General features: G+C 70.9%; 116 protein-coding genes, 4 tRNA genes and 1 pseudogene. 81 read left to right on the forward strand and 40 right to left on the reverse strand.

The annotated features are described in order from the left end of the window. Positions 1-33: 33 nt before the first annotated feature. The 3 genes from H7827_RS17505 to H7827_RS17515 all read right to left on the reverse strand — a co-directional run bounded on the left by H7827_RS17505 (position 34) and on the right by H7827_RS17515 (position 3,304). Positions 34-693: a response regulator transcription factor gene (locus H7827_RS17505; RefSeq protein ID WP_386541518.1), complete on the reverse strand. Its 660-nt coding sequence runs from the start codon at positions 691-693 to the stop codon at positions 34-36. Positions 694-761: 68 nt separating this feature from the next. Beyond that, positions 762-2,111, reverse strand: coding sequence for a sensor histidine kinase (locus tag H7827_RS17510; RefSeq protein WP_432746396.1), 1,350 nt, complete (start codon positions 2,109-2,111; stop codon positions 762-764). Beyond that, on the reverse strand, positions 2,108-3,304 hold the full coding sequence (locus H7827_RS17515) for a sensor histidine kinase (protein WP_432746398.1): 1,197 nt from the start codon (positions 3,302-3,304) through the stop codon (positions 2,108-2,110). The genes H7827_RS17510 and H7827_RS17515 overlap by 4 nt, the downstream gene beginning before the upstream one ends. Before the next feature lie 138 nt (positions 3,305-3,442). On the opposite strand from H7827_RS17515, the gene H7827_RS17520 reads away from it, so the two are divergent. The 13 genes from H7827_RS17520 to H7827_RS17580 all read left to right on the forward strand — a co-directional run bounded on the left by H7827_RS17520 (position 3,443) and on the right by H7827_RS17580 (position 14,919). Further along, on the forward strand, positions 3,443-3,814 hold the full coding sequence (locus tag H7827_RS17520) for an NADH-quinone oxidoreductase subunit A (RefSeq protein WP_030736494.1): 372 nt from the start codon (positions 3,443-3,445) through the stop codon (positions 3,812-3,814). Then, a complete protein-coding gene (locus tag H7827_RS17525; protein ID WP_432746400.1) occupies positions 3,784-4,353 on the forward strand; it encodes an NADH-quinone oxidoreductase subunit B in 570 nt (189 codons plus the stop codon). The genes H7827_RS17520 and H7827_RS17525 overlap by 31 nt, the downstream gene beginning before the upstream one ends. After that, a complete protein-coding gene (locus tag H7827_RS17530) occupies positions 4,350-5,621 on the forward strand; it encodes an NADH-quinone oxidoreductase subunit C (RefSeq protein ID WP_432746402.1) in 1,272 nt (423 codons plus the stop codon). The genes H7827_RS17525 and H7827_RS17530 overlap by 4 nt, the downstream gene beginning before the upstream one ends. After that, on the forward strand, positions 5,621-6,580 hold the full coding sequence (locus tag H7827_RS17535) for a complex I subunit 1/NuoH family protein (protein ID WP_432746404.1): 960 nt from the start codon (positions 5,621-5,623) through the stop codon (positions 6,578-6,580). The genes H7827_RS17530 and H7827_RS17535 overlap by 1 nt, the downstream gene beginning before the upstream one ends. Before the next feature lie 47 nt (positions 6,581-6,627). After that, complete coding sequence (locus tag H7827_RS17540; RefSeq protein WP_046725576.1) at positions 6,628-7,104, forward strand: 4Fe-4S binding protein; 477 nt, start codon at positions 6,628-6,630, stop codon at positions 7,102-7,104. Next, a complete protein-coding gene (locus H7827_RS17545) occupies positions 7,101-7,616 on the forward strand; it encodes an NADH-quinone oxidoreductase subunit J family protein (protein ID WP_432746406.1) in 516 nt (171 codons plus the stop codon). The genes H7827_RS17540 and H7827_RS17545 overlap by 4 nt, the downstream gene beginning before the upstream one ends. Then, entirely contained in the window at positions 7,616-7,945 is a 330-nt protein-coding gene (gene nuoK, locus H7827_RS17550; protein ID WP_432746408.1) for an NADH-quinone oxidoreductase subunit NuoK, read from the forward strand. Before H7827_RS17545 ends, nuoK begins: the two co-directional genes overlap by 1 nt. Further along, positions 7,942-9,858 carry an NADH-quinone oxidoreductase subunit 5 family protein gene (locus H7827_RS17555; protein ID WP_432746410.1) on the forward strand — a complete coding sequence of 639 codons (1,917 nt, stop codon included), beginning with the start codon at positions 7,942-7,944 and terminating at the stop codon, positions 9,856-9,858. Before nuoK ends, H7827_RS17555 begins: the two co-directional genes overlap by 4 nt. Positions 9,859-9,868: 10 nt before the next feature. Next, positions 9,869-11,422, forward strand: coding sequence for a complex I subunit 4 family protein (locus tag H7827_RS17560; protein WP_432746412.1), 1,554 nt, complete (start codon positions 9,869-9,871; stop codon positions 11,420-11,422). Continuing rightward, positions 11,419-12,900, forward strand: coding sequence for an NADH-quinone oxidoreductase subunit N (locus H7827_RS17565; RefSeq protein WP_432746414.1), 1,482 nt, complete (start codon positions 11,419-11,421; stop codon positions 12,898-12,900). Before H7827_RS17560 ends, H7827_RS17565 begins: the two co-directional genes overlap by 4 nt. A gap of 123 nt (positions 12,901-13,023) precedes the next feature. Further along, entirely contained in the window at positions 13,024-13,884 is an 861-nt protein-coding gene (gene htpX, locus H7827_RS17570; RefSeq protein ID WP_030736470.1) for a zinc metalloprotease HtpX, read from the forward strand. A gap of 12 nt (positions 13,885-13,896) precedes the next feature. Continuing rightward, on the forward strand, positions 13,897-14,301 hold the full coding sequence (locus H7827_RS17575; RefSeq protein WP_200366467.1) for a YccF domain-containing protein: 405 nt from the start codon (positions 13,897-13,899) through the stop codon (positions 14,299-14,301). Between the two features lie 57 nt (positions 14,302-14,358). After that, entirely contained in the window at positions 14,359-14,919 is a 561-nt protein-coding gene (locus H7827_RS17580; protein WP_432746417.1) for a hypothetical protein, read from the forward strand. On the opposite strand, the gene H7827_RS17585 is transcribed toward H7827_RS17580, so the two are convergent. Next, complete coding sequence (locus H7827_RS17585) at positions 14,906-15,394, reverse strand: YajQ family cyclic di-GMP-binding protein (RefSeq protein ID WP_030736462.1); 489 nt, start codon at positions 15,392-15,394, stop codon at positions 14,906-14,908. The genes H7827_RS17580 and H7827_RS17585 overlap by 14 nt on opposite strands. A 152-nt stretch (positions 15,395-15,546) precedes the next feature. Between H7827_RS17585 and H7827_RS17590 the strand changes: the two genes are divergently transcribed. After that, positions 15,547-15,628 (forward strand) — tRNA-Tyr (locus H7827_RS17590). 492 nt (positions 15,629-16,120) lie between these two features. Here H7827_RS17590 and H7827_RS17595 read toward each other — a convergent pair. Genes H7827_RS17595 through H7827_RS17605 form a run of 3 tightly spaced genes read right to left on the reverse strand, consistent with a single transcriptional unit; the run spans position 16,121 to position 18,323 of the window. Continuing rightward, positions 16,121-17,155, reverse strand: coding sequence for an alpha/beta fold hydrolase (locus H7827_RS17595; RefSeq protein ID WP_432746419.1), 1,035 nt, complete (start codon positions 17,153-17,155; stop codon positions 16,121-16,123). 29 nt (positions 17,156-17,184) lie between these two features. After that, positions 17,185-17,673, reverse strand: a complete 489-nt coding sequence (locus tag H7827_RS17600; RefSeq protein WP_432746421.1) for a DinB family protein — start codon at positions 17,671-17,673, stop codon at positions 17,185-17,187. Positions 17,674-17,702: 29 nt separating this feature from the next. After that, positions 17,703-18,323: an SAM-dependent methyltransferase gene (locus H7827_RS17605; protein ID WP_432746423.1), complete on the reverse strand. Its 621-nt coding sequence runs from the start codon at positions 18,321-18,323 to the stop codon at positions 17,703-17,705. Positions 18,324-18,428: 105 nt separating this feature from the next. Here H7827_RS17605 and H7827_RS17610 point away from each other — a divergent pair, with 105 nt between their 5' ends. Further along, positions 18,429-19,025 carry a helix-turn-helix domain-containing protein gene (locus H7827_RS17610; RefSeq protein WP_386539703.1) on the forward strand — a complete coding sequence of 199 codons (597 nt, stop codon included), beginning with the start codon at positions 18,429-18,431 and terminating at the stop codon, positions 19,023-19,025. A gap of 312 nt (positions 19,026-19,337) precedes the next feature. Here H7827_RS17610 and H7827_RS17615 read toward each other — a convergent pair whose 3' ends face one another. From H7827_RS17615 to H7827_RS17635, 5 genes are all read right to left on the reverse strand, one after another. Next, the gene (locus tag H7827_RS17615) at positions 19,338-20,822 is read right to left on the reverse strand and encodes a sensor histidine kinase (RefSeq protein ID WP_386539704.1); all 1,485 of its coding nucleotides are present in this window, start codon (positions 20,820-20,822) and stop codon (positions 19,338-19,340) included. Then, positions 20,819-21,511: a response regulator transcription factor gene (locus H7827_RS17620; RefSeq protein ID WP_432052212.1), complete on the reverse strand. Its 693-nt coding sequence runs from the start codon at positions 21,509-21,511 to the stop codon at positions 20,819-20,821. Before H7827_RS17620 ends, H7827_RS17615 begins: the two co-directional genes overlap by 4 nt. A 35-nt stretch (positions 21,512-21,546) precedes the next feature. Next, positions 21,547-22,275 carry an ABC transporter permease gene (locus H7827_RS17625; RefSeq protein WP_432746426.1) on the reverse strand — a complete coding sequence of 243 codons (729 nt, stop codon included), beginning with the start codon at positions 22,273-22,275 and terminating at the stop codon, positions 21,547-21,549. A 137-nt stretch (positions 22,276-22,412) separates the two neighbouring features. After that, positions 22,413-23,330 (reverse strand): ABC transporter ATP-binding protein, encoded by a 918-nt coding sequence (locus tag H7827_RS17630; RefSeq protein WP_432746428.1) that lies wholly within the window; start codon positions 23,328-23,330, stop codon positions 22,413-22,415. A gap of 198 nt (positions 23,331-23,528) precedes the next feature. After that, positions 23,529-23,720 carry a hypothetical protein gene (locus tag H7827_RS17635; RefSeq protein WP_432746430.1) on the reverse strand — a complete coding sequence of 64 codons (192 nt, stop codon included), beginning with the start codon at positions 23,718-23,720 and terminating at the stop codon, positions 23,529-23,531. Between H7827_RS17635 and H7827_RS17640 the strand changes: the two genes are divergently transcribed. After that, positions 23,713-23,874: a hypothetical protein gene (locus tag H7827_RS17640; protein WP_432746432.1), complete on the forward strand. Its 162-nt coding sequence runs from the start codon at positions 23,713-23,715 to the stop codon at positions 23,872-23,874. The two genes, H7827_RS17635 and H7827_RS17640, sit on opposite strands and share 8 nt — an antisense overlap. Positions 23,875-23,961: 87 nt before the next feature. Here H7827_RS17640 and H7827_RS17645 read toward each other — a convergent pair whose 3' ends face one another. Both H7827_RS17645 and H7827_RS17650 read right to left on the reverse strand, forming a co-directional pair. After that, positions 23,962-24,711, reverse strand: coding sequence for an SDR family oxidoreductase (locus H7827_RS17645; protein ID WP_432746434.1), 750 nt, complete (start codon positions 24,709-24,711; stop codon positions 23,962-23,964). 151 nt (positions 24,712-24,862) lie between these two features. Next, positions 24,863-25,771, reverse strand: a complete 909-nt coding sequence (locus H7827_RS17650; RefSeq protein ID WP_432746436.1) for an AraC family transcriptional regulator — start codon at positions 25,769-25,771, stop codon at positions 24,863-24,865. A gap of 142 nt (positions 25,772-25,913) precedes the next feature. Here H7827_RS17650 and H7827_RS17655 point away from each other — a divergent pair, with 142 nt between their 5' ends. Together H7827_RS17655 and H7827_RS17660 are read left to right on the forward strand one after the other, a co-directional pair. Beyond that, on the forward strand, positions 25,914-26,231 hold the full coding sequence (locus tag H7827_RS17655; protein ID WP_432746438.1) for a putative quinol monooxygenase: 318 nt from the start codon (positions 25,914-25,916) through the stop codon (positions 26,229-26,231). 87 nt (positions 26,232-26,318) lie between these two features. After that, positions 26,319-27,296, forward strand: coding sequence for an alpha/beta hydrolase (locus H7827_RS17660; protein ID WP_432746440.1), 978 nt, complete (start codon positions 26,319-26,321; stop codon positions 27,294-27,296). Between the two features lie 106 nt (positions 27,297-27,402). Here H7827_RS17660 and H7827_RS17665 read toward each other — a convergent pair whose 3' ends face one another. Both H7827_RS17665 and H7827_RS17670 read right to left on the reverse strand, forming a co-directional pair. After that, positions 27,403-28,188, reverse strand: coding sequence for an aminotransferase class IV (locus H7827_RS17665; protein WP_432746442.1), 786 nt, complete (start codon positions 28,186-28,188; stop codon positions 27,403-27,405). Positions 28,189-28,305: 117 nt separating this feature from the next. Further along, a complete protein-coding gene (locus H7827_RS17670) occupies positions 28,306-29,298 on the reverse strand; it encodes an ArsR/SmtB family transcription factor (RefSeq protein WP_432746444.1) in 993 nt (330 codons plus the stop codon). Positions 29,299-29,468: 170 nt separating this feature from the next. On the opposite strand from H7827_RS17670, the gene H7827_RS17675 reads away from it, so the two are divergent. Then, positions 29,469-29,969: a peptidase inhibitor family I36 protein gene (locus H7827_RS17675; protein WP_432746446.1), complete on the forward strand. Its 501-nt coding sequence runs from the start codon at positions 29,469-29,471 to the stop codon at positions 29,967-29,969. A gap of 64 nt (positions 29,970-30,033) precedes the next feature. Here H7827_RS17675 and H7827_RS17680 read toward each other — a convergent pair whose 3' ends face one another. From H7827_RS17680 to H7827_RS17715, 8 genes are all read right to left on the reverse strand, one after another. Next, positions 30,034-31,284 carry an NADase-type glycan-binding domain-containing protein gene (locus H7827_RS17680; protein WP_432746448.1) on the reverse strand — a complete coding sequence of 417 codons (1,251 nt, stop codon included), beginning with the start codon at positions 31,282-31,284 and terminating at the stop codon, positions 30,034-30,036. After that, complete coding sequence (locus H7827_RS17685; protein WP_432746450.1) at positions 31,281-31,838, reverse strand: phage tail protein; 558 nt, start codon at positions 31,836-31,838, stop codon at positions 31,281-31,283. The genes H7827_RS17680 and H7827_RS17685 overlap by 4 nt, the downstream gene beginning before the upstream one ends. Next, positions 31,835-33,793, reverse strand: a complete 1,959-nt coding sequence (locus H7827_RS17690; RefSeq protein WP_030736449.1) for a putative baseplate assembly protein — start codon at positions 33,791-33,793, stop codon at positions 31,835-31,837. Before H7827_RS17690 ends, H7827_RS17685 begins: the two co-directional genes overlap by 4 nt. Further along, positions 33,793-34,230, reverse strand: coding sequence for a GPW/gp25 family protein (locus H7827_RS17695; RefSeq protein ID WP_030736446.1), 438 nt, complete (start codon positions 34,228-34,230; stop codon positions 33,793-33,795). Before H7827_RS17695 ends, H7827_RS17690 begins: the two co-directional genes overlap by 1 nt. An 82-nt stretch (positions 34,231-34,312) precedes the next feature. Beyond that, the gene (locus H7827_RS17700; RefSeq protein WP_432746453.1) at positions 34,313-36,169 is read right to left on the reverse strand and encodes a VgrG-related protein; all 1,857 of its coding nucleotides are present in this window, start codon (positions 36,167-36,169) and stop codon (positions 34,313-34,315) included. Beyond that, a complete protein-coding gene (locus tag H7827_RS17705; RefSeq protein WP_432746455.1) occupies positions 36,169-36,894 on the reverse strand; it encodes a LysM peptidoglycan-binding domain-containing protein in 726 nt (241 codons plus the stop codon). Before H7827_RS17705 ends, H7827_RS17700 begins: the two co-directional genes overlap by 1 nt. Before the next feature lie 88 nt (positions 36,895-36,982). After that, positions 36,983-37,408, reverse strand: coding sequence for a phage tail protein (locus H7827_RS17710; RefSeq protein ID WP_030736436.1), 426 nt, complete (start codon positions 37,406-37,408; stop codon positions 36,983-36,985). A gap of 63 nt (positions 37,409-37,471) precedes the next feature. Further along, positions 37,472-38,302 (reverse strand): hypothetical protein, encoded by an 831-nt coding sequence (locus H7827_RS17715; protein ID WP_432746457.1) that lies wholly within the window; start codon positions 38,300-38,302, stop codon positions 37,472-37,474. 412 nt (positions 38,303-38,714) lie between these two features. Here H7827_RS17715 and H7827_RS17720 point away from each other — a divergent pair, with 412 nt between their 5' ends. Continuing rightward, entirely contained in the window at positions 38,715-41,540 is a 2,826-nt protein-coding gene (locus H7827_RS17720) for a hypothetical protein (protein WP_432746459.1), read from the forward strand. Here the strand turns inward: H7827_RS17720 and H7827_RS17725 are convergent. From H7827_RS17725 to H7827_RS17740, 4 genes are all read right to left on the reverse strand, one after another. Further along, positions 41,489-41,647 (reverse strand): DUF6760 family protein, encoded by a 159-nt coding sequence (locus H7827_RS17725; RefSeq protein WP_168222759.1) that lies wholly within the window; start codon positions 41,645-41,647, stop codon positions 41,489-41,491. The two genes, H7827_RS17720 and H7827_RS17725, sit on opposite strands and share 52 nt — an antisense overlap. Then, positions 41,644-42,138: a hypothetical protein gene (locus H7827_RS17730; protein WP_432746461.1), complete on the reverse strand. Its 495-nt coding sequence runs from the start codon at positions 42,136-42,138 to the stop codon at positions 41,644-41,646. The genes H7827_RS17725 and H7827_RS17730 overlap by 4 nt, the downstream gene beginning before the upstream one ends. Beyond that, on the reverse strand, positions 42,135-42,578 hold the full coding sequence (locus H7827_RS17735) for a phage tail protein (RefSeq protein WP_030736426.1): 444 nt from the start codon (positions 42,576-42,578) through the stop codon (positions 42,135-42,137). The genes H7827_RS17730 and H7827_RS17735 overlap by 4 nt, the downstream gene beginning before the upstream one ends. Positions 42,579-42,707: 129 nt before the next feature. Further along, positions 42,708-44,315 (reverse strand): phage tail sheath family protein, encoded by a 1,608-nt coding sequence (locus H7827_RS17740; RefSeq protein ID WP_200368675.1) that lies wholly within the window; start codon positions 44,313-44,315, stop codon positions 42,708-42,710. 317 nt (positions 44,316-44,632) lie between these two features. Here H7827_RS17740 and H7827_RS17745 point away from each other — a divergent pair, with 317 nt between their 5' ends. Next, positions 44,633-46,042: an RICIN domain-containing protein gene (locus H7827_RS17745; protein WP_386538707.1), complete on the forward strand. Its 1,410-nt coding sequence runs from the start codon at positions 44,633-44,635 to the stop codon at positions 46,040-46,042. 129 nt (positions 46,043-46,171) lie between these two features. Here H7827_RS17745 and H7827_RS17750 read toward each other — a convergent pair whose 3' ends face one another. From H7827_RS17750 to H7827_RS17760, 3 genes are all read right to left on the reverse strand, one after another. After that, entirely contained in the window at positions 46,172-46,870 is a 699-nt protein-coding gene (locus H7827_RS17750) for a DUF4255 domain-containing protein (RefSeq protein ID WP_432746464.1), read from the reverse strand. Positions 46,871-47,037: 167 nt separating this feature from the next. Then, on the reverse strand, positions 47,038-47,709 hold the full coding sequence (locus H7827_RS17755; RefSeq protein WP_046725572.1) for a helix-turn-helix transcriptional regulator: 672 nt from the start codon (positions 47,707-47,709) through the stop codon (positions 47,038-47,040). Between the two features lie 281 nt (positions 47,710-47,990). Continuing rightward, a complete protein-coding gene (locus H7827_RS17760; RefSeq protein WP_432746466.1) occupies positions 47,991-49,031 on the reverse strand; it encodes a medium chain dehydrogenase/reductase family protein in 1,041 nt (346 codons plus the stop codon). Between the two features lie 199 nt (positions 49,032-49,230). Here H7827_RS17760 and H7827_RS17765 point away from each other — a divergent pair, with 199 nt between their 5' ends. Then, positions 49,231-49,821 carry a TetR/AcrR family transcriptional regulator gene (locus H7827_RS17765; protein WP_386538713.1) on the forward strand — a complete coding sequence of 197 codons (591 nt, stop codon included), beginning with the start codon at positions 49,231-49,233 and terminating at the stop codon, positions 49,819-49,821. A gap of 52 nt (positions 49,822-49,873) precedes the next feature. Here the strand turns inward: H7827_RS17765 and H7827_RS17770 are convergent, their stop codons facing one another. Together H7827_RS17770 and H7827_RS17775 are read right to left on the reverse strand one after the other, a co-directional pair. Next, a complete protein-coding gene (locus H7827_RS17770) occupies positions 49,874-50,539 on the reverse strand; it encodes an NAD(P)H-binding protein (protein WP_432746469.1) in 666 nt (221 codons plus the stop codon). 209 nt (positions 50,540-50,748) lie between these two features. Beyond that, positions 50,749-51,981, reverse strand: coding sequence for an amidohydrolase family protein (locus tag H7827_RS17775; RefSeq protein WP_386538716.1), 1,233 nt, complete (start codon positions 51,979-51,981; stop codon positions 50,749-50,751). A 155-nt stretch (positions 51,982-52,136) separates the two neighbouring features. Between H7827_RS17775 and H7827_RS17780 the strand changes: the two genes are divergently transcribed. The 9 genes from H7827_RS17780 to H7827_RS17820 all read left to right on the forward strand — a co-directional run bounded on the left by H7827_RS17780 (position 52,137) and on the right by H7827_RS17820 (position 58,161). Further along, positions 52,137-52,209: transfer RNA gene (locus tag H7827_RS17780), tRNA-Thr, on the forward strand. Positions 52,210-52,256: 47 nt separating this feature from the next. Continuing rightward, a tRNA-Met gene (locus H7827_RS17785) sits at positions 52,257-52,329 on the forward strand. Between the two features lie 90 nt (positions 52,330-52,419). Next, a complete protein-coding gene (gene rpmG / locus H7827_RS17790; RefSeq protein WP_004571794.1) occupies positions 52,420-52,584 on the forward strand; it encodes a 50S ribosomal protein L33 in 165 nt (54 codons plus the stop codon). A 72-nt stretch (positions 52,585-52,656) separates the two neighbouring features. Then, positions 52,657-53,121, forward strand: a complete 465-nt coding sequence (locus H7827_RS17795) for an FAS1-like dehydratase domain-containing protein (RefSeq protein ID WP_432746472.1) — start codon at positions 52,657-52,659, stop codon at positions 53,119-53,121. Next, entirely contained in the window at positions 53,118-53,552 is a 435-nt protein-coding gene (locus tag H7827_RS17800) for a MaoC family dehydratase (RefSeq protein WP_432746473.1), read from the forward strand. Before H7827_RS17795 ends, H7827_RS17800 begins: the two co-directional genes overlap by 4 nt. Before the next feature lie 77 nt (positions 53,553-53,629). Beyond that, complete coding sequence (locus H7827_RS17805) at positions 53,630-54,184, forward strand: TetR/AcrR family transcriptional regulator (RefSeq protein WP_432747997.1); 555 nt, start codon at positions 53,630-53,632, stop codon at positions 54,182-54,184. A gap of 88 nt (positions 54,185-54,272) precedes the next feature. Next, on the forward strand, positions 54,273-55,751 hold the full coding sequence (locus H7827_RS17810; protein ID WP_432746475.1) for a DHA2 family efflux MFS transporter permease subunit: 1,479 nt from the start codon (positions 54,273-54,275) through the stop codon (positions 55,749-55,751). Positions 55,752-55,895: 144 nt separating this feature from the next. Then, entirely contained in the window at positions 55,896-56,969 is a 1,074-nt protein-coding gene (locus tag H7827_RS17815; protein WP_432746477.1) for a UDP-N-acetylmuramate dehydrogenase, read from the forward strand. A 151-nt stretch (positions 56,970-57,120) separates the two neighbouring features. After that, positions 57,121-58,161, forward strand: a complete 1,041-nt coding sequence (locus tag H7827_RS17820) for an inositol polyphosphate kinase family protein (RefSeq protein WP_432746479.1) — start codon at positions 57,121-57,123, stop codon at positions 58,159-58,161. A 51-nt stretch (positions 58,162-58,212) separates the two neighbouring features. Here H7827_RS17820 and H7827_RS17825 read toward each other — a convergent pair whose 3' ends face one another. Further along, positions 58,213-59,232 (reverse strand): adenosine deaminase, encoded by a 1,020-nt coding sequence (locus tag H7827_RS17825; RefSeq protein WP_030736386.1) that lies wholly within the window; start codon positions 59,230-59,232, stop codon positions 58,213-58,215. Between the two features lie 57 nt (positions 59,233-59,289). Further along, on the reverse strand, positions 59,290-60,534 hold the full coding sequence (locus tag H7827_RS17830) for a pyridoxal phosphate-dependent aminotransferase (RefSeq protein ID WP_386538725.1): 1,245 nt from the start codon (positions 60,532-60,534) through the stop codon (positions 59,290-59,292). A 137-nt stretch (positions 60,535-60,671) separates the two neighbouring features. Between H7827_RS17830 and H7827_RS17835 the strand changes: the two genes are divergently transcribed. From H7827_RS17835 to H7827_RS17855, 5 genes are all read left to right on the forward strand, one after another. Further along, positions 60,672-60,744, forward strand: a tRNA-Trp gene (locus tag H7827_RS17835). A 119-nt stretch (positions 60,745-60,863) separates the two neighbouring features. Continuing rightward, positions 60,864-61,127 carry a preprotein translocase subunit SecE gene (secE, locus tag H7827_RS17840; RefSeq protein WP_030736380.1) on the forward strand — a complete coding sequence of 88 codons (264 nt, stop codon included), beginning with the start codon at positions 60,864-60,866 and terminating at the stop codon, positions 61,125-61,127. A gap of 77 nt (positions 61,128-61,204) precedes the next feature. Further along, on the forward strand, positions 61,205-62,110 hold the full coding sequence (nusG, locus tag H7827_RS17845; protein WP_386538727.1) for a transcription termination/antitermination protein NusG: 906 nt from the start codon (positions 61,205-61,207) through the stop codon (positions 62,108-62,110). A 111-nt stretch (positions 62,111-62,221) separates the two neighbouring features. Continuing rightward, positions 62,222-62,914, forward strand: a complete 693-nt coding sequence (locus tag H7827_RS17850; protein ID WP_030736373.1) for a response regulator transcription factor — start codon at positions 62,222-62,224, stop codon at positions 62,912-62,914. A gap of 6 nt (positions 62,915-62,920) precedes the next feature. After that, complete coding sequence (locus H7827_RS17855) at positions 62,921-64,315, forward strand: HAMP domain-containing sensor histidine kinase (RefSeq protein ID WP_432746482.1); 1,395 nt, start codon at positions 62,921-62,923, stop codon at positions 64,313-64,315. 52 nt (positions 64,316-64,367) lie between these two features. Here H7827_RS17855 and H7827_RS17860 read toward each other — a convergent pair whose 3' ends face one another. Next, entirely contained in the window at positions 64,368-65,303 is a 936-nt protein-coding gene (locus H7827_RS17860; protein WP_432746484.1) for a TAXI family TRAP transporter solute-binding subunit, read from the reverse strand. A gap of 101 nt (positions 65,304-65,404) precedes the next feature. Here H7827_RS17860 and dctA point away from each other — a divergent pair, with 101 nt between their 5' ends. The 8 genes from dctA (at position 65,405) to H7827_RS17900 (ending at position 78,612) form a co-directional block, all read left to right on the forward strand. Then, complete coding sequence (gene dctA, locus H7827_RS17865; protein WP_432746486.1) at positions 65,405-66,856, forward strand: C4-dicarboxylate transporter DctA; 1,452 nt, start codon at positions 65,405-65,407, stop codon at positions 66,854-66,856. A 205-nt stretch (positions 66,857-67,061) separates the two neighbouring features. After that, positions 67,062-67,496, forward strand: coding sequence for a 50S ribosomal protein L11 (gene rplK, locus H7827_RS17870; protein ID WP_030736361.1), 435 nt, complete (start codon positions 67,062-67,064; stop codon positions 67,494-67,496). Positions 67,497-67,573: 77 nt separating this feature from the next. Next, on the forward strand, positions 67,574-68,290 hold the full coding sequence (gene rplA / locus H7827_RS17875; RefSeq protein WP_386538736.1) for a 50S ribosomal protein L1: 717 nt from the start codon (positions 67,574-67,576) through the stop codon (positions 68,288-68,290). Positions 68,291-68,436: 146 nt separating this feature from the next. Continuing rightward, positions 68,437-69,354: a hypothetical protein gene (locus tag H7827_RS17880; RefSeq protein WP_432746489.1), complete on the forward strand. Its 918-nt coding sequence runs from the start codon at positions 68,437-68,439 to the stop codon at positions 69,352-69,354. Positions 69,355-69,606: 252 nt separating this feature from the next. After that, positions 69,607-70,167 carry a 50S ribosomal protein L10 gene (rplJ, locus tag H7827_RS17885; RefSeq protein WP_030736354.1) on the forward strand — a complete coding sequence of 187 codons (561 nt, stop codon included), beginning with the start codon at positions 69,607-69,609 and terminating at the stop codon, positions 70,165-70,167. A gap of 88 nt (positions 70,168-70,255) precedes the next feature. Beyond that, positions 70,256-70,648 carry a 50S ribosomal protein L7/L12 gene (gene rplL / locus H7827_RS17890; RefSeq protein WP_030736352.1) on the forward strand — a complete coding sequence of 131 codons (393 nt, stop codon included), beginning with the start codon at positions 70,256-70,258 and terminating at the stop codon, positions 70,646-70,648. A gap of 477 nt (positions 70,649-71,125) precedes the next feature. Then, a complete protein-coding gene (rpoB, locus tag H7827_RS17895) occupies positions 71,126-74,611 on the forward strand; it encodes a DNA-directed RNA polymerase subunit beta (protein WP_386538740.1) in 3,486 nt (1,161 codons plus the stop codon). Between the two features lie 101 nt (positions 74,612-74,712). Further along, complete coding sequence (locus H7827_RS17900) at positions 74,713-78,612, forward strand: DNA-directed RNA polymerase subunit beta' (RefSeq protein ID WP_432747998.1); 3,900 nt, start codon at positions 74,713-74,715, stop codon at positions 78,610-78,612. Between the two features lie 451 nt (positions 78,613-79,063). Here H7827_RS17900 and H7827_RS17905 read toward each other — a convergent pair. Continuing rightward, positions 79,064-79,915, reverse strand: a pseudogene (locus H7827_RS17905) (LCP family protein); the annotation flags it as partial. Positions 79,916-79,999: 84 nt separating this feature from the next. On the opposite strand from H7827_RS17905, the gene rpsL reads away from it, so the two are divergent. The 9 genes from rpsL (at position 80,000) to H7827_RS17950 (ending at position 90,040) form a co-directional block, all read left to right on the forward strand. Further along, entirely contained in the window at positions 80,000-80,371 is a 372-nt protein-coding gene (rpsL, locus tag H7827_RS17910) for a 30S ribosomal protein S12 (protein WP_026047363.1), read from the forward strand. A gap of 3 nt (positions 80,372-80,374) precedes the next feature. Further along, on the forward strand, positions 80,375-80,845 hold the full coding sequence (gene rpsG / locus H7827_RS17915; protein ID WP_030736338.1) for a 30S ribosomal protein S7: 471 nt from the start codon (positions 80,375-80,377) through the stop codon (positions 80,843-80,845). A 36-nt stretch (positions 80,846-80,881) separates the two neighbouring features. Further along, positions 80,882-83,002 carry an elongation factor G gene (gene fusA / locus H7827_RS17920; RefSeq protein ID WP_200366515.1) on the forward strand — a complete coding sequence of 707 codons (2,121 nt, stop codon included), beginning with the start codon at positions 80,882-80,884 and terminating at the stop codon, positions 83,000-83,002. A gap of 166 nt (positions 83,003-83,168) precedes the next feature. Beyond that, on the forward strand, positions 83,169-84,362 hold the full coding sequence (tuf, locus tag H7827_RS17925) for an elongation factor Tu (protein ID WP_432746493.1): 1,194 nt from the start codon (positions 83,169-83,171) through the stop codon (positions 84,360-84,362). Positions 84,363-84,568: 206 nt separating this feature from the next. Continuing rightward, positions 84,569-84,934: a DUF485 domain-containing protein gene (locus H7827_RS17930; protein ID WP_200366516.1), complete on the forward strand. Its 366-nt coding sequence runs from the start codon at positions 84,569-84,571 to the stop codon at positions 84,932-84,934. Beyond that, the gene (locus H7827_RS17935) at positions 84,931-86,631 is read left to right on the forward strand and encodes a solute symporter family protein (protein WP_386540320.1); all 1,701 of its coding nucleotides are present in this window, start codon (positions 84,931-84,933) and stop codon (positions 86,629-86,631) included. Before H7827_RS17930 ends, H7827_RS17935 begins: the two co-directional genes overlap by 4 nt. 219 nt (positions 86,632-86,850) lie before the next feature. After that, the gene (locus tag H7827_RS17940) at positions 86,851-87,807 is read left to right on the forward strand and encodes a carbohydrate ABC transporter permease (RefSeq protein ID WP_386540319.1); all 957 of its coding nucleotides are present in this window, start codon (positions 86,851-86,853) and stop codon (positions 87,805-87,807) included. Further along, positions 87,804-88,628, forward strand: a complete 825-nt coding sequence (locus H7827_RS17945; protein ID WP_030736324.1) for a carbohydrate ABC transporter permease — start codon at positions 87,804-87,806, stop codon at positions 88,626-88,628. Before H7827_RS17940 ends, H7827_RS17945 begins: the two co-directional genes overlap by 4 nt. Before the next feature lie 20 nt (positions 88,629-88,648). Next, on the forward strand, positions 88,649-90,040 hold the full coding sequence (locus H7827_RS17950) for an ABC transporter substrate-binding protein (protein ID WP_432746496.1): 1,392 nt from the start codon (positions 88,649-88,651) through the stop codon (positions 90,038-90,040). An 18-nt stretch (positions 90,041-90,058) separates the two neighbouring features. On the opposite strand, the gene H7827_RS17955 is transcribed toward H7827_RS17950, so the two are convergent. From H7827_RS17955 to H7827_RS17965, 3 genes are read right to left on the reverse strand one after another with little or no spacing between them, the layout of a single operon-like run. Then, the gene (locus H7827_RS17955; protein ID WP_432746498.1) at positions 90,059-90,988 is read right to left on the reverse strand and encodes an alpha/beta fold hydrolase; all 930 of its coding nucleotides are present in this window, start codon (positions 90,986-90,988) and stop codon (positions 90,059-90,061) included. 12 nt (positions 90,989-91,000) lie between these two features. After that, positions 91,001-92,248, reverse strand: coding sequence for a beta-ketoacyl-[acyl-carrier-protein] synthase family protein (locus H7827_RS17960; protein WP_432746500.1), 1,248 nt, complete (start codon positions 92,246-92,248; stop codon positions 91,001-91,003). Further along, positions 92,248-92,481, reverse strand: coding sequence for an acyl carrier protein (locus tag H7827_RS17965; RefSeq protein WP_030736316.1), 234 nt, complete (start codon positions 92,479-92,481; stop codon positions 92,248-92,250). Before H7827_RS17965 ends, H7827_RS17960 begins: the two co-directional genes overlap by 1 nt. Before the next feature lie 127 nt (positions 92,482-92,608). On the opposite strand from H7827_RS17965, the gene H7827_RS17970 reads away from it, so the two are divergent. The 28 genes from H7827_RS17970 (at position 92,609) to map (ending at position 109,260) form a co-directional block, all read left to right on the forward strand. Further along, positions 92,609-93,658 (forward strand): sensor histidine kinase, encoded by a 1,050-nt coding sequence (locus tag H7827_RS17970; protein WP_234306951.1) that lies wholly within the window; start codon positions 92,609-92,611, stop codon positions 93,656-93,658. Further along, positions 93,655-94,395, forward strand: a complete 741-nt coding sequence (locus H7827_RS17975; RefSeq protein ID WP_432746502.1) for a LytR/AlgR family response regulator transcription factor — start codon at positions 93,655-93,657, stop codon at positions 94,393-94,395. The genes H7827_RS17970 and H7827_RS17975 overlap by 4 nt, the downstream gene beginning before the upstream one ends. Positions 94,396-94,420: 25 nt before the next feature. Beyond that, positions 94,421-94,756 carry a hypothetical protein gene (locus H7827_RS17980; protein ID WP_432746504.1) on the forward strand — a complete coding sequence of 112 codons (336 nt, stop codon included), beginning with the start codon at positions 94,421-94,423 and terminating at the stop codon, positions 94,754-94,756. Next, a complete protein-coding gene (locus H7827_RS17985; RefSeq protein ID WP_386540307.1) occupies positions 94,753-96,228 on the forward strand; it encodes a cation acetate symporter in 1,476 nt (491 codons plus the stop codon). The genes H7827_RS17980 and H7827_RS17985 overlap by 4 nt, the downstream gene beginning before the upstream one ends. A 344-nt stretch (positions 96,229-96,572) precedes the next feature. Next, entirely contained in the window at positions 96,573-96,881 is a 309-nt protein-coding gene (gene rpsJ / locus H7827_RS17990) for a 30S ribosomal protein S10 (RefSeq protein ID WP_016473429.1), read from the forward strand. A 14-nt stretch (positions 96,882-96,895) separates the two neighbouring features. Continuing rightward, a complete protein-coding gene (gene rplC / locus H7827_RS17995) occupies positions 96,896-97,540 on the forward strand; it encodes a 50S ribosomal protein L3 (RefSeq protein ID WP_030736306.1) in 645 nt (214 codons plus the stop codon). 9 nt (positions 97,541-97,549) lie between these two features. Continuing rightward, positions 97,550-98,215, forward strand: a complete 666-nt coding sequence (rplD, locus tag H7827_RS18000) for a 50S ribosomal protein L4 (RefSeq protein WP_030736304.1) — start codon at positions 97,550-97,552, stop codon at positions 98,213-98,215. Beyond that, positions 98,215-98,547 (forward strand): 50S ribosomal protein L23, encoded by a 333-nt coding sequence (gene rplW, locus H7827_RS18005; protein ID WP_030736301.1) that lies wholly within the window; start codon positions 98,215-98,217, stop codon positions 98,545-98,547. Before rplD ends, rplW begins: the two co-directional genes overlap by 1 nt. A gap of 39 nt (positions 98,548-98,586) precedes the next feature. Further along, a complete protein-coding gene (rplB, locus tag H7827_RS18010; protein WP_030736298.1) occupies positions 98,587-99,423 on the forward strand; it encodes a 50S ribosomal protein L2 in 837 nt (278 codons plus the stop codon). Positions 99,424-99,437: 14 nt separating this feature from the next. Beyond that, entirely contained in the window at positions 99,438-99,719 is a 282-nt protein-coding gene (gene rpsS, locus H7827_RS18015; protein ID WP_030736295.1) for a 30S ribosomal protein S19, read from the forward strand. Positions 99,720-99,760: 41 nt separating this feature from the next. Then, positions 99,761-100,108, forward strand: a complete 348-nt coding sequence (gene rplV / locus H7827_RS18020) for a 50S ribosomal protein L22 (protein ID WP_030736292.1) — start codon at positions 99,761-99,763, stop codon at positions 100,106-100,108. Beyond that, positions 100,108-100,947 (forward strand): 30S ribosomal protein S3, encoded by an 840-nt coding sequence (rpsC, locus tag H7827_RS18025; protein ID WP_030736289.1) that lies wholly within the window; start codon positions 100,108-100,110, stop codon positions 100,945-100,947. The genes rplV and rpsC overlap by 1 nt, the downstream gene beginning before the upstream one ends. A 5-nt stretch (positions 100,948-100,952) precedes the next feature. Continuing rightward, a complete protein-coding gene (rplP, locus tag H7827_RS18030) occupies positions 100,953-101,372 on the forward strand; it encodes a 50S ribosomal protein L16 (RefSeq protein ID WP_030736286.1) in 420 nt (139 codons plus the stop codon). Next, positions 101,372-101,608 carry a 50S ribosomal protein L29 gene (gene rpmC, locus H7827_RS18035; RefSeq protein ID WP_030736283.1) on the forward strand — a complete coding sequence of 79 codons (237 nt, stop codon included), beginning with the start codon at positions 101,372-101,374 and terminating at the stop codon, positions 101,606-101,608. Before rplP ends, rpmC begins: the two co-directional genes overlap by 1 nt. Continuing rightward, positions 101,608-101,904 carry a 30S ribosomal protein S17 gene (gene rpsQ / locus H7827_RS18040; RefSeq protein ID WP_019433423.1) on the forward strand — a complete coding sequence of 99 codons (297 nt, stop codon included), beginning with the start codon at positions 101,608-101,610 and terminating at the stop codon, positions 101,902-101,904. Before rpmC ends, rpsQ begins: the two co-directional genes overlap by 1 nt. A gap of 2 nt (positions 101,905-101,906) precedes the next feature. Continuing rightward, positions 101,907-102,275 carry a 50S ribosomal protein L14 gene (rplN, locus tag H7827_RS18045; protein WP_019433424.1) on the forward strand — a complete coding sequence of 123 codons (369 nt, stop codon included), beginning with the start codon at positions 101,907-101,909 and terminating at the stop codon, positions 102,273-102,275. A gap of 3 nt (positions 102,276-102,278) precedes the next feature. Further along, the gene (gene rplX / locus H7827_RS18050) at positions 102,279-102,602 is read left to right on the forward strand and encodes a 50S ribosomal protein L24 (protein WP_030736281.1); all 324 of its coding nucleotides are present in this window, start codon (positions 102,279-102,281) and stop codon (positions 102,600-102,602) included. Beyond that, positions 102,602-103,168 (forward strand): 50S ribosomal protein L5, encoded by a 567-nt coding sequence (gene rplE / locus H7827_RS18055; RefSeq protein ID WP_030736278.1) that lies wholly within the window; start codon positions 102,602-102,604, stop codon positions 103,166-103,168. The genes rplX and rplE overlap by 1 nt, the downstream gene beginning before the upstream one ends. 3 nt (positions 103,169-103,171) lie before the next feature. Then, a complete protein-coding gene (locus H7827_RS18060; protein WP_030736275.1) occupies positions 103,172-103,357 on the forward strand; it encodes a type Z 30S ribosomal protein S14 in 186 nt (61 codons plus the stop codon). A gap of 96 nt (positions 103,358-103,453) precedes the next feature. Next, positions 103,454-103,852, forward strand: coding sequence for a 30S ribosomal protein S8 (gene rpsH, locus H7827_RS18065; protein ID WP_432746511.1), 399 nt, complete (start codon positions 103,454-103,456; stop codon positions 103,850-103,852). Between the two features lie 19 nt (positions 103,853-103,871). After that, positions 103,872-104,411, forward strand: coding sequence for a 50S ribosomal protein L6 (gene rplF / locus H7827_RS18070; protein WP_030736271.1), 540 nt, complete (start codon positions 103,872-103,874; stop codon positions 104,409-104,411). Positions 104,412-104,414: 3 nt separating this feature from the next. Continuing rightward, on the forward strand, positions 104,415-104,798 hold the full coding sequence (rplR, locus tag H7827_RS18075; RefSeq protein ID WP_386541068.1) for a 50S ribosomal protein L18: 384 nt from the start codon (positions 104,415-104,417) through the stop codon (positions 104,796-104,798). Positions 104,799-104,835: 37 nt separating this feature from the next. Next, positions 104,836-105,438, forward strand: a complete 603-nt coding sequence (gene rpsE, locus H7827_RS18080; RefSeq protein WP_016473411.1) for a 30S ribosomal protein S5 — start codon at positions 104,836-104,838, stop codon at positions 105,436-105,438. Beyond that, positions 105,438-105,620, forward strand: coding sequence for a 50S ribosomal protein L30 (gene rpmD / locus H7827_RS18085; protein WP_030736265.1), 183 nt, complete (start codon positions 105,438-105,440; stop codon positions 105,618-105,620). The genes rpsE and rpmD overlap by 1 nt, the downstream gene beginning before the upstream one ends. Before the next feature lies 1 nt (position 105,621). Next, positions 105,622-106,089, forward strand: a complete 468-nt coding sequence (gene rplO, locus H7827_RS18090; protein ID WP_386541065.1) for a 50S ribosomal protein L15 — start codon at positions 105,622-105,624, stop codon at positions 106,087-106,089. 211 nt (positions 106,090-106,300) lie between these two features. Further along, positions 106,301-107,626: a preprotein translocase subunit SecY gene (secY, locus tag H7827_RS18095; protein WP_200366524.1), complete on the forward strand. Its 1,326-nt coding sequence runs from the start codon at positions 106,301-106,303 to the stop codon at positions 107,624-107,626. After that, a complete protein-coding gene (locus tag H7827_RS18100) occupies positions 107,626-108,285 on the forward strand; it encodes an adenylate kinase (RefSeq protein WP_030736256.1) in 660 nt (219 codons plus the stop codon). Before secY ends, H7827_RS18100 begins: the two co-directional genes overlap by 1 nt. Positions 108,286-108,423: 138 nt before the next feature. Beyond that, positions 108,424-109,260 carry a type I methionyl aminopeptidase gene (map, locus tag H7827_RS18105; RefSeq protein WP_030736253.1) on the forward strand — a complete coding sequence of 279 codons (837 nt, stop codon included), beginning with the start codon at positions 108,424-108,426 and terminating at the stop codon, positions 109,258-109,260. Positions 109,261-109,350 lie beyond the last annotated feature (90 nt).

Here is a 109,350-nt window from a genome sequence, read left to right on the forward strand (position 1 = left end):
GACCCCCCTCCCCACTCCAGCGTCGCAAGTCCGTTACGAATTCAGATAGGTCAGAACTGCCAGAACCCGACGGTGATCTGTGTCACTCTGCGCCAAACCGAGCTTCATGAAGATATTGCTCACATGCTTTTCTACCGCACCGTGGCTGACCACCAGGGCGGCCGCGATCGCCGAGTTCGTCCGCCCCTCCGCCATCAGACCTAGGACCTCGCGCTCGCGCGGAGTGAGCGCCGCCAGCACGTCCTGCTTGCGGCTGCGGCCCAGCAGCTGGGCCACCACCTCGGGGTCCAGCGCGGTGCCACCCCGGGCCACCCGCGCGACCGCCTCGGCGAACTCGCTCACATCCGCCACCCGGTCCTTCAGCAGATAACCCACCCCGCGGCTGGACCCGGCGATCAGCTCGGTCGCGTACTCCTCCTCCACATACTGCGAAAGTACGAGGACCCCCAGTTCCGGGAAATCGGCCCGCAACCGCACCGCCGCCCGCACCCCCTCGTCGGTGTGCGTGGGCGGCATCCGCACATCGGCCACCACCACGTCCGGCAGCTCGCCGCGGGCGGCGAGCGCACGCACCACCGCCACCAGCGCCTCCCCGTCACCGACCCCGGCGACCACCTCGTGCTCCCGGTCGGTGAGCAACCGGGTCAGCCCCTCCCGCAGCAGCACCGAATCCTCGGCGATGACCACCCGCACAAGCTCTCCCCGTTCCCGCTGACGTACCCCGACGACCGGCCCTGTCCGGCCCGGCCGGGTTCAGGATCTCATCGCTCGCGCCAGGGCAGCTCCGCCGTGATCGTGGTCGGGCCGCCGGGCGGGGAGCTGATGGCGAGCAGCCCGTCGACGGCGGCCAGGCGTTCGGCCAGGCCGGCGAGTCCGGAGCCGGCGGTGGTGTCCGCGCCGCCGCGCCCGTCGTCGGTGACCTGGAGCAGCAGCCGGTCCTGTGCGGTGCGCCACGCCTCCAGCCGGGCGCGCGAGGCGCCGCTGTGCTTGCTGACGTTCTGGAGCAGCTCGGAGGCGGTGAAGTACGCGATCCCCTCGATCGCCTGCGCGGGCCGCACCGGCAGCTCCACCTCCACCGCCACCGGGACGGTGCAGCGGGAGGCGACGGCGGACAGCGCCGGGCCGAGACCCCGGTCGGTGAGGATCGCCGGATGGATGCCGCGTGCCAGATCGCGCAGCTCGGCCAGCGCCAGCTTCACCTCGCCGTGCGCCTCCTCCACCATGCGGGCCGCGGCCTGCGGGTCGGAGGTCAGCTTCTCCTTCGCCATGCCCAGATCCATGGCGAGCGAGACCAGGCGGGCCTGCGCCCCGTCGTGCAGATCGCGCTCGATACGGCGCAGATCGGCCGCGGAGGTGTCCACGACGGCCGAACGGTCCGACTCCAGCCGCCGCACTCGTTCCCCGGCGGCGGACGGACCCAGCAGCCCCGTCACCAGCAGCCGGTCGACATGCGCCATGCCGCGGATCAGCAGCCCCGCCGCGTACAGGGACAGCACCCCCAGCAGCACGACCATGACGAACTCCGGCGGGCCGTCCCACAGCCAGCCGCCGCCCACGCCGTCGAGATTGACGCCCATCGGTTCGGACAGCGCCCACTGCCACAGCGGGTAGGTGACGCCGGCCCAGCCGAACGTCCACAGGAACACCACCGTGCAGAAGGTGAACAGCGCCCACGGGGCGTGCACGAGGGAGTACGTGGCGGTGCGCCACGAGACGCCGCTGCGCAGCATCGCGCCGACCCAGGCCAGCGGACCCCGGGCGCCGGGGCGCAGCCGCAGCGGCTCGGGCTCGGCGACGTCGCAGTGCAGCAGGAGGCGGGCGCGCAGCCGTTCGAGGTGGCCGTAGCCGCGCAGCGCGAACAGGACCAGGGCCAGCAGCGGCACGCCGACCAGGGTGACGAGCAGGGCGCCGCTGATCGCGAGGCCGCAGACGGCGAAGAGGGCGGCGGCGAGGGCGAGCGGGAAGTTGAGCAGCAGGTGCAGGCCCTCGCGCCAGGTGCGGGCGGCGACGGGCAGCAGCCAGGGGTTGCCGGCCGGCTGATCGGCCGGACGGGTGGCCAGAGGGACGGCCGGGTGCGGGGCCGGAGGGGCGGTGGGCCGGGCGGCGGTCATGAGGTCGGTCCTTCGCTGGGGGTGCGGTCGCGCCAGGGCAGCTCGGCCGTGACGGTGGTCGGGCCGCCGGGCGGGGAGCTGATGGCGAGCTGTCCGTCGACGGCGGCGAGGCGTTCGGCCAGGCCGGCGAGTCCGGAGCCGGCGGTGGTGTCGGCCCCGCCGTGCCCGTCGTCGGTGACCTGGAGCAGCAGCCGGTCCTCCGTACGCCACAGGGCGACCTCGGCGTGCCGGGCGCGGCTGTGTTTGCTGACGTTCTGGAGCAGCTCGGAGACCGTGAAGTAGCCGATGCCCTCGATGGCTGGGGCCGGGCGCACGGTGAGCGCGTCCTCCACGGTGACGGGGACGGTGCAGCGGGAGGCGACGGCGGACAGCGCCGGGCCGAGACCCCGGTCGGTGAGGATCGCCGGGTGGATGCCGCGCGCCAGATCGCGCAGCTCGGCCAGGGCCAGCTTCACCTGGCCGTGCGCCTCCTCCACCATGCGGGCGGCGTCGTCCGGGGAGCTGAGCAGCTTCTCCCGGGCGAGGCCGAGGTCCATGGCGAGCGAGACGAGGCGGGCCTGCGCCCCGTCGTGCAGATCGCGCTCGATACGGCGCAGATCGGCGGCGGAGGCGTCCAGCACGGTGGCCCGGTCCGACTCCAGTTCGGCGATCCGCCGCTCCAGGCCGTCCGACGGTGCGAGCAGGGCCCGCACCAGCGCCCGGTCCACGTGGCTCGCGCCGCGCGCCAGCCACGGCAGCAGCGGCCACAGCAGGAAGAAGCAGGGGAAGAACGCGGCGAAGGTGAACAGGCCCCACACCAGGCGCACCGGGAAGAAGAGGGCCGTGCGCCAGCCCACCGGGTCCTTCAGGGTGTTCCACAGCCAGCCGAAAAAGCCGGCGCCCCGGTAGGTGGCGGCCAGCGGGCTCGGCTCCTCGATGGGCAGGCCCAGCAGCGCCCGGGCGCGGGCCCGCTCGGCGCGGCCCAGCAGCCGGACCCCGGTCAGCCCGGCCGCCAGGAACGGCAGCCCGACCACCGTGAGCGAGAGCACGGAGGCGGCGAAGATCCACACCATGACGTAGCAGAAGGCCAGCAGATCCAGCGGCCAGCTGGTGGTGAGATAGGCCAGTTCGCGCCAGGTCTGCGCGCCGAGCGCCGGGCGCGGGCGCGGTAGCGCCCCTGTGGGGCCGGCGGGGGTCGTGGTGCTGCGCGTCATGCGTCAAGACTGCCGGGCGGGGCCGGACGGGACCATGGGGGTCGTCGGTGGACCGCGGTAGGGCTACCCCCACCTTTCCGCTACCCCCTAGACTCCCGTGCTGACAGATCACCGGGCGCGCCGGAGGGGCAGGCAACCGTGCCGGAATACTTCCACGGCTACGCGGTCGTGGGCCTTGTCGCGGTGGTCGGTGCCGTCTTCGTGGCGGTGGCCTTCACCGCCGGGCGGCTGCTGCGCCCCGTGGTGCCCACTCCCGAGAAGCTCATGGTGTACGAGTGCGGGGTGGACCCGGTCGGCGAGGGCTGGGCGCACACCCAGGTGCGGTACTACATCTACGCGTTCCTCTACGTGATCTTCGCGGTGGACGCGATCTTCCTCTTCCCCTGGGCGACGGTCTTCGCGGGCGAGGGCTTCGGCGGTACGACGCTGGTGGAGATGTTCGTCTTCCTCGGCTTTTTGACGGTGGGCCTGCTGTACGCGTGGAAGAAGGGGGTCCTGACGTGGACGTGAAACTCGGTGCCCTGGCCCGGCTGGCTCCCGAGCCGATGAAGGTGGTGCTCAACTGGGGCCGCCGGTACAGCCTGTGGGTCTTCAACTTCGGACTGGCCTGCTGCGCGATCGAGTTCATCGCGGCGTCCATGTCGCGGCACGACTTCATCCGGCTGGGCGTCATCCCCTTCGCGCCGGGCCCCCGGCAGGCCGACCTGATGGTGGTCTCCGGGACGGTGACCGACAAGATGGCGCCCGCGGTGAAGCGGCTGTACGAGCAGATGCCGGAACCGAAGTACGTGATCTCCTTCGGCGCCTGCTCCAACTGCGGCGGGCCCTACTGGGACTCGTACTCCGTGACGAAGGGCGTGGACCAGATCATCCCCGTCGACGTGTACGTGCCGGGCTGCCCGCCGCGGCCCGAGGCGCTGCTCCAGGGCATCCTGAAGCTCCAGGAGAAGATCGCCGAGGAGTCGACGGCGCAGCGGTACGGGGCGCGGACCGCCGCCGCCCCGCGGGCGTCGGCGGCGGAACTGACCAGCGGGCTGGTCACCCGGTGACGTCCGAGGAGTCCGGGGAAGCCGGGGAGTTCGGGGAGTTCGGGGAGGGCGCCACCGAGTCGGTGGCCTACGGGCTGCGGACCGTCGACGTGCCCGCGGACCGGTGGCTCGCCGCGCTGACGATCGCGCGCGACGAGCTGGGCTGCACGTTCTTCGACTGGCTGAGCGCGGTCGACGAGGGCGCGGACGGCTTCCGGGTGTGCGCGCACGTGGTCGCGCTGGGCGCGCCGCCGCGCGGGGTACTGATCCGGACCCTGGTGGGCCGGGAGACACCGGCGCTGCCGAGCGCGACGGAGGTGTACGCGGGCGCGGCGTGGCACGAGCGCGAGACGCGGGAGATGTTCGGGGTGGACTTCCCCGGCCATCCCGGGCTGGCGCCGCTGCTGCTGCCGGACAGTTTCGAGGGCCACCCGCTGCGCAAGGACTTCGTCCTGGCGGCGCGGGTGGCGAAGGCGTGGCCGGGAGCGAAGGAGCCCGGCGAGTCGGGCCACGGCGCCCCCAAGCGCCGCCAGACCCTGCCCCCGGGCGTCCCCGACCCGAACGAGTGGGGCCCTCAGAAGGGCCAGCTCCCGCCGGCCCCGACCCGGCCCGCGCGGGGGCCGCGCCGGGGCCCGGCCCCGGACGGCGAGGAGGGCGCCGCCGCACGCCCGCCGCGCCGCACCCGTACCGCGGGCGGCGGCTCGGCCAGCCAGCGGCCGGACGCCGGGGACGGCCCGGGCGAGGGCGGCACGGCACCCCAGGCTCCGCGCGGGCCGCGCCGTTCGCGCTCCGCGTCGGGCGGCTCGGCGAGCCAGCGCGAGCCGGAGGCCACGGAGGGCCCGGCGGCGGACGCTCCGCCGCCGGAGTCTCCGCGCGGGCCGCGCCGTTCGCGCTCGGCGTCCGACGGTTCGGCGAGTCAGCGGGAGCCCGACGCGCCGCAGGGCCCTGCGGCCGCTTCGCCCGATTCCGGTCTCGGCGGCGGCTCCACGACGCGGCGGGGCGCCGCCCGTGGCGGCGACGCGCCGTGGCACAACCCGGAGCCCGCCTTCCCCGACACGCCCGGCAGCAGCCCTGACGACAGCCGTGAGGACCCCGCCGCCCCGGCCCCCGACGACGGCGGCCGGGCACCGGAGACGGCGGACGGAACCGAGCCCCCGCGGGCGCGTGGCGGGGGACAGGACAGCGCTCGGCGGGCGCGTACCTCTTCCGGCCCCGAACAGCAGGAGCAGGAGCAGGAGCAGGAGCAGGAGCAGGAGAACCGCAACCGGGACGAGGAAGGGGACGGCTGATGGATGTGCTGGACGTCGCCGTCCGCCTGGCGGCCGTGTTCGTCGCCTTCCTCGTCCTCCCGCTGCTCGTGGGGCAGCTGGAGCACAAGGTGATGGCCCACATGCAGGGCCGGGTCGGCCCGATGCACGCGGGCGGCTTCCACGGCTGGGCGCAACTGGTCGCGGACGGCGTGAAGTTCGTTCAGAAGGAGGACACCGTCCCGGACGGTGCCGACCGCCGGATCTTCCAGCTCGCGCCCGCCGTCGCCCTGATCCCGTACCTGGTCGTCCTCGTCGCCATCCCGCTCGGCCCCGACAGCGCGGTGGGCCAGGTCATCGACGCCGGCATCTTCTTCGTCCTCGCCGTCCTCGGCGTCGGCATCCTCGGCTCGCTCATGGGCGGCTGGGCCTCCGCCAACAAGTACTCGCTGCTCGGCGCCCTGCGCACCGCCGCCCAGCTGATGGCCTACGAGCTGCCGCTGCTGCTGGCCGCCGCCTCCGTCGTGATGGCCGCCGGCACGCTCTCGCTCACCGGCATCCTCGCCGCCTTCCACTGGTGGTGGGTGCCCTGGCAACTGCTGGGCGCGTTCGTCTTCTTCACCGCCGGGATGGCCGAGCTCCAGCGCCCGCCGTTCGACGCCCCGATCGCGCCCGAGGAGATCATCTTCGGCGCGTACACCGAGTACTCCGGGCTGCGCTTCGCGCTGTTCCTGCTCGCCGAGTACGCGGGCATCGTCGTCATCTCGGCGCTGACCGCCGTCCTCTTCCTCGGCGGCTGGCACGGCCCGCTCAGCGACTCGCTCGGCTGGCTGTGGATGCTGCTGAAGACCGCCGCCCTCAGCTTCGTCGTCATCTGGGCGCGCGTCGCCTGGCCCCGGCTGCGCGCGGACCAGATCCAGAAGTTCGCGTGGACGGTCCTCGTCCCGCTCGCCCTGGCGCAGCTCGCGCTCACCGGCGTCATCAAGGTGGTGATCTCTTGAGTTACGGATCCGGTCTCGCGAAGGGGCTGGCGATCACGCTGCGCACCATGACCCGGCGTTCGGTCACCCAGCACTACCCGGAGGTGCAGCCCGAACTGCCGCCCCGCAGCCGGGGCGTGATCGCGCTGTTCGAGGAGAACTGCACGGTGTGCATGCTGTGCGCCCGCGAGTGCCCCGACTGGTGCATCTATATCGACTCCCACAAGGAGACGATCCCGGCGGCGGCCCCCGGCGGACGCGAGCGCAGCCGCAACGTCCTGGACCGGTTCGCGATCGACTTCTCGCTGTGCATGTACTGCGGCATCTGCGTGGAGGTGTGCCCGTTCGACGCGCTGTTCTGGTCCCCGGAGTTCGAGTACGCGGAGACCGACATCCGCGAGCTGACACACGAACGCGACCGGCTGCGCGAGTGGATGTGGACGGTGCCCGAACCGCCGCCGCTGACCGAGGCCGCCGAGGAGCCGAAGGAGATCGCCGCCGCCCGCAAGGCCGCCGAACGGCAGAGCGGGGGCCCGGCCTCGTGAACCTGCTGGAGGTGATCTTCCTCCTCGTCTCGGTCGTCGTCCTCGGCGCCGCCGTGCTGTGTGTGACGAGCACCCGGCTGGTGCGGGCCGCGCTGTGGCTGGTGGTGGCACTGGGTGGCCTCGCCGTCCAGTACCTGCTGCTCACCGCCGAGTTCGTCGCCTGGGTGCAGGTGCTGATCTACCTCGGCTCGGTCGTCGTCCTGCTGCTGTTCGGCCTGATGCTGACGAAGGCACCGATCGGCCCCTCCCCGGACGCCGACTCCGGCAACCGCCCCGTCGCGCTGACCGTCGCCGGGACATCCGCCGTCGCCCTGGTGGTGCTCGTCGCGGACGCGTTCCGGGGCGAGGTGATCGACGTGGAGACCCCGCACGGCCGCACCGACGCCATCGGCGGCAGCCTCTTCTCGCACTGGGTGCTGCCCTTCGAGGCGCTGTCCGTCCTGCTGCTCGCCGCGCTGGTCGGGGCGATCGTCGTCTCCCGCACCCGCCAGGGCCAGGAGGAGCGCCGCTGATGGAACTCCACCTGCTCTACCCGGCGCTCGTCGCCGTCCTGCTGTTCTGCGTGGGTCTGTACGGCGTGCTGGCGCGCCGCAACGCGATCCTCGTGCTCATGTCGGTCGAACTGATGCTCGCCGCCGTCATGCTGAACATGGTCGCCTTCGACATCTGGCTGCGCGACACCCTGCACTCCGGGCAGGTGTTCACCCTCTTCCTCATCGCTCTCGCCGCCGCCGAGATCGGCATCGGCCTCGCCATCGTGCTGCTCGTCTACCGCAACCGCGGCGTCTCCTCCGTTGACCGGTTGCGCGAAACGGGGGAGCGCCGGGAGAAGGCCCAGTGACCGTTACGACCGCCGCTGTCCTCGTACCGCTGCTGCCCGCCCTGGCCGCCGCGCTGATTTTCCTCACCGGGCGCCGCGCCCCGGGCTTCGTCCAGCCGCTCGCCGTGCTGCCCACCCTGGCCGCCGCCGGGCTCGCCGTCTTCGTGGCGGTGCGGCAGGGCGGCGAGGAACCCCTGACGGCCGCGCACCGGCTCGCCCCCACCGGCAACGACAGCCTGCCCATCGAACTCGCGCTGCGCCTGGACGGGTTCGCCGTGCTGGTGGCCGTCCTGGTGGCGGTGGTCGCCACCTGCGTCCAGCTGTACTCGACGGGCTATCTGCGCGGCGACCGGCGCTACCCCTCCTACGCCGCGCTCGTCTCGCTGTTCACCGCGGCGATGCTGCTGGTCGTCTACACCGACGACCTGATCGTCCTGCTCGTCGGCTGGGAAGTCATGGGCATCTGCTCGTACTTCCTCGTCGGTCACTACTGGGAGACCGGTGCCGCCCGCGCCGCCTCCCTCAAGGCGTTCCTGGTCACCAAGCTCGGTGACGTGCCGTTCCTCATCGGCATCCTGGCCCTCGCCTCGGACGCCGGCACCTTCCGCATCTCCACCATCGTCGCCCGGCTCACCTCCTCCCTGTCCTCCTTCGAGCTGAGCCACCCCACCCTCATCGCGCTGCTCCTGCTGGCCGGCGTCGCGGGCAAATCCGCCCAAGTACCCCTGCACACCTGGCTGCCGGACGCCATGGCGGGCCCCACCCCGGCCTCCGCGCTGATCCACGCCGCCACCATGGTGGCCGCCGGGGTGTACTTCATCGCCCGGCTGCTCCCGGTGTTCACCGCCTCCGCCGCCGCGCTGATCGTCCTCGCCGTCCTCGCCGCGCTCACCATGACCGGCTCGGCGCTGGCTGCCCTCGCCCAGGACGACATCAAACGGATACTGGCCTACTCCACCATCGGCCAACTCGGCCTGATGACGGGCGCGCTGGCCGTCGCCAACCGCGAGGCGGCCGTCTTCCACCTCCTCACCCACGGCGCGTTCAAGGCCCTCCTCTTCCTGGCCGCCGGCGTCATCATCCACACCGCGGGCACCGGCTCGCTGCGCGCCCTGTCCCGGCTGCGCGGCCTCAAGGAACGCGCCCCCGACGCGTACTGGACGATGACCATCGGGCTGCTCGCCCTCGCCGCGATCCCGCCGTTCTCCGGGTTCTTCTCCAAGGAGGCCGTGATAGGCGCGGCCGAACACGCCGCCCTCGACAGCGGCTCCGGCTCCGCCACCGTCGCCGGCTGGATCGTCCTGGTCGCCGCCCTGCTGACCGCGCTGCTCACCGCCGCCTACGCCGCCCGGCTGTGGCTGGTCGCCTTCCACGACCCGGTGCACGCCCGCCCCGAACCCCTGCCGGCCACCGTCGTCCACGAGGACTCCACCCCGGCCATGACCACCGTCCTGTGGCTGCTCGCGGTCCCCGCGCTGCTCCTGGGCCTCACCTACCGGGCGCTGCCCGACTGGCTGGACGGCGGCTCGCTCGCCCCCACCCTCACCACCTCGGTGCTGGCCACCGCCGCCGCCCTCACCGGCGGTCTGATCATGTACGCGGGCTGGCGGCGGGCGTACGAGGCGGACGCCGCCGTCGACCCCGGACCCGCCCTGCTGGGCCCGCTGTTCGCCCCCGCCGGAGCCGGCTTCGGCCTGGACACCGCCTACCGGACCGTGTTCGTCCGCCCCACCCGGGCCGCCGCCACACTCGTGCGGTTCCTGGACCGCACCGTCATCGACACCTACGTACGCGGCGCCGCCACCGCCCCCGGGCTGCTGGGCACGCTCACCCGCCGCGCCCAGACCGGCAACGTCCAGACCTACCTGGCCGCCCTGATCGGCGGCGCCCTGGTGCTCGCCGTCGCCGCCGTACTCGTCGCCGCCGGAGGGTGAGCCCACCACCATGACCACCGCTCAGCTCCTCCTCATCGCCGTCGTGGCGCTCCCCCTCCTGGGGTCCGCCGCCGCCCTGCTGCCCGCCCCTCCGGGGCTGCGCGGCAGCTCCCCGGAACAGGCCGTCCTGCGGCACGGCGTCACCGTCACCGGCGCCGTGCTCGCCGCCGCGATCGCGCTGCTCGCCGTCTTCGACCACGACGCGCCCGGCCGCATGCAGGGCACCACCGACATCGCCTGGATCCCGGCACTCGGCATCCGCCTGCACCTGGGCGTGGACGGCATCTCCCTGCCGCTCATCGCCCTCACCGCGCTGCTGGGCTTCCTGTGCGCCGTGTACGCGTACGTCGTGCGCCCCGCGAACGCCACCGCGTACACCGCGCTGGTGCTGCTCCTGGAAGCCGGCACCCTCGCCACCTTCGCGGTGCTCGACCTGGTGCTGTTCTTCCTCGCCTTCGAGATGGTCCTCATCCCGATGTACTTCCTCATCGCCCGCTGGGGCGGCGAGGGACGCTCCCCCGCCGCCTGGAAGTTCGTCCTGTACACGGTCACCGGCTCGGTGGTCATGCTGCTCGGCCTGCTGCTGATCGGCATCCAGGGCAGCACCTTCGACATGGTGGCGCTCGCCGAGGCACAGGGTGCCGGCCTCACCCACACCACCCAGCTGCTCGCCGTGCTCGCCATCGGTCTGGGCCTCGCCGTCAAGACCCCCATGTGGCCGCTGCACAGCTGGCTGCCGGACGCCCACACGGCGGCGCCCACCACCGGCTCGGTGCTGCTGGCCGGCGTGCTGCTGAAGATGGGCACCTACGGCCTGGTGCGGATCGCGCTGCCCATCGCCCCCGACGGGATGCGCACCTTCGCCCCCTACCTCGCCGCCTTCGCCGTCACCGGCATCATCTACGGGTCGCTGGCCTGTCTGGCGCTCGTACGGCAGGGCGCGGGCGGCGACCTGAAGCGGCTGATCGCGTACTCCTCCGTCGGCCACATGGGCTTCGTGCTGCTGGGCATCTCCACCCTGACCGCCACCGGCGTGAACGGCGCGCTGTTCGCGAACGTCGCCCACGGCCTGGTCACCGGCCTGCTGTTCTTCCTGGCCGGCGCGGTCAAGGACCGCCTGGGCACCACCGACCTGGACACGCTGACCCGCACGGCCGGCGCCGCCCTGTACGGCCGCACCCCGCGCCTCGGCGGGCTGCTGGCCTTCGCCGCGATCGCCTCCCTCGGACTGCCCGGCCTGGCCGGATTCTGGGGCGAACTGCTAGCCATGCTCGGCGCCTTCCACCCCGCCGACGGCCTCAGCCGCCCCGCCTACCTCACCTACCTCGCCGTCGCCGGGCTCGGCACGCTGCTCACCGCCGCGTACCTGCTGCTCATGGTGCGCCGAGTCTGCATGGGCCCCGCCGGCCCGTACGAGGAGCCGCTGGCCGACCTGCGCCGGCACGAGTACGCGGCCTTCACCCCGCTCGTCGTCCTCACCCTGGTGGCGGGCCTGTGGCCGGCCGTCCTGCTGAACCTCACCGATCCCGCCGTGCAGCACCTCCTGCCGGGAGTCGCCCGATGAACCTCGTCCAGAGCGTCGACTGGGTGACGATCGCGCCGCCCACGCTGGTGGCCGTCACCGCCGTGGCCGTGCTCGTCGCCGACCTGTTCCTGCCCGCCGCCCGCAAGGGATGGCTGGGCGCGCTGACGGTGGGCGGCCTGGCCCTGGCCTCGATCGCGCTGCTGCCGCTGCGGGCGGGGGAGCGCACCAGCTTCTGCGCGCCGGACGGCGGCACCTGCGCGTACGCGGCGGACACCTTCGCCCTGTGGATCCAGCTGCTGGTCCTGGCCGGGGCCCTGCTGACGGCGCTGCTCGCGCAACCGCTGGAGGAGGACCTGCCCGCCGGGGAGTTCTGGTTCCTGCTGCTCGCCTCGGCCTCGGGCGCGGCGCTGCTGCCCGCCGCCCGCGACATGGCCACCCTGATCATCGCGCTGGAGCTGACCACCCTGCCCGCGTACGCCCTGGTGGGCCTGCGGCGCGGCAGCCGGCGCGGGCCCGAGTCCGCCCTGAAGTTCTTCCTCACCTCGGTGACCGCCACGGCCATCGCGCTGCTGGGCGTGAGCTTCGTGTACGCGGCGGCCGGCTCGCTGCACTTCGAGACGATCGCCGCCGCCCTGCCCTCCGCCGACCCCCGGCTGGCCACCCTGGCCAAGACCGGCGTCGCGCTCACCCTGGTGGGCTTCGCGTTCAAGACGGCCGCGGTGCCCTTCCACTTCTGGGTGCCCGACACGTACACGGGCGCGCCGCTGCCGGTCGCCGCCTACCTCTCGGTGGTCAGCAAGACCGCCGGCCTGGCCGGGCTCATCCTGGTGACGACCGTGGCCTTCCCCGGCTTCGGCGACCTGTGGGGACCGGTGCTCGCGGTGCTGGCCGCGCTCACCATGACCGCCGGGAACGTGGCGGCGCTGCGCACCGACCCGGCGGCGCCGGGCGGCACGATCCGGCTGCTGGCGTGGTCCTCGGTGGGACAGGCCGGCTACCTGCTGGTGCCGCTGGCCGCGGCGGCGTACGTGGGCCCGTCGGCGGTCGGGGCGAGCGTGGCGTACGCCCTCATGTACGCGGCGGTGAACCTCGGCGCGTTCGCGGTGGCCGCCCACGTGGCGCGCCGCGCCCCCGAGCACCGGCTGGACGACTACCGCGGCCTGTACCGCCGCCACCCCGGGGCGGCGCTGGCGCTCGGCTTCTTCCTGCTGTGCCTGGCCGGACTGCCGCCCGGGGTGATCGGCCTGTTCGCCAAGGTCGCCGTCTTCTCCACGGCCGTGGACGCGGGCCTCGGGGTCCTCGCGGTGATCATGGCCCTCAACGTGGTCATCGCCCTCTACTACTACCTGCGCTGGACGGCGCTGCTCTTCGAGAAGGCACCTGCGGAACCCGACGCGGAGCGCACCGCCGTCGCCCTCCCCGTCCGGTCCGCCCTCACCCTGGCGGCGGCGGCCGGCGCGGTCCTGTCCGTACTGCCCCAGCTGATCCTGACGCTGACCTCCGGGGAACTGCTGTAGCGCGGCGGCGGGGGAACGGATGCCGCCCGCGTGGCGTTGTCCCCATCGGGAGTGTCCACTGTGAGTGGAGAAACTCTGTTATCCCCCGCTCCCATCCGCTCAGCACGACCAGGAGGGCTCACCGTGCACCGCCGGCACAACGGCCTGCGTACCGCCGCGCTCCTCGGCGGTATGTCGGCGCTGATCCTGCTCATCGGCAGCCTCTTCGGCAGGGGAGGCCTGATGATCGCCCTGCTGGTGGCGCTGGCCACCAACGGGTACGCGTACTGGAACAGCGACAAACTGGCGCTGCGCTCCATGCGGGCCCGCCCCGTCAGCGAGTTCGAGGCGCCGCAGCTGTACCGGATGGTGCGCGAGCTGGCCGGGGTCGCCCGGCAGCCGATGCCCCGGCTGTACATCTCCCCGACCGAGGCGCCCAACGCCTTCGCCACCGGACGCAACCCGCGCAACGCGGCCGTGTGCTGCACCGAGGGCATCCTGCGGCTGCTGGACGAGCGCGAGCTGCGCGGGGTGATCGGTCACGAGCTGAGCCACGTCTACAACCGCGACATCCTGATCTCCTCGGTCGCTGGCGCCATGGCCTCGGTGATCGTCTTCCTGGTGAACTTCGCCTGGCTGATCCCCATCGGCCGCGACGACGACGAAGGACCCGGCCTCTTCGGGATGCTCCTGATGATGATCCTGGGCCCGATCGCGGCCTCGCTGATCCAGCTGGCCGTCAGCCGCTCCCGGGAGTACGAGGCGGACGCCTCCGGCGCCCGGCTGACCGGCGACCCGCTGGCCCTGGCGAGCGCGCTGCGCAAGCTGGAGATGGGCACCCAGCGGGCCCCGCTGCCGCCCGAGCCGCAGCTGAACACCGCCAGCCACATGATGATCGCCAACCCCTTCCGGCGCGGCGAGGGCATGACCAAGCTGTTCGCCACCCACCCCCCCATGGCCGAACGCATCGCGCGGCTTGAGCACATGGCGGGCGGCCGTTACTGAGACGATGAGCGGATGCGGACTCTTCTCAATCTCATCTGGCTGATCTTCTCGGGCCTGTGGCTCGCGATCGGCTACGCGGTGGCCGGCCTCATCTGCTGCATCCTGATCATCACGATCCCGTGGGGCATCGCGTGCTTCCGGATCGCGGTGTACGCGCTGTGGCCGTTCGGCTATACCGTCCGGGACCGGCACGACGCGGGCGTCGCCTCGGCCCTGGGCAACGTGATCTGGCTGATCGTGGCCGGCATCTGGATCACCATCGGCCACATCGTCGCCGGCGTCACCTTCTGCCTCACCATCATCGGCATCCCCTTCGGGATCGCCCACTTCAAGATGGTGCCGGTCTCCCTGATGCCGCTCGGCAAGGAGATCGTCTCCACGGACGCCCCGGCCGCCTACCCCCACTACCGCTGGTAGTCATGACCTGCACGGGGCGCTCCGGCACGACTGACGGTCTGATGGAGGGGAGCACGGATGACCGCGGACAGAGGCATGCCGGCCGTTGCGATCCTGCTCTGGACCGCCCTCGCGGGGATGGTGCTCCTGGCCGCCGGGGCAACGGGGCTGCTGATCCACTCCGAGCGGGCCAATGACCGGCGTGAGAAGGAGGCGTTCGAGGCCACGGCGGAACTGGCCGAACGCTACATCGCGGAGGTCGCCCGCCTCGCGGCGGCCAACGGATTCCCTCAGGAAACGGCGGATCTCCACGGGGTGGCCGTGCCGGACACCCTGGTGCTCCACTTCACGCGGGACAGCGACCGGGCGGTGCTCGTGCTCATGGTGACCGGCTACTACGAACGGGCCATCAATCCGTTCGGCGGCTCCGTGAAGCGGTGCTTCCGGACGGTCTTCACGGGGCTGGACGAAGCGGCCGGAGACGGCTCCGTACGGGTGGAGACACAGTCCCACGGGGTGGGCCCCTGCCCGGCTTCCTGGCTGTCGCCCCCGAGTGATGAACGCCTGCTCCCCGTGGCCGTCCCGGACGGGGACGACCACGGGGAAGTGACGGAGCAGTTGTCGCTCAGCGGTAGTTGACGAACTGAAGGGCGAAGTCGAAGTCCTTCTCCTTCACGAGCCGCTGCACCTCCTGGAGGGCGTCGCGGCTCTTGGAGGAAACCCGCAGCTCCTCACCCTGCACCTGCGCCTTGACCCCCTTGGGGCCCTCGTCGCGGATCAGCTTGGCGACCTTCTTGGCGTCCTCGGTGCTGATCCCCTCCTTGATGGTGGAGAAGATCTTGTACTCCTTGCCGGAGGGCTGCGGCTCGCCGGAGTCCAGCGCCTTCAGCGAGATCCCGCGCTTGACGAGCTTGGACTGGAAGATGTCCAGGACGGCGTTCGCCCGTTCCTCGGCGTTGGCACGGATCTCGATCTTCTCGCCCGACCAGCCGATGGAGGCACCCACGCCCTTGAAGTCATAGCGCTGGGACACCTCCTTCGCGGCCTGGTTGAGGGCGTTGTCGACCTCCTGCCGGTCGACCTTCGAAACGATGTCGAAACTGGAGTCGGCCATGGTGTCACTGGCTCCTGAGGGCTAGATCGTCTGGGCTGGATTCCCGCACAGCCTAGTCACCCGCCGCGCCCCCACCCTCCGAACAACCGAGTGGCGAACCACCCCCGCGCATCAGGTATCGTTTACGACGTCGCCAGCGAGCGACAACCCCAGGCGGTGTGCCCGAGCGGCCAAAGGGAGCAGACTGTAAATCTGCCGGCTCAGCCTTCCCAGGTTCGAATCCTGGCGCCGCCACACTGGGAAAAGTGGCCCCTGACCAGCGGAAACGCGGTCGGGGGCTTACTTGTGTGCGGAGCGAGGGCCATTCGTCAAAAATGGCGCCCATGTCCCACTTTGCCGCGCTGAATTCTGCGTGTTGTCGGGCGTGCGTCTGGGATTTGTGGGAGAAGCAGAGCGCAGGAGGGCCCCACCTCACCGCTGGAGGCATTCCCGGCCCCGGTGGTTGGCGCCTGGGCGTAGGCCCGGAGCGGGACCTCGACGTTGTGGCCGGGCCGTTCCGTAGGACAGGCTGCGCCCGGGTGGGTGCTCCGGCCCCTGCCCGCATTTCCGTTGGGCCGGCTTCGGGCAGAGTGCCGCCGTCGAGAACCGACCGCCCCCCGCACGCGTCGGTCGCACCGCCGGCCCTCACGATGAACGCGGCCCCGAGCCTGGTACGGCGCTCCCTGCCCGTTCGCCGTAGCTCTATGGAAACAGGGCTCCGATGGTGCGGCGCTTGGGCCGGAGGCGTTACGACCGGGAGCCGCCGAGGAAGCGCAGCAACTCCGCCGTGACGAATGCAGGGTTCTCCTCGACCAGCCAGTGGCCCGCCCCGGGCACATCCACTGCCTGCACGATGTTGGTCATGTGCCCCGCCACGGTGGAGCGCACGCCCTCGAGCTGCCCCTGCGCCGTCATGAGCAGGGCCGGGACCTCCACCGGCGCGGCCGCTTCGGTGTCGGCGGCGTCCTGATCGAGGCTGCGGTAGAGCTCGAAGCCGCCCGACAGGACTTCGGGCCGGCTGTAGGTGCGCGCGTACTCGTCGATCTCCTCGTCGCTGAACGGCGACTCCTGCGCGGTGCCGCCGAACGATGATCCCTCGTAGGCGACCTGGGGGTAGAACAGTTCCAGGTAGTCGCGCACGTTGTCCCCGACGACGGCCTCGGGGACGCGGGGCTGGGAGTGGAAGGCGATGTGCCAGCTCAGGGTGCGGTACGCGGCGCCGTCCAGCGCGGGCCCGGGCAGCGGCAGGTCGAGGTAGCCGAGGAGTTCGGTGTCCTGGGGGAACTGGGCTGCGTACTGGAAGGCGACCGCGGCGCCGAGGTCGTGTCCGACGACCCGGGCGTCACGCACGCCGAGCTGCTCGGCGATCAGTGTGTGCACGTACCGTGCCAGGGTGGCCTTGTCGTAACCGGTCGGCGAGCCGGTGCTGTCGCCCAGGCCGGGGAGGTCGACGGCGTAGACGGTGTGGTGCTCGGCGAGTTCCGGCATGATCTCCCACCAGCTGTACCAGGTCTGCGGCCAGCCGTGCAGCAGTACCACCGGCGAGCCGCTGCCGCCCTTGACGTAGTGCATGCGGACACCCTCGACGTCGGCGAACTCGTGCTGGAAGGTGCCGGTGAACTCCGGGTCGTCGTGGGTGGCGGCGGCATGGGCGGGGACGCCGGCTTCCTGCGTGGCGCAGGCGGTGGCACCGGTCGTCAGCGCGAAGGCGAGCGCGGTGGCGGCCAGGGTGCGTGTGAGGCGGGACGAGCGGCGGCTGAAGTGTCGTGCTGCGGTGGTCATGTGTCCTGTGTTTCCGGTGCGGTGGTGGGTCAGCGTCCGGTGGTGCCGTCGGTCAGCTCGCGCAGGATGTCCGCGTGCCCGGCGTGGCGGCCGGTCTCCTCGATCATGTGGACGAGTGCCCAGCGGACGCTGGGAGCGGGTCCGCGCGTCGGCGGGCGGGGTACGGGCGAGTCGAGGCCGGTGCACCCGTCGAGGACGGCGTCGGCGCGCGCGACGGTCTGCCGGTAGCGGGCGACGACATCGGCAACGCTGTCCGCGGCGGGGGCGTCGAAGGTCGCCTGCCAGTCGGCGACCGCCTCCCCGAGGAACGTGGCCCGCTCGACGGCGGTGAGGTGGTGGAGCAGGCCGAGCAGGTTCGTGCCCGAGGGCGCTCTGTACGTGCGGACCTGCGGTTCGGGAGCGCCCTCGACCTTCGCGGCGATCGAGTCGCGCAGGTAGCCGAGGAATCCGCGCAGGACCTCGGTCTCACTGCTTCCGGTGCGGGGCGGCGGGGTGTCGCGGCGGTGGGCGGCGGTCATGGTGCCTTCTTTCGGTGGGCCGGGCAGGTTCAGCCGGCGCGGCGGATGACCAGGACGTGGTCGGTGACCTCGGCCGTACGTCCTCCCGGGCCGGTAGCGGTCCGGCGAGGTGCGGCGGCACGCTCGACCGCCCATGTCCCCGCGTCCAGCGCGATGCCGGCGGCGACCTCCCGCGGGGACGGGAAGCGGGCGTCCTGCTCCCATGACCAGGGAGCGGCCGAGCCGTGGTCGACGACCAGCAGCCGCCCGCCCGGGCGCAGGGCGTGCGCGGCCGCACGCAGCACGGCGGCCTTGTCCAGGTCGAAGGGGGTGTGCAGGTAGTGGGCGCAGACGAGGTCGAACGTGCCGCCGGGGAAGGTCTCGCGCAGATCGTGCCGCTCGGCCGCGACGCGCCCGGCCAGACCGTGCGAGGCGGCGAGGCCGGCCAGGCGCTCGACCGCCACGGCCGACACGTCGACGGCGGTGACCTGCCACCCCTGACGGGCGAGCCAGAGCGCGTCACCGCCCTCGCCGCACCCCAGGTCCAGCGCGGTGCCGGGCGGCAGGCCGGTGACCGTCTCGGTGAGCGTGACGTTCGGCTGCGGATCGGCGGGCGCCGGGCGGTCCGCGTACAGGCCGTTCCAGAACGCGGCCGCATCAGTGGTACTCATCGAGCGCTCCTCCTTCTCTCTTGCCGTTGTGGGGGAACGCGGCCCACTCTTGCCCGGCCCGTCGTGAATTGGCACGCCATCTTGCAGTTCCTGCAAGATGGCGTGATGAACGGTGAACCGGAGGACGCGCTGGGCTCCGTGGGGCCCCGGCTGCGGGCGCTGCGCCGCGAACGCGGCATCACCCTGGCCGCACTCGCGGCGGTGACCGGGGTCTCGGAGAGCACGCTGTCCCGGCTGGAGAGCGGGCGCCGCCGGGTGACCCTGGAACTGCTGCTCCCGCTGGCCCGCACCTACGACGTCCCCCTGGATGACCTCGTCGGCGCCCCGCGCACCGGCGATCCCCGCATCCACCTGAAGCCGATCCGGCGGTTCGGCATGGTGTTCGTGCCGCTGTCCCGGCGGCCGGGTGGCACCCAGGCCTTCAAGATGATCATCCCGGCGAGCCCGGAACCGCTGGTGCCTACGCCCCAGACCCACGAGGGATCCGAATGGCTGTACGTGCTCAACGGGCGGCTGCGGCTGCTGGTCGGTGAGCGCGACCTGGTCCTGTCATCCGGTGAGGCGGCCGAATTCGACACGGCGCTGCCCCACTGGCTGGGCAGCGCGGACGGCGGCGCGGTCGAACTCCTTGTCCTGTTCGGTCCGCAGGGGACACGTGCGCACCTGCGCGCCGGTCCCGGCCGGGCACCACGGGAACAGTGAACCAGGGGCAGCCGGCGGTGAGCTCGAGCGTTGTTCCCGGCCCCGGGACCTGGTGGGGGAATGACGTGTACGGCTGTGACGCGCCGGCCGTCGTCCCCTGCGCCCGGGCCGGACTGTGGGCCGGGCGCGGGGGTCCTGGCCGTCGGCGTCGTACGGATCGTCCACACCAACCGAACCCCGGGAAAGCCGCTGGGCGGGCGGGGATGCAGCCCGCGAGGGGGACCGACCGCCCGCCGTACCGGCGCCGGTGGTGAGCCCGTCATCGATGTTCGCGCTGGACGCCTGGGGCGCTGACGAGGCGAGCCAGGCGTTTCAGCGCTGCGGGGGCAACAGCACCCGGAAGGTCGCACCGGCTCCGGGCGCCGTGTGGATCTCGACGCGGCCCTCGTGGGCGCGTACGAGCGAGTCGACGATGGCCAGGCCCAGGCCCGCGCCGGCCCCGCCACGGGCACGGGCACGGGCCACATCCCCACGGTAGAAGCGATCGAAGGCCCGCTCGGCCTGTTCCTGGGTCATGCCGGGTCCCTCGTCCTGGAATTCGAGGACAGCGAGGCCGTCTTCGGTGCCGACACCGATGCGGACCGGAGCGCTGGACGGGGTGTGGGCGACGGCGTTGCCGATGAGGTTGGTCGTGACCTGACGGAGCCTGGCCTCGTCGCCGAGGACGGGTGCCGGGGAGGGTGGCCCGCCGCCGGGTCCGGTGAGGGTGACGGTACGCCGCGGGTCCAGGGCATGGAGGTCGTGCAGTGCGTCGACCGCCAGCGTCCGCAGATCCATGGGGGTGCGCCGCAGGGTCTGTGCGGCGGCGCCGTCCTCGTCGAGGCGGGCGAGGAGCAGCAGTTCCTCCACCAGGTCGACCAGCCGCGCCGCTTCGCGCTCGATGCGCCTCATCGAGGCGTCGACATCGTCCCGCTCGGGCATGCCGCCCATCCGGTACAGCTCGGTGAAGCCCTTGATACCGGAGAGCGGGGTACGCAGTTCGTGGCTGACGTCGGCGATGAAACGGCGCATGCGCTGCTCGGCGTCGGCGCGGGCGGCGTCGCCTGCCTCGATCCGGTCGAGCATGCCGTTGAGCGCCGTGGACAGCCGGCCGAGTTCGGTGCGGGGGGCGGCCAGCTCCGGGACCCGGCTGGAGAGGTCTCCGGACGCGATGGCGGCGGCAGTGGACTCGATCCTGCGCAGCGGTCCCAGCCCGGCCCGCACCGCGAACCATCCGGCGATGCCCAGCAGGGCCAGGACCGCCGCGTCGATGAGCAGCACCCGGCCGGTGAGGTGCCGCATGGACGCGTCGGCGGCGCTGAGCGATCCGGCCACCACCACGCTGCCCGTGGCCGTCCCGGTCTCGCTCGCCGTGGCCGGCACGGCCACGACGCGCCATCGGTCACCGCCGTCCGGGGATTCGACCGTGAAGAGGTCTCCGCCACGCTCCTCGACCGCGGCCTCGTCGAGTCGGGGCAGTGCCGGCAGCGGTCCCGTGGCGGCCCGCAGGACACGTTCGACATGGCCGCCGGGGCCGACGTAGACGATGTGGACGTCCCGGATCCACTCCTGCTCCACCAGATGGTGCACCTCCGGGGCGTCCTCACCGACCAGGTCCGGCAGCTCGGGCAGGCGGGTGATCACCGCGGCGACGCCCCGGATCCGTTCGTCCATCTGCTCGATGAGATCGCGTTGGAGCTGGCCGAGGAGCAGACCGTTGCTGCCGAGCAGCGCGGCGACCAGCAACAGCAGGGTGATGGCCAGCAGCCGGGCGCGCAGGGAGAGTCCCCGGCTTCGGCGGGTGCCCCCCGGGTTCACCGCGCCGGCCGGCGGAGCACGTAGCCGGTGCCGCGTACCGTGTGGATCAGTTTGGGCTCTTCGGTGTCCATCTTGCGGCGCACGTAGCTGACATAGGAGGCCACGATGCTGTCGTCACCACCGAAGTCGTAGTGCCACACCAGGTCGAGGAGCTGCTCCTTCGACAGGACCTGCCCGACGTGCTCCATCAGCACGCGCAACAGGTTGAACTCGGTGGGCGAGAGCGGGACCGCGCGCCCTGCGCGTGTCACCTGCCGGCTCTCGGGGTTGAGCGTGAGGTCACCGACGACCAGGAGCCCGTCCGGCTGCTGGCCGCTGGTACGGCGCAGGATGGCCCTGATGCGGAGGATCAGTTCCTCCAGGTTGAAGGGCTTGGTGACATAGTCGTCTCCGCCGGCCGTCAGTCCGCTCACGCGGTCCTCGGCCGCGTCGAGTGCGGTGAGGAACAGCACCGGTGGAGCGGTCGGCGGCGAGCCCTCCCGGCGTAGCCGCCGTACGACGTCGAAGCCGTCGAAGTCCGGCAGCATCACGTCGAGCACGATCAGATCGGGCCGCACCTGTTGCACGGCGGCGAGCGCCTCGGTTCCGGTCGTGACCGGTGTCACGGTGAAGCCGACCAGTCGCAGGCTCGCGGAGAGCAGTTCACGCAGCGTGGTGTCGTCCTCCACCACCAAGAGGTGTTCTGTCATGGCCGTTCCCTCCTGATCGGCTCCGTCCGATCTTCCTATGCGTCCCGTGTGCGGAAGGTGAGGAACGCAGCCGTCAGCAGGACCGCGACGCACCCGGCCAGCATGCCGAGGCCGGGCCACGGCTCCAGCAGCGCCGGATCGCGGTAGCCGGTCATGATCTGCCCACCCGCGGTGGGGGGCCAGTACTTCGCCGCCCAGTCCGCCAGGCGGCCCGGCAGCGCGGGCCCGAACGCCGGCATGATCAGCAACGCCGCGAACAGCGTGGTCACGGTGGCTGTGGTGCTGCGGATCAGGGTGCCCGCGGCGAGCCCGAGGAGCCCGGCGAGCGCGAGGAAGAGAGCGCCGCCGAGGATGGCACGCGCCGCGCCGGGGTCCGAGAGCAGCAGATACGGCGCGTCAGCGCCCCTGAGCGCCGCCTGGCCGGCCAGGAACCCGGTGAAGGTGGTCAACAGTCCGGTGAGGAAGGCGATCGCGGTCAGGACAACGGCCTTGGCCGCGAGGACCCGGCTTCGGTTCGGGACGGCGCTCAGTGTGCTGACGACCGTGCGGCTGCCGTACTCCGCGGTGATGATCAGGCCACCCAGGAGCGCGATGGTGACCTGAGCGATCAGGTAGCCCTTCAGGCTGAGAGCCAGCGGGTCGAAGGCGAGCTGGTCCGCGGCCGTCATGGTGGCGTACTCGCTCCCGGCGGACGAACCGTTGAGCGTCGCGAGCCCCGCGCCGAGAGCGAGTGTGCCGAGGATGACGTACAGGGTCGATCGCATGGAGCGGATCTTGATCCACTCAGCGTGCAGGGAGTGCCGGAACGCGGCCCGGCCCGCAGGTGGGCGGGCCGGCGACGGCGGCCGGTTCCGCACCCTCCGCCGGGGAGGGCGCGGCGCGCGGAGCAGGGTGGTGCCGTTCATCGGGCCACCTCCTTGTCAGAGGTGTACTCGACGCTGTCGCGGGTGAGTTCCATGAAAACCTCTTCGAGAGGGGTCTGCCGGACCGTCAGCTCGTGGAGTTCGATGCCTCCGGACGCGGCCAGCGCGCCGATCCCTGCGGCGTCGAGGCCGGTCACGCACAGGCGGTCCCCGCTGTCGGTCCGCACGACGGCGCCCGCTGCGGTGAGCCGGCGACCGAGCGCCTCCGCCTGAGGGCTGCGTACGACCACCTCCCGGTCGGAGTGCGCGTCGATGAACTCGGCCATGCCGGAGTCGGCGATCAGCCGCCCCCGGCCGATGACCACCAGATGGTCGACCGTGAGCTCGATCTCGCCCATCAGATGACTGGACACCATCACTGCTCGCCCTTCGGTGGCCATGCGCCGCATGAGCGTGCGGATCCAGACGATGCCCTCGGGGTCGAGCCCGTTGAGCGGCTCGTCGAGCACGAGGATCGGGGGATCTCCGAGAAGGGCCGCCGCGATGCCGAGCCGCTGCTTCATCCCGAGCGAGTACGTACCGGCTGCCCGCTGGGCCACGCCCGACAGCCCCACTTCTTCCAGGACCGTATCGACACGGCGGTGCGGGAGTCCGTTGCTCGCCGCGAGCGCCAGCAGGTGGTGGTAGGCACTGCGGCTGGGCAGCAGCGCGCCGGCGTCGAGCAGCGCGCCCACGGCCTTCAGTGGCACCGGCTGAGCGGCGACCGGCCGGCCGCCGACGGTGGCGGTTCCGGAGGTGGGTGTGTCCAGCCCCAGGATCATGCGCATGGTCGTCGACTTGCCGGCACCGTTCGGCCCCAGGAAGCCGGTGACCTCTCCGGGACGGACCGTGAAGTTCAGGCCGTCGACGGCTGTCACCTCGCCGTAGCGCTTGGTCAGTCCATGAACTTCGATCATTGAATCCTCCAGGTGCGGTGCTCGGATGGCACACCGCCGCGGTGCGTCCGGGACCGAGACTGCCCGCGGCGTCTGGGAGTACCTGGGGAATTCTGTGTGCCGCATGGGAGAAGTGGCCGCCGTGAGGCCGAAGACGGCCAGGTCAGGACGTACGGTCCGGGCCGGGGTCGCTCTCCGGGGGCAGGGCACACAGCGAACTCACATACCGGCGGCCGGCGGAATACCGGAGTGCCCCTCGCGGCAGGGGTGTGGGGTGGGCGGCCCCGGCCCGCCGATGGCCGCCGCCCGCAACCGGCTGAACTCCCTGAACGGCGCAATGGCCGATTCCGGGATCTGAGCGGGAACGCTGTCGATCGCCGCGTTCATCGCCGCGTTCATCGCCGTGTTCATCGGCGGGAGCGAGGCCGCGAAGGCCGCCGGTGCGTGGGAGTCGACGAGCGGGTTCCCGGTCGTCGACCCCGCCGACCTCGCTTCGGTCTACTGGGAGATGTACACCAAGCGCGACCGTGTCGAGGTGCTCCACCCCGAGTTCAGGACCGGCTGACGCACGAACCCTCTCGGGGGTGGGAGCACGAGGCACACCTCAAAGCGGTCGAACCGTCCCGCGCCGACCGGAGCCGTACGCGCGCGGTCACTTCGCTTCGGCGAGCCGGACCGCGTCGGGGCCGGCGGGGAAGTGCAGTTGGCCGGTCGTGTCGTGGACGGCTCGCCACACCGTCTCGGCGACATCGCTCTCCCGCGTGAAGACCGTCTGGGTCGTGAAGTCGCCCATGGCCCGCTGCGCGAACGCCGCGTAGGGCGCGGGGACCAACTGGTCCGGGGTGGCGCCGTTGGTCGCCCTGGCGGCGAAGCCGGTCGTCAGGCAGGCGCCGGGCTGGACGGTCTTGGCTCGCACGCCGAAGGGCTCGAGTTCGAGCGCGAGGGATGAGGTGAAGCCCTCGACGGCCATCTTGCTCGCCTTGTAGAGGGCCGAGAGCGGCATGTGCCCCAGGACCACGCTGGAGGTCACATTGACGATCACGCCGGAGCCGCGCTCGCGGAACCGGGGCAGCACCGCCTGGGTCGTCGCCATCGCGCCGAAGGTGTTGGTCTCGAAGACCTCCCGCACGCGGGACATCGGGGTGCCCTCGAACACGCTGATCGAGGGGATGCCCGCGTTGTTGACCAGAGCGTCGATGGTGCCCGCCGCCTCGAACGCGGCGGTGATGCTCTCCGGGTCGGTCACTTCGAGTTCGATGACGCGCAGCCGGTCCGACTCGGGGAAGACGTCAGCTCGCGGGGTACGCATCGTGGCGATGACGTTCCAGCCCTGGGCGTGGAAGTGGCGGGCGGTCTCCCGCCCGTACCCGGAGGAGGTGCCGGTGACGAGTACGGTCTTCATGGTGTGCTCCTTGCGATGCGGTGGGACCTGCGGAGGAGGACTCTTCCTGCTTTCCAGGGGAGCCACTGATTCCATTGCACCGCTTTGACCTGCTGAAATGGTAGAACTTTCCTCCCTTCCTCTTGCACGATCCTCCTTCGTGCCGCGTCACTCAGGAGAGGGCGCCCGCGGGTGCGCGCACGGCGTGCCGCAGGCGGGCGGCGTCCCGGCTCGGAGGGGCGCCGAACTGGCGGCGGTACTCGCGGCTGAATTGTGACGGGTTGTCATAGCCGACGCGCTGTCCGACGCCGGTGACGTCGCCGGGATGGGTGGCGAGCAGCAGCCGCGCCTCCTGAAGCCGGATCTGCTTCTGGAACTGGATGGGGCTCATCGCGGTGACCGCCTGGAAGTTGCGGTAGAAGGCGGAGACGCTCATCCCGGACATCCCGGCCACGTCCTCGACGCGGAAGGGCTGGGCGTAGTGTTCGCGGATCCAGCGCACCGCTCGCGCGATATGGCTGAGGCCGCTGTCGGCGAGGCCGAGCTGGCGGACCGTCCCGCCCTGCTCGCCGGTGATCACCCGCCACAGGATCTCCCGGGTGATCAGCGGGGCCAGTACCGCCTGGTCATGGGGTTCGTCGAGCAGGCGCAGGAGCCGTACCACCGCGTCGAGCAGCGCGGTGGAGGCGTCGCTGACGGCGATCCCCGACGGGGCTCTGCCGCCCGTCCGGGTCGCCTCCCCGGGGCCGGCCCGCAGCAGCAGTTCGGCGACGACGGACGGTTCGAGCACGAGGCCGAAGCCGAGCGCCGGCTCCTCGGGGCTGGCCCGGATGAACTGCCCGGTCACGGGCAGGTCGACGGACGCGACCAGGTACTGCCCGGGCCCGTACTCGAACACCCGCTCGCCCAGCGCGAGGCGTTTGGCGCCCTGGGCGATCACCGCGAGCACCGCCCCCGACATGGAGGGAGCCGGCGGATCGGAGCGGTCGACCCGTGAGATGAGGACGCCGTCGATGGCGGTGGTCCAGTCGGGGCGGGCGTGCCGGGCCAGCAGGTCGCGGAGCTCTTCGAGAGGGTGCATCTCCCCATTGCAGCACCATCCAGGGCGCAACTCCTGTGAGCGAGAGGATCGCGCAAGTGCGAAAGAGCATCGTTCTAGCGTTTGTGCAGGTCAAAGCGATTTCATGGAATCACCACGCTCCAACGATCCGAGAGAAGGAACCATGACTGCGCATTACGGCTTCAACGCCACGCTGACCGCGAAGCCCGGACTGGGGGACCGGCTGGTGGATCTGCTGCTCACCGGCCTGGACGAGGGCAGCCCCGGCGCGAGTGAACACTGCCTCGTCTACCTCGTCTCCCGGTCCGCCTCCGACCCCGAGGTCGTCCACGTCACCGAGGGGTGGACCAGCGAGGAGGACCACCACCGGATCTTCGCCGGTGAGGCCGCCCAGGCCATCGTGGCGCGGATCGGCGCCATGCTCGCCGAGGAGCCCGCGTACACCGACTACGTGCCGGTCAGCGGCAAGGCCACCTTCTGACCTGCGCACCCTCCCCGGGCCGGCCGCCGCCGGCCGCCCCCGCCCTCGGCCCGCCGATGCGCCACCCCTCGTTGAAAGGCGACGACCATGACCACAGCACGCCCCGCCCTGGACCCCGCCCTGCGCGAACTGCTCGCCGACATGCCCCTGATGTCCCAGCTCACCCCGGAGATCCTCGCGCAGCTGCGGCAGTACCCGTCGACGCCGGTCGACACCCTGCTCGCCCCCGGGACGGTGCACCGGCGCGAAGTCACCGTGCAGGCCGCCGACGGCGCCGCGATCCCGCTGTCGGTCTTCGCGCCCGCGCACTCCGCTCACACGGGAGCCGCACCCTGCGTGTACTGGATGCACGGCGGCGGGATGGTCATGGGTGACCGTTTCTCGCAGATCGACATCCCGCTGGAATGGCTCGAGGAGTTCGGCGCGGTCGTCGTCACCGTCGACTACCGGCTCGCTCCGGAGGCCACCGGCACCACCCTGGTCGAGGACTGCTACCAAGGGCTCCAGTGGATCACCGAGCACGCCGCCGAACTCGGCATCGACCCCCACCGGATCGTCGTCGCCGGCGCCAGCGCGGGCGGCGGCCTCGCCGCGGGTCTCGCGCTGCTGGCCCGTGACCGCGGTGCCCCGGCGATCGCCGCGCAGATGCTGATCTGCCCCATGCTCGACCACCGCAACAGCACCGCGTCCAGCCACCAGTACGCGGGCGAGCCCGGCGTCTGGACCCGTGAGATGAACGCGTTCGGATGGCGCTGCGTGCTGGGCGACCTCGCCGACGAGGAGGTGCCCGCGTACGTCTCGCCCGCGCTGGCCGGTGATCTCTCGGATCTTCCCACCACCTACCTCGACGCAGGTTCCGCCGAGGTCTTCCGCGACGAGGTCACCGACTACGCCGGCCGCATCTGGGCGGCGGGCGGGCAGGCCGAGTCGCACGTGTGGGCGGGAGGCTTCCACGGGTTCGACGCGCTGTACCCGCAGGCGCCCCTGTCGGCCGGCGCCCGCAGGACCCGCACCGAATGGCTGGCCCGCGTCCTGTCCTCCGGCCCCGTCGACCAGGTGTCGTGACCACTGTCGGCCATGTTCGTGGTCATCCGCTGCCGGCTGCTCGCTGCTGGGGGAAGCCGGGCAGGCCATCAGCCCGGCCGCGCCGGGGCCGGCACGGGGGCCGGGCTCACAGACGCTCGGGCGCGATCCCCGTGTAGCTCTCCCGGAGCGTGGTGAGCGCCGGGTGGTCGGTTCGCATCCGGAGATCGTCGATGGCGGCGATGGGGCGGACGCCGACGGCGGCATTCGTCGCGAACGCGGCCCGGGAAGTGGCGAGCCGGTCGCGGTGGAAGGGGCGCACCGTTCCGTGGCCGGCGTCGTGGAGCAGGCGCAGGGTGATGCCGGGCAGCACATCGGCCTGCGGCCAGATGACCCTTCCCTCGGCGTCGACGAAACCGACGTTCCAGGTCACGCCCTCGCTCACCAGCCCGCTGCCCGGATGGGCGAACAACGCGTCGTCGAATCCGGCGCGCTGGGCCTGTCGCCGGTGGTGGAGCGAGGCGAACAGGCCGGTGTGTTTGACGGCGGGCAACTCACGCTGGAACGCGCGGGTCTGCACGCTCATCGGCGCCGGAGTGAAGGCGCCGGCGGGGCGGACCGTGACCAGCGTCCGGGGCTCCGCCGGGTTCCCGGGGCGGCCCAGATCGAGCGCGGGGTCGAAGATGGTGACGCGGGCGGTGCACGAGCCACGGCCCTCCTTGTGCACCGCGCGCCGGACGAGGGCACGCACCCGGCCGGTGTCCAGCTCGGCCCCGAAGACCGTGCGGCAGTCCCGGGCCAAGCGCTCCAGATGGAGACTCAGCCCGCGTACGCCTCCGTCGTCCACGCGCAGGGACGTGAAGTGGCCCAGGTTGACGAGGGCCAGGGCGCGCAGTTGTTCAGGAGAGACGGGCCTGCCGTCGAGTTCCGCCATGGGATTCAGTCTGTCACCGGCCAGCGCGGCCCCCTGCGGACGTGGGAGTTCGGCGCGGGCGCCGGAGCCCGGCGACGGACAGGCCGCAGCTGTCCCGCACCGGAGGGCGGGAACCGGTCAGTGCCGGGTCAGGAGTGGGGGGAGGGAGCCGCAGCGCAGCAGCGTGGCGCCCAGGGGGGTCAGGGAGTGGACCACCGCCCGGCCGCGGCGGACGCTGCGGACCAGGCCCGCGTTGCGCAGGACACTCGTGTGCTGGCTCGCCGAGGAGGGCAGGACCCCGGCGCGGCGGGCGAGTTCGGTGGTGGTACCGCCATCCTGGAGGGCTTCGAGAACGGCCGCGCGGGCGTGGCCCAGCAACGCGGCCAGGGCCTGCCTGTGGTCATCGGGGCTCCGTTGCGGGACGTCGTCGGGCACGTGGTGTTCCACGGGGTAGACGAGGACGGGCGTGTCCTCGTTGTGGAGGAGGGTCACTCCTGTGCGCAGGCAGAAGAACGAGGGGGCCAGCAGCAGTCCGCGGCCCTTCAGGTGGAGGTCCTGCTCCACCGGGTAGGAGATCTCCAGGACCCGGCCCCGCCAGTGCGCGGGCAGGGGCAGGGAGGTCAGCATCCCCGTGGTGCCCTCGTCGAGGGCCGCCTCCGCGGCGCGGGTTCTGCTGTGCCGCGTCTGGGCGAGGATCGCGTCCCAGTAGGGGGCGATCGCCGTCCGGTGGTAGGCGGTCACCGCCGTCCCCAGGGCCGTCAGCGCCGGGGTGCGGCCCTCTCCCAGGTCCCTGATCCAGGGGGATGGCGTGCGTTCCTGTGCCAACGCGCTCATGTCCCGGCCGAGTTCGGCGCGCGGCGTGTGCAGGACCCGGTCGAGCGCCTCGTCCAGCGCGGCCTGCGGCGGGGTGAGGAAGTCGGGGAAGTACCCCTGGGGCGGCACCAGCGCGGCCAGCGGTTTCCAGGCCCGCGGCAGTTCGGGACACACCGAGCGCCGCCACTGCGTGAGCAGCGGTCCGCCGTCACCGCGTTGCAGCCGGTGGAGGCTGAGGACGGTCTCCCACATCGGCAGCGGCCCCCCGGCCATCCGCGTCCGCCCGAGATCCTCCGCCGTGAAATGGATACGGAGCACGCCGTCCCCCCTGCGCCATGCCGCGACTTCCCCCTTATGCCCTACTTCCCTACCACCTCGGTGGCCGCGTCAGTCAGCTTTCACGCAGAAGTGAAACGACCTCGGGCCGGCCGGCGCGGCGGGCAGCGTAGGGGTGTGCACAGCCGTACAGATGACACGAGGGGGACAGCATGAAGCTGCGCAAGAGGTTCACCATGACGGCGGCGGCGACCGCGCTGGCGCTGGGCGGCCTGCTGGGCTCGGGGGCAGGCCCGGCCGGTGCCGCGACGGAGGCGGACGTGGCCGTTCAGCAGGAGGCGCCGGCCGCCGCCGAGGCCGGCTTCGCACTCGCCGCGCAGGAGGCCGTCGGGTTCGACGACGCCGGGGTACTGGCCTACGCGGACTGCAAGGACGGGTGGATCTGTTTCTTCTCCGCCACCAACGGTGGCGGCAGCAAGTGCCAGTGGAACGCCGCGCTCAACCCCGACACCCGGCCGCAGTGCAGCTGGATGAACAGCGGGACGACCGCCAAGTCCGTCTACAACCGCACGTCCTACCGCTACCACTACTACCTGGACAAGAACTACAAGAACCGGATCGGCAGCACCCTCAGCGGCGCCCAGGGCAACCTCGCCGGCAGCTACACCATCGGATCGCTGTGCCGGCACAACGCCAGCGGCTGCCCCAACTGACAGCCCGGTGCGGAAAGCCGTGAGCCCCTGACCGTCACCGTGACGGTCAGGGGCTCACGCCCGGTCAGAACAGGCCGTCCGTCGAGCGGCCGAAGAACTCGATCTCGGCGATCGCGACCTGCTTCTCCTGCGACGCGCCGTGGGCCGCCACGAGGGTGAAGCGGATCTGCACGACCTCCTTGGCCCGCAGTTTGCGCAACTGGCCGCCCGCGCCCTGGTCGAGGGAGACCTCGTGGGTCGCCTCCGAGCCGTCCGCCCGGGTGACCGTGACCTCCAGCAGGCGCGGCAGCGCCGACTCGTTGAGGTCGGCTGCGCGGGCGGAGACGCCGGGGGTGATGACCATGTCGAGCAGGTCGGTCGGGTTCGTGAAGCGCGCCTCGATCCACTCGCCCTCGCCCGCGTGCGAGACCCCGGGGCCCCACCAGGTGTTGCTGCGGGTGTCGAAGGCCAGTTCCGGGCCGTGGTCCTGGAACGAGCGGGACGCGTCGACGCTGTCGGGGTAGACGGGCGCGCGCTTGGCGAAGTGGTCCCGGGTCGCCTGGACGCCGTCGGGTATGCGGACGATCAGGAAGATCGCCAGCACCGCCACCAGCCCGAGCGCCACCCACTTCATGATGTGGCCGAAGCTGCGGTTCAGCCGCGGCCGGTCACCGGCCCACGGCGCCTCGCGGCTGCTGGAGTCCAGCAGCCGCCGCCACCAGGGCAGCCGCTCGTCGTCCCGCTGCTCCACCACCATGGGCATGGCGCAGCGCGCGCAGTAGTGCCGGTCGGGACGGTTGTGGATGCCGCACCAGCGACACGGGACGCCGCCCTCGGTGTCCGCCTCCTGTCCCGGGCCCCGCACCTGCTGCCGCGCGGCGGCGGGCCGGCCCGGCAGGGTCGGGGCGACCGCCTCCGGCACCTCGGCCGGGGCGGCCGGTTCGGCCACCGGCACCAGGAGTTCGCGCGCGCGGCGGGCCGCCTCCTGGTCGCTCTCCGCGCGCGAGGGCTCCCGCTGCCGCGGCGGCCCGGGGTGCTCCAGGGGGGAGACATCGGTGCCCACCGGCGGGGTCGGTATGTCGTCCGGGTGCGGCGCGTCATCCGCGCCGTCCGCGCCCTTCCCCAGCCGGGACGCCGTCGCCGTACCGGCCCGTGCCACCCGCCCGGTGGTGTCCTCGGTACCCAGCATCGCGGCACCGACGGCGGCCTCCGCAGCCCGCGGGCGCGCGTCGCCGCCCTGCTTCTCCCGCCAGCTCAGTACGGCCCCGCACGCTTCGCAGAATGCCTGCCCGGGCTCGGCGCGGGTGCCGCAGTCGGCGCAGTTGAGGGTGCTCATCTTTCCAAGGTCCTTTCAGCTGCCGTCACTTGGACCGTGTACGGCATGTGGGCGGGGCGCGCGGCGGCCACCAGGGTGTCCAGCCGGTGCTCGTCCGCGGGGGTGGGGTGGGGCAGCCGCAGGTGTACGTGCAGACGCGGGCGCCGCTCCCCGGGAACCGGACCGTAGGGGCGGGCGCTCCACTCGGTGCCCCCGCTCTCGGTGATCTCGGCCTCGGCGCCGAATGTCAGCCGGATCGCCTCGGCCAGGCCGCGCCGGGTGCCGCGGATCCGGTGCAGACGCGCGGCGGCTCCCACCGCAGCCCGCAGCCGCTCCTCGGTCTCCGTGCCGTCCGTCTCCGCCCCGACCCAGGTGCCAAGCCAGCGGGTGAAGTCCTCGGGCGCGAGCGAAGGGGTGAAGTACGCGTCCAGGCAGTCGAGTACGTTCAGCATGGGTGCCAGCACGTCGTCGAGGCCGCCCACGAAGCGCTGCGCCAGATCGTCGTCGGCGAAGACGGCCGGCAGCATCGTGCCGATCGGTGAGGACGAGCCGAGCCCGTCGACCGAGCCCCTCACGCGCCGTCCCCGATCACCCGGATGCGGTGGTCGAAGGAGAACGGCAGCGCCCCGGGGCCCAGGTTGACGCGGTCGCTCGCCTCGCCCCGCTTGCCGGACAGCGGATCGGCCGGGTGCAGGAGCACCTGGTCGACCAGTTCCACCCCCGGTACGCGCTGGAGCACCGCGAAGATCTCGCCCGCCTGCACGGGCCGCCCGAATGGCCAGCCCGTCCCGTCGGCCCCACCGGTGATCGGGTCCAGGTGCTGGTACAGCGCGTCATGGGCGCGGTGCCGCACCTGGTCGATGTCGATCCCGCGGTACGCGTGCACGGTCGCCACCGCCGTGATGCCCTGGTAGTAGGGCGGGCCCACCGCCAGCCGCGTCCCGATCGGGCGCCGTTCGTCGAGATAGCGGGCCACCCGGCTCAGCAGCGCGTCACCCGGCACCAGTTGCTCGAACCGCAGCCGCCCGCCCCGGTCCTGCACCGCCTGCGGCACCACCAGCACCCGTACCGCGTACGCCCCGTGCTCGCTCTCCTCGCCCTCCAGGCAGGTGATGCGTGCCGTGTCGGGCGCCGCCCGCCGGGCCAGCTCCTCGTAGTCGCGCAGGGTCACCGCCCGCTCCTGGGCGCGCAGCGAGACCGGAGCCCGCAGCTTCGCCTCTTCGACGGTCTCCCCGTCCACCCCGCCCAGCGCGGCCTCGCGGTTGACGATCTGCGAGATGTACGGGACGGAGGTGCGCAGCACCCGGACGGCGCCGCGCGCCACATTGCCCGCCCGGCCGCCGCCGGTGCGGTAGCGGCGGACCCTGATGACCGCGCCCTTGGGCGGGACCATGCCGTACTGCCGCAGGGAGCCGTCGGGTTCGCGCACGCTGGGGCCGAAGGCGATCTCGCCGGTCGTCGCGTCCAGGGTGATGTGCCGGTCACGGGGCCGGGAGGACGCGAAGTTCGGCACGACGTCCCAGTCGGCCCACCCCTCGCCCTCCGCGGTCTGGAGCAGCACCGGCGGGTCGTCGCCCACCACCGGCGCGTGCGCGACCCGCACCCGCTGTCCCGGCAGCCCGGTGGACTCACCCAGCGCCTCGTCGTACACCGTGTCGGCGTGCACGGCCGGCGTGGTGCCGCCCAGTGTGAACGCCTCCACCGAACTCACCGTCGGCGACGTCGTGTAGAACGGCTGGTCGGCCAGCGGCTCCGTGACGCGGCAGCGCAGCCACCCCGCCGTCCGGCCGCCACTGCGCGAGGTCACATGCCCGCCCGGCACATGGAGGACCACGTGCCCCGGCCGGTTGAGTCCGCCGGTGCCGTCCTCCCCGACCTCGCACTCCGCCCAGCCGTCCTCGGTCCACGCCTCCCAGACCAGCGGAGGCTGCCGGGGGTCGACACCGACGCCGTCCACCCGGCTGTCCAGCTCGATGCCGACCGCGCAGTTCGGCACGGCCGCGGACAGGCCGATGAGCATGCAGTCGCCCGGACTCGGCGACTCCGCGAAGCACATCGGCGCCTTGCCCTCGGCGAGGTCGGTGGTCCGGTCGGTGACCGCCTCACCCTTGTGCTGCACGGCCAGATGCCCCAGCTCGCAGGGGACGATGGGCAGGCTGCGCTCGGTGGCGAAGACGACCGCCTCCTCGCTCTCGGTGCGCGTGGTGGCGACCTCCGCGCCGGCCGGCACCGTCACCGTGTTCTCCTGCGGAGCGGAGAGCCAGAAGGTGACGTCCGCGCGGGCGGCGGTGGGTGGGAAGAGCGTGATGCCGATGAGGTCGAGGAAGGCCAGCTGGTTCTTCTCCGGCACCCGGTTGAGCCGGTACACGATCTGGTCGGCGAGGTGCGCGACCGTCTCGACCAGGGTCACCCCGGGGTCGGACACGTTGTGGTCGGTCCATTCGGGAGCGCGCTGCTGGATGTAGCGCTTGGCGTCGTCGACGAACTGCTGGAAACGGCGGTCGTCGAGATTGGGGGAGGGCAGAGCCATCAGTGGTCGCTTTCGGAAGCCGGACCGGACGTGGTGTTCGGCTCGTCGTGGGACGGAATGACATAGAACGGGAAGACGAGGTTGCGGGGGTTGTTGGTGCCACGGACCGCGTACCGGATGTCGATGTAGAGCACGCTCCGGTCGGTGCCGGCCGTCACGTCGACCTCGTGCACCTCGATCCGCGGCTCCCACCGGTCCAGGCTGCTCAGCACCTCGTGCTGGATACGCCCCGCGGTCTGCTCGTTGACCGGGGCGAAGACCATGTCGTGGATCGCGCAGCCGAACTCGGGGCGCATCGGCCGCTCGCCCGGCGCGGTGGCCAGCACGAGCCGGATCGCCTCCTCGACCTCCTGCTCCCCGCTGACCAGGGCGATGCCCCCGGTGGGGGAGATCCGCAGCGGGAAGGACCATCCCGATCCGACGAACTGTTCGGCCATGGGCCGCGTACCTGCCTTTCTCCGGGCGTTGTTGCGATGGGGTGGGGACGCGTGACGGCGGCGGCTGCTGCGGCCGGGCCGGTCACGGGGGGAAGGGCAGCTTGTTGAACAGCGAGGGCAAGGTGCTCTTGATGAGGACCGCGCCCCCGGCGGTCACCTTGACGAGGCCCATCGCGTCCAGGTTCAGCAGGCCCAGCGACTTGACGCCGACCTGGCCGAGACCTTCGATGGTGAGCGCGCCCGTGCTCTTGATGTCCATGGCCCCGCCGCTGGAGAGGCTGAGCTTGCGGCCCGCCTTCAGCGTGAGGTTCTTGCCCGCCTCCACCGACACGGCCCCGTCGCCCTTGATCTCGATGGCGCCGTCGCTGTTCACGATGATCTTCGTCTGGGAACGGTCGAGGTGGATGGTGAGCCTGTCGTCGCCGCTCGCGATCCGCACGCCGTTCTTGCCCGGCCGCTGGCTGAGCAGATCGACGCGGTTGCCCCGCCGGTCGGACAGGGTGTGCCGGGCGCTCTCGTTCCGCAGACCGTCGTGCAGCGGCACGTCCTTGACCCGGGTCGGCTTGTCGATCCCGTTGTAGAGCCCGCCGACGACGTACGGATGGTCGAACGCACCGCGGTCGAACGCCACCAGCACCTCGTCGTTGACATCGAGCGGGAAGATCCCGCCGCCGCCCTTGCCGCCCCACTGCGTCACCCGGCACCAGTCACTGATGTACGTGTCGTCCAGCCACGGGAACTTGAGCTTCACCCGCCCCTGCTCCAGCGGATCGGCGACATCGGTGACGAGCGCGATGACCACGCTGGGCAGCTGCACCCCCGCGCTCTGCGCCCCGCCACCGCCCGAGGCCACCCCGTACAGCGACCGCCACTGCCGGCCGCTGACGGTCGCGAGCGTCCGGTACGGCTCCTCACCGAAGTGGTGCTGTACGGAGGTGACGGTGTACCGGCCCTCGAACGGCTCGCCCACCCCGTCCAGATACACGGGCAGGCCGGGACGCAGCTCCGGATTGCCGTGCACGGACAGTTCCAGCTCCGTGAACGACGAGGCCACGTCGTCCGCCACCGCCTCGGCCGCGCGCTTCACCACCGGCTGCTCGTCGTACGGGAGGCCGGCGTCCACCAGGGTCACGGACGGGAACACCCCGGCCGCGTCCGCCGGGGTACTGCCGATGCTGAACCGCTTGGTCGAGGGGTTCGTGACCTGCTCCACCACCTCCTTCTTGGAGGCGACGTTCCAGCCCCTGGCCTCCACCCGGCTCACCTGATCGCCGGCCGTCACCGCCGTGCGCAGCCGCAGTACATCGCTGCCGCCCTGGAGCACCAGCGGATTCGGGTCGTCGACCCCCGACGGAGCCGGCGCGCCCGAGGCCGGCTCCGGGTCGACGAAGTGGAACTTCCCCTTGGAGTCGATCGACATGACCCGGTTGTTCTCGTCCGCGAGCCGTGCCAGGAAGTCCCAGTCGGTGACGCCGGATTGCGAGATGAACTCGTACTCGCCCCGGGTGGCGTCGATCTGGCCGATCTGCACACCGTTGTCGGCCGCCAGGTCCTTCGCGATCGACGAGGCGGTCTGGCCCCGGTACGCCTTCACCCGGCTGCGCCGCATCAGCCGGAAACCGCTGTCGTACCCGCGGATGATCGCGGAGGATCCCGAACCGTCGAAGTCCGCCTCGATCCCCGTGACCTCCCCGGTGAACAGCGGATCGGTGGTGCCGTCCCCGTCGGCCACGGGGGTGATGACCACCTTCGTGCCGAACTTCACGCCGAGCTCGCCGAGGATCTCGCGGCTCGGGTCCTTGAACACCAGGCGGAACGCGGCGGGCACCCCGACCCCCTGATCCACCCATCCCTCGATGAGATCGTTCTCCAGTTCCTTCGTCAGTTCGGTCCCGTCGATCGAGACGCTGAGCACACTGGAGAACGCCGCTTCCGCCATCAGGAACGCACCTCCTCGGCGGCCGGCATCATCAGCTGCGAGCCGGGGGTCAGATGTGAGGGGTTGTCGATGTTGTTGGCCTCGGCGATCGCCCGCCAGGCCGACGCGCTGCCGTACTCCCGGAAGGCGAGGGAGGCCAGCGAGTCGCCCGCGACCACCCGGTGCACCCGGCGCGCGGTCAGGGCACCCGAGGTCGGGTTCTGCCCCGGGGTACGACTCGGTATCTCGTGCAACTGCAGCTGGCAGGTGGCGCGGATGGGCGTGCCGGAGGGCGCGAAGAGGGAGTAGGAGGCTTCGACGGAGCTGACGTACGCGGTGAAGCGGGCCGTGGAGAACGCGCCCCACTGGAAGATCACCCACGGCGGCGACGGCTGCTTCGTCCGCAGGCTCTCCTCCGTCACCTCGCAGCACTTCATCAGGTCGTCCACCTTCTTCAGCACCGAGTTGCTGCCCGGTTCGTGCGAGGTGTCCAGGAAGATCTCCAGCGTCATCTGCCGCGCCTCGGCACCCATGAACTCCGGCTTGGACCCCTGGCGCACCCGGATCGTCGGCGTCGATTTCCACTGCGCGCCGCGGCTGACGGACAGCTGGGCGGGGTTGAACTCGAACGCGAACTCCTGGATGAGCGCACCCGGCGTGGTCTTGCGGCCCTTGGGAGGCTGGTGGATGGCGAGCGTGGCACGCACGAGGCTGCTGCCCGCGCCGCCGCTCTGTCCCGTGGCCATGGCTGGTGGTGTCCCTTCGGTTGGTGGGTCGGCGCTGTGGGGTGCGCGGCCCGTACGGTGTCCGCGGACCGGTCGGCCGGGGCGGCGGTCAGTCCGCGAACCCGTGGTGGGCCAGTTCCAGGGTCTCCAGAGCCACCGACGCTCCGCCCGGTTCGAAACCGGGGGCCTCCCAGCGGACCGGGAACACGTCGAGCAGGCTCCAGGTGACGATCTCGGACTTGTCCGCCCGCAGCGCCGTGATCGCGGCGGTGGGGCGCACCATCCCGGTCCGGATGGAGGAGATCCACTTGGCGATCTTCACACTGTCCTCGGTGACGGGGCGCGTCAGCGTGATGTTGGAGAAGGTGACCCGGGTGGGGAACTGCCACACGAAGCCGTTGTTGCCGCCCTCCTGCCGCTGCTCGGTCTCCACCTGCGCGGACAGGCCGGAACAGGTGTTGAAGTAGCCCAGGGTCCCGGTGTCGATACTGAGGCGGAAGAAGGGGGTGCTGGCCGGGTCGCGTCGCTGTGACATCGGGAGGGCCTTTCTGCGGGCGGTGTGGTGCGGTCGTCGGGCCGGTGGGCGGTGGGACGGCGGTCAGTAGCGGTTGTCGCGCAGCTTCCCGATCCGTTCGCGGTCGAGGCGGAGTTCGGTCCGCAGCAACCGGGCGACGCGCCCGATGATCTGGCGGCTGAGCTGGTCGAGCTGGAACTCGCTCATGTGCAGCGGATCGGCGACCTCCGCCTTCCGCTGCGCCTTCTGCTCCGCGGTCCAGGAGGACTCCGGGGAACCGCCCGACTGCCACCGGGCGGACGGCGGCGGTGGCGGCGAACCGGGCGGGGACGACGCTCCCTGCGGCGACCGCTGGACGGGAGGAGCCGCGGCGGCCCGGTACGTGCGCGCGGACGCCGGCGGCGCGGGCGCGGCTGATGGGGCGGGTGGTGCCGGTGGGACCGGTGGGGCGCTCCGGGCGATCGGCATGGCCACGGGCGCCGGGGTGGTCGCCGGGGCGTGGCCGACCGCCGGGGTGGTGTCGGTCCCGCGGGGCGCGGCCGAGGGCATCGCGAGGCGCTGCACGGTGGCGGGACGGGCGGGAGCGACGGCCGGTGCCGGGCGCGCCGCCGCCCACCGGGCGGTCGCCGCCACGGGACGGACGGCCGCGGGGGCCGGTGCCGGAGTCGGCGACGCCGCCGGGCTCCCCGCCGTCGGCGGGGGCACGACGGTGGACACGGGCGCCGCCGTGGCCGGGGTCCGGGCGGGCGAGGTGGCGGGGCGCACGGCCTCGGTACGGGCGGCGGGCAGCACGGCGGGCGGCACGGCCGCGTCCGGGAGGGGCAGCGGACCGCCGAGGCCGGCCGGGCGCGGTCCCGGCCCGGCGGGAGCGCGGGGCCCGGACGGTGCTGGGGCCCGCAGCGCCGAGCGCTGCACCGGGGCGGACGGTGCGACGGGGCCCGCCGGGGCCGGCCCGGAGGAGAGGGGAGCGCCCACCGGATGCGGACGGGGGCGGGGGTGCGGGGCCGGGGCCGGTGCCGGGCTCTGCCGGACGCCGGTGGGACCGTCCGGCAACTGCCGGGCGGGGACGCCGAGTCCCGGCCGGACGGATCCCGTCGGCGCTGCCGGGTGCGGCGCGGAGGCCCCGGGCGGGGCCGGGATCCGCGGGCTCGCGGCGGCCGGTCCCCCGCCGGGCACCGACGGGGCGGGGGTCGTACGCCGGACGGGGGCGCCCAGGGCCGGAGCCGTGCTTCGGGGGGAGCGTGCCGGGGCGCCGGGGACGGGGGTACCGGCCGCCGTGCGCTGGACGGTGGACGGCTGTGCCGGGGCGCCGCCCGAGGAGGGCGCGGTGCCTTCGGCGCGCGCCCGGCCGGGGCCGGACGCGGTGGTCGATGCGCCGGCGGACGCGGCGGTTGCTGCGGTGGTGGACGCCGGGGTGGATGCCGGGGTGGAGCGCTGGAAGACGGCTGGTACGGCGGGCGCATGGGCGCTGTGCGCCGGACGCGGTGCCGAGGAGGTGTCCGTCCCGGGGGTGGCTGCTGGTGCCGGTCCCGCCGGTGCGGTGCGCGCCGCACGAGGTGAGCCGTTGTCACTCGCCGACGGTGAGCCGGCGCGCGGCGTGGCGTCCGCACGCTGGAGCACGGGGGTACGCGGCCGGTCGTCGCCGGTCCGGGTGGCCGACGGGCGGACAGGCCGGCCCTCGGCGCTGCGCGCCGCGCCGTCGCTCCCCTTCGCCCGTGCGGTCGGGGCGGGCACGGCGGGGGCCGTCGGCGTCACCGGTCGCCGCGGCGCGGCCGGTGATGCGGTGTGCGCGGCGTGTCGCTGGACGGGCCGCGCGACGGGGGTGCCGCCGGTCGCCGCTGCCGCCGGTCGCGGCGAGGCCTGCGACAGCGCGGCGTCGCCCGCCGGTGGGACCGGTGCGCCGGCCGGTGACGTGCCGGGCACCTCCGGGCGGGGCGCCGGGGCCGGGGACGCGGCGCGCCGGGTGGCCGAAGGGGCCTGCCGGTCGTCGTCGGCCGCGTGCCCCCCTCGGGCGGCTGCGGTGTCCGGGGACCGCCGGCCGGCCGGGGCCTGCGGTGTGCCGCTGCCGGCGGACCGCGTCGGCCGGACCGCGGGCGGTGCGGTGCTGGCAGTGCGCTGGACGGCGGGGGTGCCGGGTGTGCTGTCGCCGGTCTTCCGGGTCTGCGGGTCTGCGGGGGTCGTCGGGCTGTCGCCACCGGGCCGGGGCTGCGGGGTCACGGGCGCCGGGGCGGGCGGTGCGGTCGGGGTGCCGGGCCGGACGGTGGACGTGGCGCGCCGTCCGCCCTCGCCCGCCGGGGTGCTGGGGGCGGACGGCGCGGTGGGCGTCGCGGGTCGCGCGCCGTCGTTCACCGGGCTGCTCGCGCCGCGCCGGACGGCGGGGGTGCCGGGTGTGCTGTCGCCGGTCTTCCGCGTCTGCGGGTCTGCGGGGGTCGTCGGGCTGTCGCCACCGGGCCGGGGCTGCGGGGTCACGGGCACCGGGGCGGACGGTGCGGTGCTCGCGGTGCGCTGTACCGCCGGGACGTCCGGTGTGCCGCCGCCGGACCGTGTCGGCCGGACGGCCGGTGTGGCGGCGGGCGCGGGACCGGCCGGGGCTCCCGCCGGGCCGTCCCCGCTCGACCGCGTCGGCCGCACCGTGGACGCGGGGGCGGACGGGCTGCCGCTTGCGGTGCGCCGGACGGCGGGAGTCCCCGCCCGGCTGTCGCCGGTCGCCGATGTCGCCGGTTGCCGCGCGGGCCGTGCCGATGTGTCACCGGTCGCCGGTGCCGTCGTCGAGGGAGCCGGGTCCGTCGTGGGCCGCACGGACGGCGTACGCGGCGCGGCACCGGGCGTACCGCGCGTCCCGGCCGGTGCCGGCCCGCCGGCGGCGGCGCTGTCCAGGCTCCCGCTGCCCCGGCTCCGGCCCTGGTCCCGGCTGTGGCTGTGGCTGTGCGGACGGTTCCGGTCGGCGGAAGACACCTGTCGCTGCACGGGGTTGCCCGCCGGGCCGGCCGGCGACGCGGACACGGCCGGGGACGTCGGGGCGCCCGGCGCGGCGGGGGTGGCGGGTCGCGGGGCGGCGGAGGCCGACCCCGGTGCGGCGGCCGTCCGCCGGACGGGCGCGGTGGTGTCGGTCCCGGAACGTCGCGCGGGCGCGGCCGGCGTGGGCGCGTCCTCGCCCGCGTCCTGCCGGGCCGGCGGGCGCAGCGAGACGGCCGTCTCGGGGGCCCGCTGGATCGGCGCGCCGAGGGCCGGGCGAACCGGACGGGCCGCGACTCCCGGGTGGCCGGGGGCGGCTGTGCCGAGGGGAGGAGTGGGGGAGCCGGCGCGCTGGGCCGCCGGGGAAGAAGGCCGCCCCGGCGCCGTGTTGGCGCGCGGGGTCGCGACGCGCTGGACGGCCGGCGCCGGCTGCGCCGCGCCCCCGCCGCCGTCCCGTCCGCCTCCCCCGGAAGCGGACGGCGGCCCGGATGCCGCCGCACCCGGGCCGCCGGTCGTGTCCGCGCCCCGCGCCCCGGACGCCGGCTCGCGCCGGAACGCGGGCAGCACCCGGCGCGGTGCGCCCGCCGGTGCTGTGACGGATGTGGTCAGCGAACGCGGCCGCGGCGCGGTGCTGCTGACGGGCCGTACCCGCGTGCCCGCGGGGCGGGACGGGGCGGGCCCGGGGGCGGCGGCCCGGGGTACGAAGGTGTCCGCGTCCGGCTGCACGGCGGGGACGACGGGCGGGGAGACGGAAGGGGAAACCGGCCGGGTCGTGGGGCGTTCGAGACCCGGGACCGCCGGCCTGGCCGCCTCCAGGTGCCGCCCGGCATTGCTCGCGGGCGACCGGCCGTCCAGGATGGCGGGCGGCCGGGCGCGCACCGAGGAGGGGTTCTGGAACGTCGCCAGCTGCCCGCCGAACCGCGCGTTCGCGATCCGCTGTTCGGGAGCCACCGCCGGCCGGATCGGCGCCGTGACGCTCCACGCGGGGACGACCGGCCCGGTGGCCGCGCCCGCCGCTGCGGACGGGCCGGCCGGGGGCGGACCCCCGGCCTCCGCCGCCCCCGGCCCGGCACCGGGCCGGGCGGCGTCCGGCGAAGTCCCCGCACCGTCCGTGCGGCGCAGCAGACGATCCAGGAAACCCACTGCTCAGCCCTTCGTTTCGGCGCCCTGCACCAGGGACGCGATCTGCTGCACGTAGCCGCGGCGATCGTGGTGTTCCAGGTCCAGGATCTCCGTGTGTGCCCAGTGGAAGTGGTAGGCGAGGTACGCGATCTCCTCGTGCAGCCGGTCGGTCGCGTACGTCATGATTCCCCCAGGCGGCTCCCGCCGAGTTCCACCTCGAAGGCCTCGGAGCAGTGCGGGCAGGCCACCGTGGCACGGGTGTGCCCCTCGGCGTTGATCTGGCGGTAGAAGTCCTGGAGGAACGCCAGATCGGAGGCGAACATCCCCTCCACGGTGCCGTCGTGCACCGACGGCAGGGTGCCGAGCTGGGTGATGACGCGACCGAGGAGCACCACCGACAGGTACGCCGGGTTCTCCTGCACGCGGATGTCGCGGAGCGGGAGCAGTTCGTCCCGCGCCGTCGACAGCCGCATCACCCCGTTGCGGTGGACCGTGCCCTGCGCGTCGACGTACCCGCGAGGCAGTTCGAAGGCGAACTCGGTGCGCAGCGGCTCCGGGTCCCGTGCCGGTGCCGGAGCCGGAGCGGGTGCGCTCTCGGCTTCGGGCTCCGCCGCGGGTACCGCCGCCGCAGCGGCGGCGGGGTGCTCCCTCGTGGTTCTCGCGGTGCGCCTCATTCCCAGCTCAGCCGCTCGTAGCTGATGGTGGCGGTCATCGTCAGGGGGTCCGTCGAGCCCGCGGACACCGCGGACGGCGTGGCGGTACCGCACCACGCGTTCTCCAGGTTGATCCGCAGCGTCTCCCCGTTCTCCCAGTCGTTGAAGACGATGGAGGCGTTCTTGCGGGCCTCACCCATGAGGCCTTCCTGCGAGGCCTTGATCCACTCCTGGATGATCTTTTCCTTGGTGATGCCGAACACGATCTGGCAGGTGCCGCCCTTCTCCGCACCCGGCATGTTCTTGGTGACGGGGATGCCGTCCGCCGTGTTCTGCATGTAGGTGATCGTGTCCTGCTCCTGCTGGAAGCCACTGATCTCGTGGACGGCTTCGACCTGGATGCCATCGATCTGGAAGCCGAAATTGCGGCTGAGGAGGGCATCGCCCAGCGTCATCGACATGCTTTTGGTTCTCCTTCAGGGGCCCCGGGTGATGCGGCCCGGGGGAACAGAAATGGTGGGGACCGGCCCCGCGGAGGCCGGCCACGACCCACCGGCCGCCGGGCCGGAGGCCGTGACCGGCCACCGGGTCTACTCCTCCAGCTCGCCGGTTCCGCTGGAGTGCTGCGCGAGCCGGAAGATGACGAACTCGGCGGGCTTGACCACGGAGACGCCCACCTCACAGATGACCCGGCCGAGGTCGATCGACTCCGGGGTGTTGGTCTCCTCGTCACACTTGACGTAGAACGCCTGGCTCGACTGGGTGCCGAACAGGGCGCCCTCGCGCCACTCGTTCATCAGGAACGCGGTGACGTTGCGCCGGATGCGGGCCCACGTCTTGTGGTCGTTGGGCTCGAAGACCACCCACTGGGTACCCAGGAGGATAGCTTCCTCAAGGTAGTTGAAGTACCGGCGGATGTTGAGGTAGCGCCAGGCCGGGTCGGAGGACAGGGTGCGCGCACCCCAGACCCGGATACCGCGGCCGGGGAAGGACCGGATGCAGTTGACCCCGATGGGGTTGAGCAGGTCCTGCTCGCCGCGGGTGATCTGGAGTTCCAGATCGACGGCACCGCGGACGACCTCGTTGGCCGGAGCCTTGTGGACGCCGCGCTCGGTGTCGTTGCGGGCCCAGACGCCGGCGACGTGGCCGCTCGGCGGCATCAGGCGCGACTTGCCGATGGCCGGGTCGAAGGTCTTGATCCACGGGTAGTACAGCGCGGCGTACTTGGAGTCGTAGCCGGCCGTCTCCTGCCGCCAGACCCGGATCTGCCGGGCGTTCATGCTCGGCGGCGGGTCGATGATGGCGACCCGGTCGCCCATCAGCTCGCAGTGCGCGATGAGGCCGAGCTGGACGGCCTTGACGGACTCCAGGTCGATGGTGCCGCGCTGGTAGGCGGCCATCAGGTCGGGGACCGCGACCATGGAGATCTCGTCGACGGCCTCCAGGCCGCCGAAGCCGGTGCGGTCGGCGGAGTCGCCCAGGTACTGGCCGGGGCCGGGGTGCGAGTCCGCCGGGACCGGCACGCCGGCGGCAGGCGCCGCCGGCACCGGGGCGGTCAGCGTGACCGTCTGGTTCTCGGGGCGCGCGAGCTGCCCGGCGGGGGCCGCCTCGGCCACCGCGATGAGCTTGGAACGCTCCTTGACCTGGGTGACGACGTAGGCGCGGTTGCCCTTCTTGGCCGTGACGTCGAAGCTCTCGACGACCTTGCCGTCGTCCTTGACGTTCAGCTTGAACCGCTCCGCGGGGCCCTCGCCCTCGGCGTCGGCGACCTCCACGCTCAGCGGGCCGCGCGGGCCGGGAGCGATGGCGTTCACCGTGAAGGTGCCCAGCTCCTGGGGCTCGGCCGGCGGCAGCGCCGCGGGGCCGTCCTGGGCCGGACCGCCGAGCGCGGCCTGGCCGTTGCCGCCCTGCCCGGCGACGGCGGTGTCCGTGGCCGAGCCACCGACGCGGACGACGTAGGCCGCGGTGCCGCCGTTGTTGAAGAAGCCGTAGACGGAGTGCGCGAGGTAGTAGCCGTCGGTGAAATCACCGAAGGAGGCGACGTACTGGGACCAGTTCGTCACCAGTGTCGGCTCGTTCAGCGGACCGCTGGGCGCGAGGCCGACGAAGGCGGCGACGGATGTGCCCACACCCTCGATCGGACGCGTCCCGCTGGCCACCTCCTCGACGTAGACGCCGGGCGACAGATAGGACGGCATGGTGTGCATCTCCTCGGGGTATGAGTAGCGACAGCACCACCTTGACGTGCCCCGGCACGGCAGCGGAACGACCCTGGGGCCCATGTGATGGGCAATGTCCAGTCCTTGGGGGGCAGTTCGTACGGACCTCGTACGGACCCCCCGGGCAGGGCACGGGCCCCGCTCTGGTCCGCCGCCGCCCGCGCCGTGCGCGCGATGTCCCCGTGTCAGGGCCTTCCTGACGCGGTTCCAGAAGGGCAATCGGCTTGCCCTTTCGCGCGCGAAGTACGGTGTCGACGGCTCCTGACCGCCCACGGTGCCTTCACTACGCTCGCCACGTGACTCTGTGGACCTCCCTGGAACCCGCCTCCGCGACCGTCGCTCCCGGTGACAGCACGCGGGTACGCCTGCGTCTGCGCAACACCGGAGACGTGGTCGACGAGTACCGCTTCGAGCCCGTCGGGGAGTTGGCGCCCTGGACGACGGTGGAGCCGCAGACGCTCCGGCTCTACCCGGGGACGACCGGAGCCGTCGAGCTGACCTTCGCCCCGCCCCGCACCCCCGACGCGACCGCGGGGCCGAATCCGTACGCGGTACGGATCACGCCCACCGAGCATCCCGAGGCGGTGGTGGTCCCCGAGGGGAACCTGACCGTGCTGCCCTTCACCGAAGTGCGCGCCGAAGTGGTGCCGCCCACCGTGAAGGGCCGGTTCCGGGGCAAGCCCCAGCTCGCCGTCGACAACCTCGGCAACACCCCGATCACCGCCTCGCTCAGCGGCAGCGACAACGGCGACCAGCTCTCCTACGACCTGCAGCCCAGCAATGTGCGGATCGAGCCGGGCCGGGCCGCGTTCGTGAAGGTGACGCTGCGGCCGAAGACGGTCAGGTGGCTCGGCGGCAAGGACGAGCGGCCGTACCGCCTCGTCGTCCAGCGCTCCGGCAAGGAACCGCTGCCGGCGGAGGGCACGTTCCTCCAGCGCGGCTTCCTGCCCGGCTGGCTCGCCGCCTTCCTGGGAGCGACTGTCGCGCTCGCCCTCGGCTTCGCCATGCTCTGGTACAACCACGACCCGAAGGTCAAGAGCCTGGCCACGGAGCTGACGAGCGAGGTGAGTGAGCCCATCGACCCGCCGCCCGCCTCGGCCGAACCGCCGCCCCCCTCCCCCGAACCGGAGCCCGATCCGGAACCCGAGCCCGATCCGGAACCCGAGCCCGATCCGGAACCCGAGAGCGGCGGGGGCGGCGAAGAGGAGGAAGAGGAAGGCCCTCCGATGGAGAACGTCACCCTGCTGAACGCCACGACCGAGCGCTGCGCGGACATCCCTGGCGCAAAGCCCGAGTCGGGTTACAAGGTCGAACAGCACAGGTGCCGGGACGACCAGAACAGCCAGCTGTGGAATCTGGAGGTGCGACTCCCCGAAGGAGGGCCGGCCGGCCTGCCGCTCTTCCAGATTCGCAATGTCTGGGCCGACTTCTGCATGGACCTGGCGGGTCAGCACGCCCACAAGGAGGGAACGGTGCTGTTCCAGTACAGGTGCGTCGACAACACCGACGACAACCAGCTGTGGTGGCTGGATCCGAAGGACGACGGCACCTACTGGATCCGCAACTTCAAGAGCAACCACCTGTGCCTGGTCGTCGACGGTCTGGACGCCACCGAGGTCGATCATCCGCTGACCCTCGGCGAGTGCTCCGCCTCGGAGCACTCGCGGTGGACGATCTACGACAGGGAAGCCGACACGGAGCTGTGACGGACCCCGGGCGCGGCGGGCCGGCGTCCGCGCCCGGCGCGCCCCGGCGGTGACCGTCCGCGAACTCACCCACGCGCCACCGCCGCCCGGTATCGCCGGGCGGCGGTGTCCGTCGGCGGGGCGCTCGCCTCAGGTGGCGCGTTTGCGCCGGATCGCCCGCGTCCGCCGGATGGGCCGCAATTCCCGGGACCCTCCCGCGCGGGGCTTCGGCAAGGACAGGGACCGCTGGCTGCTCCGCTCGGCGGCGGACGGTCCGTCGGACATACCCCGCGCCCGGACGACGGCCTGCTTGATCGGCGGGGCGACGTCGTACTCCGGGGTCAGCGGGAACGGCGCGGTGAGCGTCACATCGACGGACGGCTTGAGTTCGCCGCCCAGCGCCGACCAGATGTCCGCGAGCGAACGGGCCTCACCGTGCGGACCCGCCACGGTCAGCAGCACCGGCATGCCCAGGGCCCGCAGACTGTCGGGAAGTTCGGAGGGGTTGAGCGTGTCCCGGGGCAGCAGTGTGGCCAGTACGGCCGAGAGCAGACGGTGTTCGTCCTCCGGCTGCTTCGTCCACGCCGTCACCAGGTACGACAGCCGCAGCCAGCGGGGCGTCTCGCGCCGCTTCACGGTGATGTCGCGGTCATCGCGCACCGCGACCTGTCCGCGCTGACGGCGGCTGGTGTCCTCCCGGATGTCGTACAAGTACGCGTTGATCACCGGCCCGTTGCGGCGTGCCGCCCAGTCACGGCTCGGCACCTCGAACGAGACATCGATGCCGGAGCCGGTCAGCGAGCCGCCGCCGAGCAGTCCCTTCAGAACCTCGTCCACCTCGTGGATCACCGTCGTACTCCCACCGTTGCGTGTCAGCGCCGTTCCGGGTCAGGCGCGGACGCCGCAGATCATGCCTGGCCGACGGCCTTTCCGCACATGGGCCCCGGGGCCGGGCGCCGGGCACACCCACTGCCCCGGAAGGCAACAGCCGGGTGCCCGGCGAGGGGCGGCCACGATCAGAGGTATCCCTCTTTGAAGGCGTAGGCCACCGCGTGGGCCCGGTTGCGCAGATGGAATCGGGTGGTCAGCCCGTGCATCACATTCTTGATGGTGCGTTCGGAGTAGGCCAGTTTGGCGGCGATCTCCCCGGTGTCGAGGCCGTCGGCCGCCAGTCGCAGCACCTCCACCTCACGGGGTGTCAGTCCGCTGGTGGGTACGCCCTCGCGGCCCGCCGCGGAACGGTGCAGTGCGCCGACCTGGTTGATCAGCCGGCCGAGCAGATCGCCCGGCAGGGTGCCGTCGCCGCGGGCCGCTGCCAGCACGGCCTGCACCAGGCGCTTCTCGGTGGCCTCGTGCCGCCAGACGATGGCGCTGATGCCGCAGGCGACCACGTCCAGGAGTTCGGCCTCCCGCAGCGTGCCGACAACGAGGACGGCGCGGGCACCGGCCGTGCGCGCGATACGCCTTAAGACGGAGAGGGTGGCACCGTCGAGGGTGTCGGCGATGAGCAGGACGACGGTGCCGGAGGTGAACGCGGTCTCCTCGCGCAGCTCGATGTCGGGGTGTCGCCCCAGCAGACTGAGCGCGCCTTCGCGGGAGAGTGGTTCGGCGGTGTGCACCGCCACGGGTATCCGTGAATCCGGGGGAGCGTCGGGTATCGCTCCCCGGCTGGTGTCCGGGTTCCGGATGGAGCTGGGCAAGTTCTCCCCTAAGTGGGCTCGTTGGCGGTGACGACGGAGTCGTTCATGGCTCTCACGGTAAAGACCACCCCAAGAGGGCACTATGTTGCGCGGAATCTCATCCCGGTGCTCCGGCGGGGTCCGGAAAGAACCTCACCTGAGGGGCAAACCCGCCTGCACGCAGGCACATTCCCGGCTCGCGGCCCGAAGTCAGGGCGTTTGGCGACACGTTGCCTTGTGGCGAATGCCACCGGCGCCCGGCCGGGCGTGTCGTGGCCGGCTCCGGCGCGTCAGCCGGGTGTGTGCTCGGTGACCAGGACGACCTTGCCGACGACCGTCCCGGACTCGGCGAGTTCCATCGCACGGGACGCCTCGGTCAGCGGAACGCGGGCGGCGATCCGGGCGGTGAGGACGCCGTCCGCGAGCAGCCGCAGCACCGCGGTGAGCTCCCGGTGCTGCCGGGCCCGGAAGCTGCGCGCGCGGCGGCGGCCCGCCCACACGTTGAAGAAGGCGGCGCGGCGGCCGTTGGGGAGCGCGTTCCACAGCAGGAGCCGGCCGACGAGCAGCATGGTCGCCCGCCCGTTGCGGGGGTCGTCGCGGGTGGAGGCGCTGCCGTAGGCGACGAGGGTGCCGCCCCTGGCCAGCAGCCGCCACGAGTGCACGATGCCGGGGCCGCCGACGTGGTCGAAGACGGCCTGGACGCCGTGCGGGGCCAGAGCGCGGATCCGTTCGTGCAGATCCGGTGCGCGATAGTCCACGGGTTCGGCACCCAGGGCACGGACGGCCTCGGTGTGCCGGACGGAGCAGGTGCCGATGACGCGCGCGCCGGCGTGCCGGGCGAGCTGTACCAGGAGGGTGCCGACGCCGCCGTTCGCGCCGTGCACGACGACGGTCTGTCCGGGCCGTATCCGGGCCGTGTCGTGCAGCATGCCCCAGGCGGTGAGCCCGTTCACGACGAGCGTCTCGGCCTCGGCCGGGCCGACGCCGTCCGGTACGGGGACGAGGTCGCGGGCGTCGAGCAGCGCGGCGCTGGCCCAGCCGCCGGTCTTGGTCAGCGCGGCGACCCGGCGGCCGACGAGGGAGGTGTCGACGCCGTCGCCGACGGCGGTGACGACGCCGACGCAGTCGTAGCCCGGGACGAAGGGGTAGGCGGGCTGGTCGAAGTAGGTGCCGCGGCGCATCTGCTGTTCGGCGAACGAGACGCCGCTGGCCTCGATGCGGAGCAGGGCCTGGCCGGGGGCCGGCGGGCCGATCTGGCGCCGGCGCAGCTGGAATCCGGCGGGCTCGACGGGGCCCGGCAGGACGACCTCGGTGGCGGTCGTGGTGGTCATGGTGCTCCTTGGCAAGGGGTGGTGAATGGCTGATCATTCACTCTTCGGGTCAAAGAAAAAGACCCGGGCGCGGGTCCTTCGCGCCGACCGGGCCGTCCGGTGGCGACAGGAGTGATTGAACAGCCACTCACGACTGCATGTCAATCCCCGGCCGGGGAGGCTTGCCCTCCGGGAGAAGAGTGAATGTACGGTCAATCACATGAACACGGAGCGCATTCTCTCCACCGCACAGGACCGCCGGGGGATCGTCGTCGCCAGCGCGGTCGCCACCTTCGCCCGGCACGGCTTCCGGGGCACCCGTATCGCCGATGTGGCCGAGCACGCCGGCATCTCCCCGGCCTACGTGTCCAAGCTGTTCGCCTCCAAGGAACGGCTCTTCGTCGCCGCGCTCGACCTCTGCTACACCCGGATCATCGAGGCGCTGGAGCGCGGGGCCGAACAGAGCGAGGACACCTCGCCGTCCGGTCTGCTGGCGGCCATGGCCGGTGCGTACGCGCAGCTCATCGCCGACCGCGACCTGATGATGCTCCAGGTGCACGCCCAGGCGGCCACCGATCAGCCGGCCGTCGCCGAGGCGGTGCGCCACGGGATCGGCCGGGTCACCGACCACGTCGCGTCCCGCTCCGGGGCGGAGGTCGCCGACATCCAGTACTTCTTCGCCTACGGGCAGCTGTGCCACCTGCTCACCAGCATCGACGCCTTCTCCGTCGACGCGCCGTGGGCGACGCTGCTCACCACCGGCCTGCGCCACGCGCAGCCGCTCCGCGCCGCGACGGCCCCGGAGGGGTGACCCCACGGGGCCGCCGCATCCGCCCCGGGCAGTGGCCGGTGGCCGGAGTCCGTCAGCCGGCCGCGGCGGCGCGGGTCACCGCGGCGTCGACGGCCGTCGAGCCGTTGACCAGGTTCAGGGTCAGGCCGGCCGTCGCGGGCGTGTCCAGCAGGGCGAGCAGCACCGCCGCCACGTCGTCCCGGGTGATCTCGCCGCGCGGAGCGTCCGGAGAGAGGTCCACCAGGCCGGTGCCGGGGGCGTCCGTCAGCATGCCGGGGCGCAGGATCGTCCACTCCAGGGCGGTGCGCGCGCGCAGGTCCGCGTCGGCGGCGGCCTTGGCCCGCAGATAGGCGGCGAAGACCGGGTCGGTGCCGGGCGGCGGCTCCTCGTCCACGTTGATGGCCGACACCATCACATAGCGCCGCACCCCGGCCGCCTCCGCCGCGTCCGCGAGCAGCGCCGCCGCCGCCCGGTCCACCGTCTCCTTGCGGGCCGTCCCCGAACCCGGCCCGGCGCCGGCCGCGAAGACGACCGCGTCGGCGCCCTCCAGATGCCTCGTCAGTTCGGCGACCGGCGCCGACTCCAGGTCGCAGACGAGGGGTTCGGCGCCCGCCGCGAGCAGTGCCCCGGCCTGCTCCGGTTTGCGGATCAGGCCCGCGGGGCGGTCCCCGCGCGCGGCCAGCAGCCGCTCCAGACGCTGTGCGATCTTCCCGTGCCCTCCGGCGATGACTGTGCGCATGCTCCCGAGCTTGGCACACCGGAACGGTGTTCACGCAGCGCCTCGGGCCGGGAGAGGCGGGCCCGTCACCGGCCCGGCGGGACGGGGCGGCGGCCTCCCCCGGTGGACCGGCCGCAGGCCCTCCCGGGGCAACGCACCGGACACCACGGCCCGCAGACGCCTCGTCGGCCGCGCGTCACCCGTGCGTTCCCCGGGCCACCGACCCCTCGTCAGGTCCGCGGAGCCGGCTGGCGCGGCAGCTCCGTCAGGGGGACCGCCGGGGAGCCGCAGTACTCACGGACGGCGGAGGTACGGGCCACCACCCGGCCCCGGTGGATCACCAGCCGGCTGTACGCCAGGGACAGCGCGCCCGGCAGGTTCTCGCCGCGCACCGCCAGCAGTTCCGCCGGGAAGCCGGGCTCGATGCGCACCTTCGGCAGCCCCAGCACCGCCCGCGCCGCCGAGCTGATGGCCCGGTACGCCCCGGTGGTGTCGCACGCCCCGCGCACCGCCAGCAGGTACGCGGCCTCCAGCGGGTCGCCGCGGCCCACCGGATTGCCCGCGTCCCGTACCGCCCCGCTGCCCGCCGCCACCGTGACACCGGCGGCCAGCAGCGTCCGGACCGGCGGTGTCGGGGGCCGGGAGGGCCGGGGCGGCGCGGGCAGGGCCGCGCACGGTGACTGCGGCAGGCAGCTGACCGCGACCCCGGCCGCCGCCAGCTGGTCGGCGGCGCGCGCCGCGGTGTCCGGGGGCAGCAGGGAGAGCCCGGCGCACGGGCCCAGCGTGACCGCCGTACGGCACGCCCCCGCCGCCGTCACCAGCCGGGCGAAGCGGGCCGGGTCGTCCGCGTCCGTGTGCAGGTCGATGGCGCACCCCTGCGCGTCGGCGATGGACAGCACGATGTCCGCGTAGCCGGCCGGGTCCGGGTCGAGGTCGGGACAGCCGCCCAGCGCGGTGCCGCCGAGCTGGGCGGCGTCCGCGAGCTGGGCGCGGTTGTCGGCGCCGGCCCGCCCGGTCAGCAGCCGGGGCGCGGCCACCGGCTGGAGCTCGGCGAGCCCCAGCAGCGCCCGCCGCGCCGCCTGGGCGGCCTCCAGCGCGCGCAGCCCCAGGACGTCGCCGATTCTGATCTGGCTGCGCTGGGCGGTGGCGCCGTGGCTGAGCTGGAGCAGCGACGCCTCGATGATCCGACGCCGCAGCTGGTCGGGCCCCTCGGGGGGCGGCCCCGGGCAGCCGCTGGTGAGGGCGGTGTCGTGGTGGGCGTGCGGCTCGGCGGGGGCCGGCAGGAGCAGATAGCCGGTGAGGTCGAGCCGCTGGACGCCCGGCGCGGTGGCGGGCAGGCTGCCGGGGGTTCCGACGGCCTCGACGCGCTCGCCGGTCAGCCGGACATCGACGGTACGGCCGTCGGCGAGCCGGGCGCCGCCCAGCAGCAGCGCGGTCGCGGCGGCATCGCGGTGGTCGGGCACGAGGCGAGGCTACGGCGCCCGGGGCGGCCGGGTGGGGAAGACGCCATTAGTCGTACTGCTGTGGTTTCCGGCGACTTGGGCGGTGTTGACGGAGCCGGGGCGGCCGTTTACGGATTTCGTCTTCGGCCCCGGAGCGTGTAATCTCTTTCTCGCTCGCCCCAATAGCTCAGTCGGCAGAGCGTCTCCATGGTAAGGAGAAGGTCAACGGTTCGATTCCGTTTTGGGGCTCTGAGATGTGAGGTCTTCCTCCTGTTGGCGGGAGCCGCGCAGCTCGTGGCGGCGTAGCTCAGTCGGTAGAGCAAACGGCTCATAATCGTTGTGTCACCGGTTCAAGTCCGGTCGCCGCTACTTCACTCCGAGTAGCCGATTGCGGGGTCGGTCCTCCGATCGGCTACTCTTTCCTGTGTTTAATCCGTCCATCCGTCAAGGAGCACTCACGTGGCTGCCACCGACGTCCGCCCGAAGATCACGCTGGCCTGCGTGGAGTGCAAGGAGCGGAACTACATCACCAAGAAGAACCGGCGTAATGACCCGGACCGCCTGGAGATGAAGAAGCACTGCCCGCGTTGCAACGCCCACACGGCGCACCGCGAGACCCGCTGACTTGTCACTGTTGCGAGGCCGTCCCCGACCTGTCGGGGGCGGCCTCGCGTGATTTTGGGAGGTTGACGGCCGATGGCCCTGGATCAGTCCTTCGCCGGGCGGACCTATCCGCCCACCGAGCCGTACGAGGTGGGGCGCGAGAAGATCCGCGAGTTCGCGGTCGCGATCGGTGACGAGAATCCGGCGTACACGGATCCGGCCGCCGCGCGGGCGCTGGGGCATCCGGATGTGATCGCCCCGCCGACGTTCGTCTTCGCGATCTCCTTCGCCGCCGCCCAGGCGGTGATCCACGACCCGAAGCTGGGCCTGGACTACACCCGCGTGGTGCACGGCGACCAGAAGTTCCGGTACAGCCGTCCGGTGGTGGCCGGGGACGTTCTGACGGTCACCTCGGTGATCGACTCCGTGAAGTCGATGGCGGGCAACGACATCCTCGATGTCCGCGGCGATGTGCACGACGCCGCCGGGGAGCACGTGGTGACCGCGTACACCAAGCTGGTGTCGCGCGCGCCGGAGAAGCCGGAGGGGGAGAAGTGACCGCACGGATCGCGTACGCCGATGTCGAGGTGGGTACGGAGCTGCCGGCCCGTACGTTCCCGGTGACCCGCGCCGACCTGGTGCGGTATGCGGGCGCCTCGGGGGACTTCAACCCCATCCACTGGAACGAGCGCTTCGCCAGGGAGGTCGGGCTGCCGGACGTGATCGCGCACGGCATGTTCACGATGGCCGAGGCCGCCCGGGTGGTCACGGACTGGGCCGGGGACCCGGCGGCGGTGGTCGAGTACGGGGTGCGCTTCACCCACCCCGTGGTGGTGCCGAACGACGACACCGGGGCCGAGATCGAGGTGTCGGCGAAGGTCGCGGCCAAGCTGGACGACGAGGCGCGCACGGTCCGGGTGGACCTGGTGGCGCGCAGCGCGGGCCAGAAGGTGCTGGGGCTGTCCCGGGCCGTGGTCCGGCTGGGCTGAACGCCGGCCCGTTCGATCCCGTTGACAAGATAGTGATTGGTCAATAACTTACTCGCATGGCCAGGGACAGCGGCAGGATGTCGGCGGAGGAGCGGCGTACGGCCGTCATCCGCGCCGCTGTCGTGGAGTTCGCCAGGGGAGGGTACGCGGGCACCACGACCGCCGCCATCGCCCGCCGGGTCGGGGTCTCGCAGCCGTATCTCTTCCGGCTGTTCCCCGACAAGCGGGCGATCTTCCTGGCCGCCGCCGAGCACGGCACGGCGGAGATCCGGCGGACCTTCGAACGTGTCTCGGAAGGTCTGGATCCCCAGGCAGCGCACGACGCGATGGCCCAGGCGTACACCGGCCTCACCGCCGACCGCGACAAGCTCATGTTCCAGATGCAGATGTACGTCGCGGTGCACACCGCGGAGGCGGGTGGGGACGAGGACTTCGCGGCCCGGATCCGCGCCTACTGGAACGAGCTGTTCGAGGCCGTGCACCTGCGGCTGGGCGCGGACGGCGTGGAGACCGCCGATTTCCTGGCCAACGGCATGCTGATCAACGTGATGCTGGCGCTCGGCTTCCCGGCGGACCATCCGCTGTGGGTCGCCTGCGCCCACGATCACGAGGGCAAGAAGCGGTTCGGATAGCCGGTCCCGTCCGGTCCTCGGTCCGGTTCGCGGGCACACGTCTGTCCGCGCAAGTTATTGAGCAATCACTAGTTTTCTGGGAGGGACCATGCCCGATGCCCCGAACGGGGGCACGCAGCGCCCCCACGTCATCGTCTGGACGCTGCTGCTGACCGGCTTCGCCACCTTCATGGCCAGCCTCGACAACCTCGTCGTGACCACCGCCCTGCCCATCATCCGTGAGGACCTCGGCGGTGACCTGGCCGCCCTGGAGTGGATCGTCAACGGCTACACCCTGCCGTTCGCCTGCCTCCTGCTGTTCGCCTCGGCCCTGGGCGACCGCTACGGCCGCCGCCTGGTCTTCGGCGCCGGCATCGCCCTGTTCACCCTCGCCTCCGCCGGTGCGGCGATGGCCGGCTCCACGGACGCGCTGATCGCCGCCCGCGCCGTCCAGGGCGCCGCCGCCGCGGCCCTGATCCCGCTCAGCCTCACCCTGATATCCGCCGTCGTACCGCCCGAGCGGCGGGGCGCCGCCTTCGGCGTGTGGGGCGCGGTCAACGGCCTCGCCGTCGCCGCGGGCCCGCTCGTCGGCGGGGCCGTGACCGAACACCTCTCCTGGCACTGGATCTTCTGGCTCAACATCCCCATCGGCCTCCTCGTGCTGCCGTTGGTGTTCCGGCGGCTCCCGGAGAGCCGGGGCCCGGTCAAGCGCCTGGACGTGACCGGCACCGTACTGGCCAGCGCCGGCCTGCTGGGCGTCGTGCTGTCCATCGTGCGCGGCCACGAACACGGCTGGACCACGGTCCCGGTGCTGGCGGGCTTCGCGCTCGGAGCCGTGCTGCTGTACGCGTTCGTCCGCTGGGAGCTGCGCACCCCCGAGCCGCTGCTGCCGATGGGCTTCTTCCGCTCCCGCACCTTCACCGCGATCAACATCACCAGCCTGCTGATGTACGCGGGGATGTTCGGCTCGATCTTCCTGCTGACCCAGTTCCTCCAGCTGATCATGGGCTACTCGCCGATGGAGGCCGGGGTGCGGATGCTGCCGTGGACCGCCATGCCGATGATCGTGGCGCCCATCGCCGGGGCCTTCACCGACCGCGTCGGCGGCCGGCCGATCGTCGCCTCCGGGCTGGTGCTGATGGCGGTGGGCATGGGGTGGTTCGCGCTGTACGCCGACCCGGGCGTCTCGTACGGCGGCATGGTGCCGGCGTTCGTGCTGTGCGGCATTGGCATGGCCATGTTCTTCGCCCCGTCCGGGGCGATCGCGATGGGGGCCGTACCCGAGGGACGGCAGGGGGTGGCCTCCGGCGTGAACAACTCGGCGCGCGAGGTCGGCGGGGCGCTGGGCGTCGCCGTCCTGGCCTCGGTCTTCGCCGCACGCGGCGGGTACGGCTCGGCGCAGGCGTTCACCGACGGCCTGGTGCCCGCGCTGTGGCTGGCCGTGGGGCTGCTGCTGGTCGCGGCGGCCGTCATCGCGCTGCTGCCGGAGCGGCGGGCGCCGAAGGCTCCCCGGCCTGCCGCCCCCGGTCCGGCCGGCCCCACCGACCCGACGCCCGATCCCCGGCCGGCCGACCGCGTGCCCGCCTGATCACGGACGACGCGCGGGGTGCCCCGGCCGGAACGGTCCGCCCGGGGCGGGCGTCGCCCCGGACCCGCCCCGGCGCGCGATCCGGCCCGCTCCGCCCTCGCCCCGGTCCGGGCCCCGCGCGGCGGCGGACCGTATTCTGGAGGGGTGCTCGAAACCTCTGATCCCGCCGGTACCGCCGGCGCCGCGCTCGCCGATCTGACCACCTTCCGGCTCGGCGGCCCCGCCGACCGGCTGATCACCGCGAGCTCCGACGCCGAGGTGATCGCCGCCGTCCAGGAGGCGGACGGCACCGGCACCCCGTTGCTGATCATCGGCGGCGGCAGCAATCTGCTGATCGCGGACGAGGGCTTCCGGGGCACCGCCCTGCGGATCGCCACCACCGGCTTCGACCTGGACGGCACCCGCCTGGAACTCGCCGCGGGCGAGAACTGGTCGGCGGCCGTCGCCCGCACCGTGGAGGCCGGACTGGCCGGCATCGAATGCCTGGCCGGCATCCCCGGCTCGGCCGGTGCCACCCCCATCCAGAACGTCGGCGCCTACGGCCAGGAAGTCTCCTCCGTCATCACCGAGGTCATCGCCTACGACCGCGCCGAGCACCGTACGGTCACCCTCCCCGCGGCCGAGTGCGGCTTCGGCTACCGGCACAGCCGCTTCAAGGCCGACCCCGAGCGGTTCGTGGTGCTGCGGGTGCGCTGCGCGCTGGAGGACGCGGGCGGGCTCTCGGCACCGATCGCGTACGCCGAGACCGCCCGGACACTGGGCGTCGCCGCGGGGGAGCGGGTGGCCGCCGCCACCGCCAGCGAGACCGTGCTGAAGCTGCGGGCCGGCAAGGGCATGGTGCTGGATCCGGAGGACCACGACACCTGGTCGGCCGGTTCGTTCTTCACCAATCCGCTGCTGACGGCGCGGGAGTTCGCGGCCTTCCGCGAGCGCGCCGCGCGGCGTCTCGGCCCCGGCGTCGAGCCGCCCGCCTTCCCGGCGGCCGACGGCCACACCAAGACCTCCGCCGCCTGGCTGATCGACAAGGCCGGCTTCACCAAGGGGTACGGGAGCGGCCCGGCCCGGATCTCCGGCAAGCACACCCTGGCCCTCACCAACCGGGGCGGCGCGACCACCGCCGATCTGCTGGCGCTGGCCCGCGAGGTACGGGACGGGGTACGGGACGCCTTCGGCGTCACCCTGGTCAACGAACCGGTGACGGTCGGCGTCAGCCTCTGAACCACGGGACGGGCGCCCCGGCCGGCCGCACCCCGCCGGCGGTCGTGCCCCCGCGGGCCGTCCCGCCGGGCGACCCTCCGTGCCGGCCGGTACTGCCGTAGAACTGTCGACAGCAGGGGGCGTGGGGACGCCCTGGGAGGGAACAGGGGCTGTGCGCGCACACGGAGACCACCACCAGAACGTGGAGCGGCGCCCTGCCGGGCGGGTGTCCGCGCCCCCGGCCGACCCGGCCAGGACCGTGAGCATGCCCCCCTCGGCATCCGTCGGCTCCGCACCCGTGGCGATGCGGCCCCTCGCGCACCCGGCCGGGAACGCCGCCGTCCCGCCGCCGGGCACGAGCGGTGCGATCATCGGCCCGGCCGTCGAACGGGTGGAGGACGGAGCGGTCGGCGGGCACGGCGGGATCAGCAACCGGGCCTGCGGACGGATCAAGGAGAAACCCACCAACCACGTGGAGCGGGAGTTCTACGCGGAACTGCGCGCGGGCGCGCACCCCGCCCTGGACGGCGTGGCGCCGCACTCCCACACCGCCCGGCAGGTCACGGCGATGGACGGTCACCAGGGCGCGGGCGACGACTCGACCCACGTCTACGTCGACAATCTGACGTTCGGCATGAACCGGCCCAAGATCCTCGACATCAAGGTGGGCGCGTCCACGGCGAGCTGGCACGAGCTGCTCCGCTCCATGTCGAAGACGGCCGCCCTGGCGAAGAAGCTCAGGATGAAGGCGGCCGACCTGCTGACCGGCTCCGCGAGCCGCGGCTACCGGGCGGTCGGCAGCTCGGGCCTCACGGGAGGGCGGCTGGCCACCGGACGGCGCACACCGCGGATCGTGCGCGACTTCGCCCGCGAACCCGGTGTCGCCGAGGCGATGCTGCCGCAGCTGATCCGGGTCAGGGAGGCCGCCCGGGCCTCCGGCCTGGCCTTCGTCGGGGCGAGCGTGCTCATCGCGGTGGACGAGGCGCCCCCCGAGGGCCGGCCGGTGCCCTCGGTGAAGGTCGGCCTCATCGACTTCGCCCACACCTTCGGCCCCCGGGCGGCCGGAGCGAAGCGGGTGGAGAAGTACCGCGAGCGGTTCGACCAGGGCATGGACCGGTTGATCGCGGACGTGCGGGCGGCCGGCACGGCGGGCTCTGGGCAGCCGGGGGCCGGGGCCGTGCGCAAGGAGCCGACGGGGGCCGGCGGCCGGTAGCGCGCCACGGCAGCGCCCGCCGGGCCCCGGTTCACCGGATCCGGCCGGGCGTCACAGCGCCAGCCACTCCTCGATCTCCACCATGATCTTCTCCTGGATGTCGGTCGGCGCCGCCGAGCCGCGCACCGACTGCCGGGCCAGCTCCGCCAGCTCGCGGTCGGTGAAGCCGTGGTGCTCCCGCGCGATCTCGTACTGGGCCGCCAGCCGCGAGCCGAACAGCAGCGGGTCGTCCGCCCCCAGCGCCATCGGCACGCCCGCGTCCCACAGGGTGCGCAGCGGCACGTCCGGCAGCCGCTCGTACACGCCGAGCGCCACATTGGAGGCGGGACACACCTCGCAGGTCACCCGGTCCCGGGCGAGACGCTCCAGCAGCCAGGGGTCCTCCGCGGCCCGCACCCCGTGGCCCACCCGTGCCGCCCGCAGATCGTCCAGGCAGTCCCGGACGCTGGAGGGGCCCGACAGCTCGCCGCCGTGCGGGGCCGCCAGCAGGCCGCCCTCCCGGGCGATCGCGAACGCGCGGTCGAAGTCGCGGGCGAAGCCGCGCCGCTCGTCGTTCGACAGCCCGAAGCCGACCACCCCCTGGTCCCGGTAGCGGACCGCGAGCCGGGCCAGGGTGCGGGCGTCCAGGGGGTGCTTCATCCGGTTCGCGGCCACCAGCACCCGCATCCCGACCCCGGTCTCCCGGGAGGTGACCCGCACCGCGTCCAGGATGATCTCCAGCGCCGGGATCAGCCCGCCGAGCCGGGGCGCGTACGAGGTGGGATCGACCTGGATCTCCAGCCAGCGCGCCCCGTCCCGCAGATCCTCCTCGGCCGCCTCGCGCACCAGCCGCTGGATGTCCTCCGGCTCCCGCAGACAGGAGCGGGCCATGTCGTACAGCCGCTGGAACCGGAACCAGCCGCGCTCGTCGGTGGCCCGCAGGCTGGGAGGCTCGCCGCCGCGCAGCGCCTCCGGCAGATGCACGCCGTACTTGTCCGCCAGCTCCAGCAGGGTGCCGGGCCGCATCGAGCCGGTGAAGTGCAGATGCAGGTGGGCCTTGGGCAGCAGCCGGACGTCACGTACACGATCCATCCACGAATCTTGCCGCATTGCGCCGTCCGGCCGGTAGCCGCGTCACCCGAACGTGAGTCAGCTCGCTTCCGCCAGCAGCTTCTGGAGGCGGGAGACACCCTCCACCAGGTCGTCGTCGCCCAGGGCGTACGACAGCCGCAGATAACCGGGGGTGCCGAACGCCTCACCCGGGACCACGGCGACCTCGGCCTCCTCCAGGATCACCTCGGCCAGCTCCACCGAGGTGGCGGGCCGCCGGCCGCGCAGCTCCTTGCCCAGCAGGCCCTTCACCGAGGGGTACACGTAGAACGCGCCCTCGGGCTCGGGGCAGACGACCCCGTCGATCTCGTTCAGCATCCGCACGATCGTGCGACGCCGCCGGTCGAACGCCTCGCCCATCGCGGCCACCGCGTCCAGATCCCCGGAGACCGCGGCCAGCGCCGCCGCCTGCGCGACGTTGCTCACGTTGGAGGTGGCGTGCGACTGGAGGTTGGTGGCGGCCTTCACCACGTCCTGCGGGCCGATCAGCCAGCCCACCCGCCAGCCGGTCATCGCGTACGTCTTGGCCACCCCGTTGACGATCACGGTGCGGTCGGCCAGCTCCGGGACGACCACCGGCAGCGAGGAGAACTCGGCGTCCCCGTAGACCAGATGTTCGTAGATCTCGTCGGTGAGCACCCACAGACCGTGCTCCACCGCCCAGCGGCCGATCGCCTCGACCTGCTCACGCGGGTAGACCGCGCCGGTCGGGTTGGACGGGGAGACGAACAGCAGCACCTTGGTGCGCTCGGTGCGGGCCGCCTCCAGCTGCTCCACACTCACCCGGTAGCCGGTGGTCTCGTCCGCGACGACCTCCACCGGGACGCCGCCGGCCAGCCGGATCGACTCGGGGTAGGTGGTCCAGTACGGCGCCGGGACGATGACCTCGTCGCCCGGGTCGAGCAGCGCCGCGAACGCCTCGTAGATCGCCTGCTTGCCGCCGTTGGTCACCAGCACCTGCGAGGGCTTCACCTCGTAGCCGGAGTCGCGCAGCGTCTTGGCGGCGATGGCCTCCTTCAGCTCCGGCAGCCCGCCGGCCGGCGTGTAGCGGTGGAACCTCGGCTCCCGGCACGCGGCCACGGCCGCGTCCACGATGTACCCGGGGGTGGGGAAGTCGGGTTCGCCGGCGCCGAAGCCGATCACCGGCCGGCCGGCGGCCTTGAGAGCCTTCGCCTTGGCATCGACGGCCAGGGTCGCGGACTCGGAGATCGCCCCGACGCGGGCGGAGACCCGGCGCCCGGGGGCTGCTTCTGCGGACTGTGCGGTGGGTGTCGCTGCGCTCATAAGGGCATCGTTGCAGACCGGAGTGGACCGTGGCACCCGGGTTGCGGCTGTTGTCCGTTCGACGGGCGGCGATTGAGCACGTACACTCTCCACGCAGTGGGGCCGGGTGAGGTAAGTTTTCCCGGTGCCGCGAGCAAAGGGTCGTAGCTCAATTGGTAGAGCACTGGTCTCCAAAACCAGCGGTTGGGGGTTCAAGTCCCTCCGGCCCTGCTACGCAGCAGGCAGTACAGAGTTAGTAGTGGTAGTAGGCACGTACCGCAATGCAAGCCGTCCGGGGGACCGGGCGGCTTACGACCATGACCGGGATCAGGTGAGGGCGAGTGGCTGGGATCACGGACTCCGTCGAAACGCCGGAGCCCCGGGGGGACGGCGCCGGCCGAGGACGCGGGCGGCGTGCCAAGCGGGGCCCGCTGGGCAAGCTCGCGCTCTTCTACCGGCAGGTCATCGCCGAGCTGCGCAAGGTCGTCTGGCCCTCACGGCGCCAGCTGACGACGTACACCTCCGCGGTGATCGTTTTCGTTCTCGTCGTCATCGGCATCCTCACCGTGCTTGACTGGGGATTCAGCCGGGTCGTCGAGTACGTCTTCGGCTGACCCCGCTCCGGACGGGGCGAGGCGGGCACGGACGTACGGTCGTAGGTACCCACCCGTGCCGCGGCGATCCCGCCCGGATGTTCCACGTCAATGTGAAGCAGGAAGAAGCAGCCACCGTGTCTGACCCGAAGTCTGACCCGAATCTGACCGACGACGCCGCCGAGGGCGACGACACCGCGCGCGACATCGTCGAGGCAGCGGACACCGTCGACCAGACCGAGGCTGCCGACGCCGCGGCGGGCGAGCCCGCCGAGTCCGCCGCCGTCCACGAGGAGGACGCGGACGAGGTCGCGCAGGAGGCGGACGCCGAGGGCGAGGCGGAGGCCGAAGCGGACGCCGAGGCCGAGGCCGAGGCTCCCGAGCCGGTGGACCCGGTCGCGCAGCTGCGCGAGGAACTGCGGGTGCTGCCCGGCGAGTGGTACGTGGTGCACACGTACGCGGGCTACGAGAACCGGGTCAAGACCAATCTTGAGCAGCGCGCCGTGTCGCTGAACGTCGAGGACTACATCTTCGCGGTCGAGGTGCCGCAGGAAGAGGTCGTCCAGATCAAGAACGGCGACCGCCGCACCATCAAGCAGAACAAGCTCCCCAGCTACGTGCTGGTCCGGATGGACCTGACGAACGAGTCCTGGGGCGTCGTACGGAACACCCCCGGTGTCACCGGCTTCGTGGGCAACGCCTACGACCCGTACCCGCTGACGCTGGACGAGATCGTGAAGATGCTGGCGCCGGAGGCCGAGCAGAAGGCCGCCGAGCAGGCCGCGGCCGAGGGCGGCGCCCCGGTGGCCGGCCGCCGCGTCGAGGTCCAGGTCCTGGACTTCGAGGTCGGCGACTCGGTCACCGTCACCGACGGCCCGTTCGCGACCCTCCAGGCGACGATCAACGAGATCAACGCCGACTCCAAGAAGGTCAAGGGCCTGGTCGAGATCTTCGGCCGCGAAACGCCGGTCGAGCTGAGCTTCGACCAGATCCAGAAGAACTGACCGCAGGACGCGACACCCGGACCCGCGGCGGGTCCGGAAGAACGCCCCCCGCGGCTTTCGCCCCGGTACCGCACTCCACCGCGGTACCGGGGCGCCGCTAGTCTGGGGCGCATGCGCGCGCTCATAGTCGAGAACGATGACCGGGTCGCGCGCGCCCTGAGCCGGACACTCCGCGCCGAGGGATACGACGTGGAGCGCGCCCGCAGCGTGCGGGAGGCGGCCGGGGCGATCGGCACGGCCGACTTCGCCATCGCCCTCGTGGATCTCGGTCTCGACGACGGGGACGGCGTCGAGGTGATCCGGATGCTCCGCGACCGCGCCGCCACCGGAGTCATCGCCGTCACCGCCCGCGGCGAGCAGACCGACCGGGTCCGCGGCCTGCGGGCCGGCGCCGACGACTACCTGGTCAAGCCCTTCGGGGTGGCCGAACTGCTGGCCCGCATCGAGGCCGTCACCCGGCGGCTGCGGGTGCTCCAGACCGGCCTCACAGCGCGCGGCACCATCGGCCACGGCGATCTGCTCATCGACCGGGACCGCCACGAGGTCTCCCGCGACGGCGCACCGCTGCGGCTGACCCGCAAGGAGTTCGAGATCCTGGTGCTGCTGGCCAGGAACACCGGCACCGTCGTGGAGCGCGAACACATCCTCGACCAGGTCTGGCAGTCCGCCTGGGAGGGCAGCAGCCGCACCCTGGACACCCACATCGCCTCGCTGCGCTCCAAACTCGGCGACACGGCGCGCATCACCACGGTGCGCGGCGTGGGCTACCGGCTCGAACCGGCCGGCGCGCCGGTGGACGGATAGCCACCCGTGCGCCGGCGCATCATCGTCGCGCTGCTCCCCGTGCTGGCCCTGCTGGTGGTGGGCATCGGCATCTCGTACGCCGCGGTGGTGAGCGAGCGGACCACCCAGCAGGTGTTCATCGACCGCAGCGGGGACGCCGTACGGTTCGCCAATCTCGCCGAGGCGGCCATCGCCTCCGGCGAGCGGACCCGGCTGCACGCGGAGCTGGACGCCTACCACGAGCTGTACGACTCACCGGTGTGGGTGCTCGGCCTGGACGGTGGCCTGGTCCACGACCCGGGCCCGCCGCCCCCGGACGGCGCGGCGGTCACCGAGGACATCCAGCGGGCGTTCGCCGGGGCGCGGGCGACCGAGGCGGCCACCGTGTGGCCCTGGCAGCGCGGGCCGCTGCGGGTGGTGGAGCCGGTGGGCCGTGACTCCCAGGTGACCGCCGTCGTCGTCATCGAGGCGCCCACCGACGGGCTGCGTGCGGCCAGCGTGCGCCGCTGGGGGGTCGGCGCCGCGCTGTTGCTGGTTCCCGTGCTCGCGCTGATGGGCGGCCTGTGGCCGCTCACCCGCTGGATTCTGCGCCCGGTGCGCGACCTGGAGCGCATCGCGATGGACGTGCGCGGCGGCGAGCTGGGGGCGCGCGCCCCCGTGGAGCACGGCCCGCCCGAGCTGCGCGGGCTCGCCTCCTCGTTCAACGCCATGGTGGACACGGTGCAGCGCTCCCTGGAACGGCAGCGGATGTTCGTCGGCGACGTGGCCCATCAGCTGCGCAACCCGCTGGCCGGGCTGCGGCTCTCGGTGGAGAATCTGCGGCCCTGGGTCCGCCAGCCTCCGGCCCGGGAGGCGGTGGAGGACGCCGTGGACGGCGCCGTGCAGATGGGCGAGATGTTCGAGGCGATGCTCGCGGCGACGGCCGCGGCCAGCCGGGAACGCGTACGGGACAGCGAGGCGTGGACGCTGGCGCGGGTCTTCGCCACCGCCCGGCCGCACTGGGAGGCGGTCACCGGCGAGCACGGGCGCACGCTGCGCGTGGAGGACCCGGACCCCGAACTGGTGCTGCGGCAGCCACCCGGCGGTCTGGTCGCGGTGCTGGACGAACTCGTGGACAACGCGGCCTGGCTCTCGGACGGCAGCACGGTCACGGTGCGCGCCTTCGCGGACGCCGACGGCCGCTTCGGCACCGTGATCGTCGCCGACGACGGCACCGGCCTGTCGGCGCAGGAGCGCGAAGCGGCCCGCGGCCGGTTCTGGCGGGCGGCGCGGCACCAGAACATCCGCGGCACCGGCCTTGGCCTGGCGATCATCCACGACGTGGTGGAGGACGTCGGGGGCGAGGTGCGGCTGGAGCCCAACACCCCGCGCGGCCTGCGGGTCGCCGTCCGCCTGCCCGCGGTACGCCGGCCCGGCCCCTGATCCCGCCACCGGGACCGTCCCCCGCCACCCGCCCCGCTCCGCGCCGGAGCCACTACAGCTTGACGGACCGGAACCAGGCGGCCGCGCCCGGGTGCAGCGTGATGGGCACGGTCGCGGCGGCCGTACGGGGGTTGATCTGGTACGCCTCGGGCCGGGTCCTGGCCAGCGCCGCCGCCCCCTCGACGGCGGTCCGGGTGAAGAACCGGGCGGCCTCGGTGGGAAAGCCGGATCGCACCGCGATCAGGGTCGGCACGGCCAGCGTGGCCGTGGTGGCCACCTCCGGATAGACCGCGCCGGAGATCGTCACCGGCAGATACTCACCGGGGTGCGCGTACCGCATGGTCTCCGCCTCCGCCGCGAGATCGACGAAGTGCACCGGCGGCGCGTTCGCCAGCAGCCAGGAGATGGCGGGGGTGGGCATCGCGGTGAGCGAGAACACGGCGTCCACCTCGCCGTCCACCAGGGCCTGCGCTGCGGCGGTCTGCCCCAGGTCGCGGACCTCGACCGGCACCCCGGCGGCCTCGATCAGCCGCCCCCCGGTGAAGCGGGTGCCCGAGCCCGGCAGCCCGAGGGCGACCGGCCGCCCCGCCAGGTCGGCCAGGGCACGGATGCCGCTGTCCCGCAGCGTGACCAGGTGCACCACCGAGTCGAAGATCCGCAGCAGTGCCATGGTCTCGCCGTCGTACGGGCGCAGCACGTCCACGTTGCCGTAGGCGAGGTCCACCTCGCCGCCGCGCAGCAGCCGCAGATTGTCGACGGACGCCTCGGTGAAGACGATCTCCACGGCCTCGCGGTCCAGCGCCTCGTTCCACAGGGCGGCCAGTGCCGCGCCGGATTCCCGGTAGGTGGCGCCCTCGGGGCCGGTCGCCAGCTTGAGGTCACCGATGCCGAGGTCGGGTGAGGAGCCGCACGCGGCGGCCGCCAGCCCCAGCGGGGCGGTGAGCAGCGCGCGCCGGGACAGCCCGAGCGGCGAACGACCCGACCCCAATGTCAGATCAACCCCAAATTCTTTCCCGATGCGTTGCTGTGACGCCTGCTCGCCCGCACTGTGATGCGATCCACATTAACAGTCACAGGGATGGACGACCCATGACGAATTCCCCCGCCGCCTCGCCCCCGGCGCCGAAGCTGGTGAAGCCGAAGAAGCGGATCTATCAGCATCTGTACTTCTGGGTGCTGATAGGCATCAGTATCGGCATCGGCATAGGTCTCGCGGCGCCCGGGGTGGGCGCCGACATGAAGTGGATGGCCGACCTCTTCATCAAGCTGGTGAAGGTCGTGATCGCCCCGACCATCTTCGCCACGGTGGTGGTGGGAATCGCCGGCATGGGCAACCTGGCCAAGGCCGGTGGTCTGGCCCTCAAGACGGTGCTCTACTTCAACATCACCACGGTGTTCGCCCTGGCCATCGGCCTCGTGGTGATCAACATCTGGCAGCCGGGCTCCGGTCTGGGCTACGACATCGCCTCCTTCGACACCTCGGCGGCCGACGCGACCATCGAGTCCGCGGGCGCGACCGAATCGGGCTTCTCCGGGTTCCTCCTGAGCCTGGTCCCGACCTCGTTCGCCAGCGCCTTCGTCGACGGTCAGCTGCTCCAGGTGCTGCTGCTGGCCATCCTGTTCGCCATCGCGCTGAGCATGCTGGGCTCCCGCGCCGAGGGCATGGTGCGCGGTCTGGACACCTTCGCCAAGACGATGTTCGGCGTCATCAAGCTGGTCATGTGGGTCGCCCCGCTGGGCGCGATGGGCGGCATGGCCTTCACCATCGGCCAGCACGGCAGCTCGATCCTCGGCTCGCTCGCCTCGTTCATGATCTCGTTCTGGGTGACCTGTCTGCTGTTCATCACGCTGGTGCTGGGCGTGGTGTGCAGGATGACCGGCTTCAGCCTGATCAAGTACGTCCGCTACATCAAGGACGAACTGCTCATCGTGCTGGGCACCTCCTCCTCCGAGACCGTGCTGCCGCGCATGATGACCAAGCTGGAGGCGGCCGGTACGCCCAAGCACGTGGTGGGCATGACCATCCCGACCGGCTACTCCTTCAACCTCGACGGCACGGCGATCTACATGTCCATGGGCGCGCTGTTCATCGCGCAGGCCTTCGGCGTGGACGTGTCCATCTGGACCCAGATCGGTCTGCTCGTCTTCATGCTGATCTCCTCCAACGGTGCCGCGGGCGTCTCCGGCGCCGGTCTGGTCACGCTGGCCGCGTCGCTGGCCGCGTTCGACTCGGTGATCCCGGTCGCGGGCATCGCGCTGATCGTCGGCATCGACCGCTTCATGAGCGAGGGCCGTGCCCTGACCAACCTCACGGGCAACGGCATCGGCACGCTGGCGATCGCCCGCTGGACCGGTGACCTGGACCGTGAGCGGCTGAAGTACGTGCTCGACAACCCCAACTCGGTGGACGTCGACGAGCTCATGAAGCAGGAGGCGCAGGGCCTGAACACCGCGCAGGACCGGGACGCCGCCGGTGTTCCGGCGCAGGCGGACGACAGCGAGCCGGCGGACGCGGACGTCACCGCCGGCCGCGGCAAATAACCCCCGGGGGTAACACGGGGCCGGGGTCGCACCCCGGCCCCGCCCCGTTTCCCCGCCGCCGGATTTTGGCGGCATGGCCGTACCCGATATCGTGGTGCGGTATGCCTCCGTACGGATGATGTCCGGTTCGATCGGCCAGGACCGATCGGCAGCGACCGTCCGCCGGCGGGGGCCACAACCTCTCAATCAATGACCCGGAGAGAGCATGCCTCCCAAGAAGAAGAAGGTCACGGGGCTGATCAAGCTCCAGATCCAGGCCGGCGCCGCCAACCCGGCTCCGCCGGTGGGCCCCGCGCTGGGCCAGCACGGCGTGAACATCATGGAGTTCTGCAAGGCCTACAACGCGGCGACCGAGTCGCAGCGTGGCTGGGTGATCCCGGTGGAGATCACGGTCTACGAGGACCGCTCCTTCACCTTCATCACCAAGACTCCGCCGGCCGCGAAGATGATCCTCAAGGCCGCTGGTGTGGAGAAGGGCTCCGGCGAGCCCCACAAGACCAAGGTCGCCAAGATCACGGCGGCTCAGGTGCGGGAGATCGCCACCACCAAGATGCCCGACCTCAACGCCAATGACCTGGACGCCGCGTCCAAGATCATCGCGGGTACCGCCCGTTCCATGGGTGTGACCGTCGAGGGCTGAGCCCCCGTACCACCGTGGCAGGGCCAGGCGCTGGTCCGGACCACGACTCCACAGCAGAAGCATTTCGAGGAGCAGCAGTGAAGCGCAGCAAGAACTTCCGCGGCGCGGACGCCAAGATCGACCGGGAGCGCCTGTACGCGCCCCTGGAGGCCGTCCGTCTCGCCAAGGAGACCTCTTCGCAGAAGTTCGACGCGACCGTCGAGGTCGCCATGCGGCTGGGTGTCGACCCCCGCAAGGCCGACCAGATGGTCCGTGGCACCGTGAACCTTCCGCACGGCACCGGCAAGACCGCCCGGGTCCTGGTCTTCGCGACCGGTGACCGTGCCGCGGCCGCGGAGGCCGCCGGAGCCGACATCGTCGGCTCGGACGAACTGATCGACGAGGTCTCCAAGGGCCGCCTGGACTTCGACGCCGTGGTGGCGACCCCGGACCTGATGGGCAAGGTCGGCCGTCTGGGCCGGGTGCTCGGTCCGCGTGGTCTGATGCCGAACCCCAAGACCGGCACCGTCACCCCGGATGTCGCCAAGGCCGTCACCGAGATCAAGGGCGGCAAGATCGAGTTCCGCGTGGACAAGCACGCGAACCTCCACTTCATCATCGGCAAGGCGTCCTTCGACGACACCAAGCTGGTGGAGAACTACGCGGCGGCCCTCGAAGAGGTCACCCGGCTGAAGCCGGCCGCCGCCAAGGGCCGCTACATCAAGAAGGCGACCTTCACCACCACCATGGGCCCCGGCGTTCCCGTCGACCCCAACCGCAGCCGCAATCTCCTGGACGAGGAGCCCGCCGTCTGATTCCGGCGGAAGGCTGATCGCGTCAGCGGTCACGAGGCCCGTCCCAGCTCTGTCACAGAGCCGGGACGGGCCTCTTGTGCGACAGGCCCACCGGTTAGTGTCGGAAGGGCACTGAGTTCCAACGCTCCATGATTGTGGGGGAGAAGATGCGTCCCGTTCGCAAGGCTCTGCTGGGGATGGCCACGGCGGTGCTGCTGGTCGGCACGGCGGCGTGTGGTGGCAGCGACAGCGGCACCTCCGACGCCAAGGGCAACGAGGGTTCCGGCGACGACAGCACCGGCTCCGGCACCTCCGCGCGCAGCGCGTTCGAGGCGCTGACGGCGGCCGCGCGGTCCACCGAGGAGATCACCTCGGCCGATGTGGTCTCGGTGACGCAGCAGGCGGGCACCGAGACGAGCATGAGCGGCTCGCTCTCCTGGGCGGACGGCCTGGAGATGACCGCCGTGATGACCAACGAGGAGTTCGGCGCCGCGGCCGGCGGCCCCGGCGAGATCGAGGTCGTGTGGGTCGACGGCGTGATGTACATGAACCTGGGCGAGGAGTTCGCCACGGAGACGGACGGCCGTCCCTGGATGGCGATGGACCTGGCCGGTCTCCTGGAGGAGGCGGGCGAGGACGCCCTGGGCAGTGTGCTGTCCTCCACCATGGACCAGGGCGCGCAGAGCCCGGCCGACCAGATGGCGATGCTGCTGGAATCCGAGGACGTCGAGTGGGTCGCCGAGGAGGAGCTGGACGGCGCCACCGTCAACCACTACGCCGGCACGCTGGCCATGGAGGACGTCTTCGAGCTCCAGGGCACCTTCGAGGGGCTGAGCGAGGAGGAGCGCGCCTCGCTGCTCGACCTGCTCTCGGAACAGGGCACCGAGTTCTACGAGCTGGACGTCTGGGTCAACGAGGACGACTTCCCGGTGAAGGTCAGCCAGTCGTACGACACCGACATGGGCCCGTTCGCGCAGGAGACCACCTACAGCAACTTCGGGACCGAGGTGAACGCCGAGGCGCCGCCGGCCGACGAGGTCGTCGACTTCCTGGAGATGATGCAGATGATGGGCGCCGGCATCTGACGTCCCCTGCCGGAAGGCGATTTGCCTGAGCCGAGCACGTTCGCGTAGTCTTCCACAGAAGCCAAAGACCGCTGGTTGTCGCCGTGCCCTTCGGGTGTGGTGGCCGAAGGATCCGCTGATCGCGGGCGACCTGCGCAGGTGACTGTGGAAGACCGAAGCGATTCATGTCTGCCCCGTGCGCCTGCGCCGGGGCGTTTGTTGTGTACAGCCCCTTCCGAGCGGTCCGACATCCCGGAAGGAGGGCCGAGGTTCATGGCGAGCCCCGACAAGGTCGAAGCCGTCGCGGAGATCAAGCAGAAGTTTGAGAACTCCAACGCGGCGGTTGTCACCGCGTACACCGGTCTCACCGTGGCGCAGCTCAAGGACCTGCGCCGTTCTCTCGGTGAGAACACTCAGTACCACGTGACGAAGAACACGCTGACCAAGATCGCGGCCAACGAGGTCGGGATCTCCGAGCTGGACGAGTACCTCACGGGCTCGACCGCCGTCGCCTTCGTCACCGGTGACCCGGTGGAGGCGGCGAAGGGTCTGCGTGACTTCGCCAAGAACAACCCCGCCCTGGTCATCAAGGGCGGTGTGCTCGACGGCAACGCGCTGAGCGCCGAAGAGATCAACAAGCTCGCGGACCTTGAGTCCCGCGAGGTACTGCTCGCCAAGCTGGCCGGCAACATGAAGGCGTCCATGGCCAAGGCCGCGGCGACCTTCCAGGCCCCGCTCACGGAGTTCGTCCGCACCGTGGACGCGCTGCGCGAGAAGGCGGAGCAGGGCGGTGCCGGTACGCCGGCTCCCGCCGAGGCCGAGTCCGCCGAGTAACTGCGGCGTTCGGTCACAGCGGGCCCGTGAACGCCCGCCGAGAAACATCATTCCGGCACCTGCCGACTAAGTGGAAGGACCGCCCACCATGGCGACCAAGCTGACCCAGGAAGAGCTGCTGGAGCAGTTCGAGAACCTGACCCTGATCGAGCTCTCCGAGCTGGTGAAGGCGTTCGAGGAGAAGTTCGACGTCAAGGCCGCCGCCCCGGCCGCCGTCGCCGTCGCCGCCCCCGGTGGTGCCGGTGGTGGCGCCGAGGCCGCCGAGGAGCAGGACGAGTTCGACGTCATCCTCACCGGTGCCGGCGACAAGAAGATCCAGGTCATCAAGGTCGTGCGTGAGCTGACCTCGCTGGGCCTGAAGGAGGCCAAGGACCTCGTCGACAACGCGCCGAAGGCCGTCGTCGAGAAGGTCGCGAAGGACGCCGCGGCGAAGGCCAAGGAGGCCCTCGAGGGCGCCGGCGCCTCCGTCGAGGTCAAGTGACCTCCTGACGTTCCGGTCTTGTGACCTCATGACGTCACCCTGAGTCCATGCGACTCAACCGAGGGCGATCACCCAGTCGGGTGGTCGCCCTCCGGCGTTGTGGTGACGGCTTGGGCACCTGGGGCGATCGGCAGGTATGGTGATCTTCGGCTGTCGCCAGGCCCCTCGGGGGCCTTGACGAACTGCTTCCGGCACGCGATTCTCAGGTCGCGTCGCACATCGGTCCCTGATTCGAGGCATGGATCGCTGGCGAAGCGGGAAAGGTTGCGGCAGGCGGGTCCGCACCCGGCGACCGAGGCAGCCGGAGGCGGACACGAGGGCACAGCGAGGGTGGCTCCTTGTTGAGGTGGCGCAGGCATTGGACATCAGTGGGTCTTGTGACTACACTGACCCTTTGCGCTGCCTAGCTGCCTCCTGCCCGTCACCAGGGGGGCGGGTATGCGCGCAGAGAGTCCGAGCCCTCGGAAGGACCCCCTCTTGGCCGCCTCGCGCAATGCCTCGACCACTAGTACGAATCATGGCACCAGCACCGCACCACTGCGTGTCTCTTTTGCGAAGATCAAGGAACCCCTTGAGGTTCCGAACCTCCTGGCGCTGCAAACCGAGAGCTTTGACTGGCTGCTCGGCAATGACGCCTGGAAGGGTCGCGTCGAGGCCGCGTTGGAGAGTGGGCAGGACGTCCCCAGGAAGTCCGGTCTGGAGGAGATCTTCGAGGAGATCTCCCCGATCGAGGACTTCTCCGGGTCGATGTCCCTGACCTTCCGTGATCACCGGTTCGAGCCGCCGAAGAACTCCATCGACGAGTGCAAGGAGCGCGACTTCACGTACGCCGCGCCGCTCTTCGTCACCGCCGAGTTCACCAACAACGAGACCGGCGAGATCAAGTCCCAGACGGTCTTCATGGGCGACTTCCCGCTCATGACCGACAAGGGAACCTTCTGCATCAACGGCACCGAGCGTGTCGTGGTCACCCAGCTCGTCCGGTCGCCCGGCGCGTACTTCGACAGCAGCATCGACAAGACCTCCGACAAGGACCTCTTCTCCGCCAAGATCATCCCGTCCCGGGGTGCCTGGCTGGAGATGGAGATCGACAAGCGCGACATGGTCGGTGTCCGCATCGACCGCAAGCGCAAGCAGTCCGTGACCGTGCTGCTGAAGGCGCTGGGCTGGACCTCGGACCAGATCCTGGAGGAGTTCGGCGACTACGAGTCGATGCGGGCCACCCTGGAGAAGGACCACACCCAGGGCCAGGACGACGCGCTGCTGGACATCTACCGCAAGCTGCGTCCGGGAGAGCCGCCGACCCGCGAGGCCGCGCAGACCCTGCTGGAGAACCTCTACTTCAACCCGAAGCGGTACGACCTGGCCAAGGTCGGCCGGTACAAGATCAACAAGAAGCTGGGCGGCGACGAGCCGCTGGACGCCGGCGTCCTCACGGTCGAGGACATCGTCGCCACGATCAAGTACCTGGTCCGGCTGCACGCCGGTGAGACCGAGACCTCCACGGAGTCCGGCCGCACGATCATCGTCGAGACCGACGACATCGACCACTTCGGCAACCGCCGTCTGCGCAACGTCGGCGAGCTCATCCAGAACCAGATCCGTACCGGTCTGGCCCGGATGGAGCGCGTGGTGCGCGAGCGCATGACCACGCAGGACGTCGAGGCCATCACGCCGCAGACCCTGATCAACATCCGGCCGGTCGTCGCCTCCATCAAGGAGTTCTTCGGCACCAGCCAGCTGTCGCAGTTCATGGACCAGACCAACCCCCTGTCCGGGCTCACCCACAAGCGCCGCCTCAACGCGCTGGGCCCCGGCGGTCTGAGCCGTGAGCGGGCCGGTCTGGAAGTCCGTGACGTGCACCCCTCGCACTACGGCCGCATGTGCCCGATCGAGACGCCCGAAGGCCCCAACATCGGTCTGATCGGCTCGCTGGCCGCGTTCGGCCGGATCAACGCCTTCGGTTTCGTGGAGACTCCGTACCGCAAGGTCGTCGACGGTGTCGTCACCGACGACGTCGACTACCTGACCGCCGACGAGGAGGACCGCTTCGTCATCGCGCAGGCCAACGCCAAGCTGACCGACGAGCTGACCTTCGCCGAGGCCCGCGTCCTGGTGCGCCGTCGTGGCGGGGAGATCGACTACATCCCCGGCACCGAGGTCGACTACATGGACGTCTCGCCGCGCCAGATGGTGTCGGTCGCGACCGCCATGATCCCGTTCCTCGAGCACGACGACGCCAACCGCGCGCTCATGGGCTCGAACATGATGCGCCAGGCGGTGCCCCTGATCAACGCCGAGGCGCCGCTGGTCGGCACCGGCATGGAGTACCGCTGCGCCACCGACGCCGGTGACGTCATCAAGGCCGAGCAGAACGGTGTCGTCTCCGACGTCTCCGCCGACTACGTCTCGATCGCCAACGACGACGGCACCCACGTCACCCACCGGCTGGCCAAGTTCTCCCGCTCCAACCAGGGCACCTCCTTCAACCAGAAGGTCCTGGTCGAGGAGAACGACCGCGTGATCGCCGGGCAGGTCATCGCCGACGGCCCGTCCACCGAGCGCGGTGAGATGGCGCTCGGCAAGAACCTGCTGGTCGCGTTCATGCCGTGGGAGGGCTACAACTACGAGGACGCGATCATCCTCTCCCAGCGTCTGGTGCAGGACGACGTCCTCTCCTCGATCCACATCGAGGAGCACGAGGTCGACGCCCGCGACACCAAGCTGGGCCCCGAGGAGATCACCCGGGACATCCCGAACGTCTCCGAAGAGGTCCTGGCCGACCTGGACGACCGCGGCATCATCCGCATCGGTGCCGAGGTCGAGGCCGGCGACATCCTGGTCGGCAAGGTCACCCCGAAGGGTGAGACCGAGCTGACCCCCGAGGAGCGCCTGCTGCGCGCGATCTTCGGTGAGAAGGCCCGCGAGGTGCGTGACACCTCGCTGAAGGTGCCGCACGGCGAGACCGGCAAGGTCATCGGGGTGCGCGTCTTCGACCGCGACGAGGGCGACGAGCTGCCCCCGGGCGTCAACCAGCTGGTGCGGGTGTACGTCGCGCAGAAGCGCAAGATCACCGACGGCGACAAGCTGGCCGGCCGGCACGGCAACAAGGGTGTCATCTCCAAGATCCTCCCCGTGGAGGACATGCCCTTCCTGGAGGACGGCACCCCGGTCGACATCATCCTCAACCCGCTGGGTGTCCCCTCCCGGATGAACCCCGGCCAGGTGCTGGAGATCCACCTCGGGTGGCTCGCCTCGCAGGGCTGGAAGGTCGAGGGCACCGAGGAGGAGTGGAAGCAGCGTCTGGCCGCCATCGGCGCCGACGAGGTCGCCCCCGGTACCAACGTCGCCACCCCGGTGTTCGACGGTGCCCGCGAGGACGAGATGGCCGGGCTCTTCGAGTCCACCATCCCCAACCGCGACGGTGACCGCCTGGTGCTGCCCACCGGCAAGGCCCGGATGTTCGACGGCCGCTCCGGCGAGCCGTTCCCGGACCCGATCTCGGTCGGCTACATGTACATCCTCAAGCTCCACCACCTGGTCGACGACAAGCTGCACGCGCGCTCGACCGGTCCGTACTCCATGATCACCCAGCAGCCGCTCGGCGGTAAGGCCCAGTTCGGTGGCCAGCGCTTCGGTGAGATGGAGGTGTGGGCCCTGGAGGCGTACGGCGCCGCCTACGCCCTGCAGGAGCTGCTGACGATCAAGTCCGACGACGTGACCGGCCGCGTGAAGGTCTACGAGGCCATCGTCAAGGGCGAGAACATCCCCGAGCCCGGCATTCCCGAGTCCTTCAAGGTGCTCATCAAGGAAATGCAGTCGCTCTGCCTCAATGTGGAGGTGCTGTCCTCGGACGGTATGTCCATCGAGATGCGTGACACCGATGAGGACGTCTTCCGCGCGGCGGAGGAGCTTGGCATCGACCTGTCCCGGCGCGAGCCGAGCAGCGTCGAAGAGGTCTGACGGGCCCGACCGGAAGGGCCGCACCACGTGTGCCCCTTCCGGTCCCCCCACCCGGACCCCGACAGACCATTGACTCACGACACTGAGAGGGATTGACGAGAGTGCTCGACGTCAACTTCTTCGACGAACTGCGGATCGGCCTGGCCACCGCTGACGACATCCGTCAGTGGTCACACGGCGAGGTAAAGAAGCCGGAGACCATCAACTACCGCACGCTCAAGCCCGAAAAGGACGGACTCTTCTGCGAGAAGATCTTCGGCCCCACCCGGGACTGGGAGTGCTACTGCGGCAAGTACAAGCGCGTCCGCTTCAAGGGCATCATCTGTGAGCGCTGCGGCGTCGAGGTGACCCGCGCCAAGGTGCGCCGTGAGCGGATGGGCCACATTGAGCTGGCCGCTCCCGTCACGCACATCTGGTACTTCAAGGGCGTGCCCTCGCGGCTCGGCTACCTGCTGGACCTGGCGCCGAAGGACCTGGAGAAGGTCATCTACTTCGCCGCGTACATGATCACGTACGTGGACGAGGAGCGCCGCACCCGCGATCTGTCCTCGCTGGAGGCCCACGTCTCCGTCGAGCGCCAGCAGATCGAGCAGCGGCGTGACTCCGACCTGGAGGCCCGCGCCAAGAAGCAGGAGACCGACCTCGCGGAACTGGAGGCCGAGGGCGCCAAGGCGGACGTCCGCCGCAAGGTGCGCGAAGGCGCCGAGCGCGAGATGAAGCAGCTGCGCGACCGCGCCCAGCGGGAGATCGACCGCCTGGACGAGGTGTGGAACCGCTTCAAGAACCTCAAGGTCCAGGACCTGGAGGGCGACGAGCTCCTCTACCGTGAGCTGCGCGACCGCTTCGGCACCTACTTCGACGGCTCGATGGGCGCCGCGGCGCTGCAGAAGCGCCTGGAGACCTTCGACCTCAACGAGGAGGCCGCCCGGCTGCGGGAGATCATCCGCACCGGCAAGGGCCAGAAGAAGACCCGCGCCCTCAAGCGGCTCAAGGTCGTCTCCGCGTTCCTGCAGACCTCCAACAGCCCCAAGGGCATGGTCCTGGACTGCGTCCCGGTGATCCCGCCGGACCTGCGTCCGATGGTGCAGCTGGACGGTGGCCGCTTCGCGACCTCCGACCTGAACGACCTGTACCGCCGTGTCATCAACCGCAACAACCGCCTCAAGCGTCTTCTCGACCTCGGTGCCCCCGAGATCATCGTGAACAACGAGAAGCGGATGCTGCAGGAGGCCGTCGACGCGCTGTTCGACAACGGCCGCCGCGGCCGGCCGGTCACCGGCCCGGGCAACCGCCCGCTGAAGTCGCTGTCCGACATGCTCAAGGGCAAGCAGGGCCGCTTCCGTCAGAACCTGCTGGGCAAGCGCGTCGACTACTCGGCCCGTTCCGTGATCGTCGTCGGCCCCCAGCTGAAGCTGCACCAGTGCGGTCTGCCCAAGGCGATGGCGCTGGAGCTCTTCAAGCCGTTCGTGATGAAGCGCCTGGTGGACCTGAACCACGCGCAGAACATCAAGTCGGCCAAGCGCATGGTCGAGCGCCAGCGCACCGTGGTGTACGACGTCCTCGAAGAGGTCATCGCCGAGCACCCGGTCCTGCTGAACCGCGCCCCGACCCTGCACCGTCTGGGCATCCAGGCCTTCGAGCCGCAGCTGGTCGAGGGCAAGGCCATCCAGATCCACCCGCTGGTGTGCACCGCGTTCAACGCGGACTTCGACGGTGACCAGATGGCCGTCCATCTGCCGCTGTCGGCCGAGGCGCAGGCCGAGGCCCGCATCCTGATGCTGTCCTCGAACAACATCCTCAAGCCGGCCGACGGCCGGCCGGTGACCATGCCCACCCAGGACATGGTGCTGGGCCTGTTCTTCCTCACCACCGATGAGGAAGAGCGCGAGGTGCGCGGCGAGGGCCGGTCCTTCTCCTCCACCGCCGAAGCGATCATGGCGTTCGACTCCGGGGAGCTCTCGCTCCAGGCGAAGATCGACATCCGCTTCCCGATCGGCTCGGTGCCGCCCCGGGGCTGGACCCCGCCGGTTCCGGCCGAGGGCGAGGGCGAGTGGCAGCAGGGTGACAGCTTCCGGATGCGGACGACCCTGGGTCGTGCGCTCTTCAACGAGCTGCTGCCCGAGGACTACCCGTTCGTCGACGGCTCGGTGGGCAAGAAGCAGCTCTCCCAGATCGTGAACGACCTGGCCGAGCGCTACCCCAAGGTCGTCGTCGCCGCCACCCTGGACAACCTCAAGTCCGCCGGTTACTTCTGGGCCACCCGGTCCGGTGTCACCGTCGCGGTCTCCGACATCGTCGTTCCCGAGGCCAAGAAGCAGATCCTCGAGAACTACGAGGCGCAGGACGAGAAGGTCCAGAAGCAGTACGAGCGCGGTCTGATCACCAAGGACGAGCGCACGCAGGAGCTCATCGCGATCTGGACCAAGGCGACCAACGAGGTCGCCGAGACCATGAACGACAACTTCCCGAAGACCAACCCCATCTTCATGATGGTGGACTCCGGGGCCCGCGGAAACATGATGCAGATGCGTCAGATCGCGGGTATGCGTGGTCTGGTGTCCAACGCGAAGAACGAGACCATCCCGCGTCCGATCAAGGCGTCCTTCCGCGAGGGCCTGACCGTGCTGGAGTACTTCATCTCCACCCACGGTGCCCGTAAGGGTCTGGCCGACACCGCCCTGCGTACCGCCGACTCCGGGTACCTCACCCGTCGTCTGGTGGACGTCTCGCAGGACGTCATCATCCGCGAGGAGGACTGCGGCACCGAGCGCGGCCTCAAGCTGGACATCGCGGCCAAGGGTGCCGACGGTGTGCTGCGCAAGGCCGACAACGTCGAGTCCAGCGTGTACGCGCGCTGCCTCGCCGAGGAGATCGTCGTCGACGGCAAGGTGCTGGCCCCGGCCGGCACCGACCTGGGCGACGTGCTCATCGACGAGCTCGTGCGGCACGGTGTGCAGACCGTCAAGACCCGCTCCGTGCTCACCTGTGAGTCGGCGGTCGGCACCTGCGCCATGTGCTACGGGCGTTCGCTGGCCACCGGCAAGCTGGTGGACATCGGTGAGGCGGTCGGCATCATCGCCGCCCAGTCCATCGGTGAGCCCGGTACCCAGCTGACGATGCGGACCTTCCACACCGGTGGTGTGGCCGGTGAGGACATCACCCAGGGTCTGCCCCGTGTGGTCGAGCTCTTCGAGGCCCGGCAGCCCAAGGGTGTCGCGCCGATCTCCGAGTCGGCCGGCCGGGTGCGGATCGATGAGACCGAGAAGACCAAGAAGGTCATCGTCACCCCGGACGACGGCACCGAGGAGACCTCCTACCCGGTCTCCAAGCGTGCCCGGCTGCTGGTCACCGAGGGCGACCACGTCGTCGTCGGCCAGCCGCTGACCGTGGGTGCCGCCAACCCGCACGAGGTGCTGCGGATCCTGGGCCAGCGCGCTGTCCAGATCTACCTGGTCGGCGAGGTCCAGAAGGTCTACAACTCGCAGGGTGTGGCCATCCACGACAAGCACATCGAGATCATCGTCCGGCAGATGCTGCGCCGGGTGACGATCATCGAGTCGGGCGACGCGGAGCTGCTGCCCGGTGAGCTGGTCGAGCGCTCGAAGTTCGAGGGCGAGAACCGCCGCGTGGTGTCCGAGGGCGGTCAGCCGGCCTCCGGCCGTCCGCAGCTGATGGGTATCACCAAGGCGTCGCTGGCCACCGAGTCGTGGCTGTCGGCGGCGTCCTTCCAGGAGACGACCCGGGTGCTCACCGACGCGGCGATCAACGCCAAGTCGGACTCCCTGATCGGCCTCAAGGAGAACGTGATCATCGGTAAGCTCATCCCGGCCGGTACGGGTCTGGCCCGTTACCGCAACATCCGGGTGGAGCCGACCGAGGAGGCGAAGGCGGCGATGTACTCGGCTGTCGGCTACGACGACATCGACTACTCCCCCTTCGGCACGGGCTCCGGCCAGGCGGTCCCGCTGGAGGACTACGACTACGGTCCGTACCAGGGCTGATCCGGTCGTACGCTGTCCCGCCGGGCGGCTCCCCCTTCACGGGGGAGCCGCCCGGCGGCGTTCGCGGGGTGCTCAGCGCACGGTCTCGCCCAGGGTGTCCGGGGCCCGGTCGGTGGCGAGGAAGGCGGCCATCGTGTCCTCGCGCATCGCCTGCCACAGGGGGGGCCGCGGCCTCCTCGTCCAGGAAGACCACGGACTGGCCGCCGGCCGTGCCGGTGCCGGCGACCGGCGCGTTCATGAAGGCGATGTCGGAGGCCCGGACCGAGCGCAGCTCCCAGGCGAGGTCGCGCAGGTCGCCGTTGGAGAGCTGGTCGTCGACGCTGATCACGTCGCCGAGGGTGTCCAGCAGCGCGGTGAGCCGGCCGGGGTCGGTGAGGGTGCCGGCGGACAGGGTCTGGGAGAGCAGGGCGCGCAGGAAGTTCTGCTGACGGCGGGTGCGGTCGAGGTCGCCCTCGGGGAGCGACTTCCGTTCGCGCACGTACTCCAGGGCGGCTTCGCCGTCCAGCCGTTCGCCGTCGAGAGTGACGCCGCCGACGGCGTCGGTGAGGGCCCGGAAGCCGGTCCAGTCGATGACGGCGAGGTGGTCGACGCGGATGCCGGTGAGGTTCTGGACGGTCTCCACCATGAGGGAGGGGCCGCCCCAGGAGTAGGCGGCGTTCAGCTTGGCCTCGCCGTGGCCCGGGACCTCGGTCCAGGTGTCGCGGGGGAGGGAGACCAGGGAGGCGGAGTTCCGGTCGGCGGCGATCTGGAGCAGCATCATGGTGTCGCTGCGGGCGGCACCGGCCTGCCACACGGGGGTGCCGTCGGGGCTCTCGCCGGACGCGGGGGTGTCCTTGGCGTCCAGGCCCACCAGCAGATAGACCTGGGCGTCGGCGGCCTCGGGGGCGCGTACCGGCTGTTCCTCCTCGGGCAGGGTGGGCAGGGCGTCCGGGATCCGGGCGATGCCGGACAGCGCCTGGTCGGTGCGGTGGTAGAGCCAGCCGGCGCCGGCGAGGACGGCGAGCAGGAGGGCGGCGAGAACGGCGAGGATGACGCGTGGCCAGCGGCGGCGTTTCCCGGGGACGGGCGCGGTGTCCTCGGGTATCGGTCTGGCCGGCTCCGTACTGGTGTCCATGGAGTAAGTGTGCGGTACCTCACAGCGGTTGCCCGGGGTGGCGGGGGCCGGAGATAGTTGTTTTGACCGTTGGCCGTGGGGTAGGTACGCTCGGTTCTTGTGCCTGGGGTGTTCCCTGCGCTCTTTTTGTGAGGCGTCAGCTGGAACTCCGGGATCTGCGTTCTCTTCCCGATGCCGTCGGGGGTTCATGCAGTCTTCGACACGCCCGACCGCGTGGGTCGGTCGCCGTGTTCCGGGTTAGCTTCACAGTCGGCACACAGAACTGGAGAAATGGTGCCAACGATCCAGCAGCTGGTCCGGAAGGGCCGGCAGGACAAGGTCGAGAAGAACAAGACGCCCGCGCTGAATGGGTCTCCCCAGCGCCGTGGCGTCTGCACGCGTGTGTTCACCACCACCCCGAAGAAGCCGAACTCGGCGCTGCGCAAGGTGGCCCGTGTGAAGCTCAGCAGTGGGATCGAGGTCACGGCCTACATCCCGGGTGAGAACCACAACCTTCAGGAGCACTCCATCGTGCTGGTGCGCGGTGGCCGTGTGAAGGACCTGCCGGGTGTCCGTTACAAGATCATCCGCGGTTCTCTCGACACGCAGGGCGTGCGGAACCGCAAGCAGGCCCGCAGCCGCTACGGCGCCAAGAAGGAGAAGTAAGCAATGCCTCGTAAGGGCCCTGCCCCGAAGCGCCCGGTCCACGTCGACCCGGTCTACGGTTCTCCTCTGGTGACCTCGCTGATCAACAAGGTGCTGCTGAACGGCAAGCGCTCCACCGCCGAGCGCATCGTCTACGGCGCCATGGAGGGTCTGCGGGAGAAGTCCGGCAACGACCCGGTCATCACCCTGAAGCGCGCTCTGGAGAACGTGAAGCCGACCCTCGAGGTCCGCTCCCGCCGTGTCGGTGGCGCCACCTACCAGGTGCCGGTCGAGGTTCGCCCCGGCCGTTCCTCCACCCTCGCGCTGCGCTGGCTGGTCGGTTACTCGCGGGCTCGCCGCGAGAAGACCATGACCGAGCGCCTGATGAACGAACTGCTCGACGCCTCCAACGGCCTCGGCGCGTCCGTCAAGAAGCGCGAGGACACCCACAAGATGGCCGAGTCCAACAAGGCCTTCGCGCACTACCGCTGGTAGTCGCTACCCCATCGAGACCGAGAGAACTGAAGCCTTATGGCTACCACTTCACTTGACCTGACCACGGTCCGCAACATCGGGATCATGGCTCACATCGACGCGGGCAAGACGACGACCACCGAGCGCATCCTGTACTACACCGGTGTGAGCTACAAGATCGGCGAAGTTCACGACGGTGCCGCCACCATGGACTGGATGGCGCAGGAGCAGGAACGCGGCATCACGATCACGTCTGCCGCGACCACCTGTCACTGGCCGCTCGAAGGCGTCGACCACACCATCAACATCATCGACACCCCGGGTCACGTCGACTTCACGATCGAGGTGGAGCGTTCGCTGCGCGTGCTCGACGGCGCGGTCACGGTCTTCGATGGTGTCGCGGGTGTGGAGCCCCAGTCCGAGACCGTGTGGCGTCAGGCGGACCGCTACGGCGTGCCGCGGATCTGCTTCGTCAACAAGCTCGACCGCACCGGCGCGGACTTCTTCCGCTGCGTCGACATGATCGAGGAGCGGCTCGGCGCCGTTCCGCTGGTCATGCAGCTCCCCATCGGGGCCGAGGCGGGCTTCCAGGGCGTCATCGACCTGGTCCGCAACAAGGCCCTGGTGTGGTCCGAGGAGACCAAGCTGGGCGAGATGTACGACACCGTCGACATCCCGGCCGACCTCGCGGAGCAGGCGGAGGAGTACCGCGCCAAGCTCATCGAGGCCGTCGCGGAGAACGACGAGGAGGCCATGGAGCTGTACCTGGAGGGCACTGAGCCCACCGAGGAGCAGCTGTACGCCGCCATCCGTCGCATCACCCTGGCCTCCACCGGTGGCGAGACGACCACCGTCACCCCGGTGTTCTGCGGTACCGCGTTCAAGAACAAGGGCGTGCAGCCCCTCCTGGACGCCGTGGTGCGTTACCTGCCCACGCCGCTGGACGTCGAGGGCGTCGAGGGTCACTCCCCGAAGGACCCCGAAGAGGTCGTCGTCCGGAAGCCTTCGGAGGACGAGCCGCTGGCCGCCCTGGCGTTCAAGATCGCCAGCGACCCGCACCTCGGGAAGCTCACCTTCATCCGGGTGTACTCCGGTGTCCTCACCGCCGGCACGCAGGTGCTGAACTCGGTGAAGGGCCGCAAGGAGCGCATCGGCAAGATCTACCGCATGCACGCCAACAAGCGTGAGGAGATCGAGCGGGTGGGCGCCGGCGACATCGTCGCGGTGATGGGTCTGAAGCAGACCACCACCGGTGAGACGCTGTCGGACGCCACCCACCAGGTCATCCTGGAGTCGATGGACTTCCCGGCCCCGGTCATCGAGGTCGCGATCGAGCCCAAGACCAAGGGTGACCAGGAGAAGCTGGGTGTCGCCATCCAGCGGCTGGCCGAGGAGGACCCGTCCTTCCAGGTCGCCACCAACGAGGACACCGGGCAGACCATCATCAAGGGGATGGGCGAGCTCCACCTCGATGTGCTGGTCGACCGGATGCGTCGCGAGTTCAAGGTCGAGGCCAACGTCGGCAAGCCGCAGGTCGCCTACCGGGAGACCCTGCGGAAGATCGTCGCGAAGCACGACTACACGCACAAGAAGCAGACCGGTGGCTCCGGCCAGTTCGCCAAGGTCCAGATCTCTCTGGAGCCGCTTGAGGGCGACGGCTACGAGTTCGAGAACAAGGTCACCGGTGGCCGCATCCCCAAGGAGTACATCCCCTCGGTGGACGCGGGCGCCCAGGAAGCGATGCAGTTCGGCGTTCTCGCCGGCTACCCGCTGACGGGCGTCAAGATGATCCTGCTCGACGGTGCGTACCACGACGTGGACTCCTCCGAGATGGCCTTCAAGACCGCCGGTATCCAGGCGTTCAAGGAAGCCGCGCGGATGGCAGGTCCCGTCCTGCTGGAGCCCCTCATGGCCGTCGAGGTCACCACGCCCGAGGACTACATGGGCGATGTGATCGGCGACCTGAACTCCCGCCGTGGCCAGATCCAGGCCATGGAGGACCGTAGTGGTGCCAAGGTCGTCAAGGCCCTGGTCCCGCTGTCGGAGATGTTCGGGTACGTCGGCGACCTGCGGAGCAAGACCTCGGGTCGCGCGAGCTACAGCATGCAGTTCGATTCCTACGGTGAGGTTCCGCGGAACGTCGCCGAGGAGATCATCGCGAAGGCCAAGGGCGAGTAACCCTTAAGCTGGAGCAAAACGGCATAGGGGCGATTTCGCCCCTGTGTCTGCCCTTTAAGCGAACCGGTCCAGGGCATCCCCCTAGGGGTCCCCGCCGGTTCGGTACGACCACCTGGAACCTCCGCAGAACGCGGGGGCGTACAGCATCAGTCCACAGGAGGACCCCGTGGCGAAGGCGAAGTTCGAGCGGACTAAGCCGCACGTCAACATCGGCACCATCGGTCACATCGACCACGGTAAGACCACTCTTACCGCGGCGATCACCAAGGTGCTGCACGACGCGTACCCCGACCTGAACGAGGCCTCGGCCTTCGACCAGATCGACAAGGCTCCCGAGGAGCGTCAGCGCGGTATCACCATCTCCATCGCGCACGTCGAGTACCAGACGGAGAGCCGCCACTACGCTCACGTCGACTGCCCGGGTCACGCCGACTACATCAAGAACATGATCACCGGTGCCGCCCAGATGGACGGCGCGATCCTGGTCGTGGCCGCCACCGACGGCCCGATGCCGCAGACCAAGGAGCACGTGCTCCTGGCCCGCCAGGTTGGTGTGCCCTACATCGTTGTCGCCCTGAACAAGGCCGACATGGTGGACGACGAGGAGATCCTGGAGCTCGTCGAGCTCGAGGTCCGCGAGCTGCTCACCGAGTACGAGTTCCCGGGCGACGACACCCCGGTCGTCAAGGTCTCCGCGCTGAAGGCGCTGGAGGGCGACGCCGAGTGGGGCAAGTCCGTTCTCGAGCTGATGAAGGCCGTCGACGAGGCCATCCCGCAGCCCGAGCGTGACGTGGACAAGCCGTTCCTGATGCCGATCGAGGACGTCTTCACGATCACCGGTCGCGGTACGGTCGTCACCGGCCGTATCGAGCGTGGTGTCCTGAAGGTCAACGAGACCGTCGACATCATCGGCATCAAGGACGAGAAGACCACCACCACGGTCACCGGCATCGAGATGTTCCGGAAGCTGCTGGACGAGGGTCAGGCCGGTGAGAACGTCGGTCTGCTGCTCCGCGGTGTCAAGCGCGAGGACGTCGAGCGCGGCCAGGTCATCATCAAGCCCGGCTCGGTCACCCCGCACACGGAGTTCGAGGCGACGGCGTACATCCTGTCGAAGGACGAGGGTGGCCGTCACACCCCGTTCTTCAACAACTACAGTCCGCAGTTCTACTTCCGTACCACCGACGTGACCGGTGTGGTGACCCTCCCCGAGGGCACCGAGATGGTCATGCCGGGCGACAACACCGAGATGAGCGTTCAGCTGATTCAGCCGATCGCCATGGAGGAGGGCCTGAAGTTCGCCATCCGTGAGGGTGGCCGGACCGTCGGCGCCGGCCAGGTCACCAAGATCAACAAGTGACCTGAGTTCTTTCCCGTACCGGGGCCCGTTTCCACCTGTGGGTGGGGACGGGCCCCGGTCGTGTGTGCGACGGGTGGTGCGGGTAAGCCGTTCGGCGCGTATTTCGACCGTTCGCCGAGTCGCCGGGTCGGGGTCGCTGTGGGGTGAGTGTGACCCTCCTTACATTTGCGGGGCTCTACCCCCGACCGACCCACAGGAGCCCGTCGATGACGACGACGCAACCCGTTCCCGACGCAGGCGAGCCCCCGGGCGATGATCTGGAGACCCGCTCGGCCGCGATGCACGACGACCCCCGGTTCCAGGAGTTGCGCGGGCGGTTGCTGCGCTTTGTGGTCCCGGCGAGCCTGTCGTTCTTCACCTGGTACCTGCTCTATGTCCTGATGACCGGCTACGCGCGTGGCGTGATGTCCACCAAGGTGATCGGCAGCCTCAATGTGGCGCTGGTCTTCGCACTGCTCCAGTTCGTGATGACCTTCACCATCGCCGTTCTCTATTCCCGGTACGCCAATCGCCGGCTCGATCCGCTGGCGGACGAGCTGCGTGCGGAACTGGACGGGGAGGGCCGCTCATGATCACCCTTGCCAATGAGGCGTCGGCCGAGGGCCGGATCATCACCATCATTCTTTTCACCGTGATGACCGCCGCCACTCTCTGGGTCACCGTGTGGGCCCGCAAGTACACGAGATCGGCGGCCGACTTCCACTCAGGTGGACGGTCGTTCACCGGATTGCAGAACGGTCTGGCGATCGGCAGCGACTACATGTCGGCCGCCTCCTTCCTCGGCATCGCCGGCATGATCGCGCTGTTCGGCTACGACGGTTTTCTCTACTCCATCGGCTTCCTGGTGGCGTGGCTGGTGGCCCTGCTGCTGGTGGCCGAACTGCTGCGGAACTCCGGCCGGTTCACGATGGCGGACGTCCTGTCGTACCGGATGCGGCAGCGCCCGGTACGGACCGCCGCCTCGGTCTCCACCCTCACGGTCTCGATCTTCTATCTGCTGGCCCAGATGGTCGGGGCCGGCGCCCTGGTGGCGCTGCTGCTGGGGATCTCGCCGGGCGAGACCTATCTGGGGATGAGCGCGGACACCGCCAAGATCGTCGGCATTGTGACGGTCGGCCTGCTGATGATCTCCTATGTGACCTTCGGCGGGATGAAGGGCACCACCTACGTGCAGATCATCCAGGCCGTCGTGCTGATGTCCGGTGCGGCGCTGCTGTGTCTGCTGGTGCTGGCGATGTACGACTTCAATCCGGGCGCGCTGATGAGTGACGCGGCCAAGGCGAGCGGGGTCGGCGACGCGTTCCTGGAACCCGGGCAGCGGTACGGGGTGGAGGTCGCCGGGGACGCCTGGCAGACCATGGTCAACAAGCTGGACCTGATCAGCCTGGGCCTCGCGCTGGTGCTGGGCACGGCCGGTCTGCCGCACGTACTGATCCGCTTCTACACGGTGCCGGACTCCAAGGCGGCGCGTAAGTCCGTCAACTGGGGCATCGGGCTGATCGGCACCTTCTACCTGTTCACCCTGATCCTGGGGTTCGGCGCGGCCGCCGTGGTGGGCCGCGACGCGATCATCGGGCAGGACGCGGCCGGCAACGCGGCGGCGCCCCAACTCGCGGAGTCGGTCGGCCTCCACTTCGGTGGTGACTTCCTGGGTGCCGTGCTGCTGGCGGTGATCGCGGCGGCGGCCTTCGCCGCCATTCTCTCCACGGTGGCCGGTCTGACCATCGCCTCCTCGTCCTCGCTGGCGCACGACTTCTACAACAGCGTGCTGCGGCGCGGGAAAGCGACCGAGAAGGAGGAGGTGCGGGTCGCGCGGTACGCGGCGGTCGGCGTCGGCGTGATCTCCGTGGTGCTGGCGATCTTCGCGCAGAGCCTGAACGTGGCGTTCCTGGTGGGTCTTGCCTTCGCCATCGCGGCCTCGGCCAATCTGCCGACCATTCTGCTGAGCCTGTTCTGGAAGCGGTTCAACACGACGGGCGCGCTGGCCGGCATCTACGGCGGGTTGATCGGCGCCGTGGGTCTGGTGTTCTTCTCGCCGGTGGTGTCGGGGAAGGTCGACGCGAACGGGGAGAGCACCTCGCTGTTGCCGACGGGCGTGGACTTCGCCTGGTTCCCGCTGGAGAACCCGGCTCTGGTGTCGATTCCGCTGGGGCTGCTGTGCGCGATCGTCGGCACGTTGCTCTCCAAGGAGCGGGACGACGCGAAGTTCGCCCGGCTTCAGGTGCGGGCCCTGACCGGGGCCGGCGCGGAGAAGGCGGAGCAGCACTGAGCCGGCCGCCGGCCGTGCGGGCACTCCGCTTCTGCTGACGTGTACCTGACTTTCCGCAGATAGCCGGGCACTTCCCCACAAGCCCGGCACCCCGATGCCCGGGGGTCCGAGTTAATCCTCGGACCCCCGGGCATCTTTCATCCGATCCAGTGAACGAATTGAACTCCCGTTACTCCTGAGGTGCTGATGGCGTCACCTTCCGGGACCACGCTGCCTCGCGTGTCCACTTCCTCCACCACCAAGGACGGCAGATCCGGCGGGGCCCCGCCCCGGGACAGACCGCCGCGCACCCTGCTGCGCGAGCGCCGCAAGGAGACGCTGCTGGCCTGGGGCTTTCTCGCGCCCTCGCTGGTCGTCTTCGCGCTCTTCCTGATCTATCCGCTGGGCCGCACCGTGTATCTGTCGATGCACGGCAACGACATCATCGGCCGGCCCACCCGCTTCGTCGGCTTCGATCACTTCGCCGAGCTCTTCACCGCCGACTTCGGCAAGGTGCTCGTCACCACGCTGCTGTTCACCTTGCTGGTGGTGGTGCCCGGGGTGCTCGGCGCCCTGGCGGTGGTGCTGCTGCTGGAGTCCGGCATCAGGGGGCAGCGGTTCTTCCGCTCCGCCTTCGCGCTGCCGTTCGCCTTCTCGGTGGCCAGCGCCTCGGTCATCTTCGCCGTCTTCTACAACCCGGCGTCCGGGGTGCTCAACGGCATCCTGTACGAGCTGGGCCTGGGCCAGGTGAAGTGGCTCAACTCCACCGAGTGGTCGCTGATCTCGGTCAGCCTCACCACGGTCTGGATGAACCTCGGATACGGCGTACTGGTGCTGGCCGCGGGGGTCGGCTCCATTCCGCGCGAGGTGAACGAGGCCGCGCTGCTGGACGGTGCGACCGGCGGCCGGCGGGCCTGGCACATCACGGTGCCGCTGCTGGGGCCGCAGCTGTTCTTCCTCGCGGTGATCTCCACGATCAACGCGCTGCAGAGCTTCGGCCAGATCCACATTCTCACCCAGGGCGGCCCGGTCGGCTCGACGACCACCCTGGTCTATTCGATCTACCAGTACGCCTTCGCGTACGGCACCAGCGATTTCGGGAGAGCGAGCGCACAGGCGCTGGTGCTGCTGCTGATGGTGCTGTGCTGCACGGCGCTCCAGTTCGGGGTCATCGAGCGGAAGGTGCACTACTCATGAGCGCGCGAGTGGTGGCGGGGCGGATCGCCCTGTACGCGGTGCTGCTGCTGGCCCTGATCCCGGTGCTCTTCCCGGTGTACTACGTGTTCGCCGGAACGTTCATGCAGCCCAGGGAACTGGCGACCTTCCCGCCCCAGCTGGTGCCCACCGGGTTCCACCTGGAGAACATCCAGCGGGTGCTGGACGCCGTGCCGCTGACCCGGATGTACGGCAACTCGCTGCTGATGGCCGGCATCATCACGGTGGCGCAACTGGTCACCTCGGCGCTGGCGGCGTACGCGTTCGTCTTCCTGCGCTTCCGGTTCAGCGCCGTGGTGTTCGCGCTGTTCCTGTCCACGCTGATGGTGCCGTCCGAGTCGACGATCATCCCCAACTATCTGACGCTCTCGGACTGGGGCCTGCACAACACCTTCGCGGGTCTGGTGCTGCCGTTCCTGGCGTACGCCTTCGGCACCTTCCTGCTGCGGCAGAGCTTCCGGCAGTTCCCCACCGAGCTGCGGGACGCGGCCCGGGTGGACGGCATGGGGCATCTGCGCTTCATCTGGACGGTGCTGCTGCCGCTGTCCAAGCCCACCCTCAGCGCGGTGGGCGTCTACGTGTTCATCACCTCCTGGAACATGTACTTCTGGCCGCTGATCATGACGCGCACCACCGAGATGCAGACGCTTCAGATCGGCCTCAACTCCTTGCGCAACGCCGAGTCCGCGAACCCCGGACTCTGGCTGGCCGGCGCCGCCCTGTCGGTGCTCCCCACCCTGGCGCTGGTGCTCTTCGGGCAGCGCTTCATCGTTCGCGGACTCACCGCGGGCGCAGTCAAGTGATGATGGGAACTGGACGGATCATGAGAAGAACCCGTACCCGTACGGCGCTGGTGGCCGGCGCCGCGGCGCTGTGTCTGGGCATCACCTCCTGCGGCAGTGACGACGCGGGGGCCGGCGGCTCCCTGGAGGCGCCCGGGCCCGAGGCGCTGGAGGGCCAGGACGGCCCGGTGCAGGTGGAGTTCTGGCACAGCATGGACAGCACCAACGGTCAGGTGCTGAACGGGCTGATCGACGCGTTCAACGCGGAGCACCAGGGCGAGATCAAGGTCACCGGCTCCTTCCAGGGCGACTACGACACCACGCTGGCGCAGCACCGGGCGGCGATCCAGCAGGGCAACACCGCCAACATCGTGCAGATATTCGACCTGGGCACCCAGTTCATGATCGATTCCGGTCAGACGGTGCCCGCCCAGTCGTTCGTCGACAAGGACAGCTACGACACGGGCCCGATCGAGGGCGCGCTGCTCAACTACTTCACGGTGGACGGGCAGCTGCGGTCCTTCCCGTTCAACAACTCCACCCCGCTCATGTACATCAACAAGGACGCCTTCGAGGAGGCGGGCCTTAACCCGGAGCAGCCGCCGAAGGACCTCGCCGAGATCCGCGAATACGCCGAGGCGCTGACCGTCAAGGGCCCCGGCGGCCAGGTGGAGCGGTACGGCTTCGGCGCCGCCGTCTACGGCTGGTTCATCGAGCAGTTCATGGCCCGCGCCGCCGTGCCGTACTGCGACAACGGCAACGGCCGCGAGGGCCGCGCCGAGGAGGTGCTCTTCGACGACCCGAACGTCGTGGAGCTCGTCGAGTGGTGGCAGGGCATGATCGACGACGGCCTCGCCGCGCCGCTCGGGCGCAACCTGGACGACGCGCAGTCCTCCTTCACCTCCGGCCGCGCGGCGATGACCCTGGAGTCCACCGGCGCCATGGGCGGCTTCCTGGAGCAGTCCTCCTTCGAGGTGGGCGCCGGGTACTTCCCCCTCATCCACGCCGATGACCCGGCCGGCTCGATCATCGGCGGCGCCTCGCTGTGGATCAACGGCCAGGGCCACTCGGACGCCGAGACCCGCGCCTCATGGGAGTTCGTGCAGTTCCTGCTGACCGCGCAGTCGCAGTCGGTGTGGCACGCCGGCACCGGCTACCTCTCGGTCAACACCGAGGGCTACGACGGCCCCGAGGCCAGCGAGCGGGCCGCCGAGTTCCCGCAGTTCTCGGTGGCCGCCGACCAGCTGGCCAACTCCGAGACCAACATCAACACCGCCGGCTGCATGATGGGCGTCATGTCCGAGGCCCGGATGACCGCCGAGGAAGCCTGGGAAGAGGCCCTGGTCACCGACACCCCCGCGGCCGACGCCCTGACGGCGGCCACGGAGAAGCTGGCCCGCAAGATCGACGAGTACAACGCCTCGGTCGGCTGACCCCGAGCCCGGCAGTGCTCAGCGGCGGCCCGCCCCGGACGGTACGGGGGCGGGCCGCTCGCCGTGCTCGCGCGGCACCCGGCGCAGGCACGGGGCGTCGGCGAGCGGGCGGTCGGTGAAGAAGCGGGCCGCCAGGTCGGCGGTGTCCCGGGCGCGTTCCAGCACCACCCAGTGGTCGGCGTCCGGGATGGTGAGAAAGCGGCGGGCGCCGATCCGCTCGGCGAAGGCCCGCTGCCGCTCCGCCGAGGTGACCGTGTCGTGCTCACCGCTGAAGACCAGCGTCGGGACGCCGGTGGGGCCGCCGGAGAAGTCGGCCGGCTCGGTCAGGGCGCGCCGCAGCGACTCCCCCAGATGCGGAGAGTGCCGGGCGGTGTGCAGCAGGGACCGCCGTACGTAGCGGTAGGCCAGCGCCCGCCGCGTGACGTGCCGGCTCTCGTCCAGGCACAGCATCACGGCCGCGGTCTGCTCGGCGAACGACTCCGCGTCCCCGCGCGCCAGGGACCACTGGGCCCGCCGCACCGCCCGCACCAGCGCGTCACCGATGTGCGCCGGGACACCGCCCAGCATCATGCGCGCCACCCGGTGCGGAAAGCGCCGCGCGCAGCCGTGGGCCAGGCCCGCCCCGTAGGAGAAGCCGAAGACGTTGACCCGCTCGTAGCGCAGATCGTCCAGGATGCCCTCCAGCGCCCGGCACAGCAGGTCGTGGCTGGGCCCGGGCGGCAGCGGTGCCGCGCCGCCCATGCCGGGCAGGTCCGCGGTCACCACGTCGGCCACCGGCCCCAGGACGTTCTCCAGCTGCTGCCAGCCGCCCATCCCCTGCAGCGCCCCGCCGATGACCAGGACGGGCTGGGTACGGGCGCCGGAGCCGTCGTGGCCGGAACGCCGCAGCAGCCGGTAGGTGTACGGGACGCCGCTCACCGTCAGGGAGCGGATCACCTCGTCGGGCATGGGTGCTCCCGGTCAGTCACGGGTCAGGACGAGCGCGGCGTTGTGGCCCCCGAAGCCGAGCGAGGTCTTCACCGCGCACCGCAGATGGGCCCGGCGGGCGGCGCCGCGGACCAGGTCGAGGCCGGGCGGGAGCCCGGGGTCGGGCGTCGCGAGATTGACGGTCGGGGGAACCGTCTGCTCCTCCAGGGCCAGGACGGTCAGCGCGGTCTCGATGCCGCCCGCGGCGCCCAGGGTGTGCCCGGTGACGGCCTTGGTGGAGGTCACCAGCGGCCGGTCGCCCAGCACCCGGGACAGGGCGTGGCCCTCGATGAGGTCGTTCAGCACCGTGGAGGTGCCGTGCGCGTTCACATGGTCCACGTCGGCGCCCGCCAGGTCCGCGTCCGCCAGCGCGGTGCGCAGGGCCCGCTCGATGCCCGCGCCCTCCGGGTCGGGGGCCACCACCGAGCAGGCGTCGGAGGAGGCGCCGTAGCCCCGTACCACGGCGCGTACGGCGGCCCCGCGCGCCCGCGCGTGCTCGGGGCGCTCCAGCACCAGCAGCCCCGCCCCCTCGCCCACCACAAACCCGTCCCGGTCCGCGTCGAAGGGGCGGCAGGCCGTGGCCGGGTCCGAGCGCCGGGTCGAGACCGCCCTCAGCCGGCAGGCGCTGGCGATCAGCAGCCGGGAGAGCACCGACTCGGCACCGCCGGCGATGACGATGTCGCAGGCGCCCGAGCGCAGCATCTGGTGCGCGGTGCCCAGCGCCACGGTGCCCGAGGAGCACGCGGTGGACACGGCCAGGCTGGGGCCCAGCGCCCCCAGGTCCGCGACCACGCCGGAGGCCGCGCCGTTGACCACGGTCAGCGGCGCCAGCTTGGGCGACACCCGCCGGGTGCCACGGGAGGCCAGGACGGTGTGCTGCTCGTCGTAGAACGGCAGACCGCCGTGCGCGGAGCCGATGACCACGGCGACCCTGGCACCGTCCCACGCGGCCGGGTCCAGACCGGCGTCGGCCACCGCCTCGCGGGCGGCGATCACCGCCAGCTGCGTGAAGCGGTCCATCAGCCGCAGCGCCGCCGTCCCGAGCACCGCGGCCGGGTCCAGGCCGGTGTTCAGGTACATGAAGTCGCAGGGCAGCTCGGCCAGCTCGGGAGGCCGCCGAACGCCCTCCGGAGGCGCCCCGCCGGTCACCGCGTGCCACGTCGCCTTCGCCCCCGCACCGGCCGCGGTCACCAGGCCGAGCCCCGTGACCGCCGCCTCGAACGGCGGCTGCCGGCCCGGCATCAGGCGACGGCTTCCTGCCCGACGACGGCGACCAGTCTCCCCACGGTGTCGCGCGGCGTCAGCTCCACCGTCTCCAGATCGATGTCCAGCCGGTCCTCGATCAGCAGGCGCAGCTCCTCCAGGGCGAGGGAATCCAGGCCGAGCGCGGCGAGCGGCGTCTCGTCGCCGATTCTGGCCGCGGCGACCCCGAATCGCTGAACCAGCAGCTGGCTCACCACATCTGTTGCGATCAAGAAACTCTCCCGCGTCCGCCGAGGGTGCTGCATACGACCGTTCAACGAGCGGGCCGCGACATGGAAACGGATGAGGGGGGCGCACGAGCCTTCAGCAGGCGTACGGGGCTGGGTTAGCGTGCCAGCCATGGTGCGATGGCGCAGGTGGGGCCGGGGGGTGGCGGGGGGCGATGTGGTGCGGGTGCTGGAGGGCGTACGGGGGGTCGACTCCGGGCTGCGCGACGGCCTGTACGGGCGGGGGACCGGGCGCGCCGTGCGGCGGCTGCGCGGGCTGCTGGGCGCCGAGGTGGTGGTGCTCGCCGACCTCGACGGACCGGTGGCCTCCGCCGGGACGGCGGGGGAGGGGGTGCGGGAGGTCCTCGCGCTCGCGTACGAGCAGGGCGGCGCCGTCCAGCGCGGTCCGTGGGCGGCGGTGCCCCTGCTGGTGGCCGGGGAACTGTCGGGGGCGCTGGTGATGCGCGGCGGCGCGGAGGAAGCGCTCGCCCCGGTGGGCGCGCTGGTGGCGCGCTCCCTCGACCACGCCGCGCTGCGCCGCGCCCGGGGCCGGATAGCCCAGGCCGATCTGCGCACGCTGCGCGCCCAGATCTCGCCGCACTTCCTGCACAACGCGCTGGCCGTCATCGGGGCCCGGATCCGCACCGAGCCGGAGCGGGCCAGGGAGTTGCTGCACGACTTCGCCGACTACCTGCGCTACAGCTTCGCCGTCCGGGGCGACTACGCCACCGTCGCCGACGAGTTGCAGGCCGTACAGACCTATCTCGAACTCCAGCGCGCCCGGTTCGACGACCGGATGGAACTCATGGTGCGGATGGCCCCCGACATCCTCGCCGTCGCCATCCCCTTCCTGGTGATCCAGCCGCTGGTCGAGAACGCCGTACGGCACGGCCTGGAACCCAAGACCGGCACCGGCGGCATATCGGTCTCCGGATTCGCCGAGGGACCGCTGTGCGTCATCGAGGTGGAGGACGACGGGGTGGGGATGGATCCGGAGTTCGCCCAGGGGGTACTGGCCGGGACCGGCCCGCCCAGCCGCAGCGTCGGGCTCGCCAACGTCGACCAGCGGCTGCGGGCCGTCTACGGCGCCGAGTACGGCCTCGTCATCGAGACCGCCCCCGGCAACGGCACCAAGGTCGTGGTCCGGGTGCCCCGGTTCCGCCGCGGGGTGGTGACCGGATGACCGGGCGGCAGGGGCTGCGGGTGCTGGTCGTGGAGGACGAGGGCGCCACCCGGCGCGAGCTGGTCCAGGTGCTGCACACAGTCGAGGGGGTCGACGACGTCCTGGCCGCGGACAGCGGGGAGACCGCCGTCCGGCTGCTGGGCACCGAGGGGTTCGACGCGGTCTTCCTCGACGTCTCCATGCCGGGGCTCAGCGGCGTCGAGGTGGGCCGGGTGCTCAACATGCTCTCCGAGCCGCCCGTCCTCGTCTTCGTCACCGCCTCCGAGGCGCACCGCGAAGAGGCCGGGGAGATGGGCGCCGTCGACTATCTGCTCAAGCCGGTGCGCGACGAGCGGCTGGCCGAGGCCGTCGCCCGGGTCCGCGCCGCCCGGGTGCCCGAGCCGGCCGCCGACGAGCTCGCGGTGGTGCGGATCGACACCGGACGGCACATCTTCTTCGTGCGGCGCGACGACGTCTACTTCGTGGAGGCGCACGGCGACTACGTACGGCTGCACACCGGCGGCGGAGTGCATCTGATCCGGCTGGCGCTCTCCCACCTGGAGTCCGTGTGGGGCCCGGCCGGCTTCGTACGGGTGCACCGCGGCTACCTCGTCGCGATCCACTGGGTGCGCGACCTGCGGGCCGGTTCCTCCTCCGGGCTGCTGGCGCACACCCCGGCCGGGGACGTACCGGTGAGCCGCCGGCACGCCCGCGCGCTCAAGGAGCGGCTGCTGTCGGCCGTGCGGGAGGGTTCGTGAGCGCGGACGCGAACGGGGCCGGCCGGTGAGCGGCGGTGGCCGGGTGCGGGTCACCAGTCCGCAGACCCGGGTCGCCCTGGCCCGCAGGCACCGGCCCGCCCAGCATCTGCTGCCGCTGCCCTCCCCGGACTCCGAGGCGGACACCGAGGCCGCCCGCGCGCTCTTCCGGCGGCAGCGGCGGCTCGCCCTGCGGACCGTGCTCCTGCTCGGCGGCCTGCTGTCCGGGCTCTCCGGGCTGCTGTGGCTGCTGCCCGCCCCACTGTCCTGGGTGGTGCTCATGGGCGGCAGCTACCCGCTGCTGCTGGTGATCGCCGTGCTGCACGTACGGGCCGCCGAGCGCATCGAGGATCGCGCGCCGTGATCTCGCTGCTCGCCATCTCGCTGCTCTTCCTGAGCAGTGTGGTCATCGGGGTGTACGGGGTGCGGGCGGCCCGCAGCACCCCCGACTTCCTCGTCGCCTCCCAGCAGATCAGCCCCGGCTGGAACGCCATGGCGATCGCCGGTGAGTACGTCTCGGCCGCCTCCGTGCTGGGCCTGGCCGGGCTGATGCTGAAGAACGGCGTCGGCTCGCTGTGGTGGGCGGTCGGCTTCACCGCCGGGTACGTCGCGGTCGCCGCCCTGGTGGCCGGGCCGATGCGGCGCTCGGGCGCGTACACGGTGCCCGACTTCGCCGACTACCGGCTGGGCTCGCGGGCGATCCGCAAACTGTGCGCCCTGATCGTGCTGGTGATCATGTGGCTGTATCTGATCCCGCAGTTCAAGGGCGCCGGGGTGGTGCTGCACCTGGTGAGCGGGACGCCGTACTGGGTGGGGGTGGTGCTCGCCGGGGTGGTCGTCAGCTCCTCCATCGCGGTGGGCGGGATGCGGGCGGCCACCTATGTGCAGGCGTTCCACTACGTGGTGAAGCTCGTCTTCATCGCGGTGCCCGCGCTGGTGCTGCTGGTACGCGCGGGGGAGCCGGGGCGCGAGCTTGCCCTGCGGGTGGACGCCGGCACCTGGTCCCGGCCGCTGCTGGACATCCACAACTCGGGCCAGCCGCTGCTCGCCACCTGGTCGGTGCTGCTGGCGACCACGCTGGGCGCGGTCGGACTACCGCATGTGATCATGCGGTTCCACACCAGCGCCACCGCCCGGATCGCCCGCCGGGTGGCGGTGGGGGTCATCGTCCTGCTGGGGCTCTTCTATCTCTTCCCCGCCGTGTACGGGCTGCTGGGCCGGGTGTTCGCGGCCGAGTTGATCACCGAGGGGCACACCGACCAGGTCACCGTCGTGCTGCCGGGCGCCATGGTGCCCGGCCAGTGGGGCGCGGTGCTCACCGCGCTGGTGGCGGCGGGGGCGTTCGCCGCCGTCCTGTCCACCTCCTCGGGGCTGCTGCTGGCCCTGGCCGGCGGGCTCTCGCACGATCTGTCGCGCTCCTCGGTGCCCCGGCTGCGGCTGGCGGTGGCGGCGGGGGCGCTGGTCGCGGTGGGCCTGTCGCTGCCCGCCGAGCGGGTCGACATCAATGTGCTGGTCGGCTGGGCGTTCGCGGTGGCGGCCTCCACCTTCTGCCCGCTGCTGGTGCTGGGGATATGGTGGCGCGGGCTGACCGTGCCCGGTGCCGCCGCCGGTCTGGTGGCCGGGGTGTGCGCCGCGACCGGCGCCGCGCTGGCCTCCGTGCTCACCGGGCCGCACCCCGGCTGGCTGACCGTGCTGCTGGCGCAGCCGGCCGCCTGGACCGTACCGCTGGCGTTCGCCGTCATGGCGGGTGTCTCGCTGCTGACGAAGCCGCCCGAGTGGGCCGAACGCGCCGTGCTGCGGCTGCACATACCACAGCGGGCCCCCGGGGACGGTTGAGCGACCCCGCGCGATTGGCGAGGGGAGTGTCCGGTATGGCACACTGAGCAGGTTGCTCGGCCCGGAGCCGATGCCGCGCGCCTCCCGCCGGGAGGACCGGAAGCGAGTCCCACTGTATTCGTCGCGCCCGTTGAGGTGCGGAAATACCGGGATCTTCCGGGAAGCGTGGGCGGGGGTCCGGCCAGGCACCTGGTGGAAGTCATCCCCACCCTCCTCCCCGGAGAAACCTTCGTGGTTGATTCACGCGAGGAGCGCGACACACCCGACCGCGTGGGTCGGGGCGGGGGAGCGCGGAAGCCAGGTTCCAGGGCGTTAAACGATAGAGACAGGACTACGAAGTAGCCATGGCGGGACAGAAGATCCGCATCCGGCTCAAGGCCTACGACCACGAGGTCATCGACAACTCGGCGAAGAAGATCGTCGAGACGGTGACCCGCACTGGTGCGTCGGTCGCGGGCCCGGTGCCGCTGCCCACTGAGAAGAACGTGTACTGCGTCATCAAGTCGCCGCACAAGTACAAGGACTCGCGCGAGCACTTCGAGATGCGCACCCACAAGCGTCTGATCGACATCCTCGACCCGACCCCCAAGACCGTTGACTCGCTGATGCGCCTGGACCTTCCGGCCGGCGTCGACATCGAGATCAAGCTCTGAGAGGCGCGGGAGAGATGACCAAGCAGATCAAGGGTGTCCTGGGCGAGAAGCTCGGCATGACCCAGGTCTGGGACGAGAACAACCGTGTCGTCCCGGTGACCGTCGTCAAGGCCGGACCCTGCATCGTCACCCAGGTGCGCACCAACGACAGGGACGGCTACGAAGCCGTCCAGATCGCGTTCGGCGAGATCGACCCGCGCAAGGTGAACCGCCCCCTCAAGGGCCACTTCGCCAAGGCCGATGTCACCCCGCGCCGCCACCTGGTCGAGCTGCGGACCGCTGACGCCGCCGAGTACACCCTGGGCCAGGAGATCACGGCCGAGGCGTTCGACTCCGGCGTCAAGGTCGATGTGACCGGCAAGAGCAAGGGCAAGGGCTTCGCCGGCGTTATGAAGCGCCACGGCTTCGCCGGTCTCGGCGCCTCGCACGGCACGCAGCGCAAGCACCGCTCGCCCGGCTCCATCGGTGGCTGCGCCACCCCGGGTCGTGTCTTCAAGGGCCTGCGCATGGCGGGCCGGATGGGCAACGAGCGGGTCACCACCCAGAACCTGACCGTCCACGCCGTTGACGCGGAGAAGGGGCTGCTGCTCATCAAGGGCGCGGTTCCCGGTCCGAACGGCGGCCTCGTCCTGGTCCGCACCGCGGCCAAGGGGGCCTGAGGGTAACCAATGAGCACCGTTGACATTCTTTCGCCCGCCGGCGAGAAGACCGGTACCGTCGAGCTCCCCGCGGAGATCTTCGACGCCAAGGTCAGCATTCCGCTGATCCACCAGGTCGTCATCGCCCAGCAGGCCGCGGCCCGACAGGGTACGCACAAGACCAAGACGCGCGGCGAAGTCCGCGGCGGTGGCAAGAAGCCTTACCGCCAGAAGGGCACCGGCCGCGCCCGCCAGGGTTCGACCCGTGCGCCGCAGTTCGCCGGCGGTGGCGTCGTCCACGGCCCCGTGCCGCGCGACTACAGCCAGCGGACCCCGAAGAAGATGAAGGCCGCCGCCCTGCGCGGTGCCCTCTCGGACCGGGCCCGCCACGAGCGCATTCACGTCGTGACCGGCGTGATCGCCGAGGGTCTGATCTCCACCAAGGCGGTCAAGACCCTGCTCGGCAAGATCAGCGACCGCAAGAAGGTCCTGCTGGTCATCGAGCGCTCGGACGAGGCCGGCTGGCTGGCCGCCCGCAACCTGCCCCAGGTGCACATCCTGGACCCGGGTCAGCTGAACACGTACGACGTGGTCGACTCCGACGATGTCGTCTTCACCAAGGCCGCCTTCGACCGTTTCGTGGCCGGCGAGGCCAAGGTGACGTTCGACAAGCAGCTCGAAGGGAGCGACGCCTGATGAGCGACGCGATCGCCACCCCGGTCAGCAGCAAGGAGTTCTCGGACCCCCGCGATCTTCTGATCAAGCCGGTGGTGTCGGAGAAGAGCTACGCGCTCCTCGATGAGAACAAGTACACGTTCATCGTCGACCCGCGCGCCAACAAGACCCAGATCAAGCAGGCCGTCGAAGAGGTCTTCTCGGTCAAGGTCACCGGGGTCAACACGATCAACCGGCAGGGCAAGCGCAAGCGCACCCGCACCGGTTACGGCAAGCGCGCGAACACCAAGCGCGCCATCGTGACCCTCGCCGAGGGCGACAGCATCGACATCTTCGGCGGCCCGGTCTCCTAGCGGAGGCCGAGTCGTCCGATATCGGACGAGGACTGAGAAATGGGAATCCGCAAGTACAAGCCGACGACTCCGGGCCGTCGTGGCGCCAGTGTCGCCGACTTCGTCGAGATCACGCGGTCCACGCCGGAGAAGTCGCTGGTCCGCCCGCTGCACAGCAAGGGCGGCCGTAACAACGCCGGTCGTGTGACCGTCCGCCACCAGGGTGGCGGCCACAAGCGTGCCTACCGCCTGATCGACTTCCGTCGGCACGACAAGGACGGTGTGCCGGCCAAGGTCGCGCACATCGAGTACGACCCCAACCGCACCGCCCGTATCGCCCTCCTGCACTACGCGGACGGCGAGAAGCGGTACATCATCGCCCCCGCGCACCTCAAGCAGGGTGACCGGATTGAGAACGGCCCCGGTGCCGACATCAAGCCCGGCAACAACCTGCCGCTGCGCAACATCCCGGTCGGTACGGTCATCCACGCCATCGAGCTGCAGCCCGGTGGCGGTGCGAAGTTCGCCCGCTCCGCCGGTGCCTCCGTGCAGCTGCTGGCGAAGGAGGGGCGCATGGCGCACCTCCGGATGCCCTCCGGTGAGATCCGGCTGGTCGACATCCGCTGCCGCGCCACTGTTGGTGAGGTCGGCAACGCCGAGCAGTCGAACATCAACTGGGGCAAGGCCGGCCGTATGCGCTGGAAGGGCGTTCGCCCGACCGTCCGCGGTGTGGTGATGAACCCCGTTGACCACCCCCACGGTGGTGGCGAGGGCCGGACCTCGGGTGGTCGCCACCCGGTTTCGCCCTGGGGCAAGAAGGAAGGTCGTACGCGCTCGCCGAAGAAGGCCAGCAACAAGTACATCGTCCGCCGCCGCAAGACGAACAAGAAGCGCTAGGAGCTGGCGAGAACATGCCGCGCAGTCTCAAGAAGGGGCCCTTCGTCGACGACCACCTGATCAAGAAGGTGGACACGCAGAACGAAGCAGGCACCAAGAACGTCATCAAGACCTGGTCTCGCCGCTCGATGATCATCCCGGCCATGCTGGGGCACACCATCGCGGTGCACGACGGCCGCAAGCACGTCCCGGTGTTCGTCACCGAGTCGATGGTCGGCCACAAGCTCGGCGAGTTCGCGCCGACGCGCACCTTCCGGGGCCACGTCAAGGACGACCGGAAGTCGCGCCGCCGCTGAGGCGGGCGTGAATGACCATGACCGACACCGAAGGGACAACCATGGACGCCATGGCCCGTGCGCGGCACATCCGCGTCACGCCCATGAAGGCCCGCCGGGTGGTGGACCTCATCCGTGGGCTCAATGCCGCGGAGGCTCAGGCGATCCTGCGCTTTGCGCCGCAGGCCGCGAGCGTGCCGGTGGGGAAGGTGCTCGACAGCGCCATCGCCAACGCCGCGCACAACTACGACCACACGGACATCGACAGCCTCTACATCAGTGAGGCGTACGTCGACGAGGGTCCGACCCTGAAGCGGTTCCAGCCGCGCGCTCAGGGCCGGGCCTACCGGATCCGTAAGCGGACCAGCCACATCACCGTGGTCGTCAGCAGCAAGGAAGGGACCCGGTAATGGGCCAGAAGGTAAACCCGCATGGGTTCCGCCTCGGCATCACAACCGACTTCAAGTCGCGCTGGTACGCCGACAAGCTTTACAAGGACTACGTCAAGGAAGACGTCGCCATCCGCCGCATGCTCACCCAGGGCATGGAGCGGGCCGGCATCTCCAAGGTGGAGATCGAGCGCACCCGTGACCGGGTCCGCGTCGACGTCCACACCGCCCGCCCGGGCATCGTCATCGGCCGCCGCGGCGCCGAGGCCGACCGCCTGCGGGGCAACCTGGAGAAGCTGACCGGCAAGCAGATCCAGTTCAACATCCTCGAGGTCAAGAACCCCGAGCTGGACGCCCAGCTGGTGGCCCAGGCGGTCGCCGAGCAGCTGTCCTCCCGTGTCTCCTTCCGCCGTGCGATGCGCAAGTCGATGCAGAGCACGATGAAGGCCGGCGCCAAGGGCATCAAGATCCAGTGCGGTGGCCGTCTCGGCGGCGCCGAGATGTCCCGCTCCGAGTTCTACCGCGAGGGCCGGGTTCCCCTGCACACCCTGCGCGCGAACGTGGACTACGGCTTCTTCGAGGCCCGTACCACCTTTGGTCGCATCGGCGTGAAGGTCTGGATCTACAAGGGCGACGTCAAGAACATCGCCGAGGTCCGCGCGGAGAACGCCGCCGCCCGGGCGGGCAACCGCCCGTCGCGCGGTGGTGGCGCCGGCGACCGTCCCGCGCGGGGTGGTCGTGGCGAGCGTGGTGGCCGCGGCCGCAAGCCGCAGCAGCAGAGCGCCGGTGCCGAGGCTCCCAAGGCCGAGGCTCCCGCCGCTGCCGCTCCGGCTGCCGAGAGCACCGGAACGGAGGGCTGACCGTCATGCTGATCCCCCGCAGGGTCAAGCACCGCAAGCAGCACCACCCGAAGCGCTCGGGTATGGCCAAGGGTGGTACCGAGGTGGCATTCGGCGAGTACGGCATCCAGGCCGTCACCGCCGCGTACGTCACCAACCGGCAGATCGAGGCCGCACGTATCTCGATGACCCGGCACATCAAGCGTGGCGGAAAGGTGTGGATCAACATCTACCCCGACCGCCCGCTGACCAAGAAGCCCGCCGAGACCCGCATGGGTTCCGGTAAGGGTTCGCCGGAGTGGTGGGTCGCGAACGTCAAGCCCGGACGGGTGATGTTCGAGCTGTCCTACCCCAACGAGAAGATTGCTCGTGAGGCGCTGATCCGCGCTGCTCACAAGCTTCCGATGAAGTGCCGGATCGTTCGGCGCGAGGCAGGTGAGGCGTGATGGCGACCGGAACCAAGGTTTCGGAGCTGCGCGAGCTGAACAGCGAGGAACTCGTTGGGAAGCTGCGTGAGGCCAAGGAGGAGCTGTTCCGGCTCCGCTTCCAGTCGGCGACCGGACAGCTGGAGAACAACAGCCGGCTCAAGGCCGTCCGCAAGGACATCGCCCGGATCTACACGCTGATGCGCGAGCGCGAGCTCGGCATCGAGGCCTCGGTGGAGACGGTGGAGAGCGCCTGATGAGTGAGAAGAATGTGACTGAGACGACCCCGACCTCCGAGGCGGAGCGCGGCCGGCGGAAGACCCGTGAGGGTCTGGTCGTCAGCGACAAGATGGACAAGACCGTCGTTGTCGCTGTTGAGGACCGCGTCAAGCACGCGCTCTACGGCAAGATCATCCGCCGGACCAACAAGCTCAAGGCGCACGACGAGCAGAATGCCGCAGGCATCGGTGACCGCGTGCTCCTGATGGAGACCCGGCCGCTGTCCGCCACCAAGCGGTGGCGCGTCGTCGAGATCCTAGAGAAGGCGAAGTAACCATGATCCAGCAGGAGTCGCGACTGCGCGTCGCCGACAACACGGGCGCGAAGGAAATCCTTTGCATCCGCGTTCTCGGTGGCTCGGGTCGCCGCTACGCGGGCATCGGGGACGTCATTGTCGCCACCGTCAAGGACGCGATCCCCGGTGGCAACGTGAAGAAGGGTGACGTCGTCAAGGCCGTCATCGTGCGCGCCGTCAAGGAGCGCCGGCGTCCGGATGGCTCGTACATCCGCTTCGACGAGAACGCCGCCGTCATTCTGAAGAACGACGGTGACCCCCGCGGCACCCGTATCTTCGGCCCGGTCGGCCGTGAGCTGCGCGAGAAGAAGTTCATGAAGATCATCTCCCTCGCGCCGGAGGTGCTGTAACCGATGAAGATCAAGAAGGGCGACCTGGTCCAGGTCATCACCGGAAAGGACAAGGGCAAGCAGGGCAAGGTCATCGTGGCCTTCCCCCGCGAGGACCGGGTCCTGGTCGAGGGTGTCAACCGGGTCAAGAAGCACACGAAGGCCGGTCAGACGGCTCGTGGGTCGAAGACCGGCGGCATCGTGACGACCGAAGCCCCGATTCACGTGAGCAATGTTCAGCTCATCGTGGAGAAGGACGGCAAGAAGGTCGTCACCCGTGTCGGCTACCGCTTCGACGACGAGGGCAACAAGATCCGCGTTGCCCGGCGAACCGGTGAGGACATCTGATGACTGCCACTGCCACCACCGCGATCCCGCGTCTGAAGACGCGCTACCGCGAAGAGATCGCCGGCAAGCTGCACGAGCAGTTCTCCTACGAGAACGTCATGCAGATCCCGGGCCTGACCAAGATCGTGGTCAACATGGGTGTGGGCGACGCCGCCCGCGACTCCAAGCTGATCGAGGGCGCCATCCGCGACCTCGCCACGATCACCGGCCAGAAGCCTTCCGTCACCAAGGCCCGCAAGTCCATCGCGCAGTTCAAGCTGCGTGAGGGCCAGCCGATCGGCGCGCACACCACGCTGCGCGGTGACCGGATGTGGGAGTTCCTGGACCGTCTGCTGTCGCTGGCGCTGCCGCGCATCCGCGACTTCCGGGGCCTGTCCCCGAAGCAGTTCGACGGCCGGGGCAACTACACCTTCGGTCTGACCGAGCAGGTCATGTTCCACGAGATCGACCCGGACAAGATCGACCGGGTCCGGGGCATGGACATCACCGTGGTGACCACGGCGACCACCGACGAGGAGGGCCGCGCCCTGCTGCGTCACCTCGGTTTCCCGTTCAAGGAGGCGTGAGCCATGGCGAAGAAGGCCCTGATCCAGAAGGCCGGGCGCAAGCCGAAGTTCGCGGTGCGCGGTTACACCCGTTGCCAGCGCTGCGGACGGCCGCACTCCGTGTACCGCAAGTTCGGCCTGTGCCGCGTGTGCCTTCGCGAGATGGCGCACCGCGGCGAACTGCCGGGCGTCACCAAGAGCTCCTGGTAATCACTACTACGCCGTAGGTCTTTGGGGCCGGCCCCGTACACATCCGTACGGGGCGGCCCCGGAGAAACCCCGGTGAGAGAGGCCGAAGGCCGTCTCATGACCATGACCGACCCCATCGCAGACATGCTGACTCGTCTGCGGAACGCCAACTCGGCGTACCACGACACCGTCGTGATGCCGCAGAGCAAGATCAAGACCCACATCGCGGAGATCCTCCAGCAGGAGGGCTACATCACCGGCTGGAAGACCGAGGAGGCCCCCGTGGGCCAGGCCCTCGTGCTCGAGCTGAAGTACGGCCCGAACCGCGAGCGTTCGATCGCCGGCATCAAGCGGATCTCGAAGCCGGGCCTGCGGGTCTACGCGAAGTCCACCAACCTGCCCCGCGTGCTGGGTGGCCTGGGCGTGGCGATCATCTCCACGTCCAACGGTCTCCTGACCGGTCAGCAGGCTCAGAAGAAGGGCGTGGGTGGGGAAGTCCTCGCCTACGTCTGGTAACGGAAGGGAACGGATAGCCATGTCGCGTATCGGCAAGCTCCCCATCCAGGTTCCCGCCGGTGTGGACGTCACCATCGACGGCCGTACGGTTGCGGTGAAGGGCCCCAAGGGTTCCCTCTCGCACACGGTCGCCGCGCCTATCGATGTCGAGCGGAGCGAGGACGGCACCATCGTCGTCTCCCGCCCGAACGACGAGAACCGGAACAAGTCCCTGCACGGCCTGTCCCGCACGCTGGTGGCGAACCTGATCATCGGCGTGACCGATGGGTACAGCAAGGACCTCGAAATCAGCGGTGTCGGTTACCGCGTGGCCGCGAAGGGCTCCAACCTGGAGTTCTCCCTCGGCTACAGCCACCCGATCCTGGTCGAGGCTCCCGAGGGCATCACCTTCAAGGTGGACTCGCCCACGAAGCTCAGTGTTCAGGGGATCGACAAGCAGAAGGTCGGCGAGGTCGCCGCGAAGATCCGCAAGCTGCGCAAGCCCGACCCGTACAAGGCCAAGGGCGTCAAGTACGCGGGCGAGGTCATCCGCCGCAAGGTCGGAAAGGCTGGTAAGTAAGCCATGGCATACGGCATCAAGATCGCCAAGGGCGATGCCCGTAAGCGTACGGCGAACAAGCGGCGTCACCTGCGGATCCGCAAGAAGGTCTCCGGCACCGCCGTGCGTCCGCGCCTGGTCGTGACCCGCTCGAACCGTCACATGGTGGCCCAGGTCATCGACGACATCGAGGGTCACACGCTGGCGTCGGCCTCCTCCCTGGATGTCTCCATCCGCGGGAACGAGGGCGACAAGAGCGACAAGGCCAAGAAGGTCGGTGCGCTGGTCGCCGAGCGGGCCAAGGCCGCGGGCATCGACGCCGTGGTCTTCGACCGTGGCGGCAACAGGTACGCCGGGCGCGTGGCCGCGCTCGCGGACGCCGCCCGTGAGGCGGGGCTCAAGTTCTGAGCCGGTTCCGTCGACTGATTCGAGAGAGGTAATTCCAATGGCTGGACCCCAGCGCCGCGGTGGCGGCGCCGGTGGCGGCGAGCGACGGGACCGTAAGGGTCGGGACGGTGGCGCTGCCGCCGAGAAGACCGCGTACGTCGAGCGTGTCGTCGCGATCAACCGCGTCGCCAAGGTTGTGAAGGGTGGTCGTCGCTTCAGCTTCACCGCGCTGGTCGTGGTGGGCGACGGTGACGGCACCGTGGGTGTCGGTTACGGCAAGGCCAAGGAGGTGCCGGCCGCCATCGCCAAGGGTGTGGAGGAGGCCAAGAAGCACTTCTTCAAGGTCCCCCGTATCCAGGGCACCATTCCGCACCCGATCCAGGGTGAGGAGGCCGCGGGTGTCGTACTGCTCAAGCCGGCGTCCCCCGGTACCGGTGTGATCGCCGGTGGCCCGGTGCGCGCCGTGCTGGAGTGCGCGGGCATCCACGACGTGCTGAGCAAGTCGCTCGGTTCGTCGAACCCGATCAACATCGTGCACGCCACGGTGGCCGCTCTGCGGGGCCTGCAGCGCCCCGAGGAGATCGCCGCCCGCCGTGGTCTGCCGCTGGAGGACGTGGCTCCCGCCGCTCTGCTGCGGGCCCGTGCCGGGGTGAGTGCGTAATGGCGCAGCTGAAGATCACCCAGGTCAAGTCCTACATCGGCAGCAAGCAGAACCACCGGGACACGCTGCGCTCGCTGGGCCTGAAGCGGATCAACGACGTGGTCGTCAAGGACGACCGCCCGGAGTTCCGCGGCATGCTCCGCTCGGTGCGTCACCTGGTGACGGTCGAGGAGGTCAACTGACATGGCGCAGGAAGAGAACAGCGGCACGCCGCTGAAGCTGCACCACCTGCGGCCCGCGCCGGGCGCCAAGACCACCAAGATCCGCGTGGGTCGTGGTGAGGCGTCCAAGGGCAAGACCGCCGGTCGCGGTACCAAGGGCACCAAGGCCCGGTACCAGGTGCGGGCGGGCTTCGAGGGCGGGCAGCTGCCGCTGTACATGCGGCTGCCCAAGCTCAAGGGCTTCAACAACCCGAACCACAAGCAGTTCCAGGTCGTCAACCTGGAGAAGCTGGCGCAGTTGTACCCCGAGGGTGGCGACGTGACCGTCGCCGACCTCGTGGCCAAGGGCGCGGTGCGGAAGAACGAGCTGGTGAAGGTCCTCGGCTCCGGTGACATCTCGGTGGCGCTGACGGTGACGGTCGACGCCGTTTCCGGCTCCGCCAAGGAGAAGATCACCGCGGCCGGCGGCACCGTGACCGAGCTTCTCTGAGCCGCATGAAGTGCGAGTGACCGGGGATGCCTGAACGAGGCATCCCCGGTCAGTCGTTCCGGCCTGGCGCATCCGCCGGTAAGGTGGCGTGCGTTGCCGTCAACCGGGGCCGACCGCTGCCCGGCGGGCAGCGGAGTTTGTGCCCAGTTTCTATCCGTTGACCTTCAAGACCATCCCTCTCGCGCGCGCCGCGGGGGGCGCAGGAGGAACCGTGCTCACCGCGTTCGCCCGGGCGTTCCGGACGCCTGACCTGCGCAAGAAGCTGCTCTTCACACTCGGCATCGTGGTGCTGTTCCGCTTCGGACAGCACGTTCCGGTTCCCGGCGTCAGTTTCCAGAACGTCCAGCAGTGTGTGGACGAGGCCCAGGCCGGCGGGGCCGGTTCCGGGCTGTTCGGTCTGGTGAACATGTTCAGTGGTGGCGCTCTGCTCCAGCTGACCATCTTTGCGCTCGGCATCATGCCGTACATCACCGCGAGCATCATTCTGCAGCTGCTTGTCGTCGTGATCCCCCGCCTCGAGGCCCTGAAGAAGGAGGGGCAGTCGGGGCAGGCCAAGATCACCCAGTACACGCGTTATCTGACGATGGCCCTGGCGGTGCTCCAGGCGACCGGTCTGGTCGCCACCGCCCGCTCCGGCACCCTCTTCCCCAACTGCACGGTCGCGGGTGACATCATCCCCTCCGACTCCATCTTCACCACGGTGATCATGGTGATCGCCCTCACCTCGGCCACCGCGCTGATCATGTGGATGGGTGAGCTGATCACCGACCGCGGCATCGGCAACGGCATGTCGATGCTGATGTTCGTCTCCATCGCGGCCGGCTTCCCGTCGGCGCTGTGGCAGATCAAGCTCTCCGGCACGCTGGCGGACGGCTGGATCGAGTTCGGTGTCGTGGTGGCCTGTGGTCTGGCCATGGTCGGCCTGGTCGTCTTCGTCGAGCTGGCCCAGCGCCGGATCCCGGTGCAGTACGCGAAGCGCATGATCGGCCGCCGCTCGTACGGCGGCACCTCCACGTACATCCCGCTCAAGGTCAACCAGGCCGGTGTCATCCCGGTGATCTTCGCGTCCTCGCTGCTGTACATCCCGCAGCTGCTGGTGCAGTTCGCCGGTGCGGACGCCGGGGGCTGGGCGGACTGGGTGCAGCGGTACTTCACCGGTGGTGACCACCCGTACTACATCGTCACCTACTTCCTGCTGATCGTCTTCTTCGCGTTCTTCTACGTGGCCATCACCTTCAACCCCGAAGACGTGGCCGAAAACATGAAGAAGTATGGTGGTTTCATCCCGGGTATCCGGGCTGGCCGGCCCACGGTCGAATACCTGAGCTATGTGCTGAACCGCATCACGTGGCCCGGGGCGATGTACCTGGGTCTGATCGCGCTCGTGCCGACGGTGGCACTGGTGATGTTCAACGCCCAGCAGGACTTCCCCTTCGGTGGCACATCCATCCTGATCATCGTGGGTGTCGGCCTGGAAACGGTGCGGCAGATCGAGAGCCAGCTCCACCAGCGCAATTACGAAGGGTTCCTCCGCTGATGCGAATCGTCCTCGTCGGACCGCCGGGCGCGGGCAAGGGCACGCAGGCCGCGCTCCTCGCCGAACGTCTTGGCATTCCGCACGTCTCGACCGGAAACCTGTTCAGGGACAACATCAGCCAGGGCACGGAGCTGGGCCGCGAGGTCCAGCAGATCCTGCGCGAGGGTGGTCTGGTCCCGGACGAGGTGACCATCGCGATGGCGGCGGACCGGCTGGCTCAGCCGGACGCCGGGGACGGTTTTCTGCTGGACGGCTTCCCCCGCAACATCGCCCAGGCGCAGGCGCTGGACGAGCTGCTGGGCGAGGGCGGGCACAAGCTCACCGCCGTGCTCGACCTGGAGGTTCCCGAGGACGAGGTGGTCAAGCGGATCGCCGGCCGCCGGATGTGCCGCAAGAACAGCGGGCACGTCTTCCACGTGGAGTACGCGCCGCCGGCCGTCCCCGGTGTCTGCGACGTGTGCGGCGGCGAGCTGTACCAGCGCGACGACGACCAGGAGGACACGGTCCGGCACCGCCTGGAGCTGTACCACCAGGAGACCGAGCCGATCATCGGCTACTACCGGGAGCAGGGCCTCGTGGTGACCATCGCGGCCCTGGGCCCGGTACCGGAGATCACGCAGCGCGCGCTGGCCGCGCTGCCGGAAGCGGACGCCGCGTAGCGCGGCGCGTACGGGGCGTGTCCCCGCCGTTGTGACGGCCGCAGCGACCGCCTTGGGGCGGGCGCTGCGGCCGTACTGTGGGAGGGGCCCGGTGTGGGCCGCCCCGATCCGCCCGAAGCGAAGATGAGGGAAACCCCGATGGTGGAGATCAAGACCCCCGAGCAGATCGCCAAGATGCGCGCGGCCGGGCTGGTGGTGGCGGAGATCCACCGCAGGTGCGCGGCGGCGGCGGTGCCGGGGGCCTCCACGGCCGAGTTGGACGAGATCGCGGCGGCCACGCTGCGCGAGCACGGCGCCAAGCCGAACTTCCTGGGGTACGGGGGCTTCACCGGCAACATCTGCACCTCGGTGAACGATGTCGTGGTGCACGGGATCCCGGGGCCCGGGACGGTGCTGGCGTCCGGCGACATCATCTCCATCGACGCCGGCGCGGTGGTCGACGGCTGGCACGGGGACGCGGCGCTGACCGTGTTCGTGGGCGAGGGCCACTCCGCCGAGGTGCGGGAGCTGGACCGGGTGACCGAGGCGTCCCTGTGGGCGGGCATCGCGGCGGTGCGCAAGGGCGGCAGGCTGGTCGACATCTCCAAGGCGATCGAGGGGTACATCCGGCGGCAGCCGCGTCCCTCCTCGGGCAAGTACGGGATCGTCGAGGAGTACGGCGGGCACGGCATCGGCTCCGAGATGCACATGGACCCGCATGTGCTCAACTACGTGGAGCGACGGCGCGGGCGCGGGCCGAAGCTGGTGCCCGGGATGTGCCTGGCGATCGAGCCGATGATCTCCCTGGGAACCGCGAAGACGCACGTGCTGGACGACGAGTGGACCGTCAAGACGAACGACGGCAGCTGGGCGGCGCACTGGGAGCACTCGGTGGCGCTCACCGAGGAGGGGCCGCTGGTGCTGACGGCGCCGGACGGTGGCCGGGCGCGACTGGCCGAGCTGGGCGTTCAGGCCGCCCCTGACCCATTGGCGTGATCCGGCGGCGTAATGATCTCCGATCCGGGGAAAAGATCATGGATTCGTCTTTTCGGGTGGGGTGCCGTAGAGTGATAGGTCGGTCCTGGT

The organism is Streptomyces sp. JH002, assembly GCF_050916115.1.
Taxonomy (GTDB): Bacteria; Actinomycetota; Actinomycetes; order Streptomycetales; family Streptomycetaceae; genus Streptomyces; species Streptomyces xiamenensis.

What these genes read in the sequence shown, in the direction of transcription:
- H7827_RS17510 (WP_432746396.1), bottom strand. Translation starts at nt 2,111, where the DNA reads ATGACCGCCGCCCGGCCCACCGCCCCTCCGGCCCCGCACCCGGCCGTC.
- H7827_RS17515 (WP_432746398.1), bottom strand. Translation starts at nt 3,304, where the DNA reads ATGACGCGCAGCACCACGACCCCCGCCGGCCCCACAGGGGCGCTACCG.
- H7827_RS17535 (WP_432746404.1), top strand. Translation starts at nt 5,621, where the DNA reads ATGGATGTGCTGGACGTCGCCGTCCGCCTGGCGGCCGTGTTCGTCGCC.
- H7827_RS17540 (WP_046725576.1), top strand. Translation starts at nt 6,628, where the DNA reads ATGACCCGGCGTTCGGTCACCCAGCACTACCCGGAGGTGCAGCCCGAA.
- nuoK (WP_432746408.1), top strand. Translation starts at nt 7,616, where the DNA reads ATGGAACTCCACCTGCTCTACCCGGCGCTCGTCGCCGTCCTGCTGTTC.
- H7827_RS17560 (WP_432746412.1), top strand. Translation starts at nt 9,869, where the DNA reads ATGACCACCGCTCAGCTCCTCCTCATCGCCGTCGTGGCGCTCCCCCTC.
- H7827_RS17565 (WP_432746414.1), top strand. Translation starts at nt 11,419, where the DNA reads ATGAACCTCGTCCAGAGCGTCGACTGGGTGACGATCGCGCCGCCCACG.
- H7827_RS17575 (WP_200366467.1), top strand. Translation starts at nt 13,897, where the DNA reads ATGCGGACTCTTCTCAATCTCATCTGGCTGATCTTCTCGGGCCTGTGG.
- H7827_RS17580 (WP_432746417.1), top strand. Translation starts at nt 14,359, where the DNA reads ATGACCGCGGACAGAGGCATGCCGGCCGTTGCGATCCTGCTCTGGACC.
- H7827_RS17585 (WP_030736462.1), bottom strand. Translation starts at nt 15,394, where the DNA reads ATGGCCGACTCCAGTTTCGACATCGTTTCGAAGGTCGACCGGCAGGAG.
- H7827_RS17595 (WP_432746419.1), bottom strand. Translation starts at nt 17,155, where the DNA reads ATGACCACCGCAGCACGACACTTCAGCCGCCGCTCGTCCCGCCTCACA.
- H7827_RS17600 (WP_432746421.1), bottom strand. Translation starts at nt 17,673, where the DNA reads ATGACCGCCGCCCACCGCCGCGACACCCCGCCGCCCCGCACCGGAAGC.
- H7827_RS17605 (WP_432746423.1), bottom strand. Translation starts at nt 18,323, where the DNA reads ATGAGTACCACTGATGCGGCCGCGTTCTGGAACGGCCTGTACGCGGAC.
- H7827_RS17610 (WP_386539703.1), top strand. Translation starts at nt 18,429, where the DNA reads ATGAACGGTGAACCGGAGGACGCGCTGGGCTCCGTGGGGCCCCGGCTG.
- H7827_RS17620 (WP_432052212.1), bottom strand. Translation starts at nt 21,511, where the DNA reads ATGACAGAACACCTCTTGGTGGTGGAGGACGACACCACGCTGCGTGAA.
- H7827_RS17625 (WP_432746426.1), bottom strand. Translation starts at nt 22,275, where the DNA reads ATGCGATCGACCCTGTACGTCATCCTCGGCACACTCGCTCTCGGCGCG.
- H7827_RS17630 (WP_432746428.1), bottom strand. Translation starts at nt 23,330, where the DNA reads ATGATCGAAGTTCATGGACTGACCAAGCGCTACGGCGAGGTGACAGCC.
- H7827_RS17635 (WP_432746430.1), bottom strand. Translation starts at nt 23,720, where the DNA reads ATGAACACGGCGATGAACGCGGCGATGAACGCGGCGATCGACAGCGTT.
- H7827_RS17645 (WP_432746434.1), bottom strand. Translation starts at nt 24,711, where the DNA reads ATGAAGACCGTACTCGTCACCGGCACCTCCTCCGGGTACGGGCGGGAG.
- H7827_RS17650 (WP_432746436.1), bottom strand. Translation starts at nt 25,771, where the DNA reads ATGCACCCTCTCGAAGAGCTCCGCGACCTGCTGGCCCGGCACGCCCGC.
- H7827_RS17655 (WP_432746438.1), top strand. Translation starts at nt 25,914, where the DNA reads ATGACTGCGCATTACGGCTTCAACGCCACGCTGACCGCGAAGCCCGGA.
- H7827_RS17660 (WP_432746440.1), top strand. Translation starts at nt 26,319, where the DNA reads ATGACCACAGCACGCCCCGCCCTGGACCCCGCCCTGCGCGAACTGCTC.
- H7827_RS17665 (WP_432746442.1), bottom strand. Translation starts at nt 28,188, where the DNA reads ATGGCGGAACTCGACGGCAGGCCCGTCTCTCCTGAACAACTGCGCGCC.
- H7827_RS17675 (WP_432746446.1), top strand. Translation starts at nt 29,469, where the DNA reads ATGAAGCTGCGCAAGAGGTTCACCATGACGGCGGCGGCGACCGCGCTG.
- H7827_RS17680 (WP_432746448.1), bottom strand. Translation starts at nt 31,284, where the DNA reads ATGAGCACCCTCAACTGCGCCGACTGCGGCACCCGCGCCGAGCCCGGG.
- H7827_RS17690 (WP_030736449.1), bottom strand. Translation starts at nt 33,793, where the DNA reads ATGGCTCTGCCCTCCCCCAATCTCGACGACCGCCGTTTCCAGCAGTTC.
- H7827_RS17695 (WP_030736446.1), bottom strand. Translation starts at nt 34,230, where the DNA reads ATGGCCGAACAGTTCGTCGGATCGGGATGGTCCTTCCCGCTGCGGATC.
- H7827_RS17700 (WP_432746453.1), bottom strand. Translation starts at nt 36,169, where the DNA reads ATGGCGGAAGCGGCGTTCTCCAGTGTGCTCAGCGTCTCGATCGACGGG.
- H7827_RS17705 (WP_432746455.1), bottom strand. Translation starts at nt 36,894, where the DNA reads ATGGCCACGGGACAGAGCGGCGGCGCGGGCAGCAGCCTCGTGCGTGCC.
- H7827_RS17710 (WP_030736436.1), bottom strand. Translation starts at nt 37,408, where the DNA reads ATGTCACAGCGACGCGACCCGGCCAGCACCCCCTTCTTCCGCCTCAGT.
- H7827_RS17725 (WP_168222759.1), bottom strand. Translation starts at nt 41,647, where the DNA reads ATGACGTACGCGACCGACCGGCTGCACGAGGAGATCGCGTACCTCGCC.
- H7827_RS17730 (WP_432746461.1), bottom strand. Translation starts at nt 42,138, where the DNA reads ATGAGGCGCACCGCGAGAACCACGAGGGAGCACCCCGCCGCCGCTGCG.
- H7827_RS17735 (WP_030736426.1), bottom strand. Translation starts at nt 42,578, where the DNA reads ATGTCGATGACGCTGGGCGATGCCCTCCTCAGCCGCAATTTCGGCTTC.
- H7827_RS17740 (WP_200368675.1), bottom strand. Translation starts at nt 44,315, where the DNA reads ATGCCGTCCTATCTGTCGCCCGGCGTCTACGTCGAGGAGGTGGCCAGC.
- H7827_RS17760 (WP_432746466.1), bottom strand. Translation starts at nt 49,031, where the DNA reads ATGACCACCACGACCGCCACCGAGGTCGTCCTGCCGGGCCCCGTCGAG.
- H7827_RS17765 (WP_386538713.1), top strand. Translation starts at nt 49,231, where the DNA reads ATGAACACGGAGCGCATTCTCTCCACCGCACAGGACCGCCGGGGGATC.
- H7827_RS17770 (WP_432746469.1), bottom strand. Translation starts at nt 50,539, where the DNA reads ATGCGCACAGTCATCGCCGGAGGGCACGGGAAGATCGCACAGCGTCTG.
- H7827_RS17795 (WP_432746472.1), top strand. Translation starts at nt 52,657, where the DNA reads ATGGCCCTGGATCAGTCCTTCGCCGGGCGGACCTATCCGCCCACCGAG.
- H7827_RS17805 (WP_432747997.1), top strand. Translation starts at nt 53,630, where the DNA reads ATGTCGGCGGAGGAGCGGCGTACGGCCGTCATCCGCGCCGCTGTCGTG.
- H7827_RS17810 (WP_432746475.1), top strand. Translation starts at nt 54,273, where the DNA reads ATGCCCGATGCCCCGAACGGGGGCACGCAGCGCCCCCACGTCATCGTC.
- H7827_RS17825 (WP_030736386.1), bottom strand. Translation starts at nt 59,232, where the DNA reads ATGGATCGTGTACGTGACGTCCGGCTGCTGCCCAAGGCCCACCTGCAT.
- H7827_RS17830 (WP_386538725.1), bottom strand. Translation starts at nt 60,534, where the DNA reads ATGAGCGCAGCGACACCCACCGCACAGTCCGCAGAAGCAGCCCCCGGG.
- nusG (WP_386538727.1), top strand. Translation starts at nt 61,205, where the DNA reads ATGTTCCACGTCAATGTGAAGCAGGAAGAAGCAGCCACCGTGTCTGAC.
- H7827_RS17850 (WP_030736373.1), top strand. Translation starts at nt 62,222, where the DNA reads ATGCGCGCGCTCATAGTCGAGAACGATGACCGGGTCGCGCGCGCCCTG.
- dctA (WP_432746486.1), top strand. Translation starts at nt 65,405, where the DNA reads ATGACGAATTCCCCCGCCGCCTCGCCCCCGGCGCCGAAGCTGGTGAAG.
- rplK (WP_030736361.1), top strand. Translation starts at nt 67,062, where the DNA reads ATGCCTCCCAAGAAGAAGAAGGTCACGGGGCTGATCAAGCTCCAGATC.
- H7827_RS17880 (WP_432746489.1), top strand. Translation starts at nt 68,437, where the DNA reads ATGCGTCCCGTTCGCAAGGCTCTGCTGGGGATGGCCACGGCGGTGCTG.
- rplJ (WP_030736354.1), top strand. Translation starts at nt 69,607, where the DNA reads ATGGCGAGCCCCGACAAGGTCGAAGCCGTCGCGGAGATCAAGCAGAAG.
- rplL (WP_030736352.1), top strand. Translation starts at nt 70,256, where the DNA reads ATGGCGACCAAGCTGACCCAGGAAGAGCTGCTGGAGCAGTTCGAGAAC.
- rpsG (WP_030736338.1), top strand. Translation starts at nt 80,375, where the DNA reads ATGCCTCGTAAGGGCCCTGCCCCGAAGCGCCCGGTCCACGTCGACCCG.
- fusA (WP_200366515.1), top strand. Translation starts at nt 80,882, where the DNA reads ATGGCTACCACTTCACTTGACCTGACCACGGTCCGCAACATCGGGATC.
- H7827_RS17930 (WP_200366516.1), top strand. Translation starts at nt 84,569, where the DNA reads ATGACGACGACGCAACCCGTTCCCGACGCAGGCGAGCCCCCGGGCGAT.
- H7827_RS17935 (WP_386540320.1), top strand. Translation starts at nt 84,931, where the DNA reads ATGATCACCCTTGCCAATGAGGCGTCGGCCGAGGGCCGGATCATCACC.
- H7827_RS17945 (WP_030736324.1), top strand. Translation starts at nt 87,804, where the DNA reads ATGAGCGCGCGAGTGGTGGCGGGGCGGATCGCCCTGTACGCGGTGCTG.
- H7827_RS17950 (WP_432746496.1), top strand. Translation starts at nt 88,649, where the DNA reads ATGAGAAGAACCCGTACCCGTACGGCGCTGGTGGCCGGCGCCGCGGCG.
- H7827_RS17955 (WP_432746498.1), bottom strand. Translation starts at nt 90,988, where the DNA reads ATGCCCGACGAGGTGATCCGCTCCCTGACGGTGAGCGGCGTCCCGTAC.
- H7827_RS17960 (WP_432746500.1), bottom strand. Translation starts at nt 92,248, where the DNA reads ATGCCGGGCCGGCAGCCGCCGTTCGAGGCGGCGGTCACGGGGCTCGGC.
- H7827_RS17970 (WP_234306951.1), top strand. Translation starts at nt 92,609, where the DNA reads ATGGTGCGATGGCGCAGGTGGGGCCGGGGGGTGGCGGGGGGCGATGTG.
- H7827_RS17975 (WP_432746502.1), top strand. Translation starts at nt 93,655, where the DNA reads ATGACCGGGCGGCAGGGGCTGCGGGTGCTGGTCGTGGAGGACGAGGGC.
- rpsJ (WP_016473429.1), top strand. Translation starts at nt 96,573, where the DNA reads ATGGCGGGACAGAAGATCCGCATCCGGCTCAAGGCCTACGACCACGAG.
- rplC (WP_030736306.1), top strand. Translation starts at nt 96,896, where the DNA reads ATGACCAAGCAGATCAAGGGTGTCCTGGGCGAGAAGCTCGGCATGACC.
- rplD (WP_030736304.1), top strand. Translation starts at nt 97,550, where the DNA reads ATGAGCACCGTTGACATTCTTTCGCCCGCCGGCGAGAAGACCGGTACC.
- rplW (WP_030736301.1), top strand. Translation starts at nt 98,215, where the DNA reads ATGAGCGACGCGATCGCCACCCCGGTCAGCAGCAAGGAGTTCTCGGAC.
- rplB (WP_030736298.1), top strand. Translation starts at nt 98,587, where the DNA reads ATGGGAATCCGCAAGTACAAGCCGACGACTCCGGGCCGTCGTGGCGCC.
- rpsS (WP_030736295.1), top strand. Translation starts at nt 99,438, where the DNA reads ATGCCGCGCAGTCTCAAGAAGGGGCCCTTCGTCGACGACCACCTGATC.
- rplV (WP_030736292.1), top strand. Translation starts at nt 99,761, where the DNA reads ATGGACGCCATGGCCCGTGCGCGGCACATCCGCGTCACGCCCATGAAG.
- rpsC (WP_030736289.1), top strand. Translation starts at nt 100,108, where the DNA reads ATGGGCCAGAAGGTAAACCCGCATGGGTTCCGCCTCGGCATCACAACC.
- rplP (WP_030736286.1), top strand. Translation starts at nt 100,953, where the DNA reads ATGCTGATCCCCCGCAGGGTCAAGCACCGCAAGCAGCACCACCCGAAG.
- rpmC (WP_030736283.1), top strand. Translation starts at nt 101,372, where the DNA reads ATGGCGACCGGAACCAAGGTTTCGGAGCTGCGCGAGCTGAACAGCGAG.
- rpsQ (WP_019433423.1), top strand. Translation starts at nt 101,608, where the DNA reads ATGAGTGAGAAGAATGTGACTGAGACGACCCCGACCTCCGAGGCGGAG.
- rplN (WP_019433424.1), top strand. Translation starts at nt 101,907, where the DNA reads ATGATCCAGCAGGAGTCGCGACTGCGCGTCGCCGACAACACGGGCGCG.
- rplX (WP_030736281.1), top strand. Translation starts at nt 102,279, where the DNA reads ATGAAGATCAAGAAGGGCGACCTGGTCCAGGTCATCACCGGAAAGGAC.
- rplE (WP_030736278.1), top strand. Translation starts at nt 102,602, where the DNA reads ATGACTGCCACTGCCACCACCGCGATCCCGCGTCTGAAGACGCGCTAC.
- H7827_RS18060 (WP_030736275.1), top strand. Translation starts at nt 103,172, where the DNA reads ATGGCGAAGAAGGCCCTGATCCAGAAGGCCGGGCGCAAGCCGAAGTTC.
- rpsH (WP_432746511.1), top strand. Translation starts at nt 103,454, where the DNA reads ATGACCATGACCGACCCCATCGCAGACATGCTGACTCGTCTGCGGAAC.
- rplF (WP_030736271.1), top strand. Translation starts at nt 103,872, where the DNA reads ATGTCGCGTATCGGCAAGCTCCCCATCCAGGTTCCCGCCGGTGTGGAC.
- rplR (WP_386541068.1), top strand. Translation starts at nt 104,415, where the DNA reads ATGGCATACGGCATCAAGATCGCCAAGGGCGATGCCCGTAAGCGTACG.
- rpsE (WP_016473411.1), top strand. Translation starts at nt 104,836, where the DNA reads ATGGCTGGACCCCAGCGCCGCGGTGGCGGCGCCGGTGGCGGCGAGCGA.
- rpmD (WP_030736265.1), top strand. Translation starts at nt 105,438, where the DNA reads ATGGCGCAGCTGAAGATCACCCAGGTCAAGTCCTACATCGGCAGCAAG.
- rplO (WP_386541065.1), top strand. Translation starts at nt 105,622, where the DNA reads ATGGCGCAGGAAGAGAACAGCGGCACGCCGCTGAAGCTGCACCACCTG.
- H7827_RS18100 (WP_030736256.1), top strand. Translation starts at nt 107,626, where the DNA reads ATGCGAATCGTCCTCGTCGGACCGCCGGGCGCGGGCAAGGGCACGCAG.
- map (WP_030736253.1), top strand. Translation starts at nt 108,424, where the DNA reads ATGGTGGAGATCAAGACCCCCGAGCAGATCGCCAAGATGCGCGCGGCC.